Source organism: Streptomyces sp. NBC_01092, from assembly GCF_045039535.1.
GTDB lineage: Bacteria > Actinomycetota > Actinomycetes > Streptomycetales > Streptomycetaceae > Streptomyces.
Window position 1 is genome coordinate 8,605,104 of sequence record NZ_CP108659.1, and the last position, 110,012, is coordinate 8,715,115.

The 110,012-nt window shown below is 69.2% G+C and carries 130 protein-coding genes, 1 tRNA gene and 2 pseudogenes (2 of these 133 cut by a window edge); 40 read left to right on the forward strand and 93 right to left on the reverse strand.

Going from position 1 to position 110,012, the window contains the following annotated elements; genetic code table 11:
- The 3 genes in view from OG254_RS38730 to OG254_RS38740 are tightly spaced (at most 24 nt apart) and all read right to left on the reverse strand, a layout consistent with a single transcriptional unit that may run on beyond the window.
- Positions 1-1,383, reverse strand: the start of a protein-coding gene (locus tag OG254_RS38730; RefSeq protein ID WP_405591531.1) for a hypothetical protein. Its footprint begins 3,075 nt before the window's first position; 1,383 of the gene's 4,458 nt are visible here — the first part of the coding sequence; it begins with the start codon at positions 1,381-1,383; its stop codon lies off the left edge, out of view.
- 24 nt (positions 1,384-1,407) lie between these two features.
- Positions 1,408-2,223 carry a hypothetical protein gene (locus OG254_RS38735; RefSeq protein ID WP_405591533.1) on the reverse strand — a complete coding sequence of 272 codons (816 nt, stop codon included), beginning with the start codon at positions 2,221-2,223 and terminating at the stop codon, positions 1,408-1,410.
- Positions 2,220-3,806 (reverse strand): hypothetical protein, encoded by a 1,587-nt coding sequence (locus OG254_RS38740; protein WP_405591536.1) that lies wholly within the window; start codon positions 3,804-3,806, stop codon positions 2,220-2,222. The genes OG254_RS38735 and OG254_RS38740 overlap by 4 nt, the downstream gene beginning before the upstream one ends.
- Positions 3,807-4,638: 832 nt before the next feature.
- Here OG254_RS38740 and OG254_RS38745 point away from each other — a divergent pair.
- Positions 4,639-5,130: an NUDIX domain-containing protein gene (locus OG254_RS38745; protein ID WP_405591539.1), complete on the forward strand. Its 492-nt coding sequence runs from the start codon at positions 4,639-4,641 to the stop codon at positions 5,128-5,130.
- 33 nt (positions 5,131-5,163) lie between these two features.
- On the opposite strand, the gene OG254_RS38750 is transcribed toward OG254_RS38745, so the two are convergent.
- From OG254_RS38750 to OG254_RS38760, 3 genes are all read right to left on the reverse strand, one after another.
- Entirely contained in the window at positions 5,164-6,018 is an 855-nt protein-coding gene (locus tag OG254_RS38750) for a hypothetical protein (RefSeq protein ID WP_405591542.1), read from the reverse strand.
- 169 nt (positions 6,019-6,187) lie between these two features.
- Positions 6,188-6,499: a hypothetical protein gene (locus tag OG254_RS38755; RefSeq protein ID WP_405591545.1), complete on the reverse strand. Its 312-nt coding sequence runs from the start codon at positions 6,497-6,499 to the stop codon at positions 6,188-6,190.
- Between the two features lie 79 nt (positions 6,500-6,578).
- Entirely contained in the window at positions 6,579-6,821 is a 243-nt protein-coding gene (locus OG254_RS38760) for a hypothetical protein (protein ID WP_405591547.1), read from the reverse strand.
- Positions 6,822-7,362: 541 nt separating this feature from the next.
- Here OG254_RS38760 and OG254_RS38765 point away from each other — a divergent pair.
- Positions 7,363-7,596, forward strand: a complete 234-nt coding sequence (locus tag OG254_RS38765; protein WP_405591550.1) for a DUF397 domain-containing protein — start codon at positions 7,363-7,365, stop codon at positions 7,594-7,596.
- Positions 7,597-7,843: 247 nt separating this feature from the next.
- Positions 7,844-8,674: an SAM-dependent methyltransferase gene (locus OG254_RS38770; protein ID WP_405595447.1), complete on the forward strand. Its 831-nt coding sequence runs from the start codon at positions 7,844-7,846 to the stop codon at positions 8,672-8,674.
- 18 nt (positions 8,675-8,692) lie between these two features.
- On the opposite strand, the gene OG254_RS38775 is transcribed toward OG254_RS38770, so the two are convergent.
- The 27 genes and pseudogenes from OG254_RS38775 to OG254_RS38905 form a co-directional block, all read right to left on the reverse strand.
- Entirely contained in the window at positions 8,693-9,628 is a 936-nt protein-coding gene (locus tag OG254_RS38775) for a helix-turn-helix domain-containing protein (protein ID WP_405591553.1), read from the reverse strand.
- A 559-nt stretch (positions 9,629-10,187) separates the two neighbouring features.
- Entirely contained in the window at positions 10,188-10,943 is a 756-nt protein-coding gene (locus OG254_RS38780; protein ID WP_405591555.1) for a hypothetical protein, read from the reverse strand.
- 104 nt (positions 10,944-11,047) lie between these two features.
- The gene (locus tag OG254_RS38785; RefSeq protein WP_405591557.1) at positions 11,048-12,163 is read right to left on the reverse strand and encodes a DnaB-like helicase N-terminal domain-containing protein; all 1,116 of its coding nucleotides are present in this window, start codon (positions 12,161-12,163) and stop codon (positions 11,048-11,050) included.
- Complete coding sequence (locus OG254_RS38790; protein WP_405595449.1) at positions 12,163-13,428, reverse strand: DNA cytosine methyltransferase; 1,266 nt, start codon at positions 13,426-13,428, stop codon at positions 12,163-12,165. The genes OG254_RS38785 and OG254_RS38790 overlap by 1 nt, the downstream gene beginning before the upstream one ends.
- A pseudogene (locus OG254_RS38795) lies at positions 13,428-13,859 on the reverse strand (hypothetical protein); the annotation flags it as partial. The gene OG254_RS38790 and the pseudogene OG254_RS38795, both read right to left, overlap by 1 nt.
- 351 nt (positions 13,860-14,210) lie before the next feature.
- Positions 14,211-15,227 (reverse strand): terpene synthase family protein, encoded by a 1,017-nt coding sequence (locus OG254_RS38800; RefSeq protein ID WP_405591560.1) that lies wholly within the window; start codon positions 15,225-15,227, stop codon positions 14,211-14,213.
- A 186-nt stretch (positions 15,228-15,413) separates the two neighbouring features.
- Positions 15,414-16,532 (reverse strand): hypothetical protein, encoded by a 1,119-nt coding sequence (locus OG254_RS38805; protein ID WP_405591563.1) that lies wholly within the window; start codon positions 16,530-16,532, stop codon positions 15,414-15,416.
- A gap of 479 nt (positions 16,533-17,011) precedes the next feature.
- Positions 17,012-17,338 carry a helix-turn-helix domain-containing protein gene (locus OG254_RS38810; protein WP_405591566.1) on the reverse strand — a complete coding sequence of 109 codons (327 nt, stop codon included), beginning with the start codon at positions 17,336-17,338 and terminating at the stop codon, positions 17,012-17,014.
- A complete protein-coding gene (locus OG254_RS38815) occupies positions 17,335-18,411 on the reverse strand; it encodes a tyrosine-type recombinase/integrase (protein ID WP_405591569.1) in 1,077 nt (358 codons plus the stop codon). Before OG254_RS38815 ends, OG254_RS38810 begins: the two co-directional genes overlap by 4 nt.
- Before the next feature lie 178 nt (positions 18,412-18,589).
- Positions 18,590-19,045, reverse strand: a pseudogene (locus OG254_RS38820) (hypothetical protein); the annotation flags it as partial.
- A 104-nt stretch (positions 19,046-19,149) separates the two neighbouring features.
- A complete protein-coding gene (locus tag OG254_RS38825; RefSeq protein WP_405591571.1) occupies positions 19,150-19,467 on the reverse strand; it encodes a hypothetical protein in 318 nt (105 codons plus the stop codon).
- A 407-nt stretch (positions 19,468-19,874) separates the two neighbouring features.
- On the reverse strand, positions 19,875-20,327 hold the full coding sequence (locus tag OG254_RS38830; protein WP_405591574.1) for a hypothetical protein: 453 nt from the start codon (positions 20,325-20,327) through the stop codon (positions 19,875-19,877).
- A gap of 222 nt (positions 20,328-20,549) precedes the next feature.
- Positions 20,550-21,212: a DUF317 domain-containing protein gene (locus OG254_RS38835; protein ID WP_405591577.1), complete on the reverse strand. Its 663-nt coding sequence runs from the start codon at positions 21,210-21,212 to the stop codon at positions 20,550-20,552.
- Between the two features lie 44 nt (positions 21,213-21,256).
- Positions 21,257-21,538, reverse strand: coding sequence for a hypothetical protein (locus OG254_RS38840; protein WP_405591580.1), 282 nt, complete (start codon positions 21,536-21,538; stop codon positions 21,257-21,259).
- Between the two features lie 32 nt (positions 21,539-21,570).
- Positions 21,571-22,089 carry a hypothetical protein gene (locus OG254_RS38845; protein ID WP_405591582.1) on the reverse strand — a complete coding sequence of 173 codons (519 nt, stop codon included), beginning with the start codon at positions 22,087-22,089 and terminating at the stop codon, positions 21,571-21,573.
- A 67-nt stretch (positions 22,090-22,156) separates the two neighbouring features.
- Positions 22,157-22,921 (reverse strand): hypothetical protein, encoded by a 765-nt coding sequence (locus OG254_RS38850; protein ID WP_405591585.1) that lies wholly within the window; start codon positions 22,919-22,921, stop codon positions 22,157-22,159.
- Positions 22,918-23,193: a hypothetical protein gene (locus OG254_RS38855; RefSeq protein ID WP_405591588.1), complete on the reverse strand. Its 276-nt coding sequence runs from the start codon at positions 23,191-23,193 to the stop codon at positions 22,918-22,920. The genes OG254_RS38850 and OG254_RS38855 overlap by 4 nt, the downstream gene beginning before the upstream one ends.
- A 59-nt stretch (positions 23,194-23,252) precedes the next feature.
- The gene (locus tag OG254_RS38860; protein ID WP_405591590.1) at positions 23,253-25,043 is read right to left on the reverse strand and encodes a type IV secretory system conjugative DNA transfer family protein; all 1,791 of its coding nucleotides are present in this window, start codon (positions 25,041-25,043) and stop codon (positions 23,253-23,255) included.
- 48 nt (positions 25,044-25,091) lie between these two features.
- A complete protein-coding gene (locus OG254_RS38865) occupies positions 25,092-25,865 on the reverse strand; it encodes a DUF317 domain-containing protein (RefSeq protein WP_405591593.1) in 774 nt (257 codons plus the stop codon).
- On the reverse strand, positions 25,862-26,461 hold the full coding sequence (locus OG254_RS38870) for a hypothetical protein (RefSeq protein WP_405591596.1): 600 nt from the start codon (positions 26,459-26,461) through the stop codon (positions 25,862-25,864). The genes OG254_RS38865 and OG254_RS38870 overlap by 4 nt, the downstream gene beginning before the upstream one ends.
- Positions 26,462-26,530: 69 nt before the next feature.
- A complete protein-coding gene (locus tag OG254_RS38875; protein ID WP_405591599.1) occupies positions 26,531-27,349 on the reverse strand; it encodes a DUF317 domain-containing protein in 819 nt (272 codons plus the stop codon).
- Entirely contained in the window at positions 27,346-27,693 is a 348-nt protein-coding gene (locus OG254_RS38880) for a hypothetical protein (protein ID WP_405591601.1), read from the reverse strand. Before OG254_RS38880 ends, OG254_RS38875 begins: the two co-directional genes overlap by 4 nt.
- 33 nt (positions 27,694-27,726) lie before the next feature.
- On the reverse strand, positions 27,727-28,095 hold the full coding sequence (locus OG254_RS38885) for a hypothetical protein (RefSeq protein WP_405591604.1): 369 nt from the start codon (positions 28,093-28,095) through the stop codon (positions 27,727-27,729).
- A 101-nt stretch (positions 28,096-28,196) separates the two neighbouring features.
- Positions 28,197-29,018 (reverse strand): DUF317 domain-containing protein, encoded by an 822-nt coding sequence (locus tag OG254_RS38890; RefSeq protein WP_405591607.1) that lies wholly within the window; start codon positions 29,016-29,018, stop codon positions 28,197-28,199.
- Entirely contained in the window at positions 29,015-29,821 is an 807-nt protein-coding gene (locus OG254_RS38895) for a DUF317 domain-containing protein (protein ID WP_405591610.1), read from the reverse strand. The genes OG254_RS38890 and OG254_RS38895 overlap by 4 nt, the downstream gene beginning before the upstream one ends.
- Positions 29,818-30,207 carry a hypothetical protein gene (locus tag OG254_RS38900; RefSeq protein WP_405591613.1) on the reverse strand — a complete coding sequence of 130 codons (390 nt, stop codon included), beginning with the start codon at positions 30,205-30,207 and terminating at the stop codon, positions 29,818-29,820. Before OG254_RS38900 ends, OG254_RS38895 begins: the two co-directional genes overlap by 4 nt.
- 29 nt (positions 30,208-30,236) lie before the next feature.
- Positions 30,237-30,365, reverse strand: coding sequence for a hypothetical protein (locus tag OG254_RS38905; protein WP_399957049.1), 129 nt, complete (start codon positions 30,363-30,365; stop codon positions 30,237-30,239).
- A 200-nt stretch (positions 30,366-30,565) separates the two neighbouring features.
- Between OG254_RS38905 and OG254_RS38910 the strand changes: the two genes are divergently transcribed.
- Entirely contained in the window at positions 30,566-30,856 is a 291-nt protein-coding gene (locus OG254_RS38910; RefSeq protein WP_405591616.1) for a hypothetical protein, read from the forward strand.
- A 13-nt stretch (positions 30,857-30,869) separates the two neighbouring features.
- Here the strand turns inward: OG254_RS38910 and OG254_RS38915 are convergent, their stop codons facing one another.
- From OG254_RS38915 to OG254_RS39015, 21 genes are all read right to left on the reverse strand, one after another.
- A complete protein-coding gene (locus tag OG254_RS38915) occupies positions 30,870-31,274 on the reverse strand; it encodes a hypothetical protein (RefSeq protein WP_405591619.1) in 405 nt (134 codons plus the stop codon).
- A 27-nt stretch (positions 31,275-31,301) separates the two neighbouring features.
- Positions 31,302-32,057 (reverse strand): hypothetical protein, encoded by a 756-nt coding sequence (locus tag OG254_RS38920; RefSeq protein ID WP_405591621.1) that lies wholly within the window; start codon positions 32,055-32,057, stop codon positions 31,302-31,304.
- 26 nt (positions 32,058-32,083) lie between these two features.
- Positions 32,084-32,794: a hypothetical protein gene (locus OG254_RS38925; RefSeq protein WP_405591624.1), complete on the reverse strand. Its 711-nt coding sequence runs from the start codon at positions 32,792-32,794 to the stop codon at positions 32,084-32,086.
- A gap of 20 nt (positions 32,795-32,814) precedes the next feature.
- The gene (locus OG254_RS38930) at positions 32,815-33,726 is read right to left on the reverse strand and encodes a hypothetical protein (RefSeq protein WP_405591627.1); all 912 of its coding nucleotides are present in this window, start codon (positions 33,724-33,726) and stop codon (positions 32,815-32,817) included.
- On the reverse strand, positions 33,723-34,496 hold the full coding sequence (locus OG254_RS38935) for a hypothetical protein (protein ID WP_405591629.1): 774 nt from the start codon (positions 34,494-34,496) through the stop codon (positions 33,723-33,725). The genes OG254_RS38930 and OG254_RS38935 overlap by 4 nt, the downstream gene beginning before the upstream one ends.
- Positions 34,493-34,909 carry a hypothetical protein gene (locus OG254_RS38940; RefSeq protein WP_405591632.1) on the reverse strand — a complete coding sequence of 139 codons (417 nt, stop codon included), beginning with the start codon at positions 34,907-34,909 and terminating at the stop codon, positions 34,493-34,495. The genes OG254_RS38935 and OG254_RS38940 overlap by 4 nt, the downstream gene beginning before the upstream one ends.
- A 107-nt stretch (positions 34,910-35,016) precedes the next feature.
- Positions 35,017-35,466, reverse strand: coding sequence for a hypothetical protein (locus tag OG254_RS38945; protein ID WP_405591635.1), 450 nt, complete (start codon positions 35,464-35,466; stop codon positions 35,017-35,019).
- A gap of 82 nt (positions 35,467-35,548) precedes the next feature.
- On the reverse strand, positions 35,549-37,348 hold the full coding sequence (locus OG254_RS38950) for a hypothetical protein (RefSeq protein ID WP_405591638.1): 1,800 nt from the start codon (positions 37,346-37,348) through the stop codon (positions 35,549-35,551).
- A complete protein-coding gene (locus tag OG254_RS38955; protein WP_405595451.1) occupies positions 37,345-38,487 on the reverse strand; it encodes an AAA family ATPase in 1,143 nt (380 codons plus the stop codon). Before OG254_RS38955 ends, OG254_RS38950 begins: the two co-directional genes overlap by 4 nt.
- Positions 38,488-38,681: 194 nt before the next feature.
- Positions 38,682-38,903, reverse strand: coding sequence for a hypothetical protein (locus OG254_RS38960; RefSeq protein WP_405595453.1), 222 nt, complete (start codon positions 38,901-38,903; stop codon positions 38,682-38,684).
- Positions 38,904-39,197: 294 nt separating this feature from the next.
- Positions 39,198-39,638 (reverse strand): hypothetical protein, encoded by a 441-nt coding sequence (locus OG254_RS38965; RefSeq protein ID WP_405591641.1) that lies wholly within the window; start codon positions 39,636-39,638, stop codon positions 39,198-39,200.
- Positions 39,639-39,666: 28 nt separating this feature from the next.
- A complete protein-coding gene (locus OG254_RS38970) occupies positions 39,667-40,959 on the reverse strand; it encodes an MFS transporter (protein WP_405591643.1) in 1,293 nt (430 codons plus the stop codon).
- A gap of 442 nt (positions 40,960-41,401) precedes the next feature.
- Positions 41,402-41,752, reverse strand: a complete 351-nt coding sequence (locus tag OG254_RS38975; protein ID WP_405591646.1) for a hypothetical protein — start codon at positions 41,750-41,752, stop codon at positions 41,402-41,404.
- Positions 41,749-42,150, reverse strand: coding sequence for a hypothetical protein (locus OG254_RS38980; RefSeq protein WP_405591649.1), 402 nt, complete (start codon positions 42,148-42,150; stop codon positions 41,749-41,751). The genes OG254_RS38975 and OG254_RS38980 overlap by 4 nt, the downstream gene beginning before the upstream one ends.
- A gap of 70 nt (positions 42,151-42,220) precedes the next feature.
- Positions 42,221-43,405 (reverse strand): hypothetical protein, encoded by a 1,185-nt coding sequence (locus tag OG254_RS38985; RefSeq protein ID WP_405591652.1) that lies wholly within the window; start codon positions 43,403-43,405, stop codon positions 42,221-42,223.
- An 89-nt stretch (positions 43,406-43,494) separates the two neighbouring features.
- On the reverse strand, positions 43,495-44,595 hold the full coding sequence (locus tag OG254_RS38990) for a hypothetical protein (RefSeq protein ID WP_405591654.1): 1,101 nt from the start codon (positions 44,593-44,595) through the stop codon (positions 43,495-43,497).
- A gap of 378 nt (positions 44,596-44,973) precedes the next feature.
- On the reverse strand, positions 44,974-45,507 hold the full coding sequence (locus tag OG254_RS38995; RefSeq protein WP_405591657.1) for a hypothetical protein: 534 nt from the start codon (positions 45,505-45,507) through the stop codon (positions 44,974-44,976).
- The gene (locus OG254_RS39000) at positions 45,504-46,241 is read right to left on the reverse strand and encodes a glycosyltransferase family 2 protein (protein ID WP_405595455.1); all 738 of its coding nucleotides are present in this window, start codon (positions 46,239-46,241) and stop codon (positions 45,504-45,506) included. The genes OG254_RS38995 and OG254_RS39000 overlap by 4 nt, the downstream gene beginning before the upstream one ends.
- A gap of 60 nt (positions 46,242-46,301) precedes the next feature.
- The gene (locus tag OG254_RS39005; protein WP_405591660.1) at positions 46,302-46,811 is read right to left on the reverse strand and encodes a hypothetical protein; all 510 of its coding nucleotides are present in this window, start codon (positions 46,809-46,811) and stop codon (positions 46,302-46,304) included.
- A gap of 454 nt (positions 46,812-47,265) precedes the next feature.
- Positions 47,266-47,433 carry a zinc-binding dehydrogenase gene (locus OG254_RS39010; protein ID WP_097223063.1) on the reverse strand — a complete coding sequence of 56 codons (168 nt, stop codon included), beginning with the start codon at positions 47,431-47,433 and terminating at the stop codon, positions 47,266-47,268.
- Between the two features lie 427 nt (positions 47,434-47,860).
- The gene (locus OG254_RS39015; RefSeq protein ID WP_060902861.1) at positions 47,861-48,469 is read right to left on the reverse strand and encodes a TetR/AcrR family transcriptional regulator; all 609 of its coding nucleotides are present in this window, start codon (positions 48,467-48,469) and stop codon (positions 47,861-47,863) included.
- Positions 48,470-48,602: 133 nt separating this feature from the next.
- Between OG254_RS39015 and OG254_RS39020 the strand changes: the two genes are divergently transcribed.
- Positions 48,603-49,442 carry an alpha/beta fold hydrolase gene (locus OG254_RS39020; protein WP_046706109.1) on the forward strand — a complete coding sequence of 280 codons (840 nt, stop codon included), beginning with the start codon at positions 48,603-48,605 and terminating at the stop codon, positions 49,440-49,442.
- A 192-nt stretch (positions 49,443-49,634) separates the two neighbouring features.
- Here OG254_RS39020 and OG254_RS39025 read toward each other — a convergent pair whose 3' ends face one another.
- The 15 genes from OG254_RS39025 to OG254_RS39095 form a co-directional block, all read right to left on the reverse strand.
- Complete coding sequence (locus OG254_RS39025; RefSeq protein WP_405595678.1) at positions 49,635-49,889, reverse strand: hypothetical protein; 255 nt, start codon at positions 49,887-49,889, stop codon at positions 49,635-49,637.
- A 48-nt stretch (positions 49,890-49,937) separates the two neighbouring features.
- Positions 49,938-50,447: a hypothetical protein gene (locus OG254_RS39030; protein ID WP_405591663.1), complete on the reverse strand. Its 510-nt coding sequence runs from the start codon at positions 50,445-50,447 to the stop codon at positions 49,938-49,940.
- A gap of 25 nt (positions 50,448-50,472) precedes the next feature.
- Positions 50,473-50,886 carry a hypothetical protein gene (locus OG254_RS39035; RefSeq protein ID WP_405591666.1) on the reverse strand — a complete coding sequence of 138 codons (414 nt, stop codon included), beginning with the start codon at positions 50,884-50,886 and terminating at the stop codon, positions 50,473-50,475.
- A 39-nt stretch (positions 50,887-50,925) separates the two neighbouring features.
- Positions 50,926-51,144, reverse strand: coding sequence for a hypothetical protein (locus OG254_RS39040; RefSeq protein ID WP_405591669.1), 219 nt, complete (start codon positions 51,142-51,144; stop codon positions 50,926-50,928).
- The gene (locus tag OG254_RS39045) at positions 51,128-51,835 is read right to left on the reverse strand and encodes a hypothetical protein (protein WP_405591672.1); all 708 of its coding nucleotides are present in this window, start codon (positions 51,833-51,835) and stop codon (positions 51,128-51,130) included. The genes OG254_RS39040 and OG254_RS39045 overlap by 17 nt, the downstream gene beginning before the upstream one ends.
- A 144-nt stretch (positions 51,836-51,979) precedes the next feature.
- Positions 51,980-52,363, reverse strand: a complete 384-nt coding sequence (locus OG254_RS39050) for a hypothetical protein (protein ID WP_405591675.1) — start codon at positions 52,361-52,363, stop codon at positions 51,980-51,982.
- Positions 52,364-52,423: 60 nt separating this feature from the next.
- Positions 52,424-53,938: an ATP-binding protein gene (locus OG254_RS39055; protein WP_405591678.1), complete on the reverse strand. Its 1,515-nt coding sequence runs from the start codon at positions 53,936-53,938 to the stop codon at positions 52,424-52,426.
- 47 nt (positions 53,939-53,985) lie between these two features.
- A complete protein-coding gene (locus OG254_RS39060) occupies positions 53,986-54,525 on the reverse strand; it encodes a hypothetical protein (RefSeq protein WP_405591681.1) in 540 nt (179 codons plus the stop codon).
- 23 nt (positions 54,526-54,548) lie between these two features.
- Positions 54,549-55,001, reverse strand: a complete 453-nt coding sequence (locus OG254_RS39065) for a DUF6238 family protein (protein ID WP_405591684.1) — start codon at positions 54,999-55,001, stop codon at positions 54,549-54,551.
- 29 nt (positions 55,002-55,030) lie between these two features.
- Positions 55,031-55,621, reverse strand: coding sequence for a hypothetical protein (locus tag OG254_RS39070; protein WP_405591687.1), 591 nt, complete (start codon positions 55,619-55,621; stop codon positions 55,031-55,033).
- Between the two features lie 23 nt (positions 55,622-55,644).
- The gene (locus OG254_RS39075; RefSeq protein ID WP_405591690.1) at positions 55,645-57,117 is read right to left on the reverse strand and encodes an SCO6880 family protein; all 1,473 of its coding nucleotides are present in this window, start codon (positions 57,115-57,117) and stop codon (positions 55,645-55,647) included.
- A gap of 88 nt (positions 57,118-57,205) precedes the next feature.
- The gene (locus tag OG254_RS39080; protein ID WP_405591693.1) at positions 57,206-58,558 is read right to left on the reverse strand and encodes an ATP-binding protein; all 1,353 of its coding nucleotides are present in this window, start codon (positions 58,556-58,558) and stop codon (positions 57,206-57,208) included.
- A gap of 34 nt (positions 58,559-58,592) precedes the next feature.
- Entirely contained in the window at positions 58,593-59,273 is a 681-nt protein-coding gene (locus tag OG254_RS39085) for a hypothetical protein (RefSeq protein ID WP_405591696.1), read from the reverse strand.
- Positions 59,273-59,590, reverse strand: a complete 318-nt coding sequence (locus OG254_RS39090) for a DUF6112 family protein (RefSeq protein ID WP_405591699.1) — start codon at positions 59,588-59,590, stop codon at positions 59,273-59,275. Before OG254_RS39090 ends, OG254_RS39085 begins: the two co-directional genes overlap by 1 nt.
- A 142-nt stretch (positions 59,591-59,732) precedes the next feature.
- Entirely contained in the window at positions 59,733-60,863 is a 1,131-nt protein-coding gene (locus tag OG254_RS39095) for a C40 family peptidase (protein WP_405591702.1), read from the reverse strand.
- Between the two features lie 524 nt (positions 60,864-61,387).
- On the opposite strand from OG254_RS39095, the gene OG254_RS39100 reads away from it, so the two are divergent.
- From OG254_RS39100 to OG254_RS39195, 20 genes are all read left to right on the forward strand, one after another.
- Positions 61,388-62,143, forward strand: coding sequence for a DNA-methyltransferase (locus OG254_RS39100; protein WP_389573995.1), 756 nt, complete (start codon positions 61,388-61,390; stop codon positions 62,141-62,143).
- A 265-nt stretch (positions 62,144-62,408) separates the two neighbouring features.
- Positions 62,409-63,023 carry a DUF4913 domain-containing protein gene (locus OG254_RS39105; RefSeq protein ID WP_405595457.1) on the forward strand — a complete coding sequence of 205 codons (615 nt, stop codon included), beginning with the start codon at positions 62,409-62,411 and terminating at the stop codon, positions 63,021-63,023.
- The gene (locus OG254_RS39110; protein WP_405591705.1) at positions 63,020-63,508 is read left to right on the forward strand and encodes a hypothetical protein; all 489 of its coding nucleotides are present in this window, start codon (positions 63,020-63,022) and stop codon (positions 63,506-63,508) included. The genes OG254_RS39105 and OG254_RS39110 overlap by 4 nt, the downstream gene beginning before the upstream one ends.
- The gene (locus OG254_RS39115) at positions 63,505-64,224 is read left to right on the forward strand and encodes a DUF3631 domain-containing protein (protein ID WP_405591707.1); all 720 of its coding nucleotides are present in this window, start codon (positions 63,505-63,507) and stop codon (positions 64,222-64,224) included. The genes OG254_RS39110 and OG254_RS39115 overlap by 4 nt, the downstream gene beginning before the upstream one ends.
- Positions 64,225-64,253: 29 nt before the next feature.
- Complete coding sequence (locus OG254_RS39120; RefSeq protein WP_405591710.1) at positions 64,254-64,715, forward strand: GNAT family N-acetyltransferase; 462 nt, start codon at positions 64,254-64,256, stop codon at positions 64,713-64,715.
- Positions 64,712-65,392 carry a hypothetical protein gene (locus OG254_RS39125; protein ID WP_405591713.1) on the forward strand — a complete coding sequence of 227 codons (681 nt, stop codon included), beginning with the start codon at positions 64,712-64,714 and terminating at the stop codon, positions 65,390-65,392. The genes OG254_RS39120 and OG254_RS39125 overlap by 4 nt, the downstream gene beginning before the upstream one ends.
- 55 nt (positions 65,393-65,447) lie before the next feature.
- Entirely contained in the window at positions 65,448-66,164 is a 717-nt protein-coding gene (locus OG254_RS39130; RefSeq protein ID WP_405591716.1) for a hypothetical protein, read from the forward strand.
- Positions 66,165-66,364: 200 nt separating this feature from the next.
- The gene (locus OG254_RS39135; protein WP_405591719.1) at positions 66,365-66,709 is read left to right on the forward strand and encodes an SH3 domain-containing protein; all 345 of its coding nucleotides are present in this window, start codon (positions 66,365-66,367) and stop codon (positions 66,707-66,709) included.
- 62 nt (positions 66,710-66,771) lie between these two features.
- The gene (locus OG254_RS39140; RefSeq protein ID WP_405591722.1) at positions 66,772-67,230 is read left to right on the forward strand and encodes a hypothetical protein; all 459 of its coding nucleotides are present in this window, start codon (positions 66,772-66,774) and stop codon (positions 67,228-67,230) included.
- Positions 67,227-67,667, forward strand: coding sequence for a hypothetical protein (locus OG254_RS39145; RefSeq protein ID WP_405591724.1), 441 nt, complete (start codon positions 67,227-67,229; stop codon positions 67,665-67,667). The genes OG254_RS39140 and OG254_RS39145 overlap by 4 nt, the downstream gene beginning before the upstream one ends.
- 11 nt (positions 67,668-67,678) lie before the next feature.
- A complete protein-coding gene (locus OG254_RS39150; RefSeq protein WP_405591727.1) occupies positions 67,679-68,101 on the forward strand; it encodes a hypothetical protein in 423 nt (140 codons plus the stop codon).
- Positions 68,102-68,131: 30 nt separating this feature from the next.
- Positions 68,132-69,025 (forward strand): winged helix-turn-helix transcriptional regulator, encoded by an 894-nt coding sequence (locus OG254_RS39155; protein ID WP_405591730.1) that lies wholly within the window; start codon positions 68,132-68,134, stop codon positions 69,023-69,025.
- Complete coding sequence (locus OG254_RS39160) at positions 69,022-69,537, forward strand: hypothetical protein (RefSeq protein ID WP_405591732.1); 516 nt, start codon at positions 69,022-69,024, stop codon at positions 69,535-69,537. The genes OG254_RS39155 and OG254_RS39160 overlap by 4 nt, the downstream gene beginning before the upstream one ends.
- Entirely contained in the window at positions 69,534-70,775 is a 1,242-nt protein-coding gene (locus OG254_RS39165) for an MFS transporter (protein ID WP_405591735.1), read from the forward strand. Before OG254_RS39160 ends, OG254_RS39165 begins: the two co-directional genes overlap by 4 nt.
- 41 nt (positions 70,776-70,816) lie before the next feature.
- Positions 70,817-71,155, forward strand: a complete 339-nt coding sequence (locus tag OG254_RS39170) for a hypothetical protein (protein WP_405591737.1) — start codon at positions 70,817-70,819, stop codon at positions 71,153-71,155.
- A 91-nt stretch (positions 71,156-71,246) separates the two neighbouring features.
- Entirely contained in the window at positions 71,247-72,440 is a 1,194-nt protein-coding gene (locus tag OG254_RS39175; RefSeq protein ID WP_405595459.1) for an acetyl-CoA carboxylase biotin carboxylase subunit family protein, read from the forward strand.
- Between the two features lie 45 nt (positions 72,441-72,485).
- The gene (locus OG254_RS39180) at positions 72,486-73,352 is read left to right on the forward strand and encodes a DUF317 domain-containing protein (RefSeq protein ID WP_405591740.1); all 867 of its coding nucleotides are present in this window, start codon (positions 72,486-72,488) and stop codon (positions 73,350-73,352) included.
- A gap of 33 nt (positions 73,353-73,385) precedes the next feature.
- Positions 73,386-73,862 (forward strand): hypothetical protein, encoded by a 477-nt coding sequence (locus OG254_RS39185; protein WP_405591743.1) that lies wholly within the window; start codon positions 73,386-73,388, stop codon positions 73,860-73,862.
- Positions 73,863-73,888: 26 nt separating this feature from the next.
- Positions 73,889-74,383 (forward strand): hypothetical protein, encoded by a 495-nt coding sequence (locus OG254_RS39190; protein WP_405591746.1) that lies wholly within the window; start codon positions 73,889-73,891, stop codon positions 74,381-74,383.
- A 58-nt stretch (positions 74,384-74,441) separates the two neighbouring features.
- Positions 74,442-74,840 (forward strand): collagen binding domain-containing protein, encoded by a 399-nt coding sequence (locus OG254_RS39195; protein WP_405591749.1) that lies wholly within the window; start codon positions 74,442-74,444, stop codon positions 74,838-74,840.
- Positions 74,841-74,909: 69 nt separating this feature from the next.
- Here OG254_RS39195 and OG254_RS39200 read toward each other — a convergent pair whose 3' ends face one another.
- Positions 74,910-75,227, reverse strand: a complete 318-nt coding sequence (locus OG254_RS39200) for a hypothetical protein (RefSeq protein ID WP_405591751.1) — start codon at positions 75,225-75,227, stop codon at positions 74,910-74,912.
- 116 nt (positions 75,228-75,343) lie between these two features.
- Between OG254_RS39200 and OG254_RS39205 the strand changes: the two genes are divergently transcribed.
- Positions 75,344-75,514 (forward strand): hypothetical protein, encoded by a 171-nt coding sequence (locus OG254_RS39205; RefSeq protein ID WP_405591754.1) that lies wholly within the window; start codon positions 75,344-75,346, stop codon positions 75,512-75,514.
- Positions 75,515-75,702: 188 nt separating this feature from the next.
- Positions 75,703-76,842 carry a hypothetical protein gene (locus OG254_RS39210; RefSeq protein WP_405591756.1) on the forward strand — a complete coding sequence of 380 codons (1,140 nt, stop codon included), beginning with the start codon at positions 75,703-75,705 and terminating at the stop codon, positions 76,840-76,842.
- Positions 76,843-76,995: 153 nt separating this feature from the next.
- Here the strand turns inward: OG254_RS39210 and OG254_RS39215 are convergent, their stop codons facing one another.
- The 7 genes from OG254_RS39215 to OG254_RS39245 all read right to left on the reverse strand — a co-directional run bounded on the left by OG254_RS39215 (position 76,996) and on the right by OG254_RS39245 (position 84,259).
- A complete protein-coding gene (locus OG254_RS39215) occupies positions 76,996-77,229 on the reverse strand; it encodes a hypothetical protein (protein ID WP_405591758.1) in 234 nt (77 codons plus the stop codon).
- 322 nt (positions 77,230-77,551) lie between these two features.
- Entirely contained in the window at positions 77,552-78,589 is a 1,038-nt protein-coding gene (locus OG254_RS39220; protein WP_405595461.1) for a Rieske 2Fe-2S domain-containing protein, read from the reverse strand.
- Complete coding sequence (locus tag OG254_RS39225) at positions 78,589-79,677, reverse strand: terpene synthase family protein (RefSeq protein ID WP_405591761.1); 1,089 nt, start codon at positions 79,675-79,677, stop codon at positions 78,589-78,591. Before OG254_RS39225 ends, OG254_RS39220 begins: the two co-directional genes overlap by 1 nt.
- Positions 79,678-79,694: 17 nt before the next feature.
- Complete coding sequence (locus OG254_RS39230) at positions 79,695-80,990, reverse strand: polyprenyl synthetase family protein (RefSeq protein ID WP_405591764.1); 1,296 nt, start codon at positions 80,988-80,990, stop codon at positions 79,695-79,697.
- Positions 80,991-81,100: 110 nt separating this feature from the next.
- Positions 81,101-82,495, reverse strand: coding sequence for a hypothetical protein (locus OG254_RS39235; RefSeq protein ID WP_405591767.1), 1,395 nt, complete (start codon positions 82,493-82,495; stop codon positions 81,101-81,103).
- A gap of 356 nt (positions 82,496-82,851) precedes the next feature.
- Entirely contained in the window at positions 82,852-83,169 is a 318-nt protein-coding gene (locus OG254_RS39240) for a helix-turn-helix domain-containing protein (protein WP_405591770.1), read from the reverse strand.
- A gap of 10 nt (positions 83,170-83,179) precedes the next feature.
- Positions 83,180-84,259, reverse strand: coding sequence for a tyrosine-type recombinase/integrase (locus OG254_RS39245; protein WP_405591773.1), 1,080 nt, complete (start codon positions 84,257-84,259; stop codon positions 83,180-83,182).
- A 93-nt stretch (positions 84,260-84,352) separates the two neighbouring features.
- On the opposite strand from OG254_RS39245, the gene OG254_RS39250 reads away from it, so the two are divergent.
- Complete coding sequence (locus OG254_RS39250) at positions 84,353-85,120, forward strand: LAETG motif-containing sortase-dependent surface protein (protein ID WP_405591776.1); 768 nt, start codon at positions 84,353-84,355, stop codon at positions 85,118-85,120.
- Positions 85,121-85,250: 130 nt separating this feature from the next.
- Here OG254_RS39250 and OG254_RS39255 read toward each other — a convergent pair whose 3' ends face one another.
- Positions 85,251-85,397 (reverse strand): hypothetical protein, encoded by a 147-nt coding sequence (locus OG254_RS39255; RefSeq protein WP_405591779.1) that lies wholly within the window; start codon positions 85,395-85,397, stop codon positions 85,251-85,253.
- A 449-nt stretch (positions 85,398-85,846) separates the two neighbouring features.
- Here OG254_RS39255 and OG254_RS39260 point away from each other — a divergent pair, with 449 nt between their 5' ends.
- Complete coding sequence (locus OG254_RS39260; RefSeq protein ID WP_405591782.1) at positions 85,847-86,095, forward strand: hypothetical protein; 249 nt, start codon at positions 85,847-85,849, stop codon at positions 86,093-86,095.
- On the opposite strand, the gene OG254_RS39265 is transcribed toward OG254_RS39260, so the two are convergent.
- A tRNA-Trp gene (locus OG254_RS39265) sits at positions 86,086-86,161 on the reverse strand. The two genes, OG254_RS39260 and OG254_RS39265, sit on opposite strands and share 10 nt — an antisense overlap.
- Positions 86,162-86,218: 57 nt before the next feature.
- Entirely contained in the window at positions 86,219-86,761 is a 543-nt protein-coding gene (locus tag OG254_RS39270) for an AAA family ATPase (RefSeq protein WP_405595463.1), read from the reverse strand.
- 227 nt (positions 86,762-86,988) lie between these two features.
- On the opposite strand from OG254_RS39270, the gene OG254_RS39275 reads away from it, so the two are divergent.
- Positions 86,989-87,153 carry a hypothetical protein gene (locus OG254_RS39275; protein WP_405591785.1) on the forward strand — a complete coding sequence of 55 codons (165 nt, stop codon included), beginning with the start codon at positions 86,989-86,991 and terminating at the stop codon, positions 87,151-87,153.
- 95 nt (positions 87,154-87,248) lie between these two features.
- Positions 87,249-87,737, forward strand: a complete 489-nt coding sequence (locus OG254_RS39280) for a hypothetical protein (RefSeq protein WP_405591790.1) — start codon at positions 87,249-87,251, stop codon at positions 87,735-87,737.
- A gap of 168 nt (positions 87,738-87,905) precedes the next feature.
- On the opposite strand, the gene OG254_RS39285 is transcribed toward OG254_RS39280, so the two are convergent.
- The 3 genes from OG254_RS39285 to OG254_RS39295 are packed head-to-tail and all read right to left on the reverse strand — an operon-like array spanning position 87,906 to position 93,235.
- Entirely contained in the window at positions 87,906-91,055 is a 3,150-nt protein-coding gene (locus OG254_RS39285) for an error-prone DNA polymerase (RefSeq protein WP_405591793.1), read from the reverse strand.
- Positions 91,048-92,568 carry a DNA polymerase Y family protein gene (locus tag OG254_RS39290; protein WP_405591795.1) on the reverse strand — a complete coding sequence of 507 codons (1,521 nt, stop codon included), beginning with the start codon at positions 92,566-92,568 and terminating at the stop codon, positions 91,048-91,050. The genes OG254_RS39285 and OG254_RS39290 overlap by 8 nt, the downstream gene beginning before the upstream one ends.
- A gap of 7 nt (positions 92,569-92,575) precedes the next feature.
- Complete coding sequence (locus OG254_RS39295) at positions 92,576-93,235, reverse strand: hypothetical protein (protein WP_405591798.1); 660 nt, start codon at positions 93,233-93,235, stop codon at positions 92,576-92,578.
- A 245-nt stretch (positions 93,236-93,480) separates the two neighbouring features.
- Between OG254_RS39295 and OG254_RS39300 the strand changes: the two genes are divergently transcribed.
- The 4 genes from OG254_RS39300 to OG254_RS39315 all read left to right on the forward strand — a co-directional run bounded on the left by OG254_RS39300 (position 93,481) and on the right by OG254_RS39315 (position 96,718).
- The gene (locus OG254_RS39300) at positions 93,481-94,212 is read left to right on the forward strand and encodes a hypothetical protein (RefSeq protein ID WP_405591800.1); all 732 of its coding nucleotides are present in this window, start codon (positions 93,481-93,483) and stop codon (positions 94,210-94,212) included.
- A 111-nt stretch (positions 94,213-94,323) separates the two neighbouring features.
- Complete coding sequence (locus tag OG254_RS39305) at positions 94,324-95,304, forward strand: ATP-dependent DNA ligase (protein ID WP_405591803.1); 981 nt, start codon at positions 94,324-94,326, stop codon at positions 95,302-95,304.
- Between the two features lie 164 nt (positions 95,305-95,468).
- A complete protein-coding gene (locus OG254_RS39310) occupies positions 95,469-96,137 on the forward strand; it encodes a GNAT family N-acetyltransferase (protein ID WP_405591806.1) in 669 nt (222 codons plus the stop codon).
- 350 nt (positions 96,138-96,487) lie between these two features.
- Complete coding sequence (locus OG254_RS39315) at positions 96,488-96,718, forward strand: hypothetical protein (protein WP_405591809.1); 231 nt, start codon at positions 96,488-96,490, stop codon at positions 96,716-96,718.
- A gap of 131 nt (positions 96,719-96,849) precedes the next feature.
- On the opposite strand, the gene OG254_RS39320 is transcribed toward OG254_RS39315, so the two are convergent.
- The 7 genes from OG254_RS39320 to OG254_RS39350 all read right to left on the reverse strand — a co-directional run bounded on the left by OG254_RS39320 (position 96,850) and on the right by OG254_RS39350 (position 103,724).
- Entirely contained in the window at positions 96,850-97,410 is a 561-nt protein-coding gene (locus OG254_RS39320; protein ID WP_405591812.1) for a hypothetical protein, read from the reverse strand.
- A 331-nt stretch (positions 97,411-97,741) separates the two neighbouring features.
- Entirely contained in the window at positions 97,742-97,978 is a 237-nt protein-coding gene (locus tag OG254_RS39325) for a hypothetical protein (protein ID WP_405591815.1), read from the reverse strand.
- A gap of 450 nt (positions 97,979-98,428) precedes the next feature.
- Positions 98,429-99,706, reverse strand: coding sequence for an IS701 family transposase (locus OG254_RS39330; protein ID WP_405591818.1), 1,278 nt, complete (start codon positions 99,704-99,706; stop codon positions 98,429-98,431).
- Positions 99,707-100,217: 511 nt separating this feature from the next.
- Entirely contained in the window at positions 100,218-101,321 is a 1,104-nt protein-coding gene (locus OG254_RS39335) for a terpene synthase family protein (RefSeq protein ID WP_405591820.1), read from the reverse strand.
- 113 nt (positions 101,322-101,434) lie between these two features.
- Complete coding sequence (locus OG254_RS39340; RefSeq protein WP_405591823.1) at positions 101,435-102,304, reverse strand: ABC transporter permease; 870 nt, start codon at positions 102,302-102,304, stop codon at positions 101,435-101,437.
- A complete protein-coding gene (locus OG254_RS39345) occupies positions 102,301-102,906 on the reverse strand; it encodes an ATP-binding cassette domain-containing protein (protein WP_405591826.1) in 606 nt (201 codons plus the stop codon). Before OG254_RS39345 ends, OG254_RS39340 begins: the two co-directional genes overlap by 4 nt.
- Positions 102,907-103,136: 230 nt before the next feature.
- The gene (locus tag OG254_RS39350) at positions 103,137-103,724 is read right to left on the reverse strand and encodes a hypothetical protein (RefSeq protein ID WP_405591828.1); all 588 of its coding nucleotides are present in this window, start codon (positions 103,722-103,724) and stop codon (positions 103,137-103,139) included.
- Positions 103,725-104,421: 697 nt separating this feature from the next.
- On the opposite strand from OG254_RS39350, the gene OG254_RS39355 reads away from it, so the two are divergent.
- The 5 genes from OG254_RS39355 (at position 104,422) to OG254_RS39375 (ending at position 107,912) form a co-directional block, all read left to right on the forward strand.
- A complete protein-coding gene (locus tag OG254_RS39355) occupies positions 104,422-104,946 on the forward strand; it encodes a hypothetical protein (RefSeq protein WP_405591831.1) in 525 nt (174 codons plus the stop codon).
- A 232-nt stretch (positions 104,947-105,178) separates the two neighbouring features.
- On the forward strand, positions 105,179-105,502 hold the full coding sequence (locus tag OG254_RS39360; RefSeq protein WP_405591834.1) for a DUF317 domain-containing protein: 324 nt from the start codon (positions 105,179-105,181) through the stop codon (positions 105,500-105,502).
- 107 nt (positions 105,503-105,609) lie between these two features.
- The gene (locus OG254_RS39365) at positions 105,610-105,891 is read left to right on the forward strand and encodes a hypothetical protein (protein WP_405595465.1); all 282 of its coding nucleotides are present in this window, start codon (positions 105,610-105,612) and stop codon (positions 105,889-105,891) included.
- Between the two features lie 78 nt (positions 105,892-105,969).
- Positions 105,970-106,656 (forward strand): DUF317 domain-containing protein, encoded by a 687-nt coding sequence (locus OG254_RS39370; RefSeq protein WP_405591837.1) that lies wholly within the window; start codon positions 105,970-105,972, stop codon positions 106,654-106,656.
- 182 nt (positions 106,657-106,838) lie between these two features.
- Positions 106,839-107,912, forward strand: coding sequence for a hypothetical protein (locus OG254_RS39375; RefSeq protein WP_405591840.1), 1,074 nt, complete (start codon positions 106,839-106,841; stop codon positions 107,910-107,912).
- 76 nt (positions 107,913-107,988) lie between these two features.
- Here the strand turns inward: OG254_RS39375 and OG254_RS39380 are convergent, their stop codons facing one another.
- The 3 genes from OG254_RS39380 to OG254_RS39390 all read right to left on the reverse strand — a co-directional run.
- Complete coding sequence (locus tag OG254_RS39380; RefSeq protein WP_405591842.1) at positions 107,989-108,675, reverse strand: hypothetical protein; 687 nt, start codon at positions 108,673-108,675, stop codon at positions 107,989-107,991.
- A 97-nt stretch (positions 108,676-108,772) separates the two neighbouring features.
- Positions 108,773-109,213 (reverse strand): hypothetical protein, encoded by a 441-nt coding sequence (locus OG254_RS39385; RefSeq protein WP_405591845.1) that lies wholly within the window; start codon positions 109,211-109,213, stop codon positions 108,773-108,775.
- Positions 109,214-109,295: 82 nt separating this feature from the next.
- On the reverse strand, positions 109,296-110,012 hold the 3' portion of the coding sequence (locus OG254_RS39390) for a relaxase/mobilization nuclease domain-containing protein (protein ID WP_405591848.1). Its footprint extends 1,008 nt past the window's final position; the window shows 717 of its 1,725 coding nt (coding positions 1,009-1,725); its start codon lies beyond the right edge, outside the window — the gene reads right to left on this strand; it ends in the stop codon at positions 109,296-109,298.

A 110,012-nucleotide genomic window follows, 5' to 3' on the forward strand; every position in this document is an offset into this window, starting at 1 on the left:
CTCGGTGAGGAGCTCGTCGCTGCGGGTACGCCACTGTTCGATCCGGCGCTGCGTCTTGGCGGTGGCGTCCTCGTGGGCGCGGATCGCGTCCCGGACGTCTTTCTCGGCGCGGGTGTATCCCGCGCGCAGCGCTGCTGCCGCGACGTCGAGGGCTTGTACGTACGGTGCGGCGTTGCGCTCTGCCTCGGCGAGGGCCTGCTGGGCCCGGTTGTGGTTGTCCAGCGCCTGAGCGTGACGCAGTGCGATCGGCACGGTCTGCCACGCCGCGCTCTGGTCCTCGGCCTCCTGCTTGTCCTTGAGGGCTTCGTCCTGCTGCCGGGTGATCTCGTCCAGTTCGAGGGCATGCGAATGAGCCTGCACGTGCTGCAGGCGAGACTGGGTGAGTTCGCGGGCCCGCTTAACACCTTCGAATGTGCGGTGCGTGCTCTTGACGGTGGAGTTGTCTTCGACTGCCGCGGCAGTCAGCGAGGTATGGCGATTGCGAAGGGCCGCGGCGAGGCGGATCAGGTCCTTTTCAGCGGCGTCGGCCGCACCGGCATGCTCTTCCAGGGCGTGATGAAGGTCGGCGACGTCCTCGCACGCCTGCCGCATCTCGACCGCGAACTGCCGTTCCTTTTCCCATAGGGCGCGCGCGTCGTGCGCGGCGGCATAGCCCTGGAAGGCCGTGCCGAGTTCGGCGTACTGGTCATCGTCGGTGGCTTTGCGGAGCAGCCACTCGACGAAGGCATCGGCGCTGTTCGTGGTGAAGGCCGCGGCGGCGTCGCTCTCCTTGGCGTTCATCCTGCGCTGTACGTCGAAGAGATCGGGCTGCAACCCGAGACCGCGCTGATGCTTCTCCCACTTCTCCTGGCCCTCGACGATGCGCAGCTCCAGGGCTTCAACTCGCTTTTCCCAGTCGCGCAGTTCGGTGCAGTAGTCCTCGAACGGCACCCAGTGCCCGTCGCGGTGGAAGGGGAGCCGGTCGGCGTCCAGAGCTGCGGACGGGTGGAAGCTGTAGAAGCAGCGGTGCAGCTTGCCGTCGTGATCGAGGGCAAGGATCTGTGCGGTGACCAGCAGGCGTCCGGTGCGGGCGTCGGCCCATTCGAGGACAACGTGGGACGGCTGGGCCATGGAGACGACGAAATTGCGCAGTGTCTCCAGGTCGCTATGGCGGTACGGAATGGTGGTGCAGGTGATACCGGTCAGCAGCACGCCCTTGCCGCCGCCGTTTTGCAGCATGACCAGGCTGGCAGGTGCGGGGCGCTGGTTGACGTGGCCGGCGTCGGGGATCAGCGAGGCCGTTTCCACCTCGGCGCCGGCGCCGGAGAAGTCCAAGGGAACGTCCTCGTAGCGGGCATCTCGGGGCCCGAAGTTTCGCAGCAGAATGCGGTTGAGCTCATACATGAATGACGTCCTTGGAGAAAGCGGTCAGCTGAACAGGTCGGTCACCGGCACGGCATCGGCCGGCGGCAGGTCGTCGCCTGCGGATGGCCGGGCGGGGGCGGTCGCGCCGCCGGTGGGCAGGACGGCGACGCCCAGTGCCGCTAGTTCCTGCAGCATGTCGCCTGCGGCCTGGTCGCGGATCTGCAGCCGGTATTTGACGTTGGTGACGTAGGTGCCGGCGTCCTCGTCGCTGACCTTGCGTACGAAGCCGTGCTCGGTCAGATGCGTGAATGCCCTGCGCACCAGGGCCCGCGTCGTAGCCCGTGGCGTCTTATCCGCCTGTGTCTTGCCCGTGGCGTTGCGGCGCAGGTAGGCCCGCCACAGTCCTTCCAGCCCCGGCTGATCGGAGGGCGGATCCACGTCACCATCGGTCTGCGCAAGGCGTCGTTCGATGGCGGCGGCCACGGCCCGGACCTCTTCATCGACCTGCTTGACCGAGACCCGGCCGATGTACTCGTCATCGTCGAGGTCCTCGGGACGGGGGAAGGCCAGAGCTGCGATGGTGAGCTGGGCCAGCAGGTACAGCGGGCGATCGGTGGTCTGCGGGACGAGTTCGGGGACGGACACCGCGAAGTCGGTCTCGGGCGTAGTGCCCAGGACCAGCCCCGGCATGTGATGGACTTCCAACACGGTCAAGTCGAAGCCCTGAGCGACCTTCCGTACGAGCTGGGCAAACTCCGGTTCGGTATCGAAACGCTGCACGAGCCGGGCGTATTCGCCCGAGCGGGCGGGCGCCTTGCCGCGTGCCATGGCAAAGGCGACCATCCTGGCGGCCTCGGCAGCATCCTCGTGACGGTTCATGCGCTCTCCTGATCAAGTGGGCGGGCGCCAGGGCCTTCCAGGCGGCGAGGGGCGGGAACAGCGGGCGGGGGCGGGCTCGTCTGCGGCGCTGCCGCCATAGCGGTCCCGCTGGTGCGGATCAGGAGAAAGTCGCGGCCACCAAAGCGTTCGTCATCCAAGGCGGCGCCGTCGTCCACGGCCACCACGGTGGCGTCCCCATCGGCGAGTTGGCGCACAGGAATCAGCCGGAACAGTTGCTGCACGCGGCTGGCGAGCAGCTCATCGGTACCGGATTTCGGGCCGGTCCCCGTACCGGGATGACGTGTCGCCGCCAGCAGGGTCGAGAGCCGGACGCCCTGATCCGTGACGGCCTCCAGCAACGTGTCCACGGCTCGGTGCTGTTCGTCGCTGAACGCGGATGAGTCCTCTATCTCCGACCAGTCGTGCTCGCTCTGAACCGGAACCAACTCGCCGCCTACCTGTTCGGTGACCTGGGCCAGCGCCTCGAAGAAGTCGGGCAGATACATCACGCGAGGCCGCACCGGACCCAAGACGGCGCGGGTGAACGCCTCCAAGGGGCCCAGACAGGCGTCGAGTGAAAGTTCCAGGGCCGGTTGAAGAAGCTGCTCATGCAGATGTACCCGGGTGTGAATCGCTGGTGCCACGAACACCTGACGGTCTTGCTGTCGCCGAAATTCCGGGCCGACCTTCATCAGCATGTCGATCAGCACGGAATGACGCTGCCAGCACTCATGGATGAGCGCCCCGAGGTCCTCCAGCTGCCTGCGCTTACGCTCGTCGTCGGTGGCTTCGAGGAGCTGGTTGACACGCTCCTTGAGCTGCGTCTCGGCCGCGGACCTGCTGCGAACATGCTCCAACGCCTCATCGACCGTGTCCTTGACCTCCACGTCCCAGTCCACACTCCGCACATTGCGCTTCATCGCCTCGATGCGCCCATGGATGTCCTTGGCGTACCGGATGCTCTGGATGCGTGCGCCGTGCGCAATCTGCCACGCCTCGCTGATGCGGGCCCGTTTCAGGAGCGCCTCCAACTTGGCCTCGGCGGCGATCTGTTCCGAGGCAATATCGACATCGATCGCGTGCACCAGCACCGTGATCGCCGCATCGGTGGCGATGAGAGCGGCCTGCCCCACCTGATCGGGGACTTCCTTGAGGATCTGGAAGGACGCCTCGCGTGTCTCGAAGCCGTCGTCCGTCACGTACCCGATCTCGTGACGAAACGCGCGATCGCGATCCTCGGTATTGATCAGCCGCTCGGTAACCCAGCGCGCGACCGCCCGATACTCTTCGCCCGTCCGCCCCGGCAGTTGCAATGCCGCGAACTCGGCTACGTGCTCCACGACCGCTTCCTGCCGCACGGCCGTCCGCATGTCCGTGCGCAGCGTCACGACATCAATCGCGGCCAAGGCCAACTCGGCCATGCGGTACCGATCCCACCCGCGCTCCTTCTTGACCTTGCTGGTGTCCAAGGCCAGCAGCGGATAGACCACCGCCAGGGCCCGCATCCGCGACGTGATGCTTTCGTAGACCGCGGACGGCTCTTCAAAGATCACCAGGTCTGCCCCCAATTCCTTGTCTGGCAATGTGAGTTCAAGCTAGGACACGGCACTGACATTCACTCTGAATTCGAACTGTTGCGCAATTCCTTGATGGGGTGTGAGCCGGTCTGGCGGTGACGGGCGTGCTTGCTCTCCTGGGTCCGTTCCCAGTTGGCATAGCCGCTATGACGTCGTGTGGGCATGAATGCCTGCGGCTGGCGTGAATCCAATGGCTCAAAGGTGCTGTCTTGATCGTCGGGCCGAGATGTGTGGGCTCTCGGGGTCCACCGGTGTTGAGACGGGGCGTATCTCACCCCGGAGCCGGTCGGTCCCGTAGGCTCGGTAGATAGCCGGATGGCGATGAATAGTGCCGCGTCCTGTTGGATGCTTCGTTGCTATGGGCCGGCCTGAGCTGGGTGATGCGGGCGGGGGCTGGGTAGCCGAGTGGGAGGAAGTTCACGTCAGAGCCCCTTCGGTTGGGTCGAGTCGGACAATGGAATTTCCAGGATGTGGATGAACCCCGGTTTCGGTAACCGGGGTTCGTGTGCTAGTTGGGGAGCGCCGTGGCCTGTTTTCCGTTCCCAAACTCAGTCCACCGGTGGAGCTGTCGATTTTTCTGATCACGCCGAGGTCCCTTCCTCCCTGGAGGGGCGCCTCTCGTTGCTTGTGAGTCTGGCCGCGGACCCAAGTGGAAATCTCGGCTGCGCGTCTGCTCAGCGCGACTCCCGGCAGCGGCGCCCTACGCGGAGAAGGACGACCAGGGGGCGTACGTGCCTCGGAACTTGGAGGCGGATCGTGCGGCTTCTGCGAAAGACTGACCGAGCCGAAGAGCTGGGGGTATCGCTCCCACCCTTTGAGAGCGTTTGGAGGAGCACGATTGACTGAGTCCGATCAGCAGGAGGCTCGGTGGAAGAGCGAACCGATGACGACGCGGCTCATCGCTGCTGTGCTCGTCACGGATCCTGACAACGGCAGACTCCTCATCTTGCGGCGGAGCAGCCACTTGGATTTCGCGCCCGGCGAGTGGGATGTTCCCAGCGGCAAGGGCGAACCCAGGGAACGGATCACCGTGACTGCGGTACGAGAACTGAAGGAGGAGACGGGCGTCGTGGTCGCCGAGTCGGACCTGCGCCTCGTCCATGGTGCCTGGGGATCGGAGGTCCCGGGGATGTTCATGGCCCTGGTCTTCCACACGGACCAGTGGAGCGGTACGCCCCACAACGCGGAACCGCACAAGCACGACACCGTCGCCTGGGTGCCTCCGGACGACCTTCCGCAGCCCTTCACGCACACGACCCTGGTCGCCGTGAAGCGGTACCTGGACGGGGGCCCGATCCTTTCGTTCGACGGTTGGCCTGAGGCCGGATGACGGTCAGTCCGGGCGGCTGCCGTAGGACCGTGGTCAATAGGCGTGAAGCCGGGCCGTGAGCCGCGCGGCTTCCTTCCTGGCTGGCTCCAGCCTGGGATCCTCGGGTTGCGCGTGCGGCCCTGCGACCTTCGCGCAGAAGAACAGCGCCATCAGCAGGCCGGATCTACTCTCCAGGTCCGGCCGACGCTCGCTCCACACACGTTCTGCCAAGGCCGGGACAGCGAGAGAATTGCCCCAAAGCGTTGCCGCGTCCAGCCCTCGGGGCGCCATGCCCCAGTCCTCCCAGTCGATCATGCAGAATTCCGGGCCAGTCACGTTCGCCCACGTCAGGTCGGCATGAGCCGGCAGCCACTCCTCCACAGCGGTGTCGGCCGCCCCGGGGAAAATCTCCCCGATGGTTGCTGTCACCAGCTCCTGCGTGATGGTTTCGGTGTCCGGCGTGGCGACACGAGGCGTGGCCTGAGCGGCGAGCGCGTCCAGCGAAGCATTTAGCGCGGACCACCACGCATCCGGGAGACGAGGGTCTTCCATCACAAGAGCGGCCTGACCGACGGGCGCGGCGTTGACCAGTTCCATCTCGTCCGCCCGCCACATCACCGATTCACCCGGCTCACGCCATGCGAACCCGGCGTACCACCAGGGCATGACGACCCCGCTCAGGACAGCAGCGGATTCCGGGCCGTTCCACCCCTGGGCACCGATCCGGTCGAACCCACGCCGCTCGATGCGCACCCAGGTACCGCGGTCCGTCCGCGCCCCGACCGTACGGCGCTTGCGCACTACCGTCTCCCGGTCGAGACGCACCTGCAGTGACCGCTCCACACGGTCCAACACTCCACTGAGCGATTCCCGGCGTAGATCAACAGCACGAGGCGCAGACATCGTCATGCGCGGGACCGTAGCAACTCACCGGAGCAGGATTCTGAGATCCAGCTATTTCGGCTTGCACGGAGGCGTGGTCCCGGTCTTCCTGGTGCACCGACGCTTCTTGTCGCAGAAGGCCACGGGTTCGCGGGGCTGGCGCAGCTGCTGCATCTGAACCGCGGCATGTGCGACGTCATTGACTCGGCGTAGCGTCCTCAGGGTGCTCGTCTGTCCGATGCATGCTGCTTGGGCTGCGGCGCTCGTGCTCGTCGTCCCAGACCTTCAGCAGGATGTGGTGATCAGCACCGCAGGCGCGGGCGAAGTGGATGGTCAGGTGCCGGCTGGGGAACCGGTGGCCGGACAGGACAGCAGCGACGTGCTCCGGATCCGCCCCTATGAGGCGGACGATGTCCTCGGTGGTCAGTCTGCTCTGGCGCTGGATCTGTTCCATGACCAGGCCGATGTGGGTCGCTCGGAGGAGCGAGGCGCGCGGTGTTTGATGCATGTGCAGGACCCCGCGTGTGTTGGAGAGTTAGTGATCGGGATGGTGAGGGGCGCTGTCTGGGCAGCACCCCTCACGGCGGTCAGTGGGGCTGGTCGCAGAGGCTGTGTCCGGGCCGGTGGCGGGTGAGGCGCAGGCCGAGCAGGACGAGGAATCCGGCGTTGGTCAGCCAGTGCCCATGCGGCTGGAGGAACAGCAGAGGGCCGGCATGCCCCAGGGCGAGTTCTAGGCAGCTGCTCAGACAGGACTCGCACACGCGGACGCGTGGCGAGCGGGGTCGGGCGTGGCGCGGTTTACCGCGTCGTCGCCAGGGGGAGGGGTCCATCGCGCTCTCCTGAATGGAGGGTTGTGGACACGGGCCCCGGCGAAGGATTCCTACATCGCTGCTGCCGGGGCCTGGTGCCACCCGGCTGTGTGGCCGAGTGCGAACGACGCTAGGAGAGACGGGGCAGGCCGTCTGACGGTCCGCCACACCGGCGCGCGCTCGTGCGGCCCTCTGCGGTGCACGGGAGCCGGGCTCGCCTGCTGCGGCTGTGTGTTGAGTGTTCGACTGCTGCCGTTCGTATCGGTTGGGTGTGCTTCTTCTTTGCGCTGGTGAGGAATCCGTCCGTCTGGACGCGCCGACGCGCGGACGGGTGTGTTCGATCGCGTTGCCGAGGGCGGGACCGCGTTCTGGTGTTGGTGTGACGGTGCGGTGAACAAACCCGGTGCGACGACGCATTTGCAGGTAGCGCGGCAGCTGATTCAAGACATTGTCGCTTCAAGCAGGCATATCCGTCGTCAAGGGCGGTGATCCTCCTAGCGTCGGACCGAAATGCAATTGCATTCGGGCAACGGGGTGTTCGTTCACCGCAGGAGGTCGTCCGGTGGAGAAGCCGACACGTGTACACAGCTGTCCCGCAAGCAGCAGCCAGCGAGGCCGGGTTGTCTGGCGGAAGAGTTCTTACAGCAATCCGCAAGGGGCATGTCTTGAGGTAGCGGAGCCGTCCGATGGGACGGTCTGGTTCCGTGACTCGAAGGTGCCCGACGGCCCCGTGATCGCCTTATCCCGGCGGGTAGCCTCCGCCTTCAGTTCCGCTGCGGGGCGACGGGAGCTGTAACCGGTCCTCGCCGGTGAAGCCGTCCGCTGTGTACGCACCTGCAAAGACGTGTCTCCGGGCGGCTGCCGGCCGGGCACGGTTCGCGGAACCTGTGGTTCCGCGAACAGGCCCGGGCGCAGACGTGCTCGCAAGCTCAAAAAGTCATTCAGTGCTCGACATTCCCGGTGACCAGCCAGTAAGCAGGAGCACAATGCAAGTGCATTCCGTCGCTGACGTGGGTGGACGGTTGCGGGACGTCGGGAGGGCCATGGTGGGGGAGCAGTCCGAACCTGGGCACGGCAGGGGCACGGACTTAGGGCAAGACAAGGCGCACAGCGCCCGGATGTACGACTACTTCCTCGGTGGGAAGACCAACTATGCCGTGGACCGGGAGGTCGCCGAGACCGTCATACGCCACTTTCCCGCGGCAGAGACAGCGGCCCGTGCCAACCGGGCCTTCATGCATCGCGCCGTACGCTGCCTGACCCGGCTCGGAGTGCGCCAGTTCATCGATGTGGGCGCGGGGATTCCGATGTCACCCAACCTGCACGAGGTCGCCCAGAGTGTCGCGCCCGACAGCAGGGTTACCTATGTAGACAACGACCCGATCGTGCTCGTCTACTCCGACGCACTCCTCGACAGCACGGGCGAGGGCGGGACTTGCTACGTCCAGGCTGATGCGACCGAGTCGGCTGCCGTCATCGACGCGGTCAAGAGCGAGGGGGTCATCGACTTCGGGCAGCCGGTCGCGCTGACCCTGCATGCCCTGCTGCCCTTCGTGACCGGCGATCACGTGCCCTACCGCATGGTGCGGCGCCTCATGCAGGAGCTGCCTTCGGGCTCATATCTGAGTCTGTCGCATGACACCGGGGACTTCGCGCCGGAAGCCTGGCAGGCCATCGTCGACACCTACACGCAAGCCGGGACCCCCGCCCAGGTTCGCACCCGGGCGGAGGTGATGAGGTTCTTCGACGGTCTGGAGCTGATCGAGCCGGGCCTGGTCGTCGGGCATCGCTGGCGGCCCGAGCCTGGCAGTGGTCCGAGCCTGGTGAGCGACGCACAGGTGTCCCTCTATGCCGGCGTGGCCCGTAAACCGTGACTGGAGGAGCCGGCCTGCTCAGCGGCGGTAGTGGCGCGTGAGCAGGTCGCTGATCCGGCGGCGCGTCTGACGGGGGGCCAGTGAGGCAAACAGCAGTGCGTCAAATGCCTTCACTCGCTGGTCGACCGCCTCGTCGTCCTCGATGATCAGACCGCCGTCGAATCCCTCGGCATAGACAAGGGTGGGCAGCATGCCGGCGAAGTCGAAGATCGTCGTCGGTCCCAGGTCGACAGGCAGGTCGCAGCGGCCCAGCTCGGCGAGCCTGAACTGGTAGCGCGGGTCGGCGGACAGCTCAAGTAGATGCTCCAGCTGCCCGCGCATGACCTCCGTGGATCCGACCGGCCGGCGCAGGGTGACCTCGTCGATGATGAACATGCCGGTCTTGTCTGCGGGCGCACCGGTGAAACGCGCCTTGCGCTCCCCGCGTAGCTGCGCCCGGGCCTCTCGTTCCTGGAAGGTGCCGCTGCCCCGGTTGATCACGGCTTGGGCGTAGGCCGGGGTCTGCAGCAAGCCATGAACATGGAGCGGCTCGTACGACCTGATTCGCTGGGCCATGTCTTCGAAACTGACCACGGCCTGCAGGAACTTCGGCGTCGCCCACGACCACGACTGCCACCATGCTGCCTCGTTGGCGCCGGCGGCCAGTCCCAGCAGCAGCTCTTGCTCCGTTGGATTGTTGATGCCGTATAGCTGGAAGAGGGCGTATAGGTCGCGCTCCTTGAACTGATGACGCCCGTTCTCGATCCGGCTCACCTTCGACGGTGATCCGCCTATGAATCGGGCCACCTCGCCCTGCTTCAGGTGGAGGCTCTTGCGGCGCTTGCGTAGAGCGTGGCCCAGCACCATGCGCGGGGCGGACGGTGCGGGCTCGTCCCGCAGGTACCGCACACCGCGGCCGGCTTTGGGGCTCTCGGTCTCGCCTGGGTCCCCGGCCCCTGCCAACTGCTGGACCACAATCGCTCCTTGGTGCTGCGAACTGAGGGTGAAGCTATCGGCACTCATCGTGCACGAACGGCCCGGCTCCGGCGGCGGATTCGGAAAAAAGTCCAACATCGTTTGTATGTGTGACCGGCGCCACATGTCCTACGAGGGTGAAGCGAGGGTCTCAAGCGACGTCAACAAGACGTACTCAAACGCGAGTTGACGCCTCGTCGGAGCACTGCTTCGCAAGCGTCTCGCGGGGACGCATTACGGCAGGGTGGCTGGAATGGGCTTGTGGGCAGCCCCTGTGTTCTTGAGGGTGATCCCCTGTCGGGTCGGTCATGAGTCAGCTCGGATCGGAGCGCCCGCGACCTGCATACGGCGATGCCCAGCACCATCCGCTGCGGGGATGGCGCGGCTCGTCCGGGCCACGCCCTGCTCGCGCGGTGTGCGCGGCTCGATTTCGGTGGCGGGTGAGGCTAGGGCGGAGGGTGTCGCCGTTGCCCTGGCCGAAGGCGTACCTCATCCAGTGGTCATTGCTGTGGGCCAGGCCGCAACTCAGGCGTGGGCGGAGCGACCGGTGGTGATGCTGCTACCTGGGCGGGGGCTTGGGCGGTGTAGAGGTCTGGACCGTCAGGGGGCGTCGGACGAATGCGGCGGGTGCCTTGTCCTTCGGCCATTTCGAAGGTGATGTCCTGCAGCAGGGCTGCCCGGGCGTGTGCGGAGGTGCAGTGCCCAGTCGGGCTGGTGGATGGCGTGGCCGCTCCAGATTGTCCATGTAGGCAGCGGGCTGCTGGGCGGCGAAGGTGTCGAACTGTGCGCCGGCTGCCTGGGGGCCGTGTGCCTCCCAGGTGATGTAGCGGCCGTCGATGGTGTGCTCCCAGTCGGCGTCCGCGAGTGGCTGGGCCGCCTGGGCGATGGCGGACTCCGCGATGCTGTTGGATGGGCCGCGGTCCCACGGGTTTCCGGTGGCCACGGAGTTCAGCAGGGTGCTCACGATCGCGTTGGGAGTCGATGCGGTGGCCGTTCCGTGCCACCACAGGTCGCTGACCGGAGTTTCGTAGACCGCAAAGATCCACTTGATATCGCGGCCTTCGGCGTCGTGGTCGAACAGAGCGCGCATGGGCAGCGACTCGTGATTCGCGACGGTCGTCGAGTCTTCCCAGGTGCGGTACTTCTCCCAATCGCCGTTCTCTGTGAGGAAGTCGTCGAGCAGGGCTTCGTGGTCGCAGGGGTCGGCGGCGTAGGCGGGCACGGTCACCTTGGGCCGCGAGGCCGCGCCCGCAGCGGTGTCTGGTGGGCCCTGGGCCGTGCGGGCTTGAGCGGTCTTGCGTTCGGTGTCGGTCATGGGGCGGGCCCGGGCGTGGGGGGGGAGGGGGCTGTAGAGCGTGGAGGTGGGCTCGTTTCGAGTCCGGGTCCGCCGTGGAGGCCGACCCGGCCCGGTGGTTGCGGTCATCGGTGGGCGCGCGCGGCGGTGACGGCCGGCCGGTGTAGCGGTCCGGCCCGGGGACGTGGCGCCGACCGCGCGGGTGCGCCGGCGGAGGTGGGTGCAGTGGCGCGGTTCCAGCGGGTACGCAGGGTGTTGAGGTCGGCCAGCGCCCGTCGGCTGCCGGTGATGAGCTGGTGGGGGGTGTTGGCGGGGTCGTCGGTATAGGCGGTAATCCGTGCGGCGACGGCCTGGGCGCGGGCGAGGAGAGCGCGCTGAAGGACTTTCTCGCCCCAGTACTCGGGGGAGCCAGCGGGCGTGGAGACCAAGGCCATCAGGTCCTTGGGGGTGAGCGAGCCGGTGAGCAGACCGCGGTGCTGGGCCTCGCCGAGGACGGTGACCGGGTCGACCATGTCGCCGCGGTGGACCAGTGCCGTGATGGACTGCCAGAGCGCGGCGTGCAGCGGCAGCAGGAAGTCCGCCTCGGTCAGCCACCGCATCTGCTGAACCTCTGCCGGATAGGCGGTGGCGGTTGCCAGAAGGAGGCGTTCTTCGTCGAGATCCTCCTCGCCGGCCTCATGCGGGACCTCCGCGGGGAGTGTCGTACGGGGCAAGGAGCCGGGGTGCGGGGCGAACTGTTCGGCGAGGGCGTCCAGGACGCGGCCGATGTCGTCGGCCATGCCAAGCGTCGCGGCGGCCGGGTTGGGCAGGCCCGGGTCGGTGGCGGTCGACGCGAGCCGCTCGGCGTGCCCGCGCAGGATCCGGCGGGCGTTGTCGGCACGGATCATCCTGGCGTACGCCGCAGCGTGCTTCGGCTGCGGGCAGAACTGGATGAGGGTGTGGAGGTAGGAGGCGTTCAGGCCGGGAGCGTGCGGACGTGCATGGTCCAGTACGGCATTGAGCCAGGCGGTGTCCTTGGCGTGGTCTGCGGGGGCGGGTGGCGGGAGCGTGCGGATCGAGGTGAACAGCGCGGCGTGTGTGTGGCTGTCGAAGTGGTGGGCGATCAGAGGCTCGGTGTCGGCCAGACGGGTGGGTTCGAGGAGGAGGGCGCCGAGCAGGGCCTGCTCGGCGTAGTGGACCGGCTTCGGTGCCGGCGGGAGGTCGAGGCGGTCGTCCTCGTCGGGTTCGGGGGTATGGGGCATCAGGCGGCGAGGGTGAAGTCGTCGGGGTTGAAGGGCTTGTTGAGGTGCGGGGCGAGCAGGTGTGCTGCCAGGCGCGGGGGGACGGCGTTGCCGATCTGGGAGAACATCTGGCCCTTGTTGCCCTGCCAGGGGTAGTCGGCGGGGAAGCTCTGCAGGACACCCGCTTCTCGGGCGGTGATCTTGATCGGGGCTGGCGCCGATCGCTGCTGGCCGTCCGCAAGACCGGAGGTGGTGTCGGCGACCCAGGTGCATTCGTTGGCCCGGTGGCCGAAGAACAGGGTGCCGGCGGGTTGGTCGGCACGGCGCACGGTGGCGTTGGTCTGGTTGTTGCTGCGCAGTGACCATGACCATCGGCGTGCCTCAGCGGTGAAGGTGGGGGCCGACGCATCTGCGGAGCGGTTCTCACCGGGCCGGGCGGCCCAGCCGGAGCCCTCTTTGCAGGAGGCCACGACGGTCTCGGAGTCGGGGTGGGGTGTCCAGGTGCCGCGGTCGCGGGCGTCGGTGAGGGTCTTGCGGGAGCCGGAGGGGAAGGGTTCGGGGCCGCCTCCTGGTCCGCCGCCGGCGCACACGGTGGGCACCGGGCCGTCAGTGCGCCCCCAGCCGAGGGCCTCGGCCATGGAAACCCAGCGGGCGCGGCCGGGGCCGAACAGCGACTCCGGCTCGGCGGTCTGTGCGTGGGTGGGTGGCGAGGGCTCGGCGGTGCGGATGCGGGAGGCGAGCAAGATCGCTCGCTTCCGGGTCTGGGGGACGCCGTAGTCGGCGGCGTTGAGGATGCCGGTCCAGACGGAGAAGCCCCAGGTGCGCAGGATGGCCGCGTACTGCCGCCACAGCGGCAGTACGTCGGGGACTTCCTCCAGTACCACCCACTCGGGCTCGCCCAGGGTGTTGAGGGCGTGCAGGTAGCGCATGGGTTCGGCCGCGAGGAGAGATCGTTCGTCCGCGCACGCGCCGAGCAACTGCTCACGGGTGTCGCGTCCGGCGGCGAGGTCGGCGACGGCCTGGTGGACGAGCGGCTGGTCGACCAGACCGAGACGTTTGCCTGCCATGCTCCATGCCTGACAGGGAGGGCTGGCGATGAGCCCGGTGGTCTTGCCGAGGAACGGCCAGACCGGGTACATCGCCACGTCGGTCCGGATCGTCAACTGTCCTTGCGCGGCTCGGGTCTTGCAGGCCCACTCGTCCCATTCCAGGCCGATGTCCCGAACGCCGAGTACGGACAGTGCGTGGCTCCAGCCGCCGGGCCCCGCGAACAGGTCGAGCACCATCACGTGGCCAGCCCGAAGTCGTCCTGCGTGGCTGCGATTTCACCTCGGCAGGTCCAAGGGGAGCACCCGTCGGTTACGCCCTCTTCCAGTTGCTGCGTGGCTTCTTCGGTGTCGAGTTCCTGCTGGAGCGCGGCCCATTCGGCGGCGGTGACGTGGTCGATCGGGGCTTCGCTCAGCGGAATGCGGGAGCGGTGCAGGAATGCCTGTCCCAGAAGCCGGTTGCCGGTGGCGTTGGCGCGGGCGTTTCCCTTGCGGATAGCGGCGTCGAACTCCACCACGTCTGCCCATTCGGCAGGCGAGTTGTCGCGGATATGTCGCCACTGGGCGTTACCGTGAAATGGGCATCCAAGGCAGCTCGATTTCGGAGTGTCGGCCAATCCGAGCGAGGACAGGTAGCGGATGCAGTCGCTGCGTGACCAGCCTATATCGATGGACTGCTCGGAGTTCAGCGGAACTGAAGTTTCTTCGCAGGGAACTTCGGGCGGTCGCGGGACTCTGGAGCTGTTCGGTGTGGGAGTTTCCGGGCGCCCTGTGCGGGGATTTGGTTTCGCTGTTCGGCAAGTGGTGCCAGATATTCGGATCTTGGGTGGGAGGTTGTGCAACGTGCCTTTTTCGTAGTGATGTTGGTGGTCAGCGTGGTCGCTGCCCTTGATGAGGCTCTTTGAAGACGGTTCTGGCCGCGGTTCCGTGACGGCTACGTCAGATGGCCATCGACCCGCTCGACATGAGGCAGGCGCGTCACGGAAGCGCCTGCCCCCGAGATTGACGTTTCGGCCAGCTGGTCAGTCCGTTTGGCGGAGGAGATCGTCGGGGTAGCTGCCTGCCCACTGACCTTGTAGGTCACTGGTCGTGTAGCGGTCGACGGCGGTGTGCCAGGCGAGTTGTCCGCGTAGGTTCAAGGCGATGTTCTCGCAGTGTTGAAGGGCGACTGTGCGGACGTTGGCAGGGATTTGCTGCTCGTGCAGTTCTGCGGGGATGTCGTTCGCGAGGAGGCGTTTCACGGTCTCAGCCTGTTCGGCGACGAGTTCCGCGATGTGGTCCACTGCCGTCTGCATGGGGCACTCGCGCTCCTGCATGATGAGCAGGACGGCGTTGTAGGGATAGCCGACAGTGCTTTCCCGCTCGACGGAGAACACGTCGTTGACCAGGGCGATGTGTAGGGATCCTGCGCGCCGGAGCATGCCCATGGGCCCGCAGGTGCGCACGCTGTCGGGCAGGAAGAGCGGGAGGCCCAGCTCGTCGAGAACCCACAGCCACGGCATACCGATCGAGTAGATGCGCCACGCGAGGTACTCCTCAAGTGTCGGATTCTGACCGGCTTCCTTCAGCTCGGCCTCCAAGGCGTAGGCGCGTAAGAATGCTTCAAAATCGGCGACGAAGGCGTGCTGCCAACTCGTCGGCGCATCCGCGCGGGTTTCCGCCCACAATTCGTGCAGGGCGTCGGCCACGGGAGACGGCGGTGCAGGATGGCCGTGGAGGATTCCGCACAGTTCCTCGATGCATTGCGACAGGGCTGCCGGCCGTCCGCCTACGGTGTCCTCGTCGAGCTGGTCGTCAAGGCGGAAGGTCAGAGCCAGCCACTTCAGCCCCAGGGCCAGCACGCTGAGGCCGGCTCGGGGCCAGACGTATCCGCCGGAGAGATCAGCCCCCGTCTTGCGCATGCGGGCGCGGGCCTTGGGCGTTGGCGCCAGGCCGTGGGAGTCGATCCACTCCCACATGATCCGTGAGGCATCTGGGACGTGGGGGTTGCACGCAAGAGGGAACGGTGCGGAGAAATCCGGGATGCGGATGCGCGACATGATCTGACCTTGTTCTGGCCGTATTTCGGTGTCCTGGGGTCCTGTTGCGAGTATCTGGGGCAGAGCGCTGCGAAAGGAGTTGTGTATGCCGTGAATAACCGTTGAGCGGTTGTGCGCTCGCGCGCCACTAGGGCGCATCAAGCTGATAGACAGCGACGGACACCCGGCGTAGTCATCAGAGAGTCATCACCCTGGACCTGCTTCGAGGATTGAGCGGGCGGCGTTTGCGTAGCGGATGGCTGTGGCGGCGCTGATTCCGAAGACAGCGGCCAGGTGCAGCGGATCGGGTCCGCGGTCGAGGGCTTCGTCGAGCCAGCGGTCTGCTCGCAGGCGGTCGAGGGTGGCGTTGTGCCCGCGGAACAGGTTGGAGAGGTAGTAGGCGGTCACCGGCCGGGTGTCGTAGGCGGTCCGTGCTGAGATCAGCAGGTGAGGGTTGCCGGTGTTGGGCCAGCGCGTCCTGCGCTGGTTCAGGTAGAGGCGGATGACCTGGAGGGTGAGGTCGTCGAGTCGCCGGTCGTGACCCGCAATCGTGAGGATGCGGTTGCCGAGATGCACGTCGTCGAGCTGGAGTGCACGGATGTCGCCGGGACGGGCCGCGTGGACGGAGGCCAGGGCGAGGGTCAGACGGTGTTCGGGTGTTGTCGCTGCGGCGATGACCTGCTGGTAGTCGGTCGGGGATAGGGGCAGGATCGGAGGGAGCCGGACGGTGCCGGGGGCGATGCGGACGGTGGGGTTCTTGAAGATCAGCCGTTGGGCGCGCAGGTAGCGGAAGAGGGACCGCAGCGAGATCAGTGCCTGGGTGCGGGCTGAGCTGGAGGACAGTGAGGCGAGGGCTTCCCGGACGTGGTCTGGGGTGATCTCGCGTAAGTGGTCATGAGTGTGCGACCACACGATCAGCACGGGGGCCGCGGAGCGCAGGTACTCCATGACGGTTTCCCAGGTGCGGGGCCGGCAGCGCCTGGTGCCGTCCAGGAGCTGGCGGATCCAGTCCTCGACGGGGGCACGGATGGCCGGGGAGACCTTGGACAGGCGACGCTCGAACGCCGTCTCCAGCGGGGAGAGCCGGTCGTCGTGGAGCATGTCCAGGTCGGCCAGGAGCTGGGCGGTGCGCTCGACGGGCAGTCTGCGGAGCGCGGCCAGTGGCTGCAGTTCGGAGTAGATGACGGGCTCGTCGGCGGGGCGGCAGCCCAAAGCCGTGATCAGGGTCCGTCGGACCTCGCCGAGCAGCCGTTCCGTCCAGCCGTGCGCGTCGGCTGTGAGCTGGGCGGCATGCCAGGCCCGTGCGACGTGGGGGAGCGCGAGCACGTCCCTGAGCCATCCCTCGTGCGTGGAGGGCCGGCGGAACCTGGTCAAATCGCGCGGGATCGTGAAGAGAGTGCCCTGCCCGGGGCCTGGCGGCGGGGTAAAGGGATGCGGTGCCGCCACGGTCCGACGCTTGGACTGTTTCGCCTTCGACGAGGGGGTCCACAGGCTCACATCGGTGTTGGCGAACACGAGCTGGTGGCAGTCGATCTGCTCAAGGAACGCGGCCAGGGGACCGCAGTGACGGATGCCCGTGCCCGTGGTGATCCGGTCGATGTTCGCGCGACGATGTGCTTCTCGCCAGCACAGGCGGCAGTAGCGTTGCTTGACGGCGATGTACCGTCGGCAGCTGGCGCACCTGCCCTCGTTGTGGAGCCGGCGGAAGGCGTAGCAGGCCGTGCATCGTCCGTACCACCACAACGGTCCCCATGCGAAGCACTCCACGCATGACCCGACCGGTCGCGTGTCGTAGCGGGCGCTGGTCATAGCGGCGGCTTGCTGCGGCCTCGCGGACTGCGGGGCTGGATCACGGGCGAGGACGCACCCACCGCCTCAGACGCCTCCGCCTCGCAAGCCACGGGAGAGGCCACGGACTCCGGCTCACGGATGAGGAGTTCCTCGGGACCGCAGTCCAACACGGCGCAGAAGACTTCGAGTTCGTCGAGCTTGATGCTGTTCGGTCGGCCCGACCACAACCCGGAGAGCTTGCCCGCGCTCATCGTCAGCCCGCGTTCAGCGAGCATCCGCTGCAGCTCGCTGGCCTTCCAGATGCCGCGGTTCGCCGCCGCGAGACGCAGGTTCCACCTCATGGGATCAGTCCTTCCAGACGCTGGGCGGCTCGTTGCTGTCCTCGCAGCCAGGCGTCCTCGATGTGGGTGCGCTGGACGTGCACGTACCGCATGGTGGTGGCGATCCAGCTGTGGCCGAGCAGTTCCTGGATGGCCAGCAGGTCCATCCCGGCCAGGTACATCTGGCTGGCGCAGAAATGCCGCAGGACATGGGGGGTCAGTCGGCCGGTCCAGGAGTGCAGGTGCCGCTCGACCGCTTCGTTCAGACCGTCGCGCAGGGACTGCGAGCTGACCTGTTTCGACGTGCCGTCCGTGTTCTTGCGTTCCGACGGCAGCAGCGGTGCACCTGGGCGGCTCCATTCGTCGTCGAAGTAGCCGCGGACGTCTTCGACGTACCACTGGGCGGTGGCCCGGGCACCGTTGATCAGCGGGACGAGCCGTTGCTTCGGCCCGGCGCCCCGGGAGCCCTTGCCGTAGCGCACGTGGACTTTGCCGAACCGCCCGACTTCCCACTTGATGTCGTCCAGGCTCAGACACCGGCACTCGGTGATGCGCAGCCCCACCTGCGACATCAGCTGTGCAGCGGCGAAGTTGCGGGCCCCGGTGGCGAATTTCCGGCAGGTCTGCAGATCACAGGCCCAGCCCTGGAACAGCATGCTGATCTCACGCTCGGACGGCGGGATCCGGATCAGCAATTGGGTGGAGCCGCGCTGCCGGTTCAGTTCGTCCAGCGGGCACTCCACCACGATCCCGGTGAGGCTGTGGATCTCAACGGCGTGACGCAGTTCCAGATACTGGAAGTACACGGACAGGGCGTCGGCCTTGCCGCGCCGGGTGGTCGGCGCGAGATGACGCACCTCTCGCCCGAAATAGGCGTCCGCGTCGGGAGGTTCCATCTCCCACAGCGGCCTGCCGAACCAGTCGCGCATCTGCTGGAGATCACCGATGTCGTTGCTGATGGTGGTGTCGGCCGTACCGGCTGCTGCCCGGGCCAGGATGAACCCCGCCAAGGCGTCCGTCTCGAACCTCTCCAACTCCTCGGCCGTCGTGGGCTGTCGGGCGTCACGGAGGTCTCGCACAACTGTCAGGCCCACGGGCTTCCTCCTGCGACTTCACGGGAAGCGGGCGTTTCATCACCGTAGACCTGGGATCTTCATGCTGGGTGAAGGTTCCTCGGACTTGGCATTGCTTCACCCGTGTGGGTGACGTGCTCGACGAAGCTGCTGGCCAGCTAGTGGCGCACGTAGGTTCGTCGTGGCGGTGTTGAGAGGAACTCCGGGCAACTGACACAAGCGGGTGCCGGTTGCGCATGTACTTCACGTCCGCGTCCTTGGCGCGGTGGAATTCGTCCGTCGAGATGCCCACCCACTGCTCCACGAACATGTCGCGTGGAATGCGGGCGGGGTAGGGGTAGCCGAGGAGTTCGCGAACCTTCTTCTTGATCGGTTTTATCTTATATTCGCCGGTGCATTGCCTCCGGGTCATCCCTGCCTTGCCGTCCTGATTGAGGATGTAGAGCGGCATGGAGGCGAATCTGTGATCCGGGTCTAGCGCATCACTGCGAATGTTCCCGGACGTCACGCGCAGAATGGGGATGCCTGCCGGTTTGGCTACCTGCCGCTCCAGGCGGTCGAGATGGGAATACACGGCATTCGGTTCCCAGCCTGTGTCGGCGAAAATGGCATAATCGACTCTGGGGAGAATTCCTTCGGCTGACAGGGCGAGCATGGCGCTGGATTGAATTCCGGCGCCGAGCGAGATCGATCGGAATACGGGGTTGTCGGAAATGGGGACGTCCTTGCGGTGAATGGGGCGCTGGCGATGGCGGGTGGTCAGCGGCGGGGAGTGGAGGCGCGATGCCCGGCGGGTGCTGGCGGAGTCGGTGCCGTGGAGGGGGCGCGCGCTGCGGCGAAGGCGGGGCGTACTTCGTCGAGACCGGCAGCGAGGTCGCGGGCGGTATCCGTGGCCGTGCGCAGCCATTCCCAGGTGGGGGTCGGGAGTTGGCGCCAGTGGGCGTTGTTGCGCGCCCATTCGAGGATCTCGGCGGCGTTGCGCAGCTGCTCGGCGAGCTGGGCCAGTACGGCGTGCTGCTGGTTGGGTTCGCGGGCGGTGGTCAGGGACTGCAGGAGTTCGTCGAGGGCGGTGGGCACCGGGCCCGGGTCGTCGGGTAGTCCGTAGAGGCGGGCGTGCAGGGACTGGGCGATGCCGTTCGCGGGGCCGCCGGAGGAGCGGTGGTCGTAGCGCGGTGCGGCCAGGCGGCGCAGGGAGAAGTGGACGACGACGTCGCGGGGCGTGGCGTCGGGATGGACCTGGGCGGCCAGGGCGAGCGCGATGTCGTGCGCGGTGGGGGTGTCGGAGGTCGTGAGGGCTCCCGGGATGTGGGGTGTGGTTCAGCGCCCGCGGCTGACGGCAGCCGCGGGCTGGGGCGCTGCGGGGCGCCTGGTGCTCAGGGCGGCGGGCCGGGGGTGCGCGAAGGAGGCTGCGAGATCACGGCGCCCGGCCGGGCTCAGGTGCACGCGCTCGTCCACGAGCCACAGGTGGCAGTCCTCGCGCGTGATCAGCCCACGGCTTTCCAGGGCGCGGATGGTGCTGATGCTGAAGCGGACGCCCTCGCGGCGGTGGTAGGCCGGCCGTCGCTGATGGTCACGTCCCCGCGGGCGATGGCGTGCAGCGTGCTGCTCTGGGTGCGGGACAGTGCGGGCGGCTGGTGCTCGGGCAGGTAACCGTAGTGGCGGCGTTCGGCAAGGTACTGTTCGGCACTCGCCACGGCGTCAAAGGCGCCGAGAGCGGTGAGTTCGGAAACCAGGGTGAAGCGCCGGCCGATTTCCTGTCGCGCGTCCTGCTCGCTCGGGACCGCCAGGAAGCCGTCGCCCAGCTCCATGGGCAGTCCTGACTGGGCATGTATGAGGATGTCCTCGGCGTCGATGAGGTGGTCGGCTGCGTCAGTGGCCAGGTGAGCGAGCTGACGGATCCGGGCGTACACAGCGCGGATGACGGGGCTGTGGTACATCGACTCCTGGTTGAGCGTGGTGACGATGTCCAGGGCCGCGTTGGCCAGCGTTTGGGCGCCGGCCGTTTGGGTGTTCAGGATCGTGGCGGGCCGGTTCCCGTTGACCGCATGTCGCAGATGCAGGTCGTGGAAACTGGTGAAGTCGGAGGCCAGAGCGAGGAGTTGCTCGGCCGGTTCGAGGGAGACAGTCTTCTCGGGCAGGGGTGGCTCCGGGAGGGGTGGTCAGCGGCGGCGGGGGCGGGCGAGCTGCGCGAGGGCGTGATCGACGTGAGGGTTGATCGCGGCTCCGCGGACCGGGGTGATCAGGTTGCTGTGCTCGTACCGGGTGCTGAGGGGCACGTCGGCGAAGGCCCGCTCCACCGCTGTGGGTGCGGCCAGGTGGGCGAAGAAGTTCCGCACGAGCGCCTCGGGGGCGTCGCGGGTGAAGGTGGCCAGCGGCTGCTTTTCGAAGAAGGCGTGCCAGGCCCGCCAGGCGATGTCCTCGTCGGGCGTGTGGATGACCTGGCAGTACCCGTCGGGCGAGGTGAGGGCCCGGTCCTCGACGGTCCACAGGTGGAGCGTCGCGAGCTGGTCCGGGGGCATGTCAGTGATCGGGATGCGGTCGGCGTGCCGGGTGTCGCCGAGCAGTTGAGGCAGAGCCTGGGTGACGGCGGCGACGGCCTCCAGGGGACTCTGCCGGCTGAACTGCACCTCCCAGTACGGCTCGTGGTGCGCGATCGTCCACCACTGCCCAAGGGGGTGGATGGGGTCGAAGTCGACGAACATGCCCCCGTCGGGGCTGTCGATCTTGACGTGTCCGGTGGCGGCGTCATGCTGCGGGGTCCAGCCGAAGAGGTGGATCAGCGGGCCGATCGCGTCGGCGAGCCGGTCACCGGCGCCGGCCATATATCGCGGGGAGACCAGGACCCGGTCGTCGGGTGCGTACGCGGTCACCGGTGGGCTCCCTGCGCGACCACGGTCTTGGGTCCGGCGGCCACTTGGGTCGCAAGCCGAGCGGCCGGGCGCGGCTGGGCCAGGGCCTGCTTCCCCTGCTCGGTGACGGAGATCTTCCCTCCCGCCCACAGGGAGGTGCTGGTGTCGTGGATGACGAGTCCGCGCTTTTCCAGGGCCCGGTAGGTGGCGATGGAGACGCGGGTGCCGTCGTTGGTGGCGACGCGGGTTACGCACAGTCCGCGAGTGGCGCTCTCGTACAGGTAGCCCCCGCCGTTCACTTCCGTTCTAGTGGTCGTCGCAACACCCCAGCTCAAGGGGTGCGATGGACTTCGAGATCCGGAAGAACCGTGGACCGGGGGGCGGTGGCCGCCGGCTTGTTCTTGTGCGCTGTGGTCAGGTCCTCGGTGATGCCGTGGGCGAGGTAGTGGCAGCCGATGGCGCACAGGTCGAGCTGGTGGACGGCATCGTCGAGGTGGCCGTTCATCTTCGGGATGGCCTCGGCGTGCCGGACCGTGCGCACGGCCTCGTCGTCGGCCGGGTAACCGGCGAACTGGGCGCCCTCGTACGGGTTGGCGAGCACCACATGGGCCAGGTCGGTGCCGGCGAGCGATGACGAGGACACGATGGAGGCCATCAGCTCCAGGCCGGCCCGGCTGCCGGCGACGCTGGTGTACGTGCTGTTGTCGAGTGCGGTGAGGCGCACCAGGGCGGTGGCCGTGAGGTCCTGCGCCTGCAGGAGCAGGGGGCTGATGTGGCGCAGCGCGTCCGTGCCGGGTGTGTAGGAGATGTCGCGCACGCGCGCCTTGAGGGCTTCGAAGTCGTGTGCCAACTGCCTGAGTTGACCGACTTGTTCATTCAGGTCGAGTGGGGGCGTGGGGATCGATGGCTTCTGTGGTTCAGCGGCTTCGCGTGGTGACCTGCCCGGCGGCGGGCAGGGGGCGGGGTGTGGTTCCGGGCGCAGTGCGCGGCCCGGCGGGAGGCGCGTCGATGACCGAGGCAAGGGCGGTGACGCCGGCCGAGGTGAGCCGTACGCGGTCCAAGGGCGGGCCGCCGACGTAGGCGGCGCGTGCCGAGCCCGTCGTCCTCTCAGCCAGCCCTTTCGACTCCAGGGCGCGCAGGGTGCTCATCAGCACCTTGGGCTCGCGGGAGCGGGTGAACTCGCGGCCCAGGGAGCTGCTGGCCGTTACGTGTCCGCAGGCGATCTCGGCCAGGGCGGTGCGGTGCGCGGCACCGAGCTGACCATCGGGTGCTGGTGCAGTGGCCGAGCGCCGCCGCCTGGTCTCGGAGGCCAGCGTCACGGCGCTGGCGACGGCGGCTTCCGGAGCCAGCGCGGTCAGTTCGCGGGCGGAGCGGGTGTTCAGGTCGATCGAAGCGTCGGCGAGGATGACGAGCTGCCTCAGACGCATGACGACCTCGCTCAACTCCTCGCTCTCATAGAGCCGCTCGCCTTGGATGGCCTTGATGGCGGCACCGGTGGCGGAGGCCAGGCGGTGCGCGGAGGCGGCGTAGGCATCCGGCAGTGGTGCGCCTGCAGCATGCACGAGGAGGTCGAGCGCGTCGTTGTGCTGGGTGTACTGGTCGGCCAGCTGGAGCAGCCGTTCGACGGGCGTCGGCGGTGGCGCCACCTCGAACAGCAGGGCGTCGACGGGCGATTCGGTCATGCGCGAGACCGGTGAGAAGTCGCGGGCGCGGAGGACGGTGCCGGAGCGGCACCGGGCCTCGATACCTGCTCGGCCGGGATCTGCGAGGTTGGTGCGAAGGATTCAAGGACGGCGGCAACGTCGGCGATGTGCCGGGTGCAGGCGAGTGCCTGCTGGTTGGTCGCGCGGTGGCTGATAGCCCGCAGCGTGACGTCGGGGTCACTGTTGCCGCATTCGAGGCAGCAGCGGTGGTCGGGGTTCCAGTCGTCGGGGACGTCATGGATCAGTGGCATAAGGGGTCCAGGTGGGCAGGCGGGCGGTGTGCAGAGGGAGGGTGAGGAGGCCGGCGGTTCTACGCGGCGGGGCCGAAGTCCGACTGCTTCGGGGCGGCCTTGGCGATGGCGCGGGCGGTGATGCCCTTGGAGGCGCGGGCGGAGGCGGCGGAGAGTGCGTCGGCCCCGGGCTCGAGATACCAGGGGCGAAGATCGAGCATGGCCGCGCGCATGCCGGTGGCGAAGGCGAGCGCGGTGCCCTTGGGCAGCGCGCGGATGGCGTCGGCGGCCAGGATGCGTTCCTGGCGCATGGACACGGAGGTGGACTTGCCGGACTCCGAGGTCGAGGTGGAGGTCGTCTCGACGTCGTGGTCGCCGATCAGGCGGGACAGCTTGTCGGCGAAGTCGGGGTCGTCGATACCTGAGCCGATGACCTTGATGGTGGAGGCGGACCACATGGCGTCCATGCCCGCGTCGCCCCACACCTTCTGGCCCTGCCGGTAGCTCTGCAGGATGGTGATCGGGATGATGCCGCGCGAGCCCAGGTGGGAGTACAGGTCGGGCAGGTCGCTGATCTTGCAGACGTTGGCGGCCTCGTCGAGGATCGCGAGCATCGGCGGGTCCAGGCGCCCGCCGGCCCGTTCGGCCTGTGCGGTCGCGGCGCGCATCACGCTGTCCGCGCACGCGGCGATGAGGGCCGAGGCTCCGCCTCCGCCGTCCTTCGACAGCAGGTAGAGCGTGTCCGTTGAGGTGACGAACGCGGAGGGCCGGAACTCGGGCACGTCCTTCTGGGGTGTCACCCAGGCGGCGATCTCCGAGTTCAGCAGGGCGGCGGCGTACTGGCGGGCCGTCTCGTAGATGCCGTCTCGGGTTTCCGGTGGGCCTTCCACGGTGCCCTTGAGCTGGGCGGCGACCGCGGCGAACTTGTGGTCGCGCAGGATGTCGAGCGGGGTGCGGTCGGCGGGGAAGGCGAGCCAGGCCATTACGTCGGTGATCGGCCGCTCGTCGAGCGCCGCGGCCAGAAACAGCTGGCTCAGGATGTTGCTGCCGGCCTTCGACCAGAAGTCGCCCTGCTGAGACGCGTCCACGCTCGCGGCGAGGAAGTGCCCGGCCAACCTGCCTGCGCCGTCGAGGGTCTTGGCATCGGCCAAGGGGTTCCACCACATGGCCCGCTCCGCGTGGGCGATCTGCTGCGGATCCATCGACCAGGTCCGGCCGACAGCGGCCCGCGCATCAAGGGTCGCGGTGTAGGCGTCACCAGCGGCCTTGTTGGAGGTGAGCAGGACCGGGCCGGGCGCGTTGAGAATCGAGGGGATCGCCAGACTGGTCGTCTTGCCGGATCGGGGTGCCATGATCGCGACGGCGACGTCCTCGTACCCCATGCGCACCTCATGCTTGGTGCCCTGGAGATTGCCGAGGAGGATGCCGGTGTCGGCCGCGTCGATGTGCTTGGCGTCCTTCAGACTCGGGCGCAGCGAGCGCGCCTTGTCGCTGATGGCCTTCGCCATCAGCGGCTCGATGTCCTTCTGCTTGGCCATGCCGACGACGCGCTTCTTACGCCCGCTGCCGCCGCCTCGGTACCGCTGGTAGAGCACCGCGGCGGTGATGCCGAGCGCGACGAGTACGGCGCCGGGAAGGATGCGTGTGCCGATCAGGAGGGACGTTTCGCTCAGGTTGGGCCACAGCTGGTCGGGGTGCAGCAGGGCCTGAACCGGCTGGTAGGAGGCGGTGTTGGAGGTGGTGGCCCAGGCGGTGAGATTGCCGCCGAGCCAGGCGAGGTTGGACAGGGGCACGGCGACGGCGATGGCGCCGAGGAGGACCTTGAACGCTATGTCGTAGCCGTCGGTGGACGTGGAGTTGGGCTGGGGCAAGGGCTGTTCCAGGTACGAGGGAGGAAGGGGGCTGCCGCGACGGACCGGTCAGCGCGTACGGCCTCGCGCCGGTCCGGGCGGCACGGGGGCAACGCCGGTCACGCGGCGGTGCCGCTCGGCGAGGGCGCTGATGCGGCGCTCCAGAGCGAAGGCGACGTCCGTCGCGGGGATGTGGCGGGTGTCCACGGTCATGCGGTCGCGGGCCCAGCCCGGGATGCGGCGAGGGTCGCGCCTGATGGGCGCGGGGTCGGCGAGCGCCTGCGTCACGGCGGCGATCAGGTGAGTTGGCGTGGTGCCGGTGAACACGGCTCGCCAGATCGTTGGCTCCACGACGAACGGAGTGGTCTCGATCATCCACAGGTCGCTGCCGGGAGTTCCGACCTGCTCGACGCGCGTGATGCCATCGGGGGCTGCGAGCCCGCCGAAGTGCTGGGGTGTTTCCCACCCCGCGTCCTGCAACGCCGTGAAGGGGTCGGGCGGAGCCGCGGGCGGCCCGGACGGGTCGGTCAGCGCGTCGGTGAAGGCGGCGATGATCTCGACGGGGGTGCGGCCTTGGAAGGTGGCCGCCCAGGCGGGCTGATCCGCGGTACGTGCATGGCGGATGGTCCACCAGTCCGGATCATCCGGATCGCCGGGGGCCAGACGCAGTTGCGTAAGTTGGTCCGGGCTGGTGAGCAGGACACGGGGTATCAGAGGGTCATGCCCGTAGCTCCAACCGGAGACCCGGTGCAGCGGCTGGGTGATCCAGCCGGGATCGCCGATGCCCGCGAGGGAGCGCGGGGCGATGAACGCCTGCTTGACGGTCTCGCTCGCGCCCGTCACCGCCGGCCCATGGACGGTGTGGCGGTGGCCGTGTGTACGGGCGCCGCCGTCGACAGGGTCCGCGCGGATGCCGGCGAGTGCCTCTGCGCCAGCGCGTTGACGGCGAAGAGCGTCTGGCCGTGGATGGCCCACTGGTCGAGGTAGGACCAGGCTTCCGCGTAGCTTTCGGCGAGCGGTTCCGCGTACGCCTTCGTACCGGGCCGCGCGCTCGCGGGCAGCGCGGCGCGTACCGTGAGCCAGTCGTCGTGGACCGCGTAGAGGCGTTGCGTGGCATCCCGAAGTTCTCGGACCTGCCATGCGTAGCGGCGGGTCCGGTCGGAAGGCGACAGGAGGGCGAGCTGCCGCTGAGCGACGTCCACGAGTTCGTCGGCGTGGTAGTACACCCGGCCGAACGCGGACAGGGTGTCGGCGTCGCGTTTCTGCTGCCGGCGGCCGTAGGCGTCCTCGTCGTGGGGCTGGAACGTCTCGGGGTCGGAGTGCCGGTCGGAGTAGTGGTCCCAGGCTGCGAGGATCTGCCTGCTGTGCCGCAGATAGATTGCGAGCTGGCTCAGATAGAGCCGGTGGGCCGGGCTCCCGGGTTCGAGTGAGATGGTCAAAGTGGGCCTTTGGGCGGGCAGTTGTGATGGAGGGGCGGAGCGCGGAGCGGCCGGAGCCGCTCCGCACGGTCAGCGGCTGCGGGCCGTGGGCGTGGCCGCCTCGGCAGCGGAGCCTGTCGACGACCGGGTGCTGGGGGCGGCGCTGCGGCGGGCCTTGCGGGCGGAGGCCCGGCTGGCCTTCAGCCGAGCTTCGTGGGCGGCGGCGAGCTGCTCGCCCTGGGCGCCGCCTTCCACCTGCGCGACGAGGTGGTCATGCGGGACGTCGTATCGACCGCGGGAGACGGGCTCGGCGTCGACGAGGGCCGTGGCGAATCCGGCGATCAGGTGGCGTGGGGTGCGGTCGTCGAAGTACGCGTGCCATAGCCGGTGGTGGCCGCCGAGGCCGGTGGGCAGCGCGACTTCGGCCTTCCAGCTGAAGTAGTCGCTGGTCAGCGTCGCCGACCGCTCCATGGCGGTGATGCCGTCCGGATGGCGGGCGTACTCGTTGCCCCGTTCGTCGCACTCGTACGTCCAGCCCGCTGCCTGCAGCGTCGGCCAGATGTCCGGCTCGGCCGCGGGCGGGGAGCGTAGGAGCGCGTCGGTGAATCCGGCGATGATTTCCACGGGTGTGTTGCCGCCGAAGGACGCGGACCAGAGCTGCGACGAGACCCGCCACCAGGAGCCGTACGCGTCCGGGGTCGGCTCCAGGACGAGCGTGTGCTGGTAATCGGGGCTGCTCAGAACAACGTGGGGGAAGTCGGGGTCGCCGAAGTTCTTCCACCCGCCGGCCCGCAGAGCCTGGGTGACGTGGCGCGGGTCACCGGCTCCGGCGAGGTGGCGGGGCGTGGTGTCGCACCAGATCCGCGACCAGGGATCGTCGGCTGCGGTGGCGATATAGGGACGTGTCACGGCGCCGAGGGAGCGGCGGGCTCAGGCGCGTAGCCGTTCAGGCGCTGTACGTCCCAGTGCAGGACGTGCAGGTCGGTGGCCTCCTGGGCGGCTTCCCGAAGCCCGGTGACGATCAGGTGGATCTCGTTGCTGTCGGCCTTCGTCTCCTGGGCGATGAGGCGTGCGGTGTTGCGAAGGATGTCGCCGAGCAGGATGGGGACGCCGGTGTCCTCGTCGAGGAGGACGGCGAGCAGCGGCAGCACGTCGGATACGGACGGATTGGTGTGCAGGTAGTTCTGGACCTGGGCCAGGGTGGCGGTCGCCTGCGCGACGTCGTCGGCGCTGGGGGCGGAGGGGGTGGGCAATGTTCTCCTTGGATGGAAGTGACGGGGCCGCGCTCACCATGGCCGGACTGGGCGCTGTCCTCTGGGTATGCGTGTGACGTCCGGGGAGAAGGTGCGGAACTGTTCGTCGAGTCCGTTGAAGCGATCTCTGAGGTCGGTCAGGTCGCTGTACGCGTCGCAGCAGAGGTCCTGCAGATCGTTGGCGTAGGGGTCTTGGACAGCGAAGTCGGCACAGGTGGTTGCGATCACGTCGAAGATCTGGGCGATGAGGTGGAGTGCACCGTGACTCCGGTCGACGATCGGAGTGAGGACGTTGGCGAGATCCTCGGGGCGTTCGGCTCTATCAAGCTGCCGGCCGAGGCGCAGGAGTTCGGCGGTGAGGGCCTCAACGCCACCGGGCGGGAGGTCTTGTGACTGAGTCAAGGTGATGCACTTTCGATGGGGCGGCGGGCTGAGGTGAGACGGTCGGCGGCGCACGCGTGCTCCGGCTTGGGCGTACGGACGGGGCGTACAAGCCCCCGGGGTCAGCGGTGTCTCTTGTGGCGATCTGGTCCGGGTGGTGGCGGCGCGGGCGAGGCGGTGCCGGTGCGTTGAGCGGCTTCGAGGCGCCGCAGATGCTGCAGGCGGTGCTGTTCCGGTGTGACGGGGCTGCGCCGGGAGTCGAGGAAGCCGAAGGCGTGCCGCGGTTCCTGCCCCTCCCAGCGGAGCAGCGGGGCGGGATCGGTGAGCGCGTTGATGAACCCGGTGAGGGCTGCCGGCGGGGCGGCTTCGTCGATGGAGGCATTCCAGATCCACCGGTGTCGCTTCTCGGTGAGCGGTACTGAGACCTGAACTGCCCAGCGATGGATGGGTGTTTCGGCGAGCGAGGACTCGCGGGACAGGTAGGCAGTCTCGTCCGGGGACCGGGCGGCACGCTCCCTGCCGGCCAGCCGCATGGCCCACCCGCGGCTGGCCGCAAGGCGCCACAGCTCGGCCTCTTCGGGCCGTGGCCCAGTGGAGTGCAGAACGTCGGTGAAGCCCGCGATGATCTCCACCGGGGTGTGGATGCCAAACTGGGCCGACCACGCGTGTCCCTGCGCCGGGCGGACGCGCCAGGAAGACATGAACTCGTCCTCTTCGGGTTCCAGCGCGAGGTGCAACCGTCGGTCGGGGCTTTCCAGCAGGACATGCGGATAGCCCGGGACCGAGTGGTCGCTCCAGCCCGACGCGAGCAGATACTCGGTCACATGTCGGGGGTCGCCCCCGCCGGCCAGATGGCGCGGGGTTACCTCGTCCAGCCAGCGGACGGCGTTGACGCGGTGCAGGGTGGGGCCGTTGACCTTGGAGTAGAAGCGCTCGTGGCTCACCGCATCCGCCCGGCCTTGGCATACGGGCGGGCCCCGGGACCTTGAGGACGTGCCCGGTTGCCGGCGAAGGTGTTGCTGGCCCAGGTGGCGGCGCGGGCCGCGGTGATCCGGGCCTGCTGCCATGCGCTGAGTTGCGAGGGCAGCACGGACACCGAGGTCGTGCGGATTCTCTGCGAGGGCGGGACGTGGCCGAGGGGCCGCATCACCGGCTGCGGGTCGGCGAGCGCGGTGCTGAACGCCTGAACCAAATGCATCGGCGTGGTCGGCGTGAACGTCGCCTCCCATACCGTCCCGTGCTCGTTGCGGGCGCCGGCCCACCAGTGCGCCTGTCCGGGGGCGGACTGGTGGAAGCGGACGACGGCGTCGCCGTCCGGACTGCGGGCGGTGAAGTGCTGTCCGCGCTCGGTTTCCCATCCCTGTGCCTCAAGCGGCGCCCACACGTTGGGGGCGTGTGCGGAGCGCGGCCGGGTCAGCGCGTCGGTCATTCCGGCCACGATCTCGACGGGGACCTGCCGGCCGAGAGTGGCGTGCCACGCCCCCTCCGTCCTGGTCTGCTTCCCGCTGATCGTCCAGCCGCCGGGCTGGGTGAATGGGTCGTACCCGATGCGCACGGACTTGTCGGGGCTGTCGAACACGACGGGACCGCCGGTCTTGGACTTGTCCTTCCAGCCCGAGGCGCGCAGGTACTCGGTGACGAAGCGCAGGTCTCCGCCGCCGGCGAGGTGCCGGGGTTCGACGAGGTAGTGCTGCTGGGCCTGCTGACCGGTGGGGCCCCAGCCGGACCACTGCTTGTTCTTCTTCACCGGTGCCGCCTGACGACCATCGCCGATGCGACCGGCGCGGCGGTGGGCCCGCTGGAGCTGAGGGCGGGCGCGGCGACCTTCTTGATGGCGCCGGTGTGCTCAGTGAGGTCGACGCCCACGCTGTTGAGTTCGTTGGCGGCGCGGCCCAGCGCTAGCCAGACCTCGGGCGGCAGGATGCCGCGCTCGGAGTTGACCTTCGCGAAACGCGAGCCGGTCGAGACGAGTTCGGTGACCTCACCGAGGAGACCGGTGTCGTAGTCCAGGACGTTGGCGAGGATCTGGGCTGCCTCGCCTGGCGGCGCCAGGGCGAGGCGACGGCGGAGCTGGCCGATCTGGGCGGTGATGGCGTTGGCCAGCTGTATGGAGGGGAGATTCGAGTCGGGCATGGGCCTCCTGAACAGGCCGTTCGGGGCTGCTAGTTGTGGTGACGGATGCGGTAGCTCTCCACGAGGAGGGCGGCGTCGCGGCGGCGGGCTTCGTCGAGGGCTGCCTCGGGGCGTCCGCCGGCCAGCGGGTTGGTGCGCTCCCGGCTGCAGACGGTCACGGCGCGCAGGTAGCGGCGGAACAGGGCGGTGACCAGGCGAGGTTTGCGGTCGGCGGTGATGGGCGGGGGTGTGCGGTCGGGGTCGTGAGTGACGGCGGGCTCCTGGGGAGGGTGGGGCCGGCCCCGATGGGCCGGGGCCGGCGAGGGTCGGGTGGCCAGCGCGTACGGCGTGCTTGCCCGGCGGGTGGCGGTGGCGCCGGGTGTGCTGCCTGTTCGGCGAGTGCGGCGCGATAGGCGGTGCCGCCGAAGAGACCCGTGTCAATGTCGATCCGGTATCCGGCACGGGCCAGCAGCAGCGCGGCCCGGTCGGCCAGGGTCTTCATGGTGATCTCGTCCATCTCGTCCGGGATCTGATGCCAGACGTCGCCCTCGACCTGGTGCCGGTCGAGGCCGAGGGCGTCGAGCAGGACCAGGAGATGTTCGGGGGCGTCGGCGCGGGTGTCGACGTAGATCGTTCCGTCGCGGTGGTGAAGGTGACGTCGACGTCGTAGTCGTCGGCGAGGCTCACCGTCGGTGTGCCCTCGCCGGCCGCCCCGTCGCGGGCGCGGCGGCCACGGCGCGTGGCGGGGCCGGGGCGCTGTGGTTGCGCATGGCCGCTGCGGCGTCGGTGTAGGCAGCGGCGTCCCAGACGTCATCGTCGATGCGGACCACATATCCGGCCTGGTGCAGCCAGGGCACCGCATGGGTGGCGAGCTGCTTCTTCGCGTCCTCGTCGAGGTGGGCGGGTGCTTCGTGCCAGACGTAGACGGGCCCGGGGATGGGCAGGGTCCGGCGCTCGAAGCCGAGGTCGTCGAGGAGAGCGAGCAGCTGCTCGGGCGCGCCGGTCGGGGTATCGGCGTGCACGGTGTCGGTGAGGGGCTTGCGGTAGATCGTGACGTCGGTGCCTTCGTCATCGGCACGGTTTCCCACGTGCGGTTACTCCTGTGCAGTTCGGGGCTATCGCCGTCGCGCGTACGGCACGGACGAGGTCGCGGGCGGCGCGACGGGGGTGGTGTCCAGGACGGGCCGGGTCGGCGGATGGCGCAGCACGGTGTCGATGCCCAGCGCGGACAGCCGTTCTCCGGCGGCTCGTACGGAGGCAGCCTGGCGGGCGGTGTCGTCGCCCGACAGGACAAGGACGGCTCGCACTGTGTCGAGAACGAAGCCGTGGTCGGTGAGTACCTGGGTGATGTCGGCGCGGTCGGGCTGGTCGACCACGAGTGCACCGTCCGACCAAGTCATGACCAGGCGTTCTGGAGCGGACGATGCCCGCGTGAAGTGCTCGGCGTTCTTGAAGACCTGGTGGGCCGCGACGTAGTAGCGGGGAAGGAGGTCGAAGGTGATGTTCTCGGCCGCGCTGAACGGGTCGGCGTCGACCGCGATTCCGTCGGGCTCGCGTACGCCACGGAATGCCTCGGCCGGTACGTCGTCGGGGGCCAGTGCGGCGATGAGGTATCCCTCGGCGTGGCCGGGCTGTTCTGTGACGAACAGGCGCGTTCCGTCGTGCCGTTGCAGCACGGCGCAGTGGTCCACGGGGTGCTTGGCCAGGGCTTCCGCGACCTCGTTCATGTCCCAGACCGCGTCGGTGAGGACGTGGTGGACGTTGAGGCCGCCATGGCCAGGGTGGTACGCGCTGGTCCAGGTGCCCGGCAGCTCGCCGGCGAGGACGGCGGCGAACGAGCCGAGGCTGGTGTCGGGGGTGGGGTCGTGCATGGGCTCCTCGGAAGGGAAGGGCGCGATCAGCGTCGCGGGTGTGCCGGTGCGGGTGCGGCGGGCGCGGCGACGGGGCTGGTGGTCAGGCGCGGCGGAGGCGTCGGGCAGGCGCAGACGGCGGAGGCTTCGCGTTCCTCCGGTCCGACCTCGGCGGTGCACGCGCGGCGCTGGGGATGGTCCTGGTGCCGGTCGACGAGGTCGTTGCGCATGTGCGCGAGGTCCGACCACAGGACGCCGAGCCGGTGCTCGGCCAGGTACTGCAGCCGCTTCGCGGTGTGCGGATCTGCCGGTTGGCCGAGGTCTTGATAGAAGGCGGCGGTGGCCGCCAGCACCTCGCCCAGGGCGACGAGCACGCCGTCGTGGGAGGCCGTCAGTTCGGTCAAGACGTCAGCGACCTCGTCGCTGCTGGTGGCGTCGCGGATCCGCTCGGCCAGGTGCGCGACCGAGGAGCCGAGCGGAAGGTAGTGCGGCTCGCGCCTGTCGGTGTCGAAGGCGTCGTCGGTGTCGACGCCGTACTTCACGGCACGCAGACGAGCGACGGCGCGGGTGGCGAGACGTTTCTCCTCAGCTTCGTCGAGGCCGACGGGCAGGCGGTGATAGGTCTCGTGGAGGCGGACGACGGGGACGAAGCCGCTGCGCTCAAGGATGCTGTGGGCTTCGGGATCCCCGCCGCGGGCGAGGACTTCCCCGGAGTGCACATCGCGCCTCAAGGTCAGGAAGCGATCGGCAAGGGCCAAGAAGGGTTCTTTCAGTCGGGTCAGCGGGAGAGCCGGGCGCCGGACAGGCCAGGTGCGACGATCCGCGTGGATGCACGGGGTGTTGGCCCGGCAAGGCGCGCTTGAGCGGGGGCTGGCAGGGCCGCAGCCAGAGACTCGAGACTCTCTTGGATGCCATACAGGCGGCGGGCCACCATCTCCAGCTGGTGCGCGATGTCGGGGCCGTACGCATCCGGCAGGTCATCGAGGCGGTGGGCCGCGTGCTCGATGAGACCACGAACCGTGGACAGCGGCCCGGTGCGTTCGGCGGCGAGCTGCCGCAGCAGCACACCGAATTGAGAAGCGGCATCGGCGGTGCCGGCTTCCAGTCGGCGCCCCGTGAACCGGGCTTGCTGGACGGGCTGCTGCGGATCCGGTTCACTACGGGGCGAGAGCAGGCCCAGCTCTGCCTCGATGCGTCGGCTCTCCGCCGCCAGGAGCGCGAACAACCGGTGCGGCTGTGCGGTCCACGTGCCGTCGGCCCGGATGAGGTTGGCGATCAGATCGAGGCGGCCGGGCTGCGCCTGCACGGCGATCCAGCGGCACCCGTGGTCGTCGCCGGGGTGTTGGATGCCGGCGGCACGGGCGATCCGGTGGGCGATCTCAGTCCACTCGGGGCGGGTCAGCCCCCGGTCGTCCGGGTGCAGCCGCACGTCCGCGTGCCAGATGGCGCGGCGGTCGCCGTGCGGACTGACCGGGACGGGGTGACGCCAGTTGGGGTCGTCCAGGTGCTCGGCGAACTCGGCGGTCGTCCAGCTCTGCCCTTCGTCGAGGGGGGTGTATATGTCGAGGTTGTTCCAGTGGGCGACCACCGTGTGGTCGGTCAGGGCCTCGCGGTGGCTGACCGGGCGGCCGAGGGCTTCGGCGAGCGCCTCGCCGGCGCTGAGGTCGCGCGGTCCAATACGGATGATCATGGGGTGGGGTCCGGGCGGTTGGGGATGAGGAGGGCTAGGTCGTGCGCCGTGGTGATCAGGGCGCGTTCGCGTACCAGGTCGGCGTGGACTGCCAGTTCGCCGGGCGGCAGCACCTCCAGGGCGTGGTCGATGGCGGTGAGGGCCTCGGGGTACTGGCCCAGACTCCGCCGGGCCGAGGCCATGCGGAGCAGCGCGATCGGATCGTTCAGTCCGCCCTCGGGGAGCAGCCCCACCAGGGCCAGCAGCATGGGTGCTCGGCCGGGAAGGAAGGTGCCCAGCCACACGCCGTGCAGGAGGACGTGCAGGGTCTTGGGGTGGTCGGGTGCGGCCACGAGGACCCGGTGCAGGACGGCGAGGCCGTCGGAGCGGGACTGCCCCAGCCGTGCGAAGCCGTACAGGGCTTCGCTGTACGGGTCCTCGTTCAGCACGCTCACCGGCACCTTGTTCATGAGTGACTCGATGTCGCGGCAGCGGAAGTCGTAGCGCAGCGTGCTGAGGTAGAGGTGCCGGTACGTCCGCCAGATCACCGGGTCCTGGCTGGCGTCGGTGACGTGCTCGGGGGTGAGCACGACCAGCGCGCTGTTGCCGGCGGCGCGGGCCTGCCAGGCGACGTCGGCGCACACTTCGGCCGACTCCTGCCACGTCGCGTCCATCTCGCGCAGGGCCTCGGCGAGCAGCGTCGGCCACTCGCTCCCGGTGATCGCCTCGATGGCCGCTGTAGCCGTACCCGTCAGGTCTGCGGCGCGCTGCGAGCCGAGTGCCTGTGTCACTGGCCGCCCCGGGCGTCGGCGACGTGGACCACCTGGTTGAGGCGGGTGACGGAGTACCAGCCGCAGTCGACGTCCTCGTGGGCGTCGGCCAGGCGCGGGATGAGGTAAGTGCGCAGCGCCTGCTGGTAGATGAGGCAGTCCGGGCAGCGGCTGGAGAGGTGGACCAGGTAGCGCGGGTGCGCGGTGATGTACGTGCGCTCGCCGCCGGCCGGGTCGTACAGGCGCCAGCCGTCCTCGTCGGTAGGGGTGTGCCACGACGGGGTGACGACCTTGTAGGCGTCGCCCCACAGTTCGCTGCCGGAGGTGCCCTTGAGGATGACGACCTGGTCACCGGGCCGGAAGTGGGCGTGGGTGATGTCCCGGTCGGGGGTGACGATGTCACCGGGGGCATGCGGATGGCTGGATGCGGGCACGGCTGGGTTCCTTCCACGAGGGACGCGGGGAGGCGGTGGGAGGAACAAGGATCCGGAGGATCCCCGGTTTCGGTAACCGGGGATCGTCGGGTATACAGCCCCGCGTCCTACCGGAACGGGTTCTCCGTCCCGATGTCGTCCGAGGCGGCGGCGTCCAGGAGTTCGGGCAGGTCAGAGCCCTCAGCGTCCCTCTGGTCGATCCACCATCCGGCGCGGTCGACGGTGCGGATCTTGTCTTCGAGGACGGCCCAGTCGGCCTCGTCCCAGGTGCCCTCGCTCACCAGCGCGCTGTACGCGGCGGTGACGAGCTGGTGGCGGGAGCGCTCGCCCCAGGCGAGGGCCTTCTCGGGCCCATCGAGCGGCGGCATGTCGAACTGCTCGGCCCACTCGGCGGCGGCCTGCTGCTCCTCGGCGCGCTTGGCGGCGAGCCAGGCTTCCTTGGATTCCGTGTCGGAGTCGCGGGCGGCCTTCCAGCAGTCGGTGCAGTCGCGGCCTTCGAGCCAGCGGGCGAATGAGGCGCGCCGGTCGGCGGGACGGTTGGACAGGTTGTGCGTCACTTCGTGTCCACAGCTGTGGACAATTTTCCAGGCGGTGCGGATTGCCACGTGGTTGTTCCTGCTTTCTGTCTTCTGCGTCGTCTCAGCGTGTCCTGCGGATGGCGTCTGTGGCCGCCGTGGCGATGGCGACGGGAGCGCTGGAGGGCTGGGGCAGGTGCAGCAAGGTGGTCCCCGGCAAGTGGTGGGACTTCGCGGTGAGGGTGAGTTGGAGTACGGCGCAGCCGGCGGTCGTGAGCTGCTTGACGCGGGTGACGGCTTGAGCGGTTTCGTCGCTGCCGTACCGGGCGTCGGTGACGATCACGAGGAGGCGGCCGGCGCCGGGGCGGCTGAGTTCGAGGCCGTGGTCGAGTGCGTCGATGGCGTCGCCGAGGTTGTGGTGGCCGCCGTTGGCATCGAACGTCGTCACGCGCTCTGGTGCTCGGTGGGTGGGTCGGGTCAATGCGGTCAGGTGCCTGTCATAGGCGATGGTGGCGGTAAGGGAGTCGGGGTCGGTCAAGGCTGCTGCGCGTGCCACGATCCAGGCAGCGGACGCGACGGGCGCGCAGGCGGCACGCATGGAGCCGGAGACGTCGACGGCGATACCCACACGCAGCGGTGGGGTGGGGGAGTTCCGGCGGCGGGTGTGGGTGAACGGTTCCGCGGTGGGGACCGACCCGGCCGCGCGCTGAGCGTCGCGGGCGAGGGCCGCGCGCATGTTGAGGCGGCCGGGCGGGGTGGGGCTGGTGGTCCGCTCCTCGGTCCGCTCGCGGTAGGCGGCGGCACGCAGGGCGCGGCTCAGGCGCGCGGCGGCACTCTGCTCGGCGGCGGTGGGCCTGCGGGTGCCGGTGACCGGGTTGCCGTAGGGCGCCGGTGTGCCGTCGGGGGTGACGGTGGTGCCACGGGCGTTGAACACCGACTTGGCGGTGGCGGCGGCTTTGCGTCGCTGGCCGGCCCGCTGGGCGCGGTCCTGAGCCTGCGCCTTGGACTGCGCGGCCATGGCGTTGGTCGCTGCGGCCTGTGCCGCGAGGTCGGCGGCGTCGGTGGCTGCCGTGCTGTCCATGACGACCCCCACGGCGCCGGACAGCAGATCGGTGAGGTTCTCCGGCACGGGCAGGGCGGGGGCCGCGGTGTCCAGAGCGTCGCACCATTCTTTCGCGTGCGCGAGCATGGTCGTGGCGTCGTGGTCGGCGCACTGGTGGGCTGCGGTCCAGATGCGGGTGAGTGTGGCCAGCAGGTTTGCGCCCAGCACCTTTTCGCACAGATCGGCGACGGCCCGGGTCTCGCCGGCGTCCAGGATGCCGACGTCACGGCGGCCGAGGACCAGGGCCGCCACGGCGGCGGCGTGCTCGATGCCCTGGAGGGTGGGGTGGGCGATGTCGGGCATGACCAGGGTTCGGGCACTGGTGCGCAGGTACGTGCGGTCCGTGGGCCGCGTGATCAGGTGTGCGCCTTCGACGCGGCTCTCCTCCAGCAGGAGCGCGGCCTCGACGACACGGGGGTTCGCTCCGGCAGGCTGTGTCCAGACGGAGTGGGCCGCGTGCGCGGCCTCGTGGACGAACACTCCCCAGGCGGCGGGATACCGCTCCTCGTCGCCCACGATCCGCGGATGGATCTCGTGGGGCTGGAGCGGGGCGAACAGGCCGGCGTCGAACTCGACCTCGCCCAGAGTGGGGAAGAACGCGGCCGGTGCGCCGCTGCGCGTGCCGGGGCGGCAGGTGACGAGGAGGTCCTGGCGGCCGGAGAGGGCGACCAGCCGATCGCCGAGTTCGGCTCCCACGCGCAGCCACGCGTCCGGGGAGGAACGGGGTTGCGCGGGCGGGGCGCCGTCGTCGTCCCATCGCGCGAGGTCGGCGTCGTCGTCCGGCGTGGTGGCGGGGGACTGGACGTGGTGGTGGGCGCTCATCGCGAGCGGCCCCGGTGTGCGGAGCCGGTGCAGCCCGGGGGCTGCCGGGCGGCTGAGGCGGGGAGCTGCTTGCCGAGGGTGAGGGGCGCGATCTTCTTGACGCCGGCAGCCTTGATGACGGCGGCGGCGACGGCGTCGCGATCCTCCACAGGAGCGATGCCGACGAGGTTCGCGAGCGCGGCTTTGGTGCCGAGGACGGCCTCGGTCTTCTGGTAGCTGAGCAGTTCCCGCAGTTGGGGGGCCCAGCCCAGCTCGCCGAGTTCGACCTGGTGGGCGAGGTGTCGGGCGACCCGGACCACCCGGGCATCGATCCTCAGCGCCAGGGCGAGGTCATAGTCCGTGCCGATCTGGATCTGCACGCTGAACCGGCTCGCGAGCGCCTCCGTCAGAACCGCCCCGTGGACGCCGGGATTGTGGCCCGCCACCACGTAGAAGCCCGGCTCGGCCTTGATGGTCTCGCCCTTGTGGGCCTTGACCTGGATCTGCCTGCGCCCGTCCATCGCGGGATACAGCGCCGCCAGGACCTTCGGTGAGATCAAGGTGGCATCGTCGATCAGCAGGGCGCGGCCCTCGGTCATCGCGGTGACCAGCGGACCGTACTGGAAGACGTAGGCTCCCGCGTCGTCCTGTGTGTACTCGCCGATCAAGTCGCCGACCGTGGTGTCGCCGTCACCGGCGACGGTGAGCAGGTCCGGGAACGCCGCCTCGACCAGACTCGTCTTGCCGGTGCCCGGAGGGCCGTAGAGCAGCACCGGCACGTCGGCGTCGCGCAAGCGATTCAACGCCTCGACGTCGGGCAGATCGGCCAGCTCCCGGGGGTGGTAGACCTGGCCCCCCGCGCGACGGATCGGGCCGGTCTGCCTGGGCGTGGCTGCTGCGGGAATGGTCGTGCGGGCCGTGGCCGCCTGGGCGCGGGGAGAGTGGGTGCCCGGTGGGCTGATCACAGCGGTCTGCGCGGCTGCGGCGGTTTTCGCGTTCGCGCGGAACTCCGGTTGTCCGGTTCCGCCTTGGTCGGCCTCGCCGCGTCGCACCAGGGTGAGGGCGGCGTTGCGGACGGCGCCGTGGGAGTGGCCCAGCTGCCTGGCCATGTCCCCGATGGTGAGCGTGTCCGCCGGCCGGTTGGCCAGCAGTCGGGCCACCTTGGCCCGTAGTTCGCCGCCCTTGGTGCGCGCTGGACTGGTAGGCGTTCCGGGTGTGGTCAAAAGGAGGATCCTTCAACAGGTACGGGTGCGGGTTGGGTTGGCGATGCGCTGGAGAGGCTGGCCGCTCTCGGAGCGGATCACGGACTGTGCCGACATCGGCGACAGGGCCAACCGGGGCGTACCGTCGGCGCTCACCGGCCGACCGAGGGCTCGGTCCAGGTGCACGGGATGGTCGGCGACGAGCAGCTCGCTGGCTGCCGAGCAGGCCCGTGCGTCCGCTCCGCACCGGGTTCCGTCGCCCGGCAGGCGCAGCCTGGCGTCTCTTCGAAGCCGGCCTGGAGCAGGATCCGCCGGGCGGCGGCGTTGTAGCCGGTGGTGGTGATCTCGCCGGTGATGGTGTGCCGGATCGTCATGAACGGCTCTGCTGGTGCTTCGGGCAAGGCGGGTCTCCTATCGGTGGTGGTGGGAAAGCGGTGGGGTGTTGGGCGAAGGTGAGGCGGGTCCGGAGCTTCCAGCACATCAACGGTGCGTGGCTGGACCACGAACGATGGGCAATGACTGCCGACATGCTCCAGGGCGGGCCTCACCGCCCCGCAGCTACCTGACTCGCCTTTCCGCACGTTCCGATAGCCGGGTGTACCAACAACGGCCATGCGCTTGGGTGATCTCCTCGTGTCGGGGTGTTGTGTGCGGTGAGCCGCAGCGGCTCATGTCGTGCGGGCGCGTTGCGGGAGGTGTTCGGTGAGCTGCTCAGCAGCGCGGTCGAGCAGATCCACGTGATGTCGCCACGACCGGCGGGCGGCCTTGGCCAGCACCTTCTTGATGCGGGGATCGAGGGCGCTGACAGCATCCAGCCCGGCGGCGCGGGCCACGGCCAGGCGCAACTCCGCGTCGACCCATGGCCACTGCTCTACCGGGGGAACCGGGACTGTGTCGTCACCCTCGGGGCCAGCAAGGCGGTTCAGGTAGTCGCCGCCGCCGCTCAGGATCTGAGGGAGGGGGATGTCGTCGGTGGCCATCCAGCGTCCCTGCTCCAGCAGGAAGAGGAGGGCGCAGCGCAACAGGGTCATGTCGTCGCGGCTCGACGAGGTGCAGGCCGCGCATTCGTCCTGGTGACAGTTCCAGGTGGGAGAGGTCGTTCGGGGCATGGAGGAAGGGCCTTTCAGGGAGGGATGGCTAAGCGCCACTGACACGGCGATGCCGGCCTCGGGAGGAGGGGGTCTCGGTGTCGTTGCGGCGGCGGTGTTGGCCGCGATGCGACGGGCTGAAGGGAGTGGACATCTGCCGTCGGGAACCCGCGAGAACGACCAAGGCGAGAAGCGCGCCGGCTGCGGGAAGTGCGGCGCTGATCGTGGGGCTAGTGGCGGCGGTGCCGGCCAACGCGGTTCCCGCGGCCTGCCCGATGCCCACGGAGGCGATCAGCCAGGCGCACGCCTCGGTGCGGGTGCCGGTGGGGGCGAGCGCGTCCACGGTCAGGAACGCGCTGGTGATCAGTACGGTGAGGAAGAGACCCGGCAGCGCCGTGAGCGCGGTGGCAACGAGCGGGCCGGGACTCGCGGCGAGTGGCCCCCACGCGAGGGCGAACAGCAGGGCCGCGGTGAGGAGTTGGCCGCTCAAGCCGCCCGGCCAGCGGCATCGGCCGTACAGGACGCCGCCGACGAGGCTGCCGACGGACAGCGCGGCGGGGATCACCCCGGACAACAGGGCCATACCGTGCCGGTCAGCCATGGACACGGCCCACACGTTCACCGCGCCCAAGGCGAAGCCAACACCGGAGAAGGCGAGGAACAACAACCGCAGCCCGTCGTGCTGCAAGGGCCCGAGGAATCCGCCCGTGCGTGCGCCGGCGGGACGCCACTTCCTGCACGGCGCGGTACTGAGCATCACGCTCGCCCCGACTAGCCCGAGCACCGCGGTGACCGTCATGGCCGCGCCGGGCCCGTGGAGGGCGGACAGCGTGGCGACCAGCGGCGGTCCGGCGATGTAGATCAGTCCCTGGGCGCCCGTGTCGAGCGCGAGCGCGGCGCGCCGCCGCTCCGGATCCGGCAGCACGACAGCCCACAATGCGCGCAGGTTGGCCTCCAGCGGCGGCGTGCTCAGCCCCGCGAGGACGACTAGCCCGGCTGCGAGTGCTGGCTGCGCTACGGCGTCGGCGTATGACAGCAGCAGGAGGCAGACCGTGGTGACCAGGACGGCGGCCGTCGTGACCCGGGTCTGACCACGCCGGTCGACCATCCGCCCCAGCGCCGGTTGCCCGATGGCGCTGGCCAGCCCGTACAGCGCACACAGCAGCCCGCCGGTCGCGAGGGATCCGCCCTGCTCTGCGATCAACAGGAGGATCGCGACGGGGGCCATGCCGTTGGGCAGGCGCCCGATCAGGGTGCCCAGCAGCAGCCGGGCGACATGCCGCTCGGCGAGCAGCGGCCGGGAGGCGGTGCGGTCCGGCGGACAGCTGGTGCGGGAGTTCAACGCGGGGTGCTTTCCGTGATCGTCTGGCTGGGGCGAAGGGGGTGGGAGATCAGCGCGTGCGTCCGGGGGTGACGGCTGCCGGTGGCTCCGGCGGCGCGGCGGCGGTGACGACCGAGCGGGCGGGTCTCTCGGCCGGACAGACGGTGGCGGTGCGGACCAGATCGATCAGGTCTTCGCCGTGATGACCTTGGCCTGGCAGTCCCGGGCCGTCTGGAGCAGCCGGGTGAGCGCCTCGCGTGCTCGCGTGCGGTCGTCGAGGGACAGCCGGTGGGCGTCGTCCTCGTGCTCCCGGGTGAATCCGGCCAGCTCCAGGGCGGTCGTGGCCCATTGGTGCCGCTCCCCGCTGGGGAGCGCGACGATCGTGGTGCCGGAGCTGAAGTGGAGGGTTATGGCAGCGGAGGAAGTCAGAGCGGAGGCGTCTCGAACGTCTCGAACCGGCGGGTCAGCGCCGTTGCCGCCGCGGGGTGCCGGCGGGCTCGGACTGCGCGGTCATGGCGGTCTTCGTACGGCGCGGCGCCGGTGGCGCGGACGCGGCGGGCGGGGTCGCCCGCAGGTCAGGGTCGAGGTCGACGCCGTAACGGGCGGCGGTGAGCATCTCGGCAGCCCAGGTGGCGTGTTCGTTCTCCCAAGTGCGGCCCAGGTCGAACGGCAGCCGGATCCAGACGCCGCGCAACTGGGGGTAGGCGTCGAACCCGGCACGCTTGAGGACACTGGCGGCGAAGCCGTCGACCGGGCCCTCGACGTCGACTTCGCCGCCCTGGCCGCGGGTGATGCGGATCGGCTCGGCGCTCATCGGTTCCGCCCCTTCCTGGCTGCCTGGGTATGGCCGCCCACCGGTACGGCGCCGGGCTGGGGCAGAAACTGGGGGAGCGTGGTGGTCGGGGCGCCGCGTTGCTGCGGGGAGCGGGTGGCGGCTGCCTGCGCGATGCGGTTGCGGCGTTCCATCAGCCCGTTGCGCACGGCCGGCCGGGGCGGGGAGCCGCTGCGGCCGGGGTCGAGGCTGTAGTCGGCGTGGACTTCATAGCCGTGGCGTCGAAGATCGTGAACGGCCTGGCGGGTACGGCGGATCCCGTCCTGCCCGGGGTTGGTGAGCCGGTACAGGCCCGGAGTGTCGGGCACGGGCTCGAACTGCTCGCGCACGAGGAACCAGTTGGCCAGGTATGCGGGGATGTTGGCGGTGGCGGCGGCCACGAATCCGTGGTCGGGGTGGGCGCCGAAGCGGAAGTGGTCGGACAGAAGAGAGGCATCCTTTCTGGAGCGGTCAGCGGTGCGCTGCCGCGGCGCGGGGCGCAGGCGGCGGAGCGGGGCGGGTGGTGAGCAGCCGTGGGCTGGGCGCGGACAGAGCCGCCGGCCCGCCCGGTACGGCCGCGCGGACCTGGCGCTCGAACGCTTCGCTGTCGTCGAGCCAGGTCTCGGTGGCCGGCAGGGCGGCAAGGCCGAGCCGCCCGCGGACCTGGCTCCATTCGTGGGCCGGCAGCGTCCGGGGGATCGAGTACAGCTCGTGACGCAGGTCGTTCCACTCGTCCCACGTGTCCTGGCTGTGGGCGAGTGCCTCGCGCAGCCGGGTCAGTGCTGCGGCATCGCCGGGCCAGGCGGTGGCGGCGGGACGGCAACGCGTGAGCAGGAGCGGCGCATGTTCGAGCACGTGACGGAATTCCAGCCAGGCGTGGTCGGCGAAGTCCCGTTCCATTCCGGCGATCAGGCGGGAGTCGCCGAGCGGCACTGCGTCGCTGTACCGGCCGGAGCCCCTGATCGCCTGGAGAGTCTGGTGTTCTTCCCGGATGCGTTCCAGGGCTCTCAAGACGGTGTTGAGGTCCTGGTTGTGCAGGGCGCGGCGGTAGGCGGGCAGGAACCTGTGTGCAATCGCGTGTGCGGCGAGGCCGGGATCGGCGGGCAGCACGATGCTGCGCGGCGTGGTGGGGTCGTCGTGGGGGTCTTCTTGTTCCCGGTCGGTGAGAGGGCCGAGGAGATAACCGCTGCGGTGGCCGGGGCGTTCGATCAGCAGCAGCTCGGTGCCGGCGTGGTTCGTCAGCACGGACGCGAACGGGATGCGGTGTTCTTCGAGGGCGCGGTAGATGTCGCCGGCTTCCCACATCCTGGGCCAGAGGTCTTCCTGGCAGAGCGGGTGGCCGTAGATCTCCAGCTCGGCGCTCCACGTGCCGGGCAGCCGGGCGGCGATCTCGGTGCCGATGTCGCCGAGGTAGGGCCGGGCGCTGGTGATGACGGTGGCGCCGTGTTCGTGGGCGCGGTGCACGAGGGCGCTCGCGGTGTGCCGGGCGGCCGATGCGTCGGACAGCGGGGCGGTGAACGCGCCGTTGGGCAGGCGGCTGAACCCGGCTTCTTCCAGCGCCTGCATGGCCTGGAGGTGATCCTCGCCGGATGCGATGGCGACAAGACCGAGGGCGCGGCTGGTGGTGAGGGTGATCTCGGCGGAGGGGGTGGGCATCAAGGTCCTGGGGGTCGAGCCCGCGGGCGACTTCGTCCAGATGGAGGGGGATCAGCGGGTCTTTCGGGTGTGCTTGGTGCGCTCGCACTTCAGCGGGCGGGGCTACTGACGGCGCGCCGGGGCGGCGGTGCGGCGGGTGTGGTGTCCAGGGCCGGGCGCGGTCGGACCCGTGGCGGTGTGGGAGCGCGGTGGGGTGGGAGGACAGCAACGGTCGCGTCGAGGTCCTCGGCCGCCTCGTTTACTTCGCGGATGAGGAAATCGAGGTGTCGGCCGAGGGTGGCGAGCCGGGCGGCGATCTGCTGGCCTCGTACGGTTTCCAGGGCATGCGCGAACTGGCTTGCTGTGCCCAGGAGTTCTTGGAGGCGGACCAGAGGGCCGGCGTCGTGGCCGTGCCTGGTCGCAGTGAGCAGGACCTCGGCGACGTCACCCGCGCCCTGGGACTCGGCGACATCCCGGATCAGTTCCTGGAGCGAGACCTCGGGCACGGGCTCCGGGCGGACGAGCCGGTTGACGTCCGCCCGCAGCACACCTGGCGTCACCGGAGAGGGCAACTGCTCTCTCGCCGCGTGCTGGTCACGGTAGTGCCCGATGACCTGCCAGCCCGGCCCATCCGGATCGCCGGAGATGGCGATCACCGTTTCGGTGTCGTCCTCGCACAGGAACGCGAGGGTCATGAGCGTGCCGTCGACGGCGTACCACGACTCGATCAGCTCCAGGTCACCCCGCCGCTTGGCTGCCTGGGCCCGCTGGGTCCACTCCCGCTGGTCCTCGCCGCGCAGGGCGGGAGGGCGACCGTGGTGTTCGCCTGCGAGTTCGGTCGCGAGGTAGCTGTGCGCCGCCCAGAAGGCGAGGTGCGGCCACAGGGCGGCGTGCTGCTCGCGCTCGGCCGTCGAGCCCGGTGCGGCAGGCCCATCGAGCGCACGGCGGATCTCGGTGTGGGCGGTGGCCAGGCCGTCGAGGAGGGTTCGCCAGGCGAGGGTGTGCCGGGCGGGCGGCAGCCGGTCGAGGGCGCGGCGGGCGGTGTCCAGCAGTTCGTCGGCGTGCGGGGCGAGGTAGGCGGCGTACGCACGAAGGGCTGCCTGATCGCGGCGGGCCCGGGCGGCTGCTTCGGCCTGGCGGTCGACGGTCCGCCCGTAGCGGTCCCGCGCTGTGTCGAGCGCAGTTCCGGTTACGCGGTCGATGTCCATCATGCGCAGCCTGAAGTCGGCTGCCTTCCAGGTGAGTTCGCTTGCCCTGGAAGGTGTTGTCGTGTCGGGAATCGGTTCTCTCCGTGAGGTCGAGGTCAGCGGCGTGCGGACGGGCCGGGCGGTGGCAGCGACGGCCGCTGAAGGGGAGCGGGCTGCACGGCGGCCGTTTGCGACGGACCACCGGGCAGGGCGGAAGCGGCGATGCGTACGAACACGTCGGCTTCGGCTAGCCAGGTTTCGATGGCTGGCAGCACCTGCAGTCCGAGCCGGGTACGCACCTGCTCTGGGGGCTCAAGGGCCTCGTGTGGCAGGAGGATGAGGTCCCGCTTGCGGTCCTGCCATGCTGTGAGCGCGTCTTGGCACGAGGCGAGTGCGTTTCCTTCAGTGGGCTTCAGTGGCGGGTCCGCTGCCGGGGCTGCGAGGGAGCCGCCACCTGGGGGCGCGGGGCGGCGGTTCGTGGCGTGGCCGGCCCGGCCGGTGTCGCGCGCAGGCGGGCGGCGGTGCTGCGCAGCTGGGCGCGGGCGCGGCGTATTTCTCGGCCGTGATCACCCGCATGGCCTTCGGGTCGTTGCGCAGCGGGGAGTGGGCGAGGTTCGCGGTAGCCTCGTGCTGGAAGCCGGTTGCCGCGTAGGTCAGGGCGTCGGAGAGGATGTGCAGGGCGTTCGCAATCCCGGAGGTCGCCTCCGACAGCCGGACCAGGGCGAGGCGTTCGGGCATGTGGACCGTCACCGGCGTGGTGAAGCGCTCCTGAGCGCGTTCGGTGGCCTGCTGCAGATGGTGGGCCAGCAGGTTGATGTCGTCGGTGAGCGTGACCAGGTCGACGGCTTCGGGGCCAGTGGGGAAGTGGTCGGCCAGCTCGTCCAGACGCCGGGCAAGGGAGTCCAAGGCGGCCTCGGTGACGTCGGACGACATCATGCTCGTGTGGCCGCATCGCTCGGCGCCCGGTGTGCGAGAGCCGCGCGCAGGCTGCGCCCGAAGTTCCACGCGTGCCGGCGGGCACTCGCCTCCAAGGCGTCGTAGTCGTCCTGCCGGGTCATCTGGCCTGCGTGTTTGCGGTAGCGGTAGACCGGGACGGGCAGCAGGATGCCGGGCGCGAGGCTCGTGACGCCCAGGGCGGCCACATAGTCCTCGCCCTGGACGAGCCCGCCCATCGGGGCGGCGCGCACGAGGTCGGTGCGGGCGAGGATCGTGGTGGGGCCGATCGGGATCGTGTCCGCCGGATCCTTCCAGTACGTCCACACATCCCCGGCCTCGTGCCGGCCGGGTGGAGTCGGGCAGCGCCAGAGGGTAGTTGTGCCGTCCGCGTGTACATCCTGGCTGTATCCGGCGCACCAGCCCACCCCGGTCTCCTCCAGGGTGCGCAGGCGCAGTGCCATGGCCCAGTCGGTGAACTCATCGTCGTCGTCTGCCCAGTTGACATACTCGGTGCGCACTTCGTTCAGGGCGAGGTTGCGAGCGCAGGCGGCGCCGACTGGCCGGGGCAGCGCGAGGACGCGCACGCGTGAGTCGTCGGCGAGCGGCGCGGGCAGGCGGGCGGGGTCCGCGCCGTCGAGGGCGATCACCGCCTCCCAGGGCACGCTCTGGCGGGTGAGGCTTTCGTGCATGGCCGTCAGGTAGGGGAGCCGGTCGGGCCGGAGCTGGGTGGTGATGACGACCGTGACCTTGGCGGGGGAGTGCAGGGGAATGAGGATGCTCCGGCGAATGAGGGGCTAGCGGGTACGGGATGCGGCTGCTGTGGCCCTCGGCGGTGGGAGGGCGGTGGCCTTCGGCGCTGGGCGGGAATCGGCGGCGGCACGCAGTTGCTTCGCGGCGCGGGCGAGGCAGGTACGGCTCTCGCCGAGCCGGTCCACGAGCCCCTGGTGCGCGGCGGAATACGCCTGCGTCCGGGCGGGCCCGGGGGCTTGGTGGGTGAGGTCGGCGAGCTGGCCGAGGTGGTGGACGGCGCCACCGAGGGCGGCGAGCGCGGCAGCGGCGGGTTCGGCTGCCCGGGCGAGTGCGAGGCTGGTGCGGCGCTGGGCGGCCGTGACCTGGGCCGGAGAGCGGGCGGCAGCCCGGTGGCGGAACGCGTGTTCTCCAACCAGGTATCCCAGCAAGCGGGCGAGGTGGCGCACTTCGTCGTCCAGGATCTCGCTCAAGGCCGGGTCCGGGCGGATCTGGTCGGTCAGCGGGAGCTGGTCGGCGACGGTGTTGAGCCGGTCGGCCATGTCGTGCAGCAGCATCCGCTGGTCAGGATCGGACAGCGGTAACTCCGGGATGCGTGGGGCGTCTATCGCCGTGCTGAAGACGGCGTGCCCGTCGTCGGCTGCGTGCTGAGCGCCGCTGTGGGCGGGCGGCTCGGCGGGCCAGGTGAGGTGGGGTTGGCGTGGCGGAAGTTGACGCCGATGCCCTGGGCAGTGAGGAGCCGGACGGCGTCTGGATCAGCAGGGCGCGGTCGCTGGTGCTGTAGGAGGCGGGCAGGACGAACGCCGCCTCGTGCGGGCTGTACTGGAAGTAGCAGCCGTACAGCGCAGCGCGGGCCTCGGCGGGCACGCTCGCGTACGGCGCTCCCACCACGCCGTCCGGGTACCACACCAGCGTGAGGGTTTTGGAGACCTCTGCAGATAGGTACTCATGAGGGTGCTTCTCCCTTTTGCCGGTGTGCCTGAGAGATGTGGTCCGGAAAGGACTGCTCCCTCACGCAATCTTGACGACGACCTCGCCGGCCTTCGCGTGCCCCTTCTCGGCCTGCTCCAGCGCATCTCGGGTCGACTCGAACGGGAAGGCGGTGTCGACGACGGGGTGGATCGTGCCGGCGTCGATGAGCGGGGTGAGCTCGCGCAACTGGTCCCCGCTGGCCTTCATGAACAGGAACGAGTACGTCACCTGACGGCGTCGGGAAGGCCCGTGGCGCGCTGCGTGCGGTGCCCGATCGCGCGCAGGCCATCGAGAAGGCGCGCCGTCATCGTCTCGTCATCGGCGTGGGTGAGCTGCGCGTTGATGCGTCGGTGTTCGGAAGTGTGCAGGTTAATGCGGTGGTGTCGACGCAGTCGGCGGCGTCGTCACCGTTTGAATGTGACCCCGCTCAGGTCGCTGAAGATCGGGAGGGGTCCATGTCGAAGGCGCGTGCCTCGCCGCAGAAGTCATTGCGGTCGTTGACGTGCAGGCTCTCGATGTACTCGATGCCCGCTCATCACGGCGGGCCTTGGAAAGCGCCTCATCCATGAGCTCACGGCCATGGTCCGCCATCTGGCGACGCCACCTGTCGTGGGCGTGCGTCGGTCGGCTGCGATCAGGCTCCCGGGCCCCGTGCCTCCGGCTGGTCGCTGTTGCCGTGTGCCAGTGACGCGAGAATTTCCTTGCGGCAGACATCGAGGATCTCGTCCGCCAACGGAGAACCGTCCGGGCATGCCCGCGACAACACGATCGCGCCGATCGAATGGGCGAGCATGTCGATCACCGTGGTGCGGGCCGCGCGCTGGTCCGCATCCCCCGGCGTAGCGCTTTGGGACTGAAGGGCCGTCAGCAGGTTCTCGATCCCGGCTGCGAACTCTGTTCTGAGGTTCGCCGGCTGACGTGCGGCGTCGCCGCTGAGGGCCGCGATGGTGCAGCCGTCATCGCGCCTGTCGCGATGCTCCCGGGAGACGTAGTTCTTGACGAACTCGGCGGGGTTCAGACCTTCTGTCCGTGCCGCGGTCTGTGAGAGCCCGGTTGCGGACGCTTCGGTCATGAGGTCGGCCTTGGAGCGGAAGTGCTTGTAGAACCCGCCATGGGTGAACCCGGCGGCTGCCATCAGTTCTGCCACGCCGACACCGTCGTAGCCGCGCTCGCGGAACAGCCTGGCGGCTGTCGCGACGATGTGCGCACGGTTGCGCTCTGCCTGTGCCTTGGTGACCCGCATGTCCAGCCACCCCCCTTCTCCGGTCGACGCGCGGCAGTCCATCATACATAGATGTCGATCGACATCAAAGTGGTTGACTTTTTAGATTATGACCGTAATCGTATTGCTCACCCGCCACAGAAAGGGCCAGGCCATGAGTGACACACACCTGACTGCACCGACTCAGTACATCGAGGTCGACGGCGACCGATTCGCCTACCGACGCTGGGGCAAGCCCTCCGGCGTCCCGATCTTCCTGGTCCAGCACTTCCGCGGAGGGATGGACCACTGGGACCCCCTGCTCACCGACGGCCTGGCCGAAGGCCGCGAGGTCATCCTGTTCAACGGGCGCGGCATCGCCTCGTCATCCGGCACGCCGCGTAACCGGATCGAGGACATGGCCGACGACATCGCCGCGGTCATCCGGGCGCTGGGGCTGGAGCAGGTCGATCTGCTCGGCTTCTCGATCGGCGGTTTCCAGGTACAGGAGGTCACGCTGCGCCACCCTCAGCTGGTGCGCAAGCTCCTCCTGCTCGGCACCGGCCTCCGAGGCGGGGACCCGACGAGTGACCCCCAGGTGCCTGACCACGCGCTGAATCCGGTCCACGTCCTGGAGAACTTCCTCTTCCTGTTCTTCGGCCGCTCGGAAGCCGCGATCGAAGCCGGCCGGGCCTTCTGGGAGCGGCGTCACCAGCGGGCCGACCAGGACACGCCGGCCTCGCCCGCAGTCGCGCAGGCGCAGGTCGAAGCGGTGATCGCCTATGCGGAACCGCTGCCGGGCGAGAATCCCTACACCCACCTGAATGCGATCACCCAGCCGACGCTGGTCCTCAACGGCGAGAACGACGTGATGATCGCCTCGATCAACTCCTGGCACCTCGCCCAGAACATCCCCAACGCTCAACTGCTGATCTACCCCGATGCCGGGCATGGAGCGCAGTTCCAGTACCCCGAGCGGTTCCTGAAGCACGCCCTTCAGTTCCTCGACGAGTAACACCTGCAGGGTTTCGGTGCGGCGGAAGACACTCCTGCCGACGGATCGTCGCCGATTTCGCCTGCTTGATCAGCCGCGCGAGAATCCGCCGGTCGGACCCGGGCCTGCCGGAGCGGCCGACCGAGATGGACGCATCCTGTGTGTCCAGGCGGGGTGCGCTGTCGCCCGGCGGTCGTGCCCGCACTCACGGCCTCACTCGGCCACACCGAAACCAAGCGGCGTCGGCCATCTCGCCGTCCAGATCGCCAAGTCCCGCGGTGCGTACGTCATCGGCACCGCCATCGCCGCCAAGCGCACCCCGAACGCCTCCGTGAACGGCTCATCGACGAAGACCTCCGCGAGGCGATCCCGCACTCGTATCGCCAGGCTCCCCTTCGGAAACGCCGCCCGGGCCACCACCACCGTCTGTTCCGGGATCTCCGGCAACCCCACCGGCCGCATCGACATCCGTACCGCCTCCAGGACCGCACGACAGGAAGGCGACCCCGCCAACGATCATCGCCGACCCGGCCTTACCTCCGCAGCGAATTGCGCAGCAGAGTCCTCTGGTGCGGCGGGCCGGTGCGGCGGCTCGGGCTGGGCGCGGGCGCATTGGTGGATTGCGTCCAGGGCCCGGTGGTGGCGGGGCAGCACGCGGCGTGCGACCGCGGCGGCGGCACGGACGGGGTCGTTGGGTACGGCGATGCCGCCGGGCTCGTCCACGTCGCGGAAGTGGTGCGGCTTGAACCCCTCGGGCTTGAGCGGGGCGACCAGGTACTGGCGGGAGTAACGGGGGCGCTCGATGACGCAGAGCGTTTCGTCGTCTGGCCCGTGGAGGAGTGCGACGGGGCCATCGGGAACGTCGAGGAGGGCCGAACGGGTGGGACCGCAGTCCCAGACCCGGTCGGCCACTGGCCGGTGGCCCTTGGGAGGGGGGAAGCCTTCCCATTTGCGGTACCACTGGCCAGGCAGGTGCTGGGCGAGTGTGGTGGCGAAGGCGGCGAGGTCGGCTCGGGCGGCAGCCATGGGCTCCTTGGGGGTGAGGGCAGGGTCACCGTCCGCGCGCCGCGCGGACGGGCTGGGCGTCGGCTGCGGACGGGCGGATCGGGGTAGTGCCTGGGCGGTGTGTCGGGTGTGAGGTGGCGTCGCCGGGCGCCGCCACCTGCCGGTAGGCGTGGATGACTTCCTTGAGGCGGTCGACTGCGTCGGCGCGGCGTGCGGCCAGGATGTCGATTTGAGTGGCGCTGTTCTGCAGGACGCCGAGGGAGTTGATCTGTGTCTTCCCGGCGGCGACGCGCGTCAGGGTGGAGGCCGCGGTCTGTGCGGCGTCGGCGAGTTGTGCGTGCACGTGGTCGAGGTGGTGGGCGGCCATGACCACGAGCTGGGCGAGGATTTCCGCGGGGCTGTCGGCGGGGTGGAGCTGGTAGAGGCGCCGTGGTGAGGTGCTGAGGGCCTCGCTCACCATCTGGGAGCCGATAGCGGAAGGGAGCGCTGGGTCTTCGATCTATGCCTCCGTGGTGTCGTGCGCGGGATTGATGTCGGAGTCGTCCACGGCGCCGCAGGTGATGTGGGTCAGCGGGTTCGGCGCTGGGCGGCGGCGATGCAGGGGGTCGGGGACGTGGCCGGTGCTGTCGAGCAGTTCGAGGTGCTCGCAGGCGTGGCGCAGTTCGAGGGACAACTGCTGCAACCGGTGCGGCATGGACTGTTCAGCGGGTTCGGGCACGTGGACCTCGTGACGCCGGGATTGCGGGAGCGTTTGTCACTGCGCTTGGGGGTGACGTTCTCGACGGTGCGTCGGGGGCGCCGAAGGGTTGCGTGCCGCCGAGCAGGGAGGGGCTGCCGTCGAGTTCGTCGAGCCATCCCAGGAGCCTGGGCAGGTTCTTGTCGGGCCCGTACGCGAGGTAGGTGCCGTCGGCGCTGTCGCATCCGAACCACTCGGCGATGCCCAGCCGTATCCGCGAGTTGACGCGGCCCATATGTACGCCCTTCCCGCGGGCCTTCGCCTCGCGCGCCAGCCGCTCGGCGACGGGGCCGAGCTTCCATTCGGTCGATCCGGCCAGGAACAGGACGTCGAAGGCGTCCCAGGGCAGCAGCCCGGGTGCATCGCAGCCGTCCTGGGCCGCGTAGGCCGCGGGGATGCCCAGTTCGCGGATGCGGGCCAGCCACGGCAGGGACTCGGTGAGGGTGTCGGCGGCGTCGAACGGCTGGTCCGGGGCGAGCGCCCACAGACAGTGATCCGGCCCGTACCGTTCAACGGTCCGGCGCAGCCAGGCGAACCACGCTTCGGCGCCGGGCCAGTAGCGGCCCTTGCCGTCGCTGCCGAACCTGGAGTTGTCGCAGGCATACAGGGCACCGTCGGGGATGCGGCTGCCTTGTGCGGGAGTGGTCATGCAGCCGATGCGTCCGGCGCTCATCGCGGCCCGTATCTCAGACCCCGATGGAGTGCCGAGATACAGCACCGGCCACCTCCCCGGCAGGCGGAAAGCGGGTGCGTCGGGATAGGAGAACGGCTTGGTGTTCGACGGAGGACGGGTCTCTTCGACCTGCGTGGGCCCGGGTCACCGGCTGCGTGGACGGGCCGGGCGTATGACGGCCGGATCGAGGACTTGCTTGGCTTCGGGTGGCTTGACGTGCGCCGCGGCGGGCAGGTCTTCGAGCCCGAGGCCGGGCAAGGCGCGGCCATCGTGGGTGAAGTGCATCTCCACGTACTGCGCGTGCAGGTCGTTCTCGGGATTGCTGCGCCGGAAGACGCAGAGGGTCTCCCGCCAGGCGCCATCGGGGCCGTGGCAGGTGCTGTGGATGCGCAGAGACCAGGGGTCTTCGGGCCCGGGGCAGTCCTTGCCACGAGGGTGGTCCGGCGGCTTGCGGTGAGCGAGCAGGGCCTCGAAGAAGGCCAGGTCGTCAGGGGTGAGCGTGTGGTGCTCAGCGTAGGAGAAGGGCATGAGCCGTTGGATCGATTCGTCGGTGTCGAGGGCGTCAGTTTTCGTGAACTCGGCGCTTTTTCAGTGCATGCGGGCGTCGGTGTCGAAGAGCGACAGCTCATGCGGATGAAGGAGGTGCTGGACGATGAAAGATCGTCCGGCGACCTTCCACAGGCCACGTCCGCGGTTCAGGTGCGAGATGGCGTCGCTCTCCACCGAGGTCAGGCCCAACAGTGCTGCTGCGGCGCTGAGTTGGTCCGTCTCCTGCCGGTAGATGATGCGGGTGGAGCAGTCGGCGAGCAGGCCCTCGGCGAGGGCGCGTCCGCGGGATCCGGCGTCGCCTGCGGTGAGTAGGTCGGACAGACGGTGGATGACCATGAGGTTGGCGATGCCCAGGCCACGGCTCAGCTTCCACTGGGACTGCATGCGCTGCAGGAGGCCGGGGTGGCGCATCAGGCGCCACGCCTCGTCGTAGACGATCCAGCGGCGGCCACCGTTCGGGTCGGACAACGCGGACTCCATCCACGCGGACGCGCAGGTCATAGCCAGGACCAAGGCGGTGTCGTCGCCCGATCCGCCCAGGCGGGACAGGTCGATGGTCAGCATCGGCGAGTTGGGATCGAACGTGACGGTGCTCGGGGCGTCGAACATCCCGGCCAGGTCGCCGTGCACCAGGCGGCGCATGGCGTGGGCCAGGTCACGGGAGGCGTCGCCGAGGCGGCCGGACATCAGGCCGCCGGCCACATCGAGTTCGTCGGGGTTGTTGAGGGTGGCGGCGATGTCGCCGAGCAGCGGGGTACGTCCGGTGGCGGCGGCGCGGGTGACGACGGAGTCGAGCGCGACGTCGAGGCCGGTGTGCTCCATCGGCAGCAGGTCCCGCCCGAGCACGGTGCGGGCCAGCGAGCCGAGCAGCAGCAGACGGCGCTTGCGGATCTCGCCCGCCCAGTCTGCCTCGGAGACGCTGTTGGGCCGCGGCGCCGCATCCAACGGGTTGAGTTTGCCGGGCAGGCCCGGTCCGAGGGCGATGGAGGTGCCGCCCAGTGCCTGTGCCACGGGCGTCCATTCGCCCTTGGGGTCGCAAGGGACGTAGACCCGGTATCCGAAGGCGATCGACCGCAGCGCGAAGGACTTGGCCAACGCGCTCTTGCCCTGACCGATTACCCCGGCCAACAAGACGTTCGGGTTGGTGAAGCCCTCGACCTTGCCGTACAGCGCGAACGGATCGAAACAGAAGGACGCCTCCGCGTGCACGTCGCGGCCGATGTAGATGCCCTCGGCGCCGAGACCGCCTTCGGCGAGAAACGGGTACGCCCCGCTCGCGGTGGCGGTGGTCATACGGTGCGCGGGCAGCCTGAGCTTGTTGTTGCGGGAGGACGCGGGGCCCGGTCGTCCGGCAGGCGGGAAGAGGGGCGGCGGCATCTCCCGCTCCTCCGTGCCAGCGCTGCTGGCATGGGCGGCGGCTTCGGCGCGTGCCTTCGCGGTGGCTTCGGCGAGCTGCCGGCGGGCGGCCTTGCGGGAGGCGCGGTCGGTTCCGTGCGGGGTGAACAGTGGGCTGGCGCTGGCGCGGCGGGCTCGGCGCGCGGGCCGGTGGCTCATAGAGGGGCGGCCTTCACGGAGACGGGCGGTCTGGACGCGGCGCGGGGTCAGACGACGGGCGAGGCGGTGAACAGAATCGGCTTGAGGTAGCCCTTGCCGTCGCCGGACCAGTCCAGCTGGATGTAGCCGTCGGCCAGGTAGCGGCCGGTGCCCGCCTTGTGCTTGAGCGTTCCGGTCGAATAGGAGCCGTTGCCGTGCATGCTGCTGTGTTCGAGCGCGTACTCAAGTCCGTTGTAGGCGGCGGACTGCACGACCGGGTCCGTGCCGCTGACGCTGCGCTTGGTCTGCAGCTGGAACTTGGCGTTGTTGAAGGTGTGGACGTTTCGGTTCTTGGCCGTGTAGGGGCCGTCCCAGTACACGGTGGCGTTGGTGTAGATGTAGCCGCCAGACCTCATAGCGCAGAGGCTCACCTCAAGGTCCCAGTTGTCGGAGTCGGGGCCGGTGTAGGACGGGTCGTCGACGCTGTAGCTGCTGGTTGTGCAGTGGTAGCTGGCGGCGGATGCCGGGGTGGCGGTGGACAGGGCGGTGGTGCCGGCGAGTGCGGTGAGTATGACGGCAGCGGAGGTGGAGCGCTTCAGCGTGGGCATGTGGGGGCCTTTCGGTGGTGGGGTTACTGGCTGCAGGTGGTGGTGTGGCCGTGCAGTGGGGTGTTGAGGTCGCTGGGTGTGGTTTTGCGCCGGACGGCGTGACCTGCGGCAAGGTGTCGCTGGCAGATGGTCAGGACAGGCGGGCCTTCGGGCAGCCGGTCGGGGTGGCAGCCCGTGTCTGTCGGGGGCTGGTCTGCGATGGGCAGGAGGTGGAAGGCGTCGTGTACGGCGGCGGCGGCCTGGAACAGCCGGGTGTGTGCGGTGGCGAGATGTCGTCCGGCGGCGGGGTGCGGGGGCCGGGTGGTCTCGGCGAGCTGGTCGAGCAGCTGGTGGGCGGCGGTGAGGTGGGCGTGCAGCGTGTCCACGTGCAGACGGTCTGCCGCAGCGCGAGAGGCGGTGTGGGCGCGGGTGTGGTGGCGCAGCCCGGCGGTGGAGGCGCGCAGGTAGGGGTGTGCGTCGGGGCTGGGTGCGTTCAAGGGGATCCTTGCGCCGCGAAACGGCGAGGTCAGAGGGTGCGGGAGCGGGGCCCGGGGAACGAGGCGAGAGGGGTCGGCCGGAACCCGGTGCCAGTCGGTCGGCTGGTGGCAGCCGGGGCGTCGGGCTGCTGTTCGGGGCGCAGGTCGGCGTACTCCCCGGGGGCGCGCAGGCCGGGGTGGCTCTGCTCGGTCAGGAAGACCACATCCGGGCCCGTGGTCACCGGGCTGTCGGAGGCGTTGGCCTCGCGCCACTGCTGGAAGCCTGGGAGGTCTTCAATGACCCGGCGGGCCTCGTCCAGGCCGGTGGCGTAGACCGCGAAGCTCGTGGGCCGTTCACCGTCGTGGCGTTCACGGCCGGCGAAGGTGAGGGTGAAGGTCTGGGGCGGCGGTGGGCCGATCAGCCGGATGAGCTGTGCGACGACCGCATCGAGGTGGTCGCTGGCCTCGATCGCGGTGGTGATACGGGCTTCGTCATAGTCGGCGTGGGCGTCGTCTCGTACGTAGCCTTCTGCGTCGCGGTAACGGTCCAGCACTTCTTGGTGGCGGGCGGCGAGGTCCTGGCAGGAGGCCAGCAGGCCGTGTAGTTCCCGGATGAGACGGGTGTGGTCGGTGAGGGGCATCGGCAATCGTGGTGGGAGGGGAGTTACAGGGCCGTGCGGGCAAGAGGGAGGGCGCCGAGCGTGAAGGCTTCGGGCTGCTGGAAGTTGAGGCGGCGCAGGTCGACCTGTGCGGTGACAGCGGCGGTCTCGATCTGTGCGCACGCGGCGTCGAGCAGCGCGTCGGTCTCGGCGGACACAGTCAGCAGGCCGGTCAGTGCGACGTCGGCATGCCCGGCGATCAGCTGGCGTTCGCGGACCTTGACGTCGGCGTATTCCACGGAGTCGACCTCGGTGTCGACCTGCCCGCGGCGGGCGCGCTCGTTGGCGTCGGCGATGATCGCCGCCTTCTTGCGCTGCACATCGCGCATCGCGGACTCGAGCCCCTGCGGCACGTAGATCAGGGACAGGGTGCGCCGGACCCCGGCGGTGAACATGAGCCCGTGCAAGAACCCCGCCGAGGTTTCGGTGCGGGGCCAGTCCTCGACCCAGTAGGTGGCGTGCCGGGCGGAGTCGGTGGCGAGCCGGTCGTACTCCTCGACCTGGACCACCGGCCCGGCGGCAGCCGGGTCGGCCTCGGCCCGACCGGACTCTGACCACTGCTGCAGGGCGGACAGCGCCCCCGGGTCGTAGGCGGTGCGGATGACGGCCGCGATCTCGCGCGCCGAGAGCCAGCCGGTCACCATCAGTCCGGCGCTGCGCGCGGCCTGCGCGATCGAGCTGGTGGTCTGCTCCATCACCGTAAACGCGCCGGGAAGGCCGCCGCCGGCCTGGCTGATGAGGCGCTTGGCGGCCTTCAGGTCGAGGGAGATCGCCAGGTACGCCTCGTGCGGGGCGGCGGCCGGACCGGCGGAGGCGACCAGCTCGCTGTAAACCTGCCCGGCCACCGGCGTCTCGGGGTGACCCTGCTGGCTCCAGTGCCGGGCGAGGGTGTCGCCGCTGTCGGGGACGGTGCGCTCCAAAACCTGCACGGTGGCGACGTGTCCGGTACGGGCGATGCCGGCCAGGGCTCGTCCCCACCCGGCGACGTTGTGGTTCTGGGTCGCAGGGTCAAGCAGGGCGAAGGCCCGGCTGGAGACCCGGGCGATGGCGGTCAGGGTCTGGTGGTGCGGGTCATGGACCGCGGCGGCGCCGTTGGCAGAGTCGCCGGGGGTGACCACCCGCAGCGACGCGGCGGCGCCGGGCAGGTGCAGGACGCCGTCCTGACGCGGCCGGGTGACGGGCCGGGCGAGCCACAAAGTCTGCCCGGTACGTCGCCGCTGTGCGAAGCGCAGGACGATCGGCGTCCAGTCGATCAGCGACCGGCCGTGCCGGCGGATGGCGACCAGGGCGGCGACCGCGGCCCACAGCGGTGTCAGGGCGATGGCACCGAGCAGCCCGGTAGATACCACGGTGACCAGCAAGAGCGTCAACGCGCAGGACACGAGGACGAGTTGGGGCAGCGAGAGGCCGAGCAGGACGCCGCGTCTGGACCGGTACGGGAATTTGACGGTGAGCGGTGTGACGGTGAGATCAGACAAGGGCCGTTCCGGAGGTGCGCGGGGCGGTGGCCGGGGCGGCACGCGGCGAGGAGTGCGCAGCGCGTGCCGCCCCGGAGTCGGGCAGGAGCTACAGGCCGGTGGGCGGGGGCGGCGGTGTACCGGTCCCGCTGAAGGTGCCGGCCGAGTTCGGTGCCGGCGGGGCACCCTGCGGCGGGGGCGTGGAGGCGCCGACGCCGGGCTGCGACATGAAGCCGCTGCCGCCGCTGGGCGCCGATCCGGAACCATCGCTTCCGGGTGCACCGCCTACCTGGCCGCTGGCGTCGTCGCGGGGGCTGGTCGGCGGCGGCTGGACGGCCTTCTCCAGGCCGTTCTTGATCCCGTCGCCTCCGGACCCCGGGGACCCCTGGCCTTCCTGGCCGCCGCCTCCGGTGGGATTGGCGGCGATGTCGCCGGGGAATCCGCCGCCCGCCGCTTCGAGCCCCTGCGCGGCGCCCGCTCCGGCTGCCGCGCCGCCCGTTCCGGCGGTGGCGAGAGCGGCGGCGGCCTTGCGGGTGGCCTTCTCAGCGTGCTGCCGGGCGAGCTGGGCGCCTGCACCACCGGCTCGGTGAATCGATTCGCCGTCCGTGCCCTCGGCCGCCCAGTGGACGAACTTGAAGGTCGCGTAAGGGCAGAGCAGCACCAGGATCATGATCACGATGCCTGCCATGACGTCGGCGAGCGCGCCGAGACCGTCCTTGGCCTCCGTCTTGCCCATGGCGGCGATGCCGAGCACGAAGATCACGGTCATCAGGAGCTTGGACACGACGAGGGTGGCGGTGGCTTCGATCCAGCCGCGCCTCCAGCGGCGGGCGGCCTCCCAGCCTCCGCCGGCCCCAGCGAAGATCGCCAAGGTCACCATGACGAGGATGCCGACCTTGCGAACTAGCATCACGCACCAGTAAAGGAACGCGCCGACAGCGGCTCCAAGGGCAGCGACGACGGCGACGAGCCAGCCGAGTCCGGCAAGTCCGGGAATCTGGTTGACCTTGACCATGCGACGGACGGCCGAGGCCATATCCGTATGCGCGGCCTTGAAAATGCCGGCGGACAGGGCGTCGACCACTTCGATCGCGACGGTGGTCAGGGCGATCGCGGCGAATGCGAAGATCACGCCCGAGGCTGTGCCGGTGAACGCCTGAGTGAGGGCTTGCCCGTCGCGTTTGACGGCGGCCCGGATGAGCTGTGCACAGAATGTCCCGACCAGGATGACCAGGCCGATCGGCAGCAGCATCTCGTAGTTGTCGCGGAACCAAGTGGCGTTCAAGTCGACCTTGGTGGTGGCGTCGACCGCCCTGGCGGCCAGGTCGGCCGCGGCAGCGGCGAGTTCACCGGCGCTCTTGGCCATCCAGTCGCCGATGGCCTTGCCGGGATCGGAGGCGAAGTCGACGGCCTCGCCGACAGCACAGAGTTTGTCCGCTACGGGGAAGTCGCAGAAACCCAAGGGAAGGTGGCCTCCTTATCTATCGGTGAGTGGGTCACTGCGTGACGCTGGGGGCGATTGCGGCGAGGGTGCAGTCGTGGTTGGGCCGGCACTGCACGGCGAGGGTCACGGCGCGGTCCTCGGCTCCGCCGCCGCCCTTCTTCCACTCGATCTGCTGCTTGCCGTTGACGGTGACGACGTAGATGTACGCCTCGGTGATCGCGGACGGGTCCTCGGCGATGGCCTGCTTGAACGCGCCGGGGTAGTGGCCTTCGGTGACCGTGGCACTGGCGTGCTGGTCCTGGTCGGCCATGCGCGACCACAGCAGCGGATCAGGGACCTGACCGGACACGGAGGCCCAGTCGTTGTACTTGGCCTCCTTGGTCATCCACGCCCGGATGCCCGCGAGTTGGCTGTCGCGGCTGGTGTCGCGGGTGTCGTACGACCAGAGCATCGCCGCCGCGGCCTTGGCGAAGGCGACCGGTTCGGCGATCTGGGGAGGCTTGGGCACCGACCCCGACCCGGCCGAGGGCTTCGGCGCGGCCTCGCTGGGTGAGGAACTGCTCGTCTGCGAGGGTGTGTTGCTGTTGCTGCGGGTTTCGCCGCGGCCGGTGAACCAGGCGGCGGTCGCCGCGATGGCGAGCAGCGCGGTGATGACCAGTGCGACGATCGCGACGCGTTTGTTGGCCGACCAGGTCACGCCGTACCCGGACAGGGAGGGGAGTCGATTCGGCATCAGCGGACCTGCGCCCCCAGGGCGGAGAAGAACGCCACGATTCCGTTCGCGGCGCCGAGGCCGAGGGCGGCGCCGGCCGCGACGACCGCGCCCTTCTTTCCGTTGGCCTCGGCCTGGTGACCGCCGGTGTGGTGGCCCCAGGCCCACACGCCGAGTGAGACGGCGAGGGCGCCGACGACGGCGATGATCCCGAACATGTTGATGCTGCTGACGACGTTCTTCAGCACGGACAGGCCGGGGAGGCCGCCGCCCTTGGGTGAGATGCCTGGGTCGTAGGCGAGGAGGACGGCGGCGCGGTCTGCGAGAGGTATGGGCATAGGTGTGGCGGGGCTCCTTGCGTGCGCGGGCCGTGCAGGGGCCGGCGGAAGGGAAGAAAGAGAGAGGGGAGGTGTGCGCTCGCGGCGCTAGGAGGGGGCCCGGCGGGGCGCGGCCCGGGAGGTGTCCGGGCGGCGCGCGGCGTCAGAGGACGCGGCGGACGGCCAAAATGTCCCAGTCCTTGATCGGGGTGATCCGGACCGGTTTCGAGGTGCGCGGCGCCTCGATGACGAGGCCCTCGCCCATGTACATGCCGACGTGTTCGGGCCGGGCGGCAGTACCGCGGCTGAAGATCAGGTCACCGGGCTTCAGGTTCTTCGCCGAGACGGCCTTGCCCTCGCCCACCTGCGTGTATGTGGTGCGGGTGAGGTGGACGTCGGCGTGCGCGTACGCCTGCTGCATCAGCGAACTGCAGTCGCAGCGGCCCATCGGGTCGGGGCCGTGGGAGTCGGTGCAGGACCCGCCCCACTGGTAGAGCGTGCCGAGCTGGTGCATGGCCCACTCGATGGCCTTGCGGGCCTTGGGATCGGCGTCCTTAGGGATCTTGTATCCCTTCGGGACGCTGCCCTCGGGGATCCGCCCGAAGGAGGTGCCGTCCTTGTCCGGCGTACATCCGCCGGAGGTGGACTCGGCATCCTTGTCCTTGGCCGAGTCCTTGGCGGGCTCGTCCTTGTCGGCGTTCGGGAACGTCGCGGCGATGGCCTTCTGCAACGCGGTGGCGAGGTCCTCCCACTGCGCGTACGCGTCCGGGTAGCCGGAGTTCTGGACGGCCTGGGCGGCTTGGGTGACCTTCATCTGCTGCCAGCCGTCGACCTTGAGCAGCGCCTTGTAGAAGCGCTCGCTCGCGTAGACCGGGTCACGGATCTGCTGTGCGGTGCCCCAGTCCTGGGACGGCCGCTGTTGGAACAAGCCCAGACTGTCGCGGTCGCCGTAGTTAAGGTTGCGCAGCCGCGACTCCTGCATCGCGGTGGCGAGCGCGATGATCTGCCCCTTCTTGGGCACGTCGAGGCTGATGCCGGTGGCCACGATGGTCTGCGCGTTGGGGATCTGCTCGGCCGGAAGGTCCAGGCCCTGGATGTGGACGTCCTTGCCGGGCGCGCCGTCGAGGAGCTTGGTGACCTCCTTGGTCACCTCACCGGTGTCGATGCCGGTCAGGCATCCGCTGAAGGAGGTGGTGGTCGCGGCTTCGCTGGCGGACGCCATCATCATGGCGGTGCCGGCGAGCAGGAGCGGAGAGAGGACGACGACGCCGATGCCGGCGGCTATGCCCTTCAATCCGGTCCGCCTCCCGGAAGGCGGTCACGGGCCGGCGGACGGATCGCGGGCAGGGGAGGGTGGAGCGATGTCACAGCGTGGTCCTTGGTGAAGTCCCGGCGGCGCGTGCGTCGTTGAGGAAAGGGCGCGACGTCCGGGTGGTGGGTAATTCGGGTGGCCCGGGTGCCGTTTGCGAGTTGCCGCTCGCACCGGCACGGGGCGTCGGGTCAGGTGTGCCAGGACATGGGGATACCTCCACGAAGGCAGGGGCGGGGATGTGCCATCGGCGGTGTCCGCCGGGCAGTTCCAAAACAGTAAGGGCGGATCCCCGGTTGCCGAAATCGGTCGTGATCATGGCTCTATTTCGGGGTTTTCGGCGGCGATAGCGCTCAACCGGGGATCGTGCCCTACAGTTTTGGCTCCTCCCCTCGCCGCCTCACGTCGCAGACCGCGGAGCCGTCCGCCCGCATTCGGTCCTGTGGGGTCATCCAGGCGAGCTGGAGCGTCTCTTCCTCATCTCACACGACCCGAATTGGGGTATCTCTTTGCCTTTTTCCCTGCATCAGGGCGACGCGCTCGGCGTCCTCGCTGAGCTGCCGGACAACTGTGTCGACTCCGTCATCACCGACCCGCCGTACAACTCTGGCGGGCGGACGGCGAAGGAGCGCACCTCCCGGTCTGCCAAGCAGAAGTACACCTCGGCTGACGCCGGCCACGAGCTGCCGGACTTCACCGGCGAGAACATGGACCAGAGGTCGTACGGGTTCTGGCTGACGCAGATCATGACCGAGGCGCACCGGCTCACCAAGGTCGGCGGCACCGCGCTCCTTTTCACCGACTGGCGGCAGCTGCCGATCACCACGGACGCGATCCAGGCCGCCGGCTGGCTGTGGCGGGGCGTCCTCGCCTGGCACAAGCCGCAGGCCAGGCCGCAAAAGGGAAGGTTCACCCAGAACTGCGAGTTCATCGTCTGGGCCAGCAATGGGCCGATCGACGCGGCCCGCAACCCGGTCTACCTGCCCGGCCTCTACAGCGCTTCACAGCCCAGCGGCAAGGCCCGCCAGCACATCACGCAGAAGCCCGTCTCCGTCATGCGCGAGCTCGTGCAGATCGCCCCGGAGGGCGGCACCGTGCTCGACTTCACCTGCGGATCCGGCTCGACCGGGGTCGCGGCGCTGCTGGAGGGGCGCGATTTCATCGGTGTCGAGAAGACCAAGCACTACGCCGAGATCGCCGCCGACCGTCTCACCGAGACGCTGCAACAGACCCTTTCCCAGGATGACTTGGCGCTGACTGTCTGAGGCTGATCCTGGCACGCGGCGCGGCGCGGCGCGGCTAGCGGCGAGCTTCGTGCGTGTCCGCGTCGTGCCGCGCGCAGCGTTATAGCAGCGAAGTCCCGGTTACCGAAACCGGGGATTGTCTGGATGGTTGGAGCCGCAATTGACGCCCTATGGCTGCGGCCCAAGGAGGCCCCTTTTCGTGCCTGAATCCATAAATCCCCCGGAGGACGCGGAGAAGGATCCGGTCCGGATATCCGACCCTCCTCTCCCCTCGGAGGAGGGAGAGATGGAGCCGGTTCGGCTGCCGGATGTCGATCTGGCGAGAGTCGAGGCGAACGTTGCCATGCTGCTGGATCGATCCGCAGAGCACGGCCGCCAGATCGACAGCCTCGCCGCCGCACCACCGCCACCGGACTCGCCGTTCGCCGCCTACGGACTGCCGGGGTTCGCGGGCCTGCCGCACGCTCCCGCGCCGCCCGAGCCGCGTCCGATCCTCGAGCTGGAGGACGAGGAGTACGAGGACGAACTCGACGCACTGTCCGACTGGGTCGACGACTTCCTCCTTCGGGTCTACGGGGCAGAGGTCACCACCGCCGCACCGTGGTGCGAGCAGTGGCAGGAGCACCCCGACGTCGTCGCCTGGCTTCATGCCTTGTGGCTGGCCTACCAGCAGCACAAGGACGCCGAAGCCGGACTGTCCGGCCTGTTCGTGTGGCACCGGGACTTCCTCACCCACGCGATGGCCACCGTCCGTGCCGCAGGTGGACCGCTGTCCGCGTGCATGACCGATCCGGACCGGCCCGCGCACCGCCTGCTGCCCGGCCCCCGTCCCTCGAACCGGAGCACCTCCGCCACCGAGGAGCACGAGGAGACCGGCGAGCTGGGCCAGGCCGGCGGATGACCGGCCATGAGGACCGGCCGGCGTTCGGCCTGTCCTTCGACCCCCGCGCCCTGACCGATCTCCTTCAAGCACCCGGCGACATCCGCGACCTGGCACTCGCCCAGCTCCAGGACATCGTCAACGCCCGCCTGTCCGGCGCCAAACTCACCCGCGACCTCGCCGGATGCCGCAAGGTCTACGTCGATCACCGCAATGCCTGGCGCATCGTCTACGCCCAGCGGCCGGCGCCCGCGAACTCCACGCACACCACCGAGATCCACGTTGTCGCCGTACGACCGCGCGAGGCGCACGACGTGTACGACACCGCCCGCGCCCGCCTCGGCGTCCGCCGGCGCCCCCTGGGCGAGCGCACCCACGCCGCCCGCACTCGCTCGCCGCAGCTGGGCACCCGCCCGCCTGTCCCCAAGCCGGGACCACCGCCTTACGCGATGCCCGGCCTTCCCCGACCCGCACTGCCCCCGACTCTGAAGGGCCCCGTTCGTTGACGCAGTTCCCCACCCTGATCGACCAGGTCGCCGCCGCCGTACTCGCGCCGGCCCAGGTCACCGAGAACCCGCACCATCGCGCCATCCTCGATGTGTTCGTCGAGATCCAGGACCTCGACCGGCAGCTCGCCGAGCTGGCCGACGCCGAGCTTCCTAGCGTCAGCCCCACTGAGCAGCTGAACACCTTGACCGATCTGCTGGTCGAACGGATGGCCGCCGGTGCCGGGCTGAGCGCGCTCCTGGCCACCTCCTGCTGCTGCGCCGCCGCGTACGAGGGCGAGCCCTCGGCCGAGTACGAGCCGCTGGACGACGAGGAGCCCGACTTCGACCCGGACTTCGACGCCTTCGAGGGGTTCGACGACTTCGAAGAGCCTGACGACTTCGACGACTTCGACGACCTCCACGAGGACGTGTGGGAGGAGTTCCTGTCCTGCCCCAGTCGCCCGCAGACGATCGTGCACGCCTGCCTCGCCGTCTTCGACGACGAGGGCGCCCCGGAGTACGTGAGCACCGCGGAGCTGGTTGAGCGCCTGCGCGATCTGCCCGGCCAGGCCGAGGGACGCTGGAGCTACGCCGACCTCACTCCGCTGCGGCTGGGTCTGCTCCTGCGCGGCTACGGAGTCCAGCCCTGCAAGCCACGTGCGGCCGACGGCAGCCGCTACCGGGCCTATCGGCGCGCTGACCTGCTGGCGGCCCGCCCGAACTGCTCCTGCTGAGGCATCCCGCCCTCGCGCTCACCCGGCGGGTGACGGAGGCAGACTGGGACCTGGTCGCCGGCTTCCATGCGCAGTGCTCCGAGCAGAACCTGCTGCGCCGCTGGGGCCGTACCCGCCTTGCGCCCCGCGACCTGTCCCAGCTCCTTGCCCACGCGCAGTGCTGGATCGGGCTCGGCGCCGACGAGCGGCCTGTGGCTCTGGTCTGCGTCGGGTCTGTCAGCCGGGAGCCCGGTGTCTTCGACCTCGGACTGCAGGTCGTCGACCACCGTCAGCGCCAGGGCATCGGCATGGCCCTGGCACGCCAAGCCGCCCTCCTCGCCCGCGCACGAGGAGCCCACACCCTGTCCGCGTTCACGCAGGCGTCGAATGCGCCCATGCTCCGGCTCCTCGACCGACTCGGCCCGACGTCGCACACCCGCGACGGCCCGTACGTCGAGGTCCGCGTCGCCCTGGACGCGCTCGCCCCGGACCCAGAAACCCCACCGCCATGACCTCGCCCCCGCCCGGGGGGCACATGCCCACCGCCCTCGATCTGCGGATCGAGGCCGCCGTGGGATACGGCGTCAAGGAGCTGCGCCGACACCGCGACGGCGGACTCCTCGACGCACTGCATGCCGCCCTGGCCGACGCGCACCGCGAGCTGGCCGCGGCCGAGCGGGACGTCACCTTCTACCGTGTCCGTCTTGCCCGCCTGGCCGCCAGCGGACTCACCGTGGACCAGGCGCTGTTCGCCCGGATCGAGCGCACCCTCGATCAGATGGCGACGGCCGCCGCCGTACGCGATACGAAGCAAACCGCGGCAGCCGCAGCGCTGGCGCCGATCGAGGCCGCCGCTCCTCGACAGCCGCCCCGGCAGATCGCGACGAAGGACGTCGCGGCCCTGCTCGCCATCGCTCAGGGCGCCAAGCTGCACGAGCACCTCGTCACCCACCGCCTCGCCGTGGCGACGCCCACCCGCACCCGCATCCCCTACGCCCAGCTGCAGCGCCTGGAGGCGATGGGCCTGGTGGAGCGCGACACCGCGCACCCGGTACAGGCCGGGCAGCCCGTCACCCTCACCGACGCCGGCCGAGCCGTACTGACCGCGCCCCGGCGCGCGGGCCCGCCCGGGACCACGCCCGCGCCCCCGTCGCCGGCCTTCTCCGCCGTCTCCCGTACACGCCGCTGAACCACGCGCCTGGGCCGCGCGCACGGCGCCGCAGGCGTCACGACCGAAAGCACCGATGCCCAGCTACGAACCCGATTTCCGCCTCGACGGATACGAAGCCGTCAACGACCACGTCGCCGACCAGTTCTGGGGACACATCGGCATCGAGCAGGACTCGATGACCGTCCTCGCCGAGCACCACAGCGGCGATGCAGAGCACAGCTTCTACATGATGCACAACCGCGCCGTCACCTGGGGCATCCCCGGTGAACCGCAGCTGGTTGCCCTACACCTCAAACGCGACCCGGCTGCGCGCACCTACCAGTTCGACCACGCGGAGCTGCCGCTGCCGTCCATGGCCCAGTCCTGGCTGATCGCCCGCGGCTGCCCTGAGGAGAAGATCCTCCTGCCCGACGGCATGGGCACCACGGCCGCGAACGAGGCCACCCGCGTGCTGGAGCAGCGCCTGCGCAGCGACGGCGACCACTTCGCCCTGCTCATCAGCCACACCCACGACAGCGACCCGATCCAAACGACCGTGATGCTGCGCGCCCTCGACGAGAAGGCGGCCATGCCCTTCCGCGTGCTGCTCGAAGAGGTCGACAGCACCGCGTGGACACACACCCTGCGCGAGGGCGGCTTCCAGACCTTCGAGGCCGCCGCACAGTGGTGGGAAGCGCACTGGAACGGCGACGAGCCCCCGTTGCCGACGGTCTCGCCGGCGACCCGGCCCGTCACCGCCGCCCCCGGCCTGCCGGCACGCCCCGCCCCGCCTGGCGGGCCGAGTCGCTGAACTCCCGCTAGCCCGCTGGTATTTCGCTTTCCTGTCCCGACGAAATGCCATCAGCCGTGTGCGAGGCGGCGCGGAACATAGCACGCAATCCCCGGTTACCGAAACCGGGGATTCTCCGGACTCTTGTTCTCAGCCCGCACGGCACCCGCCTGGGCTGCTTTTTCCGTATGTCCTTTCTTCGAAATGGAGCTCAATTCCCCATGCGCTCAACCCGCATAGCCGTCTCCGCTGCCCTGCTCGGTGCGCTCGCGCTGCCGCTGGCCTCCACTGCCACCGCGAGTGCCGCACCCGCGCAGGTGCCCGCCTCCATGACCGACCCGACCTGCAGCAAGCCCGGACCGTGGACGCTCAGCACCAAGGCCGTCACCATCCGCGCCAAGGCGTCCGTCAACTCCAAGGCACTCGGGGTTCTGTACCGGGGTCACAAGTTCACCGTGCACAAGACCAGCGGAAAGTGGCGCTACATCACCGACAGGACGACCGGCGTCACGGGCTGGGTCTCCGCCAAGTATGTCTACCGCCCGGCCGGCATGTGCCTGGACTAGCCCGGCTGGCACCCCACTTCCCATTCCTGCACCGGAATTTCCGAAACGAAGGGAGGTTCTTCGTGCTCGACGCCAGCGATGACGTGATGGGCGTCATTACCGAGCGAATCGAGGACCGATTCCAGATGCCGCTCGCCGACCTGTGCCGGGCGGTTGAGGCGGCACCGCAGGCCGATCCTGAGGCCACCACCGTCGTGCACTGGTACGGCCTGCTCGCCGAGACGCAGCAGGCCCTCACCACCGCGGAGGACGTGCTGGTCGAGGCGCTGGGCACTCAGCCGTCTGACGTACTCGACGACCCAGTCATGGAGTTGGCCCACCAGGTCAACGCCGCTGTCGCCGCCCGCGACCGTCGCGCCATGGTCGTGCAGTACCTCCTTGACCCCAACGCTCCCGGCAAGCGCGGACCCGGGGTGTGGCGCGGCGCGTCTCCCGCCGCCCGTCGCGCTCCGGCCCTGTCTACCTCTCCGCCCACGCTGCCCGGTGCGCGGAACGCCACGGTGCGAGGGGCCACGCGGTGAGCGTCATCAAAAGGTCCAGCAGCCGTGATGCGGCACTTCAGGAAGCGTTCGGCGCAGAAGTAGCCGAACTGTACGCGCAGGCAGCCCGCGGCCAGGCCAACGCTGCACTCCAGCGGGCGCTGGAACTGCGCAGCTTCCTCGCGGTCGCCGAGGAGCAGGTGGCCCGTGTCCGTGACCGCGTCCATGCCGCGACGGCCGCCGACGGCGACATGGACGATCTGTCCGCCGGCGGCATGCGGATGGACGCCCAGTGCCTGGAGGCGGCTCTGGCCGGCCGGAACGGCTACACCGCCGCGCTCGACGAGCTGCTGCGCACCATGCCCACGCCGAACCAAGCAGCAGTGCCACGCGCCGGGTTGAGACCCAAGATCGCCGCCACAGCTCCGTCCGCCCCGGCAGAATCCCGCGCCGGGGCGGTGCGGACCCGACGTCCCTGAAAGTCCACCGATTGCCCCAGTCCGATACCCCGGCCCATGCCGTTTCCCAGCTCGTCGCCCAACGCATCGAGGCGCTGTACGGACAGCCGCTCGCTGAACTCGAAGCCCTCGCCGACGCCACCCCCGAGACCACCCTGCTCGCTGCCTTGACCGGCACCCACGGCGACCTGGTCCTCGCCGAACGCAACATCGCCTTGCAGCTTCAGCGGCTGCGTGAACTCGCCGCCCCCGAACGGGAGATCGGCCGGTTCGCTGCCGGTCACATCCTCGACTGCGCCCGACGCATCGCCGAGTCCGTCGCCACCCGCGACGCCTACGCCAAGAGCACCAGCGCGGTCCTGGGCGGCCTGCGCCGCGTGTCCGCCCCGGACACCCACCCGCCGGCTGCGCCGGTACCCGCCGCCCCGACGGCGACCACCTCCCGCACCCGCTGATCCACCCGCACCGCTTGAGGAGCACCCTTCTTGGCCACCACCGCGCCCCCGCCCGCCACACCGAACGATCTCTTGGGCGTCACCAAGACCCTGGACCTGCTCGCTCCGCGCTGGAGCGTGTGGGTGCTGATGACCGTCTCCTCACAGCCACTGCGCTACGCCGAGTTCAAGCCGAGGCTTCCGTGGCTGGCGGACGGCCAGCTCCACCCCCGGCTGCGTCACCTCACGAACGCCGGCGTCATCGAGCGCACCGAGTACGCCCCGCGCCACGTCACCTACGGCCTCACCAGCCTCGGTGCCGCGCTGCTGCCCGTCCTCACGGTGATCGCGTCCTGGGGCGACACGTATCTGGAGAAGGAGCTGGTCGCCAACAAGCACACCGGCGAGGTGGAGCCCGAGCGGATCGCACCGGCCCAGAACATCGACGACGCCGTCGCGCTGCTCGCGCCGCGGCACGCCACCCCGATCCTGTTCTCCCTGCAGGCCCGAGGCACCGCGACCGCCAAGACGCTGGCGACCGAGGCCATGCCCGGATACGGGCTGACCGCCGTGTACAAGCCCCTGGAACGCCTGGTCGACGACGGACTCGTCACGCCCAGCGGAACCGGTGGGTACCAGCTGACCGCGAGCGGCCGGGCACTCGCCCCCGTCTTCCAGGCGATCTCCGCCTGGGCCACCACCCCGGCCCCCGAGTCCGATGCCCGACAGACCCGGGGGCAGGGCGCCGCCCCGTCGCAGAACCGTTCCGGCCCCTGGGCGACCACCCCGACCCGCAATCCCGCACCGGCAGTGTCGGCCGCGCCAGCAGTTCGTCCCGCACTGACCACCACGCCCCCGGGCGGCCCGGCGTGGAAGTCCGGCGACCTCTTCTCCCACCAGATACCCGCCCGCCCGATCTCCCCGGCAGGAGGCCCGCGCCGATGACCCGCTCCCTGCCCAAGAACCTCCTGCAAGAACGCCGCGCGATCAGGACCCTGACCCTTCCGGGCCTGATACGCCTGGTCACCGAGATCGACGACAACGGCCCCATCAGCCACCGGCGCGGCAGCCTTCAGGGCGCCTTCGGCGACCTCACCCCCGGGCAACTGCGCCATGCCATCGACGTCGCCCGCGACCTCGGCCTGGTCCACACCGACGAACAGGCCCCCGACCGCTACCGGCTCACCGCGAGCGGCGAGGCCCTCGCCGAGGTGTACGACACCGCGGCCCGCTGGGCCCGCGCCCGTCAGTTCCCCGACACCAGCACCGACTTCGTCACCCGCGTCCAGCACACCCTCCAGCTGTCGAGCCGCAGCCCGCACGCGACCGGCTCGAGCCTGGAGTCGCCGGCGCCGCACCAGGTCCTGACCGAGTTTCTGCAGGCGCACCCCCGCGCCCTCAATCACACCGACGCCCGCTCCGCGCAGGAGAGGGCGGAAGCGGGGCGCGCTGCGTGAGATCCCGTGTCGGACCGCGGCATGCCCGCCGCCCGGTCCCCACTGTGCTGCGCGGCATCTACCTGCCGCGCAGCACGGACGCCGCCGCGTTCGCCATGGCCACCTACGGCATCCCGCTGCTGGTCTTGGCCACCACCAACTCAGCAGCCCTGACCGGCCTCGCCTTCGCGCTGGAATGGGTTCCAAGGCTGGGTGCGTTCGCGTTCGCCGGGGCCCTGGTCGACCGCCATGGCACCACCGCAGTGCTCCGCTACGCCTCCGTGGCCCGCGCCCTGGTGGTCCTGGCCGCCGCGTTCCTCCTGCCGCAGCTGGAGGCGGGACTCGGGGCGACGGTCACGGTCATGGTGCTCGCCGCGTCCACCGGGATCCTCACCGAGTGCTCGTACATCGCGGCCGAGACCGCGGGCGGGGTGGCCAGCCGCGAGGCCGGCGCCCGCGCGCACCGGGTGCAGTCGGTGCTCCTCGGCATCGACCAGGTCGCCACCCTGTCCGGCCCCGCGCTGGCCGGCCTCCTGCTCCAGTGGACCGGCGCCACCGGCATGCTGGTGGTGATCGCCGTCTTTTCGCTGCTCACGAGCGTCCTCGTTCCGCGCCAATACCGTCGACCGCAGCCCGCCGCGGCGCAGTCGGTTGGCAAGGGGCTGCGCACCGGATGGTCGACCCTGCGGGCGCTGCCGGCGCTCGGCTGGCTCGTGGCCGGACTGACCGTGTCCAACCTGGCCGTCGGCCTGCTGCAGGCCGCCACCCCTGTGATCATCGTCAAGCAGCTCGGTCGCTCCACGGCCGACGTCGGATTCATCTGGTCGGTGGCCGCGGTCGCCACGCTCGGCGCGGTCGCCCTGTGCCGTCGGGCGATTGACCGCCTCGGCCTGTGGCCGGTCGGCGTCGTCTCCGCCACGATCGCCGCCACCGCCTGCCTGGCCGTCTCCTTCGCCGACACCTACCACGCCTATCTCGCCCTGATCGCCGTCCTCATGGTCGGCGAGGGCGGCATGACCGTCGTGCTGCGCACCCTGCGCTCCCGCCTCATCCCGCAGCAGGTGTTCGGCGCCACCCTCTCCCTGACGATCTTGCTGCTGTTGCTGCCCTTCCCACTGGCCGGCGTCCTCGTCGCCGTCGTACCGCCCGCCCAGCTCGGACACGTCATCACGATCTGCGCCGTACTGCAGGCCGCGGGCCTGTTCACCGCCTTCGCCCGGCTGTGCACCACACCCGCCCTGCGCACCTCCTTCGCCTGACCGCCTCGGTCACCTCCCTGCCCACCTCACGGAGACCCGCCATGCGCACGTCCCACGCCCCGGCCGACCAGATGCTCCTGCCGATATCCCGACCGTCCCTCCGCGCAGGATCGCGGCCCACGCTGATGGACCGATTCCTGGCCTTCGACGCCGAGCACCCGTACGTCTACCGCGCGTTGGAACGGCTGACCGCCGACCGGCTCGCCACCGGAGCCACCCGAGTCGGGCTGAAGGCACTGTTCGAGGACCTGCGCTGGCAGCTGCCCGCGGGCGTGCGCGGGCTGAACAACAGCTTCACCGCCCTGTATGCGCGAAAGCTGATCGAGGACCACCCCCACTGGGCGTCCGCCTTCGAGCTGCGACGCCGCCGCACCCCCTGACCCTGCGTTCTGCTCAACCACCCTCGTCGTGTCACTGTTTGGAGCCTTGTTGTCCTCTCGCCCCGTCGTCCTGGTTGTTGCAGCCGCTGACATGGAGGCGCACGCGTATCGGGCGTATTGCCTTGAAAACGTCCGCGCCCACTACGACATCGTCCTGATCTCCGGCGCCGAGCCAACCTGGGAGAAGGAGTTCCTCCTCGACTACGCCGTCGCCGACCCCACCGACCAGACGGCACTGAACGCGGCCGGGCGCGCGCTCGCCGAGCGGTACGAGCTGGCCGGCGTGCTGACGTGGACCGAGTGGTACCTCGTCCCCGTCGCCCGTCTCGCCCGCCAGCTCGGCCTGCCCACGACGACTCCAGAAGCCCTCCAGGGCTGCCGCAACAAGCACACCTCCCGCACGCTGTTCGCCCGCCACGGGGTGCCCTCCGCCATCTCCGTGAGCGTGCGCACCGAGCGGGAGGCGGCCGACGCCGCCGCCCTGATCGGCTATCCCGTCGTCCTCAAGCCCGCCGCGCACGCCGCGAGCATGGGCGTCATCCGCGTCGACACCGCCAGCGAACTCCCCGCCGCATACGCCTTCGCCGCGCAGACCGCTGGCCACGGAGTGGAGAGCACCCAGGTCCTGGTCGAGGAGCACCTCGACGGCCCCGAGGTGAGCGTCGAGTGCGTCACCTACCAGGGGCAGACCACCGTGGTCGCCGTCACCCGCAAGACCGTCGGGATGCCCCCCTTCTTCGAGGAGCTGGCGCACGTGGTCGACGCGAACGACCCGCTGCTCGCCGACGTGGCGCCGGTCGCCGTCGCAGCCCTCGACGCCGTCGGCGTCACCGACGGCGTCAGCCACGTCGAGATCCGCATCGTCGACGGCCGCCCGCGGCTGATCGAGGTCAACGCCCGCATCGCCGGTGACATGATCGGCCACCTCGTCCACCTCGCGACCGGTGTCGACCTGGCCCGCGCCGCCGCCGACATCGCCTGCGGAGCGCTGCCCGACCTCACCCCAACGCGCAGTCAGGCAGCGGCGATCCGACTGATCTACCCCGCCTACTCCGGCACCCTCACCGAGCGCCGCCTGGACGCCGAGTTCACCGACAGCACCGCTTGGCTCGAACGCGTCACCTTTCACCGCGACGCCGGCGAGCACCTCGTGCTGCCACCGGACGGCGACATGTTCAGCGCCCGCATTGGCTACCTCATCACCACCGGACCCAGCGCCAAGGTTGCGCAGGTCCGCTCCACCGAGGCGTATCGGCGCCTGTCCGTCCAGGTCACCCCCGCCTAGACCGCCTGCCGCCCTCGCGCGCCCGACCCCTATCCGGATGTCCCTTTGACAGATCCCGACGCCGACGTCTACGTCTTCCCCCGCTATCTCGCCGGCAGCACCTACACCGGCGACCCTGCCCTGGAGCCCCTGCTGGCGCTCGGTTGGGAACTGACCTACGACGACCTCGCCAACGTCTACGTCACCGCACCCGACCGCAAGGTTCGCCTCGGCTACCTGCCCGAGGGCGACGACGACGGACTGTGGCGCATCAACGCCTACGAAGACCGCTTCGGCCCGCCCACCTGGGGCGTCAGCTTCAACGACCAGTGCCCCACCGAGTTCGTCACCGCCTTCACCACGGCCCTGGCGACGGCGTACCAGGCCGGCCCCGAGCACTACCTCGCCCGCCCCAACCCCGGCGACCCCGAACTCGATGCCTTCAACGCGATCGTCCCGCTGATCAACCGCGGCTGGAAGATCCAGCCGAGGCGGTGGGGCGTCATGGAACTGCAGACCCCGGACGGCATGGCCGGACTCGAGTTCGCCACCGGACGCCTCGATTCGGAGAAGGAACTCACCACCCTTCAGGCCCGCTGGTACATGCAGGGAGGCCCGGACAGCGGACACGCCCGGTGGTACGCCACCGCGTCCACGAACACCCCGATCCCACTGGTCACGGCCATCACCGAAAGCGTGTCCGACCCCACGCCCCTGCCCCGCTGGAAAGACCAGATGCTGCGCGGCCTGCGCGAGAACGCCCAGCTCGTACCCGTCGCCCCTCCGCCGCCCCCGGTTCCCACACCGCTCGACGTCCGCCGTACCGCTCCCCGTCGGGCGCCCGCGCTGACCACGCGCAGCGTTCCGCGCTGGAGCACCACGACCACCCCGTCGGCAGTCCTGCCCGCCCGGCGCTCCGGCCCCCGCCGCTGACTGACCAGATGCCTTTCGTCCGAGAGAAGCTCTTTGGCCCTGCACGCCCAGCAGTTCTTCGATGATGTCCTCGAACTGTCCCGCTACCAGTACGCCGTCGTCGGCGACGCCCTGTACGCAGCCCCGCAGCCGACCTCGCCGCTGCGGCTGAGGATCGACTTCGCCCCGACCATCCGCCACGGCGAGTACGACGGACTGCGCCTGCGCGTTGTCCACCCCGAGCAGGGCGTCCTCGACACCGCGATCCTCCGCTTCGCCGACCACGGCACCTTCGAACGCCGCGACACCGCCCGCGACCTCGTGCCCGGCCGCGACGGCTACGCCGTCATCCGCGACTGGCACCCCCACAGCAGCCAGCCGCCGTGGCACGGCGCGGACTGCGCAGGGCTGCGCACCGCGATCGAGCAGTACGCCCACTTCTGGATCCCGGCGCCCGCCGTGTCCCGACCGGCAGCCCGACCTGTTGCCCGGTCCACAGCCACCACCGGGGCCTCGCTCCGCAGCCGCTGACCGCCCACCTCGTCACGGAGTTCCGCATGTCCCCGCCTCGCTGGTTCCCCTCCCCCCATCGGCCGCAGCCGCCGACGACCGCTGTCCCCGGACCGCTTCCGCCGCCGGGCCCGAACGGTTTCTGGATCACCGACCCGGACTTCCGTGACCGGCTGCACAGAGCGACGCTGACCCTCCTCGATATCGTCGAGGACTGCCTCAACGATGACGTCCCGCTCGCCGACATCCTCGACGGCGCCCGCGACCACGCCGAGCACATGCTCGGAGTCCCCAGCACCTACGGAGTCCTCGTCGAAGCCGAAGCCGCCGCGCAGATCGTCCAGGCCGCCGACCTGGATGCCGGATCGCCCTTCGGCCTGGCCACCGCCCAGGGCCTGGCCGGCATCGCGCAGCTGCCCTTCGAGCAGCAACAGCAACTCGTCCGCGCCGCCGCCCGCCGCTACGCGATCACCGCACCCTCCTGGTCAGCAACTGGGCTGCCCGCCTCACCCCCACGTCCGGCGTCTGGCCGCTCCCGCTGAACAACGACCGCTTGCCCGCCTTGCCTGTTCCCGCCTGTACCCCTTGGAGAGTCCCTTCTTGCGCATCCGTTCCGCTCGCACCCTCCCGGTCGCTGTTGCCGTCGCCGCCACGGTGACCGGCTCCCTGTCCTGGGCCCCGACCGCCTCGGCCCAGAGCACCGATCCCACCCCGTCCACATCCACGTCCTCGACTCCGCGCAACGCGGCCGAGCCAGAGACCGGCGGCGTGGCCATCCTGAAGAAGGATCCCGGCGGCGACGTGCTCGCCGGCGCGGCCTTCGCCCTCTTCGACTCCGCGGGCAAGGAAGCCGCCGACGGCAAGACCGACGCCCAGGGCAAGCTCGCCTTCAAGGACCTCGCACCGGGCGTCTACCGCCTCAAGGAGCTCGCCAAAGGCCGTGGGTTCGCGTTTTCCGAAGGGGGCTCGAAGCTGAACCGACGGGCGATGCAGCCATAGTCGCATCGAGGCGAGCCTGGGTTCGTTGTCGGGCGCAGAGTTGATGTCAGTGGGATGCGCAGGGTTGTGTCAGCGGCGCAGAGTCTGTGTCAGTAGCTGGTGACGGCTCGGGGAGCATCCGCAGGCTGTACAGGACGTTGTCGTGGAGGACGTCGACGATGTCGCCGCGGCGGCGAGGTCTTCGAGGGCCTGGCGCTGGGCGGCGTCGTTCGTGTCGATGCTGCCGTCGACCCAGACGCGGAGGAGGGCTTCCGCCTCTGCGGGTTGGATGGGGCCGCGCACGGCCGGGCGGGGGTTCGTGCGTCCGGTGATGGCGTCGGCCTGGTCGGGGCGGAGGACGTCGAGGCGTGGGGTGGTGGTGTACCCGTCAGGCGGGACGCGGCGCATGACGAGCACGCCGCCGACGTCGGGGTGGGCGCGGGCGTAGTCGAGGGCTGCGTCGAGCCGGTAAGTGGTCCAGGACAGGGCGTGTGTGGGGCCGTCGGCGGTGAGGGGCCGTCCGTGTGCGCGAGGGCGGTGATCACTGTGAGGGCGTCGTGGTCGGCGCCGGCCGGGCGGCGGTCGACTACTTCGCGGTGGCGGGGGCGTTCGAAGAGTTCGTCGGCGCCGGTGATGAGGTCGGCGGGGTGTGCGTCGAGGCGTCGGGAGAGTTCGAGCCAGACGTGGACGGGTAGGTCGGGGAGTTCTTTGAGGTCGATCTGGTGCTCGTGGACGCCGAGGAGGTCTGCGAGCTGCCAGCCGGTCATGCCGGCGGCGAGTAGGCGCCGTTTGATGACGTGGGACTCTGGGCAGCGGTGTATTTGCGTCTCCGGGGGCCCTGGCGTCCGCGCCGAGGTCCGAAGGCTTCGTCAAAGGATGCGTCATGACGGTCAAGGCTTCGCAGACCGAGTCCATCAGGCTGACGGTTCCGCCACTGTACATTCCCTTCTCCCCGTCCACGGCAGCGCTGGCTGCGGAATCGGAGAAGCGCAGCATGGAGTTCCTGCAGCGCAACGGCTTACTCGATGCCCCAGACCTCAGGGCCCGAGCCGTCGGCATCCATAACGGCGAGTTCGTCGCCCGTGTCTGCCACGAGACCACGTGGAGTGAGCCGTTCCAGCTCATGTCCGACTTCACGCACCTGGCGTTCCTCCTCGACGACTATCTCGACGGCTCCGTCACCACCCAGGACCCGCCGCAGAACCCCCTCTCGTTCCTCCGTATCGCCCATGCCCTGTTCCAGGTCATCAAGGAACCCGACTCCCGCAGCGCGCACGAACTCGGCGTCTTCGCCAACGCCATCCGCGAGGTGGGGCAGCGGTTCGACGACCTGGGCAACCACGCCTACACCCTGCGCTTCGTGCGCGATCTGCGCGAGTGGGTCACCGCCTCCCTCTGGCAGAACGCCGACCTCGCCACCGGGAGCTTCCCCAGCGACTTCGACATCGTCTTGGAGCGGCTCGTCGGCATCGCAGGGCACGGCGTCTTCACCCCCTTCTTCGCCTTCTTCACCCCTGTCCCGGTCGCAGTCGAAGTCCTGGACTCACGACCCGTGCGCGACCTCGTCGAACTCATGGCCACCATCTGCGAACTGCACAACCACATGCTCTCCCTGGGCAAGGACCTCTGGATGAGCAGGCACTACCGCAGCGAGGAGAACGCCACCGGCCTGAACGTCGTGGCGCACCTGGCCCACATCGACGACCTCCGCCCTGATGAGGCGCTCCAGCGCGCGGCGGACTACGCCAACGCCCTCACGGGACAGTTCATGCGCCTGTACACGAGGATGTACGCAGAGGCGGACGAGGCCACCGCCCACTATCTCGGGGACGTGGCCCAGACCATTCGCGGGAACTATGACTGGCACCTGCTCACCCCCCGCTACCGCAACCCGGACGGACACCACCCCGACGCCGTGATCATCACCTCCACCACCCTCGACCAACCCCCCGCCGACGACGGCCCGCCCTCTCCCGCCGCCACCCGCTGGTGGCACACTGCCCCCCTTGCACCAGCCCGCTGACGTGCCTAACAGCCCTTGACCAACACCCCGGTCGGCGTCCGTGGTTGTCGCCGCGGCCTCGGACGCCTCAGCGCCTCTCCAACGTGCACGCCGGGACAACGACGCCGAGCTCGGTCGGTGACACCCGAATCCGCGCCCGACCCGACCCGTGGCCTACCAGCTGGAGAGCCGCCGCCCGAGTTCCTTCAGGTAGGCGTCCCCGTACGTTTCCGCCAGGTCGTCCAGGTCGATCACCGCCGGGATATCGGTGCCCGGTCGACTCTCGATCAGGAACGCCACCGTCTCCCGCGCGATCCGCTCCTCCTCCACGCCCGACAGCCCGGCCCGCTCCACCACCCCGTCCGTGACCCGCACCTGGCTGGAAGTCCACAGTCCCGTCCTCCACACGGACCAGGTACTCCTGGCCTCCCAGGGGCTCCACCCGAATCGCACCCCCACCGCAACGCCGCGCGGCCAGCAGACCCACGATGACCTGGGAGAAGCTCCTGTTAGTCGCCCCTACGGCATCACCCGGACGGAGCAGCCAACATGGCTATTGCCTGTTCCCGGCGTATTCCGTCGATCCCCCGTCCTGGCTCGCCGAACCGGCGCTACCCGGTAAGTGGGTTGGGCAGAATGCCAGGCATGGATCAAGTGTTGGCGGCCCTGCCCGGCGCCGTTGCCGCATCTGACGGAACCGCCGCCGCAGCGGCGGTGGGCACAGCAAGTCTCAGCGAAGCCCCTCAGGGATCTCGTAGAATCGTTCCGCCCATTTGCGGTATTTGCCGATGTACTGATCGGCCGCCACTAGGCGTGGCTGTGCTTGGTACTCCTGGTAGTGGAGTGTGGCCAGATCCGCGTTGAAGTCGTTGACGTTCACCAACAGGGCGAGCTGCTGGATTAGCTGTGCCGTCCAGTGCTCAAGTGGCCGGAGCATTCGCGGAAGAGCCGGCTGGGTCACCGTTGTCACCACCCGCACATGGATGCGCCATGGCGCGATCGGTGTGGGGAGCACCATGACCCGGAACTTCAGACGCGGCCGGGGCAGGTCGAAGTGCAGCAGCAACATACTCATGCCGTACACAGTCGCGCTCGCGGGCAGTGACAGCACCTTTCCGGCTATGAGCGGCCAGTCCGTCACGAACTCCAAGGTCACCCTCGTGTCGTCGAACGTGATGTTCGGCGGGTGCTGGGTGACGCCGTGGAGCTGCGCGATGTGGTGGCTATCAAAGACGTTCTCCATGATCTGCTGCGGGTGCGACGCCATGTCGAACCGGTGCCACGCCGGTTCCCGCCAGCCCTTCGCCGGAAGATCCGGCAGTTCCCACTCCGGCTCTGCTGCTTTCCTGCTGCGCCATACGAACACCGCGCCGCCGGTCTCCATGACCGGGTAGCCGGTCAGCGACGCCTTCGGCGGCGGGCATCCATCAGTCGTGCGCAGGCACGCCCCGCCGTTCAGGTCGAACGACAGGTTGTGGAAGTTGCAGCGGATCTCCTCCCTTTCAACCACGCCTGAGATACCCAGATGGGCCCCCAGGTGGGGACAGTAGGCCCGCAGCGCTGAAAGCCTGCCTGATGCCGTACGGACCAGTACCAGGTCCTCACCCATCAGTTGGCGGGTCAGCTTGGCCCCCGGCTTGATCTCCGCGGACATCGCCAGGCAGAACCAGCCATCGGGATACGGCAGCTTCGGTTCCAACGCCTCATCCGCCGCTCGTGCGCCTCGGCCATCGCGGTACAGCTTCGCGAAGGGCCGGTTCCACTGCATCAGTCCCACCACCAGTCGATCGCGGCGATACCGGGCCTGCCCGACGCCGACGGAGCATCCGAGACGGAGCCGTTCGTGACGACCGCGTTGGGGTGGGAACCGTCCGGATTGGTGTACCGGTCGGCCTCAAGACCGTATTCGAAGTTTCCCCGGAGCAAGAATCCCAGGTCGTCCAGGTAGCGAGTCAGCGACCTCGAGGCCCCCTGGAAGACCTGGGCGCGGAGTTCGTAGAAGCGGGCCACGATCCGGTCCCGGAGTACCACGCACTCTGCCAGGGCCTCGTCCTCCGTCATGGACTGTTCCGACATGAATACACGGATCATGCTGCTGTACCGGGGAGTGCGGCCCCACACGTTCCGTTCGAACCACACGTCTTTCCCGTATGAATATAAGTCGTCGTCCAGGGCCGCGACCGTCCCCGCCATCTCGGTCAGTGCCCTCACCCGGGGCGAGGTGATCTCCGACTCGGGGATCAGCTCGCCTTCCGCGAGCTGGAGCCAGCAGAGTGTCGGCGCGACCGCCCCGTGCATCATCCGCGTGACCACGTAGTCGTTCACTGGCTGGTGCACATCTCGCTGGGTCGCCGGGATCTCCCATCCCATCCCCATGAGCCATGTCGTGTGCGCGTCCGCGAGCCGCTTTATCTGCTCGGGGCAGGCCGAGCGGTGCAGTCTCCGGGCAAGGTCTGTCACTGCCCCCGTGAACGGATGTTCTGAGTCCAGGACACCGGCGGACGGAACCTCAAGCGTCCGGATGATCCGCACCGCCAGATCCAGGAAGGCGAAGTTGTCCCCTCCGAAGTTCCCCTCGTGGACATCGTCGAACACAAACATCAGGTAGGCCCAGTCCACGGCCAGTTGCAGCAGATCGGCATCGGCTCGCGGGCACGGGTATGCGAAAAAGTGCGCGGCACGGCTGTCCGCCACCCTCGTGCGCATCGCCTGGTCAGCGAGGAATCCGTGGCGCTCCATCCAGGACAGTCCACGGTCCTGCAGAAGGGCGACCTGCGGATGGCAGTACAGGGGCTCGGGAAGGTACACCGGTGGGATGGTGATGCTGACTTGGGGTGTTGTCACCTCGGCTGGCAACGTCGGCTCCTTTGGCATCATCGGCTCCTCGTGGTGGCCAGATTGACGAGGTTGCGCAGGGCGTCGGTGACGGCTGGGGCCAACACCGAGGCGTCGAGAGCTTCGAGGGCCTGACGGCGGCGGTCCGTGATCATGCGCTCCGTCTCTTCGCGGGCGCCGGTGGCGATCAGAACCTCGCGGATGCGGTCCGCGCCGTCCTCGTCGAGGGACGGGTCGCCGATGAGAGTCTGAAGGGTGCGTCTTTGAGCAGGGTCGGCACGTTGCACGGCCAGGGACACCAAGGCGGTGGGCCTGCCGGAACGCAGGTCGTCCAGACGCGATTTACCCGTCGCCCGGGGATCACCGAAGGTACCCAGGAGGTCGTCACGGAGTTGGAATGCCTCACCGACGGGCAGGGCGTACCTACTCAAGACGGACAGGGTCACGGCGTTTGCGCCCGAGATCGCTGCACCGATGTGTAGGGGCCGTTCGACGGTGTACTTGGCGGTTTTGAGACGGGCGGCCGTCAGGGCGGTGTCGATGCCCGCCGCGCCGTGGCCGGAGCCGAGCAGGTCGAGGTACTGGCCGTACATCAGCTCGGTGCGCATGTCGTCCAGGATCGGTAGGACGGCGGCGAGTTGGGCAGGGGTGAGTCTGGCAGTGTGCAGGATTTCGTCGGACCAGGCCAGAGCGAGGTCACCCAGCAAGATCGCGGCATGCACTCCCAGCCGCTCGGCGTCAGCACGTGCCGGGTGATGGGCGGCTAGGGCGTGGTGGGCAGTGGGGCGACCGCGACGGACAGCGGAGTCGTCCATGATGTCGTCGTGGATGAGGGCGAAGGTGTGGAACATCTCCAGCGAGGCCGCCGCACGTACCACAGGCCCGGCCGGACCTGCGCCGCCGGCGGCATGCCAGCCGATGACACACAGCACAGGTCGGATTCGCTTGCCGCCCGCGAAGAGGAAGCTGCTCAGTACCTCGACCACCTCACCGGGCAGCCGGTATGTGGCTGCATCGCCGGCCTTCCCGTCAAGGAAGGCAGCCAAGTGTGCGTCGACCTCGCTTCGAATGCTTGCCACGTCGCACGGGTCGGCTCCCCGAACCGAGTCGCTCGGGGCCACCCTCCCACCCTTCCGGCCGTGAACGGTCAATGAGCGAGTGTGCCGGTGATAGAACGCCACATGCCCCCTGCCATCACTCAACATGCTGAAGCCCGCCTCGCAGCTCTCGAAAGTCTTCAAGAGCGAAGATGAATGTGAAAGGTGGCGAACTCGCCGCAACGGCTTGATGCGCTCGACCAGGTAGGGCTCGGGTTCACCATCGGTCCGGACCACGAGTGCGGCGTCGCGCCGATCGCTAGCCCGCTGCTCGACCGCCCAGCAGGATCGGTGCTCACCGGACCTGGGCGGGCCCGGGTTTGTCCGGGCCCGCTGAACCGACGGTGTCAGCCGATGTCGTCGCCGCGTAGGGACGGGCGTGGCCCAGAGTTGCGTAGGCGGTACTCGACGATGCCGGGTTGGTCGACGGTGGAGGTGTAGCGGAGCGCCGCCCCGACGGAGAGGCCGAACAGGTCGCAGATGCGGCGGGGGTCGCCGCCTGTGGATGCGGCTTCGTGAAGGAGACGGTCCTCGCGAATTCGACGGGCGGGCATGCCGAGGGTGTCGTTGATCCAGACGTGGCTGACTCGGCCGGTGCCGCAGGCGGTGGTCTGGGAGATGAACAGGTGCGGATTGGCGGTGCGTGGCCACCGGTTGGTTCGGTATTCCCGGTACTTCTCCAGGCGGGTGCGTACTTCGCTGGCGAGCAGGACGGTGCGGTCTTGCAGGAACAGGCGGCCATCGTGCAGGTCAGTGGTCAGCATCGTCTGCAGCTCTTTGGAGGTGAGCGCGTGGAAGATGATCAGCGAAGCCAGGACCGCTCTCGGTGCGGCCTCGTCCTTCAGGGTCTCGCGGAGGTCAGCCACCTGCACCGGTAGTGGCACGGTTGGGAAGGTGCTGCCACCGGAGATGCGCGTGGTGGGATCGGTGAAGATGACTCCTCGGCGCTTCAGGACACGCAGGATGTGCCGCAAGCCCTGGAGCATTGCCACGCGTGGTGTCCCCCCACCGGGGAGCACGGCGAGGACATCAACACGCGTGACGGATCGTAGTGATTCCGTGCCGTCGGCGGCCCACGTCCGCAGAGCGGGCAGTGCCTCGTACACCTTCTTGTGGATCCACTGGTGCGGGCGGGCCTTGACCCGTGGCGCTGATGTCGCTCCGCTGAGGACAAGTTCGAACCACGTGGTCAGCTCGCTGACCATCGGTTCCGGAAGCGAAGCGGTCTGCTCGTGGAACCAGGTCACGATTCGCGGGGGGCGATCGTCGTCGAGCATGCTGACCTCGGTAAGCAGCTTCAGGATCGGCTTGACCGGCAGGTGCAACGTCGACAGAGGCACGACGTCGGTTGCCCGGAACGGCGCGCCGGGGGTGTCCTGCAAGGCGAGCAGGATGCGCAGTCCACGACCGAGGCCGAAGGCGGCTCCCCTCTTCAGCCCGTGGCGTCGCGCGTAGTCATCAGCTGCCGCCTCCAAGGCCGCTGCGACCCCCGGCGCGTCGACCTCGGGGAATCCGCGTTGCTGGCCGCGTCGCAGATCGCGCTCGTGAGGTGGGAACAGCACGAGCTGCCGGTACTGGACTGGGGCCAACGGTGGTGGCGGATCGGTCGAGGGAGCAGGCTGCCGGTCTTCCTGGGGGGCCTGCCTTAGTTGCAGGCGTCGCTCCATGTCGGCGAGGAACAACTGCTGCCCGTTCCGGTTCGCCTCCTCCAGTTCCAGGGCGCGCTTGGGGTGCCGCAGCATCCGGGCCTGCCGCCAGCACAAGCGACACGCACGGTCGCGTAGACATAGCTTCCGTCCGCAGACCCGGCACGGCCGCGGTCCGGGGTAGTTCCTACGCCAGCCTCGGCAGGCCAGACACAGCCCGCCATTACTTCGCAGCATCCCCCACGCGAAGCAGTCCGGGCAGGATGTTGGGAGCTCAGGAGAACCTCGGTAGCAGTTACGGCATTTGTAGGCTGTCCAGTAGTCCTCTGTCGAGCCGCACTGTCGGCACGGTGGCGGGTCGCACGGTTGCGGTCGACAGCGGTGGCAGTACTTCGAGTGGTGATTGGCCACCGGTCGCTCGTGGCACTTCGGGCAGTTCCTCGGCGCCGTCATCAGATCGGGGGGAGGGTGCGGCCGCGCCCGAGCCGCGGTGCAACTGTTGGAGATCCGGTCGCGGCCTGCGGTTCGGACTTCGGGCGGCGGGCTGCCGCCACCTCTGGTTCATGGATCAGCAGGTCTGCGGTCGTGCAGTTCAGCACCGCGCAGATGATATCCAGGTCATCGAGTCGGACCGTGGTGGGCGTTCCTGTCCACAGCGCGGACATTTTCCCCGTACTGATCTCCAGGCCGGCCTCCGCGAGGCGTCGGCGCATCTCGGTGGACTTCCAGATCCCCTGCTCGGCGGCTGTCATCCGCAGGTTCCAGCGCATATCCTCCTCCTCAGCCCAGGCCCAGCCGGGACGCGACCCGCTGGTTCGCCGCGACCCACGTCTGCTCGATGTGGTTGTCGTGCACGTGGATGTACCGGGTTGTCGTGGACAGCCATTCGTGGCCCAACAGCTCCTGCACCGCTTTCAGATCGACACCCTGCAGGTAAAGCGAGGACGCGCAGAAGTGCCGGAGCACATGCGGAGTCAGCCTCGCGGACCAGGAGGGCAGGAATGCGTCGACCGCGCCCTTCAGCCCTGACCGCAGCGCGTCGTCTCCGGCCCGGAGGCAAAACCCTGCGTGGGGATCACGGCGCTCGCTGGGGAACATCGGGGCGTCGGGGTTGGCATAGTCGTCACCGAACTGATGTCGCACATCACCGAGCCACCAGTCCATCAGGACGTCCGTCGAGTTGATGGCCGGCACCAGGCGAGGTTTCGGTCCCCGTCCTCGGCTTCCCTTGCCGTGCCGGACGTGCAACTTGCCGAAGTCGCCAAGGTCCGGGCGCCAGTCGCGGATGTCCAGCTTGAGCGTCTCGCCGATCCGCGTACCGACCCGGCGCCACAGCGAGGCGGCCATGTAGTCCCTGGCGGCCGGCAGGAACTTCCGCGCCTGCCCCAGCGACTCCCGCCATTCGGCGAACAGCTGGTCCACATCCGCCTCCAACGGCGGGATCCGCGGCGTCCCATACTCGCTCTTTGCCGGGCGGTTGAACTCGTCGATCGGTTGCACCAGCACATGGCCGGTCAGCGCATGCACGTCGCCCTGGTAGCGAGCGATCAGGAAGTCGAAAAACTGGGCGAGCGTCCACGCCTTGCGCTGGACTGTGCTGTGAGCCAGTCGCTTCACCTTGCGCTGATGCGCAAGGAATTGGTCCGCGTCCTCCGGCGCTGTCGCCCACACCGGCCGACCGACGAACCGCACGAACTCGAAGATCACCCGGCGGTCGTCGGCGATGGAGTCGTCGCTTAGCCCAGCGCCAACTCCGGCCAGCAGGAACTGGTCGACCAGTTCCTGCTCAAAGTCCTCGTATTCCTGCGCCGTCTCCAGCCGCCGCGGTGTCCCGATCGACCGGACGACCGCGAGCGTCATGCACGCCTCAGTTCACTGCCTACGTCCATGCGTCATGGATAGCGGCAGACCTTCAGGAATCTCGACGGAACGTCGAACTCTCCACGCGATCGAGTGAACCCCGGCTCACCAGCGCCGCAGGTCAGGAGAAGGTGCATCGAACGGAAGGAACTCACGGGAGTCCCGACAAGCGGCAGCAACCTGCACGATACGGTCGATGACCAGGACGTCATCGTCACCCCCGGCACGGACACGCCGCTCACGATCGTCGACCCGTTCAAGGACGCCTCGGTCCTTCTGAAGGCCAAGGACGACAAGACCGGCAAGCTGTTGGCCGGATCCACGGTCAACATCGGCAGCGGCGACAAGACCCTCCTCACGCTGACCACCGGCTCCGACGGCACGGCTACCGGCAAGCTGCCCATCAACTCCCGTGCCGGAACGGACTTCTGGGTCAAGCAGGTGAAGGCACCCGCCGGCTACGACATCTACAAGCCCTCGGAGGAGTTCAAGGCCAAGCCGGGCGATCCGGTGACGGTCACAACGACCAACACCAAGACGGCGACCACCCCGCCGCCGACGGAGAAGCCGACCGACAAGCCCACCGAGAAGCCGAGCGACAAGCCCTCCCCGGGCAAGCCCGGCAAGGACGAGGACACCCCGGCCCCGCCCGACTCGGCCACCCCCACCTCTGACGAGACCGCGTCGAGCACTGCGGCGCCCGCCCCCGAGGGCTCGCTCGCACACACCGGCGCCGACGCCACACCGTGGCTGCTCGGCGGTGCCGGCCTCCTGATCGTCGCCGGCGCAGGCGCCCTCGTAGTAGCCCGTCGACGCCGTACGGACAACTCCCATAGCGACGAAGGCTCCGCCGAAAGCTGACCCGTCTGGAACGCTAAAGCCCCCCGGAATCCGCGCGATTCCGGGGGGCTTTAGCGTGGGCGAACCTTGCATCTCGCACGGCCCGGTCGCACGATGGCATCCCCCGACTCGGGCCGACGCACACACCGGCCTATCGGGCGCGGAAGATCACCGCCAAGAGCCGCTCTGCCCGAGCCCTGACCGTCGGGTCGGGATGCGACAGGGCCGCTGCAAACAACACCGTCAGCAGGGCGAAAAGCGGGCCAGAGACGGCCGCGAACTGCTCATTGAGTCCCATGCGTTGGGACCGTACCCTATGAGGCAAATGCACTAATTTACCCTTACGGGGGGGGTGTTGCGCAACCTATACGAGTCAACGTCAAGAGAACTGCTGGTCAAGCGCCTTGAAGGGCTCCGGCCGTCCCGCTGGCGTCGAATTTCAGCTGTGATCGACGTCACTAACCGTCGGGGCTCCTTGCTCGGATCCTCTCCATTTGTGGGGGCCGTGCGGTGCGCCACGGTGGCTGCGACGTGAGCCCGGGAGAACGGCCAGAGGGACGGCGGGGCCGGACCCGGACCGGACTCGAGTCGTGCGGAGTTGGGGCGACAACTGCCAGCGCCACACCCTGTCTTGGTGCCACCCCTGTGGTGCCCGACAGGGGCGTCGATGCCGAGTTATCCACAGGCACGCACGTTCCCCCACTCCTCGCTCTACCGTGACGCCCCTGTGGATCACAAGGGGGCGTTATGCACAGGCACGGCACGGTGTTCGAGGAGCTTGCCGTCGAGGTGATGGCCGAGCTGCCGACCGACGAGGCGCGGTACGAAGTCCTCGCGCTCGTCGACATCGCACGAAGGGACCCGTACGCCTTCCCGGACGTGCGGGACACGGGCTCAGTCGAGGAGATCCGGGAGGCTTTCGGCTCGACGTGCTGGATCCAATACATGCCGCACGCGGGCGCGATCGAGGTCCGCGAGATCGGCTGGGCTGGGTGACCGGATTCGAACCGGCGTCCTCGCGATTTTGGAGACCACGCGCGTCGACCACTGCGCTACACCCGCCCGCCGGGATCGTAGCCGTGCAGCTGCCTACTCGGACTCGTCGGTGTTCGAGCATCCTCAGCGGTCTAGGGGCTGCACTGCGTCCAGGCCCGTGTCGCGCAGGATGTGCTTCACCGTGTCGTCCAAGGTGCTGCCGGCGTCGATGACCGTCTCGATGCCGTTGGGCAGCAGGTCCCGTTCGCGATACCACTCGCGCAGGTGCTCGTCGGTGACCTGGCTCAGGTACTCCAGGTCGGGCTTCGTCGAATGCCGACGGAGCGTCTCTTGCAGCGGCACGTCCAAGTAGTAGCAGCGCGAGGTGCCCCGGTGGTCGCGCACGAGATCCTCCAGCATCACGGCATACCGGTCGGCGTACAGGATGCCCTCGATGACGGTGTGGAATCCGGCGTCCAGCGCGTAACGCGCTGTCGCGCCGATCAGTCCGATGTTGGCTGCGCCGGGCCGATCACGCTCGCGCAGCACGACACGGCGCAAGTTGTCCTGCCCGACGAGGGCTAGGTTCCTGCCGAACTGCTCGCGCAGGCCAGATGCAACCGAGGACTTCCCCGAGGCGCTGTTTCCGCGCAAGACAATCAGCCGCGTCTCTTCAGTTCCCACCATCACGATGGGCACCATAGCGAAGCCCGCTGACAGCGCTGCCGTTTCGTCCGACCGGGGAGGCTGGAGCAGCCACCCGTGCTGCCGGCGAGGCGGCCCCTGCGGCACGCCCTGGCCTCACCGGATCACGGCGCCCCGGAGCCTGGCCGAATCAGTCGTTCACCCCTGGCGTTCGTGGTGTTCACCGCCAGGAGTGAACATCCATTCCCGTTCGGGCCGACCTCAAGGAGGTGGATCGCCTGCTCCGCTCGGCGCCGGGTTTCGGCCTCGGCAGCCCGGGACTCCTTGCGATCGACTGGGACGGGATCAACAAGCTCCGGCACCGGCGGGGAGCCCAGCAGATGGACTTTCGCGCCATCGACCGAGCACGCGCCGCCCGCGACGGAAACCCCTGACGCACACGGGTCCAGATGGACCAACAGGCGCGCGACATGCCCCTTCGCTGAGCCTCGACGCCGTCGTTCGGCACCGGCAGCGCTATCGAAGAGGCATGACACCCAAAATTGGCACCAGCATGCCCTTCGATCACCTGACTGCAGCGAGCTCAGAGACGCAGCCAGAGCCACTTTCTGTTCGTCGTCGCCGGCGGAGCCGCCTCCAGGACTCGATCCGGATCTCCGCCCTCGCTTACGAGCACCTCGGCGACAACGGTGCGGCGCTGGAAGCCAGCTACCAGATGATCCGGACAATCCAGAGTCTGCTCGACGAGGACGACTTCAAGAAGTCGCTGGACTTCTTCAACACGGCTTTCGGTCCCCTGACCCCCGAACAGAAGGAGCGGGATTCCTTCTATGAGCGCACACCGCACCGACAGATGCGAGCTGCCACCAATCACTTCGGGGACGAACTCAGTGAGGAACTGAGTGTCACTTATCAAATGATGTATTGCATGGGGCAAATGCTCGGGGACGAGGGCCTCCCGAAATTCCTCAACTTCATCGAAGCCGCATACCTCTGCCCGGACGCCGAAGTCGCCTGACCTGCGCACGGCAATCAGCGCACGGAACTACGAGGGCCCTGCCTTTCGCAGGGTCCTCGTAGTTCCGCAGAGGAAGCAGGTCGGCTGCCGGGGCTGCGTCCGTGATGCCTCTCGGAAGAGTTACTGCGGGCGCGGAGCGTGCACCCGCACCTTCGCTTCCTCTGATCGTCACCTGAATCGCCCCGGCTGGTGGGCCCGAGCGGGGCCCGCCAAGGCGTGTGCGCGGTGCACGATCAGGTTGACCGAGCCGCGGTCTCGTTCGATGTGCCCCTCCAGCAGTACCGCAGGGGCGCCGAGGACTGTCTCGCGCGTGCGTTCCCAGACCGGGGGAGAGAAGACCAGGTTGATCATGCCGGTCTCATCCTCCAGGGCGCCGAACGCCACCCCCTTCGCCGTGGGGGGCCGTTGGATGTACTTGGCCAGTCCGCCGACCCGCACCCGGGTCTGGTCGGCCAGGTCACGGGCCTCGCGCGCAGGCTGCGCCCCGTGCGAGGCCAGCAGAGCACGTAGGTGCTGTGCCGGGTGGGCGGTGGCGCTGGCGCTAGAGGCGTCGAGGTCGGCGGCGGTGGCCTCGGCCGCGGTCATGACCGGCAATTGGGGCGCGGGTGCCAGGTCGTCCAGCCCCGGAAGGACTTCCTGGATCTCGCCCGTGTAGGCGCCGGCCGACCACAGGGCGGTGCGCCGGTCCATGCCGAGGCCGTCGAACGCCCCGGCGGTGGCCAGTTGCTCCATCAGCTTTGCCGACAGCCGTGTGCGGCGGGCGACGTCGGCCACCGAGCGGAACGTCACGGTGCCGCGTGTGGTCAGGATCCGCTTGGCGATCTCCTCGCTGATGCCGGTCACGGAGGTCAGTCCGCGGCGGATCGCCGGCCGCCGCTCCGGCTGATCGGCGTAAGGCTCAAGTGTGGCGTGGACACCGGAGCACTGAATGTCGACGCCCCGGACTTCGATGCCGTGCTGCTTGGCATCCTGGATGAGGGTCTGGGAGTCGTAGAAACCCATCGGGAGATGCGCCATGATCCCCGCAAGCATGGCGTGCGGAAAGTGGTACTTCACCCAGGCGCTGGCATAAATGATGCCTGCCATCGACTGGGCGTGAGACTGCGGGAATCCGTAATCCGAAAACGCTTCTATCATGCCCACGATGCGTTCGGAGGCGGCTTGGGCGATGCCTTTGGCGGCCATCCCGGCTAGCAGTCGTCCGCGCAGCTGTGCCACCTTTTCGGGAGAGTGCTTGGCGGCCATCGCCTTGCGGAGGCGGTCCGCCTCGCCCGGGGTGAAACCTGCACAGTCGATGGCCAGGGCCATGGCCTGCTCTTGCCACAAGGCGACCCCGAGCGTTTTGGAGAGCGCTGGTTCGGCGAGCGGATGCGGATAGGTGACGGGCTCCAGGCCGGCCCGTCGCCGCAAATACGGATGTTTTGATCCGGCCTGAATGGGGCCCGGCCTGATGATTGAGGCGGCCACCGCGAGGTCCTCGAAACACCGTGGCTGCAGCTGCGGCAGGGTCGAGACCTGCGCCCTCGACTCAGCTTGAAAAACCCCTATGGTCCGGCCTGCGGCAATCATGGCGTACACGTCCGGGTCGTCCTGCGGGATCGTGGCCATGTCCAGGTTGATTCCGTGGTGTTCGGCAATGAGGTCGCATGCGGTGTGCAAGGCGGCCAACATGCCCAATCCCAGGATGTCAATTTTCAGAAGATGGGCGGCGGCCACATCGTCTTTATCGCCTTGCAGTACCGAGCGGCCTTCGCGGGTGGCCCATTCGACCGGCATGATTTCCCCGATGGGCTGGCGGGTCAGCACCATCCCTCCGACATGGATGCCCAAATGTCGTGGCAGGGTGTGCAGTTGTCCTGCGAGGGAGCGTACATCGGCGGGGATGTCGGCCTCTGGCCCGGGTGGCTCGTGGTGGATATGGCGGGTCATCTCATTGATCCGCGCCATGGGATAGCCGAGGGCACGTGCTGAATCCCGCACACTCAGGCGGGGTTGGTAGGTGATGAGGTTCGCCACCTGCGCGCAGTGCGACCGGCCGTATTTGGCATACAGGTACTGGATCACCTCCTCCCGGCGGTCGTTCTCGAAATCGATGTCGATGTCCGGGTCGGTCTTCTCGGCGTGCAGAAATCTCTCAAAGAGCAGGCCGTGCTTGAGTGCGTCGACGGAAGTGATGCCCAGCGCGTAGCAGACCACTGAGGAGGCGGCGCTGCCGCGCCCCTGGCACCAGACACCCTGCTCGGCCGCGTACCGCGTGATGTCCCAGCAGATCAAGAAGTAGCCCTGCATGCCCATGCCGGTGATCACGGACAGTTCGTAGTCGAGCTGCTTCCACGCAGCCCCGGCCGCCGGGTCGGTGCGCGGCCCGTACCGGCGGGCGCAGCCTTCTTCCGCGAGGTGGTGCAGATAGCTGCCGGGGGTGTGCCCGGCGGGCACCTCGAAGTGCGGCAGCTGCGGGCGCAGTTTGCTCAGGTCGATGACGCTGCTGCGGGCGAGATCGACGGCGGATGCGATGGCCTGCGGGTAGCGGGCCATGAGGATGCGCATCTCCTCGGCGGTGCGCAGATGCGCCGTCGGGGCCGGCGGCAACTCCCCGATCGCGGTGTCGAGGTTCTCTCGGCGGTGCAGCGCGGTCAGCGCCGCCGCCAGCTGCGCAGAACGCGGGGCCGCGTACCGGACCGCGTTCGTGGCCACCACCGGCAGTCGCCATCGCTGCGCCGCCGCGTGCACGGCGGCGTTGCGCGGGCCGTCTTCGGGGAGCCGGTGATCGACGAGTTCGGCGTGCAGGTGGGTGCGGCCGAAGAGGTCCACCAGCCGGTCCGTCCGGGCATGGACGGCGTCGGTGTCGTACGCGGCCTCGCCGACGACGGGGCAGCCGGTGAGGATCGCCCAATGACCCTCGTGCGCGGCAGCAGACAGCGCGTCGAGGTCGTAGACCGGGGCGCCCTTGGCACCGGCCAGCTGCCCGGCGCTGATCGCCGCGGACAGCCGCGTGAAGCCCAGCAGGCTGCGGGCGATCACCACGATCGACCCCAGTCCCTGGTCCAAGGTGAGTTCCGCGCCGTAGACGGTGCCGATGCCGTACTCGCCCGCGGCCTCCGCCAGACGTCTCGCCCCGTACAGCCCGTTGGTGTCGGTGATCGCCAGGGCCTCGATACCGAGGCGGACGGCCTCGGCGACCAACTCCTCCACGTGGTTGGCGCCGAAGAGGAACGAGCCGGCGGAGTGCACGTGCAACTCCGCCCAGCCGCCGCCCACGGGCGTCGGCGCGGCGCGCGTGGCGGGGAAGTGCAGCACCTTCCCGCGGGGGTCAGCCATAGAGCGCCTCCGCTGCCCACCGGCCGTCCTGGATGTGCAGCAGCCAGGCGCGGCCGTCCGCGCAGGCGACCTGCAGGCGCGCAAGGCGGCGGGCCTGGGCGGGGATCCACCAGTCCTCCAGCACCGGCCACGGTCCGGTCCACCCGGTCACCGCCACCGGCGCGGCGCCGTCGATGGACAGCGCGGTGGGGGCTTGGGTGAGCAGGGTGCGTCCGCTCACCCCGACCGGGCCGCCATCTGCCCCGATCACCTGGGCGGGGCGCGGGGTGGAGTAGACGACGGCCGGGTGCGGGGCCGGCAGCCGCCCCGGCCACGTCCCCTCCACCATCGGGCGCGAGCGCGCATCGCCGTAGGGGATGTCCACGATCCGCTCGCCCGGACCGCGGCCTCCGGCGAGTTCCTGACGTACCACCGCGCGGTGTCCGAGCATCGCCTGCAGCTGTCCCGCGGCGTGCTCCAGTTCCTCCGGCGCGATCCGCGGCCCGAACAACAACGGCTGCCGCCCGGTCGCCGCCGACAGTCCCTCTGGGACCAGCCGCAGTGTGGTGATCCCCGCCGCGGCGCTGTTGAGCTGCCCGGTCTCGGCCCAGGCGGCGATCTGCCAGCGCACCCGTTCGGCCACCGCCAGCGCCGAGAGCCGACCCTCGTGCCGCCACAGTCGCGACAGGCGCAGCCCGCTCGTGAGGCCCACTTCGACCTGCAGCCTGGCGCACACCGCCCCGGCCCGCGCGAGGCGGCCGTGAAGCTGTTCGGCGAGGGCTTTGGCGAGGAAGATGACCGGTTCGAGATTGTCCTCGGGCGGCTCGAACGCCTCGGCCACGCTGTAGTCACTATCCGCCCCGGAGGTGTTGAGCGGCCGGGCCTCCTGGCCGCGGGCGGTGCGTTGTGCCGCGGCGCCGTCGTGTCCGAACCGGGCCAGCACCCGGTCCCCCGGCAGCGCTGCGAACGCTCCCAAGGTGGTGATGCCCAGGCGGGGCAGCAGCTGAGACAGCCGCGGGCGGCCCAGCACCCCCACCGGATACGGGGCCAGAAAGTCCGCGGTCTGCCCGGCCGGCACCAGGACCCCGGCCTGCCCGGCCCGCACCGCCAGGGCGGCAGCGAACACGGTGTCCGCCGCGCCGGTACGTGATTCGATCCCGGCATCCGTGAGCACGGTGGTGATGTGCTCCACGAGGGCCGGCTCGCCGCCGAAATAGCGGGCGGGGCCGCGAGCGGGCAGGGCGATCAGGCCGGGGCGCAGGACTTCCATGTGCGGAGCGACGCGCTTCTCCAGCAGGCGCAGCACCGGCTCGAACGCCCGAGTCTCCGCCTCGGGGTCCCGGTCGAGCAGCCTGAGTTGGGGGCAGCGTCCGGATGCCTGGCGTACCCGCATCCCGCGTCGTACGCCGTGCCGGCGGGCCTCCCTCGAACAGGCCATCACCCGCTCCCGCGCGATGATCGCCACGGGCTCGTCGTGATCCTCGCCCGTGGCCACCACGGGCCAGTCCATCATCCAGATCGCTAGTGCACGCACTGCTGGCTCACCCCGCGGTGACGGGCCGCAGCGGCACCACATCCGCGTCCGCGGTGGCCGAGGGCTCGGCGATCAGCTGGACCGAGCCGTCCGGCCCGGGCAGCCACACCTGGGCATGCCGCGGCTGCGTCGCGGCACCCCGACCGGCCACCACGAGACGGGCACGTCGGCCGGCGAGCAGACCAAAGCCGTCCCCGAGCCCGTCCCAGCGGGCCTCGGCCACCCGCAGCCGCAGCTGCGCCTCCGGCCAGTCCTGCCAGGTCAGCAGCGTCGTGCCGGAGCGCCGCAGGCGGGCCGCGATGCGACGGCTGGTGCGCAGGGCCACCTGCCCTACGGGGCCGAGCAAGACCACCGGCGCCGCCTCGCACACCGTCGCCAGTACCTCGGGCCACCGCCGTCCCGGCTCGGGTACGGCCAGCCCGCAAGCCAGGTCCAAACCGGCATCCGCCGCAGCCAGCCCGCCGAGCTGCGGCAGACCGACCGCCGCCCAGGCGCCGCCGTCGGCGGCGGCCTCCGCGGCCAATGCGATCAGCAGGGGCAGGTCGCCCCCAGCGCTCACCACCGCACCGCGGGGCAGCTTCCCACCCGGGAGCAGGCTGGAGAGCGTGCCGGACTTGGCTCCGGTCGCCTCCGGAGTCCCTCGCTCACCAGGCGAAACGACGTACATGAACACATGTTCGATTCCCTGTGCGAGAAATGCAAGCGGGCGAACGCCACACCACTCGCACGAGCCTCGCGACCGACTGCGGTCGACAGCTCCGGTGAGAGGAGCGTCGGTTGTGAACGACCATGCCGCGTACGCCCGTTCGCCTCGCCCCGCCCGAATCCGCCCGGCGCAGGCCCACCGGCGGCGGAATCCTGCGGTCTCGCCGAGGGACAGGCGTGCCGCACGGGCCTCGCTACGCTGCCGCAGTGATCGAGTCCTCCTCGCTGCCCGGCGATCCCACCGAGCTCCACCTACGGATCTCCTTCGATGACGAACTGTGGGACACCCCGCAGGCCGACACGCTGGAGCGGTGGAACGTCGCCATCCTGCACCGCCGACGCACACATGACGCAGCTCAAGACACGGCAACGGGCAGCGCCTGCGACACCGCGGACCGCCCGTCGGGCACGACGGAGGACGTCGCCATCGGAGAGATGACCTTCTACCGGGTACATCTCGACCGCGGCCGGAACGCCTACTGGGCCATGGAAGAGGAATCCGAGGAGCTGTACGAGACCGCCCAGGTCCTCCTCGATGCCCAGACGGGCTCGTTCACGAGCGAGGTCAGCGAGCGGCTGGAATACGTCGGCTCCGCCCTGCTCGTCATGGACCGGGTGACCCTTGAGCCACAGTGGCGCGGCCACGGGCTGGCTCCCGTACTCGCTATTGAGGCGATCCACCGGCTCATGGCCGGCTGCCGGGCCATTGCCTGCTCGCCCGGCGTCACCGACCTCAGCAGTCAACGTCTGATGGACAGGTCGGAGTGGGACCGCGTGAACGCCAAGATCACTCAGGGGTGGGAGCGCATCGGGTTCCGCCTGTACCGCGACAACGTCTATCTCCTGTCGCCGGCCTCGCAGGACCTGGAGGAGCAGCGCGGCGTACTTCGTGGGCAGCTCGCGGAACTCGGCGCGTCCTGGCGGACCACGATCTCCTGATGGACTCCGCTGTCGACGTACAGACCGCGCACCCGGACAAGGCCCTGCCGCCAATCCGCTGACCGGGCGACACTTCCCCCGTCGCCTGCTCACGGTGGAACACCTTCGACCATGTCCTCGACCTGGTCCCTGCCGGAGCCGATGCTCGCCACCCCCACATCCGACCCCGTGCTCCACCCGGAACACGCGGCCGAACCGAAATGGGACGGCTACCGGGCGCTGCTGGGACGGTGGCCCGGCGACCGGGTCCTGATCCGTTCCCGCCGAGGCGGGAACCTGACGGCGGGCTTTCCCGAGATCGTCGCCGCGGCCTCGCAGTTGCCCGACGACACGGCGCTCGACGGGGAACTGGTGGTGTGGGAGAGCGACCGGCTGTCCTTCGAGCGTCTTCAGCAGCGTGCGCACCGCAGGGCGGCGACCGCTGTCCGTGCGGCCGAGCAGTGGCCAGCCCACTTTGTCGCCTTCGACCTGCTGCGGGCGGGCGCCGACCTGACCGCGCAGCCCTACCAGGCTCGCCGCGCGGCACTGGAACAGCTCTTCGCCGACCACCGCCTACAGGCTCCCTGGACCCTGTGTCCCTCCACCACCGACCCGAAGCAGGCCACCGACTGGCTGGAGTGGTCGACGGCCGGACTGGAGGGCCTCGTCTTCAAGCGCCTGGACCAGCGGTACCTGCCCGCGTTCAGGGCGTGGCGCAAATACCGCACCCGGCACACGACCGAGGCCGTGATCGGCGCGGTCACCGGTGCCCCGACCGCACCCACCACGGCCCTGCTCGGCCGTTTCGACGCCGACGGCCGACTCCAGTACACCGGACGCACCACCGTCCTGAACCTGGCCGTCCGCCAAATTCTTGCCGCCGAACTCCTACAGGGCGGACCCGCGCACCCGTGGACGGGCTGGACATTCAGCGCGAGCTGGGGGTCGCGGGAGCAGCTCGCCGTACGGCTGGTCGAGCCGGTTGTCGTCGCGGAGGTCGCGGTCGACGTGTCCCTGGACGCGGCCGGCCGCTGGCGCCACCCCGTGCGGCTGGAGCGTGTCAGGAGCGATCTGACTCCCGGTGATGTGCCGCTGTTCGGGCAAGAACTCTGACCTCGGACAGCTCCCCGCCGGACGCTCCCACTCCTCAGCACGCGACGGGTACGTCCTGCGCGGGCCGGGGCGGGGACCGGCGTCGGTCGAGGACGGGGGTACGGCGCTCTCCCTTGCCGGTACATTCGGCCGGACGCACCAGGACGAATGCAACGGGGGGTTCCATGATTCGGTCGCTCCTACGACGTCGCCGGGCGGCCTCGGGCCTCCCGGTCCCGGACGCGTGCACGCCCGGCCGGCACGCCCTGGCCACCCGGCACCTGCTGCTCTACACCCCGGTGACCCAGCTCGACGCGTTGGCGGCCATCGCCGCGGGCGCGGACCCCGAGGCCCAGCGCTGGCAGGGGAACCACGCCGGTCAGGTCGTACCGGACGCCGACACCAGACGGGCCCTGCTGCGCCTGGGGCCCACCGGCGCCACCCCCCGTTGGTTCATCAGGTCCAACCCCGAGCTGGCCGAGCCCTTCGAACCCAGCCCCGAGATGCCCGAGTTCATGGTCTGTGTACGCCGCGACACAGGGCGCTACGCCGGGTACCTCGAACTCGACCACGACAGGGGTGAGATCGGCGGCATTCTCGCCCCCGACCATCGAGGCCAGGGCCTCGGCGCTGAACTGTTCCTGGCGGGTGCGGAGTTCGCCCATGGCCACGCCGGTCTGCCGACGGTACGGGCGGGCACGGCGACGGCGAACCTCGCGTGCCGCCGCGCCCTGGAACGCGCCGGCTTCGTCCCGGCCCCCGGACCGGCCCGCCACACCCTGCCGGACAGCCGTGAGCTGGACAGCGTCTGGTACCAACACGAGGGCGCCGCGTCGACGTGTGCGATGCCTTGAGGCAGGAGTGGAGGGGCGGAGGAGCGAGTCCACCACCGCCTCGGACCTCGGCCGTGTCCAGCTCGAACCCGAGAGGAGCGGGCAGGGACACGGTCAGCCCGAGCCTGTGCCGGGCACTCTTGGCGTAGGCGTCGTCGTACGCGATTCGGGGAACCTTGTCCGCCTGCGGGGCGTGGGTGCTGGTCCGCGGGGATTCCGGCGCCGCGTGGCCGCCTCGCCTGGGACCCTACGCGCGCACTGGGCTGACAGAGTGCCTTACGGATGCCCGGAGTTATCCACAGGCCGTCACGCGTTGTGCCGTCTCGCCATACGGTGCTGCCCCTAGTTGATCACGAGCACGGGGGTGCGCGATGTCGTACAGGGCGGATCTGGCGTTCCGGGTCGATGAGGCGCTGGCCGACCTCCCGGACGACGGCCGCCAGGAGGTCATGGAGACGATCGCCAACGTGCTGGTCCGCCGCGACGCTTGGCCGTCGTTCGGCGGCTGGGAAGGGGCGCTCTGGTTCGGGTCTCGGTGCTGGGTGGCGTTCACCGCGTACCCGGACGGGATCGATGTGTACGACGTCGGTTGGGCAGGCTGAGTGAGACCGAGCCGCCTGCCTGGTATGCCCGCGTTCACCGCGCCCACGGCGTGACCGCCACCCAGCCCATGGCAGACCTCGGGCTGGCCGGCTGCGAGCTGTGAGTGATCTCCCGGGGCTCTCACCCCAGTTCAGGTTGTCCTGGCTGGCCCTTCATATAGGGAGCGCAGCTTCGCGGCAACGGCGTCGTCGTTCACCGCCTGGGCGATCTGTGTGTTGCCGCTGTCCATTGCCGAGCTGGGACATGATTCCTCAGCCCCAGCGGTGCCCTGCATGCTGAATTCGGCAACCTCGCGGCCGGTGCGCGCCTCCCTGACCACGAATGTGTGGTCTGCCTGGACGACATCCATGGTCCCGGACATTCCCGGATAATCGAACGTGCAGGTGCCCATGACGCCTCCGGTGGCGACGGCATCGTCGCAGACCACCAGCTGGACCTTGTTGTGATCCTCCTCCTCGTCCGTCCAGTCGAAGTCGATCTCTGGGTTCCAGCCGTCGGGCAGGGTGACGTACTGCAGCTCCAGCGTGGCGGGGCCGTGGTCATGGTGGATGATCGTCATCGGATGCGGACCCTTGCCCGCGTACGGTGTGCTGTCGGGGTTGTAGGGCCGTTCACCGAGACACACTGCGGTGGAGACCGGATCGGGAGTTTCCTCGTCCGACGGAGAAGCTGAAGGTTCGTGCGGTGTCATCGTGATGGTCCGCGTCGGAGGTGCTTCTGCTTCCGACTGATCCTGGGACGAGTTGCTGGTGCATGCGGACACTGCGATGAACGCGAAGCAACTGCACAGCGTGAGAAAGAGCCGCCCCCGGCAGGTAGTCGCTGCGGATACCACTGCATTCCCCCTTCAATGAGCCGCCGACTGGTCATTTTGATCAACGGGGCGGTTCGTCAGCTAGAGCGGACGCGCAGAGTCCCTCGCTCTATGCGGGACCCCCTCCCGAGAGGTTTGCGCTGTAGGTCAGCTCGCGCTGTAGGTCCCGCTGGAGTTCCCCGGCGGCGCTGCCGAAACGGCACCCGCCCTACTCCGCTGGGAAGAGCCGCAGCCTCGCGGTGTCCCCCGCGATGGCGAGAACGGCGATCGACAGCTCGTTGACGGTGGAGGGCCCGCCCTGGTCGGGGCGTTGCCCGAGCAGGTTGGAGGTGAATCCGCTCGCGTCGACCGAGGTCAGGTCCACGCCCTCGGCACCGACGGCGCTCACGGTGAACGGTCCGGCCCGAAGGCCGGCGGCGCGCGGGATCTCGGTGCCCTTCGTCACGACGACAGTGCAGCTTCCGTCTGCACACGCCCGCAGCTCGGCCCGGGTTGACGGCTTCATTGGCTTCACCGCGGTTGGCGACGGCGATGAGGAGGGCTTCGTGGGCGTGGGCGAGGCGGGCGACGGTTCGGCCGAACGCGAGGGCGCGGCCGGCGCGGACGCCCCCACGTCGCCGCCCGAGTCGGAGCCGCAGCCGGTCAGCGCGGCGGCGAGGGCCAGGGCGCAGACGGTCCCCGCCGGGCCGCGCGCCGCAGACAGCCTGGCCCTACGGCGGCGGGCCGGTGTTTCCGATGTGGTCATGGGGCCGTTCTATACGCGGGTGCCCGGGACGGGTCCCGCACGCCCGTCACGTCGTAGGACTAGTAGGACTCCGTTAGGTCTGTCTTGATCTTGGTGTCGTCCTGCTGGGCAGTGGTTGGTGGCAGGTGGTGCAGATGCCGGTCCAGCAGTTCAGCAGGTCCTGGAGGGCGTCGAGGATCTGGTAGAGGGTGAGTCCGGTGTGTCGGCTTTTGGGGCCAGCCGCTGCTCGGTGAGGAAGGCATGGGCAGCGGTGACCAGGGTGGCGTGATGGTGCCAGCCGTTCCAGGAGCGGCCTTCGAAGTGGTCCAGGCCCAGGCCGTGCTTGAGTTCTCGATAGTCGTGCTCGATGCGCCAGCGGATCTTTGCCAGGCGGACCAGGTCGGCGACCGGGGTGTCGTCGGGCAGGTCCGACAGCCAGAAGCGGGTCGGCTTGTCCTCGCCGTCGGCCCATTCGGCCAGCAGCCGCACCTGGGGCAGGACGCCGTCCCACCGGCCGTGCTCGGCCACTGCGGCCGCCTGGGCCAGCCGACGCGGGCGCACCCCAGCCGGCCGGACCCATATCGCGAGGAAGCGCGAGGTCATCGGGCCGCGAGAGCCTTCCCGCCAGGTCACTTCCTGGAAGGCTTCCCGTCCAGCGGCCGCAGCGAGGCCCGCTACCGGCACCGGCGGCTGCCGGTAGCGGGGAACCGGCGGGCGTCCGGTGCCGGAGAAGGCCGGGGCGGCGGGTTGCGCGTCATGAGGCTGGACGGTCAGATCGCCACGGATGCCGACCACATACGGAATCTCCCGCTCGGCCAGGGCGGCGCGGAAATCCGCGTTCTGGCCGTAGCCGGCATCCGCCACCACGACCGGCGGCACCAGTTGCCAGCCGGCCAGTTCGTCCAGGGCATCCAGCGCCAGCCGCCACTTCTCCCGGTGCCCGACGTCCTGCGGCATACCGGTCCGCCGGCGCCGGGTGGTGTCCTCGGCCCACTCCTTGGGCAGGAACAGCCGCCAGTTCAGCGGACACGAGGCCCTGTCGGAGACCGCGTGCACGCTGACCGCGACCTGGCAGTTCGCCTGCTTGCCCAGCGCACCGCAGTACTGGTGAGCGACACCGACCGACATCCGTCCGTCCTTGGGGAACGACACGTCATCGACCGCCCAGGCGTCCGGGCCGATCTGCGGCACCAGCCGCTCGGCGATCCGCCTGCGCACGGGTACCGGATCCCAGGTGGACTGGTTCACGAACTGCTGCAGGTTCTGTTCATTGCCGTCTGGCAGCCGCGAGGCCATGGCCTGGATGGACTTGCGGCGGCCGTCCATCATCAGTCCCCGCAGGTAGCAGTCGCTCTTGGCCCGCTGGTCCTTGCGCGGTATCGAGGCGAACACATCCGCCACGAATAACGCCAACTTCGCCCGAGCACGATTGACTTCATGTGCGTCCACACACTCCTCATGCCCCTGAAAACGGCCAGCAGGCAGACCTAACGGAGTCCTACTAGAGGTCTTCTGTCAAATCTCGAAACAGGCGGGTTCTATGTCAATCGACTCGATCGGATGTGTAGGGTCTCCGCTTTGGTGGCATCCGCCGACGCCGTGATCTGCGGCTTCTCACGGTGTTCTCACACCGTGTCAGGCCCGTCAGTCTCAGGCTCCTGTCCGAATCCTCGGGATCATTGCCAGGCGGCTGGGTTTGTTGTCCCCGGATGCCGTCGGGGTGCGGCGCGGTGCGTGCCTGTTCGGCATCGGAGAGAAGACCGCATGCACTACGTCGTTGCAGCTCACCCGGAGAGGATCGCCCGTCTCTCCTGGTGCTACGGCCGGAGGAGGGGGGCACTAGCCCGCTCGGAAGTGCCGGACGGGCTTGTTCCTGTGCGCCTGCTCAGCCCCAGGCACCGCTCTTTCGGAGTTCGTGGCTTGTTGCTCGAAGGTCATGGCGGGCTGGGGCAGGGGATGTTCAGCAGTGGTCCCACCACCAGGAGATGCTCGGGTAGGGCAGGGGGCTGGTGGTGGTGATCGACAGAGACGGTGCCCAGCAGGCGGGTGTCTTGACGACGTCTTCCAGAGCGAAGCGTTGTGCGGCTGACGGGGTGTAGCGCGGCGCGCACATGTTGATTTCGGTGTTGGCGATGATGAACTGGCCGAGTCGCTCGATGAGGTGCTGCAGGGGCGGCTCGGCCGTGGACATCAGGCGCTCGCGCAGACGCAGGAAGAGGAGCATCAAGCGGTCGCGCGTCTCGATCGCCGCGGTGACGGCCTGATCGAAAGAGAGCTGGCGGGTCGCCTGCAGGACGCCCACGAAGTTCGGGGACGTCTGGCCTTCTGCTTTCTCCTTGTGGTAGGAGACGACATCGTTTTCCACTCCGCAGAGCAGGGCCGCGCATTCGATGATGGCCTGGACTGCCGGTGCGTTCCAGTCCTCGTCCGGGATGGGAGCGGGGCCGCACATTTCGATCATCGCTGCGAACGCGCATCCGCCGATGTCGTGAATGCGCAGGGCAAGGTATTCGTCTTCGTCGGGGTCGTCCAGGTGAATCTTGTGCACGGCACTGGCGAGAAAGGACCTGATTCCGGCGCTCAGGCGGGCCACCTGTGTGGGTGTGCACTCCGCGCGCAGTTGCTCCATCACGTCATGCACTGCCGCGACGAGGGGGCTTGCATTCTTCGGTACTCGGTATCCCGGAGATTCCACCACATGCGCGATCTGGCCCACGAGACGGATGACTTCGCTGGCCCGGCTGCGGGCTTCGGGGTGATCGAGCACATCGTCGTCGATGACGAATAGCCACTCGCCCAGGCAGCCGAGGCCGCGGAGCACTGCCTTGCTGGACTCTGGGGTGGAGAACCTTCCAAGGCACCAGGCCAGGACAGTCCCGGGAAAGCAGCGGGGTTCAGGGCTCAGTTCGGGAAACCCGTACGACTCTTTCCACGCTTGGGCCTGGGCCGCGGCGTCCATGGGGACGTGGGAGACCTCCGGCATCGGCAAGGGGTAGTGGAAGCGCGGCACACCTCCCCGCTGGGCTGGAATCGCCGTTTGTTCCACTTCTGATGTGCTGCTCATGCGGGCTCCTTCGTCGGTGCGGAGTCTTGAGGGTGAGGGCCAGAAGGCGTGCCCTGTGGTCGGCCGGAGATAGCACTGATGTCGCCCGACCGGATGAGTGCGGCGGACATCGGTTACGGGGAGCCCGGTGAGGAGTTCGGGCTGGCAGCTGGTGCCCGCTGGGCATCGAGGGGCGCAGAGTCGCGTGGTTCCGCGGTTACGGACCGGTCGTGACGGCCTGGTCGGGGCAGGGCGTTGCGGGTGCGGTGGTGGAAGGCCACAAGACCCAGGAGTGCGGCGGCGGCGAACCACAGCAGCTGCCAAGCGAGGTATGCGGGTACGGAGGTGGTGGAGAACCCGGCTGCGGTGGCGGCCTGGACGGAGCCGTAGGTGGGCAGCAGGCGTGTCAGCGGGTTGCCGGCGCCGGAGCTGACCATGGGGTTCTGCAGGGCGACGTCGATGACACTGGTCATCACCAGGGCGAACATGCCCTCGACCTCGCGGCGCAGCAGGGATCCGAAGATCACGCCCATGGCTCCGTAGGTCAGCGCGGCACAGAACAGGGCGGCGGCGAGCAGGTAGGGCTGTTTCGGTGTCCAGGCGATGCACATGGCCGCGGTGGCATAAGCGGCCAGGAGCGCGGAGGCCAGGACCAGCGAGGCGGCCTTGGCCACGACGAGATGGGTGCGGGGGTAGCCGGCCATGGCCAGGCGTCGGTCGAAGCGCCCGCCGGTGAAGGTGGCGGCGAACATCATGAACCCGGTGACCAGGGTGACGGCGTTGAGGGCACCGGTGATCTGAGTCAGCTCATTGCCGGCAGGCGCCAGCCTCTCTCCGGTGGAGGCCAGTTGGAACGGGGCCGCTTTGTCGGGGATGGTGAGGTAGACCAGGCCGACCCAGGTGGGAATGAAGAAGACGACCAGCAGCATGGCGAACCGGTTGCGGGCGTGCTCGATCAGGTCGTACCGGGTGGCTGTGGTGAACAGGTCCAGGTGTGTCCTCATGCCGGTGCCGCCGTCTCCAGGCGCAGCGCGCCCGCCTCCAGACGCCACAGCTCATCGAGGCGTTCGGTGTCGTAGGCCAGATGGGAGACCACCAGGACAGAACGGCCGGCTTCGCGCAGCTGGGCGGCCAGTTCCCAGAAGCGCTGGTAGGTGTCCCAGTCGAAACCCTGGTACGGCTCGTCCAGCAGCAGAACCTGCGGATCGTGCATGAGCGCGAGCGTGAGGTTCAGCTTCTGCCGGGTCCCGCCGCTGAGCACCCCGGCGCGCGCATCGGCGTACTGGGAGAACTGCAGAGCCTCCATGACCTTCTCGGCATGACGCAGGTCGGCAAGCGCGAAGGCCGTCTTGAAGAACTCCAGGTGCTGGCGGACGGTTAGGGCGTCGTTGAGGACCACATCCTGCGGGCAGTAGCCAAAACGCCCCCGGTGACGCACCGCGCCACGATCCGCAGGCAGTTCACCGGCGAGGATTTTCAACAGAGTGGTCTTGCCCGCGCCGTTCTCGCCGACGATCCCGGCCAGCACACCGGGCCCAAGTTCCAAGTCGATCCCCCGCAGGACCGCATGCCGACGGTAGGCATGATGCACCCCCCTTACCTCCACCGCGCCGCCCCTCCTATCCCGTAAGCACTAGTCGCCAGGTCATCCCCAAATGCGGTGGCACGGGCACGGTCAGATCCACAGACCTATCGCCAAACCGCCCGACACGGTGAAACAGGCACACAACGCAGTTCGAAAAGGACTCACCACGCGGGAATTTGTCCATGATTGACATCCGGGCCGACATCCCCGCGTGGTGTCGCCACCTGCATGTCAGGCCAGGGCCGCGGTGGCTACCAGGCGGTCTTGGCGGTGCTGTAGGAGGTGCGGCAGGTGGTGTCGGAGGCCGTAGCGGAAAGCTTGGTCATGGCCTCGGTCAACACCTTCTTGACCACCTTCTCCAGGTCCCGGGTCGCCGCCGGGGTGTTCGGAGAGAACTTCCTGACCGTTCCTACCGTGGCGACGGTGAACTTGTTGCACACCGGCGGGGCGGCGTTGCGGTAGCGGTTGTCGAGTTCACCCGTCACGGCGGAGCTGTTGGCGGTGGCCCAACTGTTCCACGCCGCACAGGCAGGTCCGGTCAGTTCGGCCCGCTCGGTCTCGGTCAGACTGCCCAGAGCGGCGACAGCGGCGTTCCAGAACTCGACCGGGACGGCGTAGCGGGTGGTGGCGAACTGATCCCCGGTCTTGAAGATCGCTTCCTGGCAGGGGAAAGGCAGCGAAGCCGCTTGCATAAGGGCGGCGGCCAGGAGCGGAGAGGACGTCACACTCTGAGCGGCCGGGGTCTCCTCCTGAGGGATGATAGTCACCGCCACCGCCAGGACACCGGCGGTGCCGGCCACGGCCAGAGCGGAGCGCTTGAGGATGCGGGAGGTTTTCATGAGCGCGGGCCTCCTGTACTTGAAGGGCTGAGCGGCCAGCCCGGTGCAGACCAGTGCCCGGCAAGGAACTCCAGCCATCCGATGGTCAGCACGATGCTGGCGCCGAAAGGCTGGCGGGAGTCCATCCGCAGCGTTACAACTCGAACGAGGTACAGACGCGACCTGCTGTCCTGTCGCAGTGCACTTGGCAGACAGTGGGCTACTGATCTGCTCGGCTGCCAGGTGGGTTGAGAACGCGGACCTTCGTTTCTCGCCCCACCTGGTGTTCGCGGAAGCCGGAGTCGTGTCGATAGGCCGAGAAGATCCCCACCGTCGCTCGGGTTCCCCACTCAGCGCGCGACGCGATGAGAATCGGTCAGCACGAACGAGAACCAGTGAGAATCCGACAGCTTCACTGCAACAGGACACCTGCGAGTCTCAACTCCGTGTCGGATCCGAAAATGATCCGACATCGATCGTGAGATTCCGACACGGAATCTGAGATCCCGCAGCTGTCAACGGACAGTTCTGTCCGTTGTCACCCAACTCAGTCGTCGTGTCACCGTACTTAGGCGACTGACGTTCCGTGCCAGCCAACCCAGTCGCGGTAGTCACGGACGTGGAGTTCCCTCCGTCCACACATCGAGCACACTGCGGCCCCGTCCTCGGCTCGCGATGTACGCTCGCGCGCACAACGCGCATTAGGGGGAAAAGCACCGTGGACGTCATCAGTACTTCGGACCTACTCGTCTGGCGTAACGAACACCGAGGGCACCAGCTCAAGCAGCTTCTCGCGGATCGGGAAGCCTACGAGCGGCGGCGCAGTCAGGCAGCGCAAGCTATCCGCGAGCGGTGCATGACTCACGAGACCGACGCCGACCGCCTCCTGTTCCAAGACAGCGGAGAGAGTCAGCGCGTTCGAGGACTGGCACGCGCGGACTTCGCTACCGCCCTCGACCCGATCCCCAGTGAACGTCAAGCCCTCGAAGCACGGGAGGCAAGCCTAAGGGCCCATTGGAGCGACCCCGTTGTCTGGACCCGGACCACCATCGGCGCTGCCCTCAAGATCTACCACTACAGCATGAGCTGCGGCCGCGTCTCCGGTGCCGGGCGGCATCCTGACTCGTTCCACACGCAGTTCGAGTCCGAAGCAGAGGCGCGTGGTCTGACCCCCTGCGGTGTGGACCACTGCCGCTGGGCCCGTGAAGAGCTGGATCGCCTGCTCCCGCGTGCGCGAACCTGACCACGGCGTTTGACATTCAATCCAGTCGTCGCAGATCAGAGAGTCGCTCCCGACTAACTTCGCTGTCCAAGGACAAGTTCGCCGGTGGCAGACAAGGAAGACCACCCAAAGGACTGGTGGACGTCGCAACAGCATGTCAACCTGAACGACCTTCCAGAAAACCCCAGGTCAGAGAGGTGATGCTGTGGCTTTGGATGCGGCGCAACCCGGATTCGCCACTACGGTCGCCGCCTTGCGGCTCCGCTCCTGGAAGCTCGGCGTCGGCCAGGCGATGGACGTGATCGACCAGTTCTCGCAGGCCGATTTCACGCACATCGTCGACGACCGTGCCGACGTGCACATCAGCTCGCGCGACGGCCGGTTCTACCTCGGCTACTTCCCGAACGGTCGGCCCGGCGGCGCCGACGAGGACTGGGTGACCGGCGAGGGCTGGGTCATCGCCGTCACCGGCACCGCGAACGTCCCCGGCTACCGAATCGCCTTCTCCACGGACACGCCGGCGGAGATTGTCGCCGATGCCGTGGCCCGGATCCTGTCCACCTCCCGGCCCCTGTGACGGGCACGTCCGCCCTCCCTCTCTATGCGCCCCGCGTACCCTGCCCCTGCTCGCGTGGATTCGTCCGCTACCGCTAGGAGAACGCCTTGGACCCGCACTCGCCCGAGATGACCGTCGGCGACATCATCGACGCACTGTCCGCCTTCGACCGTGACACACCCGCCCGTCTCGCCATCAACCCCTTCTTCCCCATGGCCCACCGTCTGGGCGGCGTGGAGAAGTCGGTGGACGAGCACGGTCGATCGGTGGTCTACATCGCCGAGTCGCCGGAGGCCGAGCAGTTCGGCCCCCTGCCGCCCGCCGTGGCCGTCGCCCTGGCCTGGCAGGGTCCGGTCGATGCACCCCCGCGCCGCCGACGCGGCGCGACGCGGCCGAACGATGGCCACTGACTCACCCTCGAACTGACGGAGGCGCCCCTGCACCCGCATCACCCCATCGATCCCTCCCACCCCATCTCGCCCGACCCGATGTATTGGGTCGCCCCGCGCCACCTGGCCGGCGATGACGGAGTCCTCGCCGAGCGGATCGGCGACACCCTGACCGATCTCGGCTGGCGCATGTGGCCGACGTCCCGTAACTCCCTGCTGTACGTGAGCCCCGACGGCCTGCGCGGCGCCGAATGGATCCTCGCCTCCTACCCGTTAGAGCTGGGCGGCCTCCCGGTCGCCTGGCAGATGTCTGCCCGGCCGCACTCTGGCTCGGTGCTGATCGAGTGGAACGCGTACTTCACCGCCGGCGTACCGCACGAGGCGCTCACCGATTTCCTGCTCGCGCTCGACGCGAGCGAGACCCCCGATGCCGGGCTCGAGAACGCCGAGGCGGTGCTCACCGCGCTCACCGCCCGCGGGTGGTTGCGCGACATGGATCGCCCGCGGACGACCGCCACGGACCCGGGCTTCGCCACGAACGTCTCGCTGGAGATGCTGCCGCCGCTCATCCACGACGCCGACCCCCGCGATGACCTTCTGGGGTGGCAGGCGTGGGCGGAGCCCGTGCTCGGGGCGCCGTACCTGTGGTGTGCGAGCTTCAGCGCGAGCGCACCGCACGAGCTGGTCGCGGCCTTTGCCTCCTCGCTCGCAGCACCTGGACCGGTACCGCGCCGGGTGCTGCCAGAGGGGGCAGAGGACCGTCTCACCGTCGTCCGCCGCGGATAGCGGGCTGCGCATAGCCGCCGACCGCGGCGGGGATCGACGGGCGTGATGCCCCCCTTCGCCCAGGCCCGGTGGTGCCGCTCTCTTCACGAGGGCGGCACCACCGGGCCTTTGCTGTACCTGGGCAACGGCGAAATTGATGCACCTCTGGAACCAAGATCAAGGTCGTGCGTAGGATCGCCGCCGTGGCAGCCAAAGTGATCGGCAAAGGACCCTTGCGCGGCTACCTCCTGGAAGAGGTGCTGGCCTGGCTGTTGCGCTCCAGCGGCTTCGAGGTCCTCACGGCCGACGACGACCAAGACAAAGAGCCGTGGAAAGTGCTGAAGGAGGACAAGAACGGGCTCTTGGTCCGCGGTCGCGGGGCGTGGCACCAGGTTGATGCGCTCGGGCAGTTCCGGTACGTGCCGCCGTTCTCCCTGCCCGTCCGCTTGTTCGTGGAGGCGAAGTACCTGACCACCACGCAAGTTCAGTTGCCCACCGTGCGCAACGGCCATGGCGTGATCCACGACGTGAACGAAGGCGAGACCACCACGCTCACCGCGCCAGGGACCGGCCGGCCGCGGACGCGATACCGCTACAGCTACGCAATCTTCTCCACATCCGGCTTCAGCCCAGCGGCACAGGACTACGCACTCGCCCACCAGATATCCCTGATCGACCTCTCCGCCCCGGACTTCGCCGTACTGCGGAATCTCGTCAAGGACACCGCCGACACGATTCACGCAGTGCTTGAAGCAACTCCAGCGGCCCAGCGGCCGAAGGTGCGTGACATACGGACGTACCTTCGCGAGCCTCTCCTGGAAATGGACCCGGGCAACGTAGACCTGCCCGAAGCGATACGCGATCCCCTGGATGACCTTGCGCAGACCCTGTACAGCCGGTCCCGGCTCGGTCTTGTTCTAGCCTTTCCCGCAGCGCCGTTCGTTCTGGGACTGGCCTCGGATGACCTGTACGCCTTCGTGGATTACGCGAGAGCGCACCCCACGCACGCGGTGCGCCTGCGCCGCATCAACCAGCCAGCCTCGCACCCCGTTTGGGAACTGCGTTCCGCAGAGCACCCCGACGAATACGCATTGAGGTTCGGACTGCCGGAGCGGGTAGAAAAGTGGATCGTCGCGCAGGACGAAGGCATGCCCTCGCGAACCCGGTACGTCAAGCGGAGCATGCTGTCGACCATGACCCTGTACTGGATGCATGGGGAGCACGCGCAGACCTTCCAACTCCGTTACGAGCCAGGCGAACTCCGTCTCGGCGGCTGATCACCCAGTACGACGAAGCCCCGGTGTCCCGTCTGTCACGAGGACAGGCCGGACACCGGGGCTGTGGAGACGTGAATCAGTGGGCGGTGCGCACCTTGACGAGCGCCTTGCCCAGGTGAGTGTCAACGAGCCCCGGCGAGCCGGACACGATGACCAGGAGGTTGCCGGTGCGGATCGCCGTCTGCTTGACGACGCCGCGCTGCCCGCCGGCGGAGAAGGTGAGCAGCTGGCTCCACTGCTCGTCACCGAGGTCCGGTGCGGCCGACTTCTCGGTGCCCATGTCGACAACCGTGCTCCCCGAAGCGACCTGGTACGAGGGGCAGGAGAGCATCGCGTCGAAGACCTTCGAGATGCCCGTGGAGAGCGTCGCCGGGCTGTCGCTGTACAGCTCCTCGCTAACCTCGGAGGTGTTGCTGCCGGTGTAGGTGAAGGACGCCTTCGCCTTGCGGGCGAAGTCGAGACCGGAGCCGGTGGCTGTGTCACCGCCGAGCTTCTCCAGCGCCGGGCAGCCGATCACGGTCACGTCGTCGTTGCGGCGAGGGCTCTCGGGCTTGCGGGTGTAGCCGGTGCCCAGGTCGCTCTCGTTGAGCAGCCGCTGGCTCAGCTGAGTCGACGACAGCGGCACCGACGCCGTAGGCGTGCTGCTGCCCCGTTGAGCGGAGGCGGAGGAGCCGGCCGAGTCGGCCTGGCCGGCGCAGCCGGTCAGGGCAAGGGCGGTGCAGAGGGCGCTGAGGCCGAGGGCGGTCGTGGTGGAGCGACGCATACGGAAACCCCTTTGGTGATGCGAGACAGATGGTCTGACCGGGTCGGCCCTCCGGGTGCCGACGAACGCAGGGGTAGGGGGAAGGGGTTTCGCGTTTTCAGTGGCCGAGGTGGCGCAGGCCGTCTTCGAGGGTGGGATGGAAGTGATCGACCGGACCGGAGTTGCGGTTGTACCAGGCGCTGTCCAGCCGGGTCTCCTGTGCCTCGTGGCCGGCCTCGCAGCGCAGCCACACCGAGTCGTCGCGCATGTTGAAGACGATCCAGTTCCGGTACGCACCGCAGTGGCACGCGTGGACTTCGCCGTCGATGACGAGCGGCAGGTCCCAGCGCATCATGAAGCCCGACACGTCCTGGCGGCACGGTGCCCGGAACTCCGGCGGCAGGAAGTCGGGCACCACCGTGGCGTCGGTCGGCGCGGCCGGGGCCGGCGCAGCAACCGGGACGGGAGCCTCGGGCCACTCGGTGTGCATCGCCAGCAGCGCCTGGCCGGCACGCTGGGCTTCACGGAACTCTCGGTCCGCACGGTTACCTCGGAACATGCCGTCTCCATCTCTGTCGTCTCGCCTGCACGAGGAGAGTGCCGCAAGTCCCTGACCTGCTGCAACTCTAAGATTGTTGAATTCAGCGGGAGTTGGCGGGGCGCTCCTTGCTCTTCGTCGGACGCTTCGCGGCAGGCCGGGTTGCGCTGGGCGCGGTGGTGGTGTGCTCGGGCAGCGTGGACGCGTCGGCGGGCAGGTCGGCCATGCGTCGCAGCCGCCACACGAGGACGTCGCTGATCGACTCGGCGGTGCCCAGCTCCCGACGCTCGGCGGCCTCGGCCAAGAGCGCGGCCGGGTCGTGCCCGGCGCGCTCGACGTCGGCAAGGGTGGAGGCCAGGGCGTACCAGCCTGGCTCGGCGAGGACCTGCTCGGCCAGCTCCGGCACCGCCTGGCGCAGGTAGGCCGTCTGCTTGCGCTGCAGGGGCAGGGACATGCGCCGGCCACGGTCGCGCATGACGCCCAGATACATCGGTGCTGCGGCCTGGTAGGCGGCGCGCAGGTGCTCGGCGGCCTGGCGGGCAGCAGCGGCCTGCTGGGCGTGCCCCTTCATCGCGTGCCAGTGGGCGGCGGCGGTGACCAGGAAGAACACCATGTCGATCAGCATGGCGGTGGTGGCACCGTCCTCCACGCGCCCGAGTGCAGGCCCGCCCTGCACGAGGTTCCGGGCGGCCTTCCGTAGACCGCGGGCGTGCTTGCGCTCGGCCCGGATGTGGGAGCGGGTGGCCCGCTCGAACGCGAAGGCGGCGTCTCGCAGTTCATGTCGGGTGTGCGCGGCCGAGGTCTTGGCGAGCGCGTCGAG

Coding starts and splice junctions, on each gene's coding strand:
- OG254_RS38735 (WP_405591533.1), bottom strand. CDS start 2,223: ATGAACCGTCACGAGGATGCTGCCGAGGCCGCCAGGATGGTCGCCTTT.
- OG254_RS38750 (WP_405591542.1), bottom strand. CDS start 6,018: ATGACGATGTCTGCGCCTCGTGCTGTTGATCTACGCCGGGAATCGCTC.
- OG254_RS38755 (WP_405591545.1), bottom strand. CDS start 6,499: ATGCATCAAACACCGCGCGCCTCGCTCCTCCGAGCGACCCACATCGGC.
- OG254_RS38760 (WP_405591547.1), bottom strand. CDS start 6,821: ATGGACCCCTCCCCCTGGCGACGACGCGGTAAACCGCGCCACGCCCGA.
- OG254_RS38770 (WP_405595447.1), top strand. CDS start 7,844: ATGGTGGGGGAGCAGTCCGAACCTGGGCACGGCAGGGGCACGGACTTA.
- OG254_RS38780 (WP_405591555.1), bottom strand. CDS start 10,943: ATGACCGACACCGAACGCAAGACCGCTCAAGCCCGCACGGCCCAGGGC.
- OG254_RS38785 (WP_405591557.1), bottom strand. CDS start 12,163: ATGCCCCATACCCCCGAACCCGACGAGGACGACCGCCTCGACCTCCCG.
- OG254_RS38790 (WP_405595449.1), bottom strand. CDS start 13,428: ATGGTGCTCGACCTGTTCGCGGGGCCCGGCGGCTGGAGCCACGCACTG.
- OG254_RS38800 (WP_405591560.1), bottom strand. CDS start 15,227: ATGTCGCGCATCCGCATCCCGGATTTCTCCGCACCGTTCCCTCTTGCG.
- OG254_RS38810 (WP_405591566.1), bottom strand. CDS start 17,338: ATGAGGTGGAACCTGCGTCTCGCGGCGGCGAACCGCGGCATCTGGAAG.
- OG254_RS38830 (WP_405591574.1), bottom strand. CDS start 20,327: ATGTACCACAGCCCCGTCATCCGCGCTGTGTACGCCCGGATCCGTCAG.
- OG254_RS38835 (WP_405591577.1), bottom strand. CDS start 21,212: ATGGCCGGCGCCGGTGACCGGCTCGCCGACGCGATCGGCCCGCTGATC.
- OG254_RS38850 (WP_405591585.1), bottom strand. CDS start 22,921: ATGACCGAATCGCCCGTCGACGCCCTGCTGTTCGAGGTGGCGCCACCG.
- OG254_RS38855 (WP_405591588.1), bottom strand. CDS start 23,193: ATGCCACTGATCCATGACGTCCCCGACGACTGGAACCCCGACCACCGC.
- OG254_RS38900 (WP_405591613.1), bottom strand. CDS start 30,207: ATGCCCGACTCGAATCTCCCCTCCATACAGCTGGCCAACGCCATCACC.
- OG254_RS38920 (WP_405591621.1), bottom strand. CDS start 32,057: ATGCACGACCCCACCCCCGACACCAGCCTCGGCTCGTTCGCCGCCGTC.
- OG254_RS38930 (WP_405591627.1), bottom strand. CDS start 33,726: ATGATCATCCGTATTGGACCGCGCGACCTCAGCGCCGGCGAGGCGCTC.
- OG254_RS38950 (WP_405591638.1), bottom strand. CDS start 37,348: ATGAGCGCCCACCACCACGTCCAGTCCCCCGCCACCACGCCGGACGAC.
- OG254_RS38960 (WP_405595453.1), bottom strand. CDS start 38,903: ATGACGATCCGGCACACCATCACCGGCGAGATCACCACCACCGGCTAC.
- OG254_RS38965 (WP_405591641.1), bottom strand. CDS start 39,638: ATGCCCCGAACGACCTCTCCCACCTGGAACTGTCACCAGGACGAATGC.
- OG254_RS38975 (WP_405591646.1), bottom strand. CDS start 41,752: ATGAGCGCCGAGCCGATCCGCATCACCCGCGGCCAGGGCGGCGAAGTC.
- OG254_RS38985 (WP_405591652.1), bottom strand. CDS start 43,405: ATGCCCACCCCCTCCGCCGAGATCACCCTCACCACCAGCCGCGCCCTC.
- OG254_RS38990 (WP_405591654.1), bottom strand. CDS start 44,595: ATGATGGACATCGACCGCGTAACCGGAACTGCGCTCGACACAGCGCGG.
- OG254_RS38995 (WP_405591657.1), bottom strand. CDS start 45,507: ATGATGTCGTCCGACGTCACCGAGGCCGCCTTGGACTCCCTTGCCCGG.
- OG254_RS39005 (WP_405591660.1), bottom strand. CDS start 46,811: ATGCTGCTGCACGACATGGCCGACCGGCTCAACACCGTCGCCGACCAG.
- OG254_RS39010 (WP_097223063.1), bottom strand. CDS start 47,433: ATGAAGGCCAGCGGGGACCAGTTGCGCGAGCTCACCCCGCTCATCGAC.
- OG254_RS39015 (WP_060902861.1), bottom strand. CDS start 48,469: ATGCGGGTCACCAAGGCACAGGCAGAGCGCAACCGTGCGCACATCGTC.
- OG254_RS39020 (WP_046706109.1), top strand. CDS start 48,603: ATGAGTGACACACACCTGACTGCACCGACTCAGTACATCGAGGTCGAC.
- OG254_RS39025 (WP_405595678.1), bottom strand. CDS start 49,889: ATGTCGATGCGGCCGGTGGGGTTGCCGGAGATCCCGGAACAGACGGTG.
- OG254_RS39030 (WP_405591663.1), bottom strand. CDS start 50,447: ATGGCTGCCGCCCGAGCCGACCTCGCCGCCTTCGCCACCACACTCGCC.
- OG254_RS39035 (WP_405591666.1), bottom strand. CDS start 50,886: ATGGTGAGCGAGGCCCTCAGCACCTCACCACGGCGCCTCTACCAGCTC.
- OG254_RS39045 (WP_405591672.1), bottom strand. CDS start 51,835: ATGAGCGCCGGACGCATCGGCTGCATGACCACTCCCGCACAAGGCAGC.
- OG254_RS39050 (WP_405591675.1), bottom strand. CDS start 52,363: ATGCCCTTCTCCTACGCTGAGCACCACACGCTCACCCCTGACGACCTG.
- OG254_RS39055 (WP_405591678.1), bottom strand. CDS start 53,938: ATGAGCCACCGGCCCGCGCGCCGAGCCCGCCGCGCCAGCGCCAGCCCA.
- OG254_RS39060 (WP_405591681.1), bottom strand. CDS start 54,525: ATGCCCACGCTGAAGCGCTCCACCTCCGCTGCCGTCATACTCACCGCA.
- OG254_RS39070 (WP_405591687.1), bottom strand. CDS start 55,621: ATGCCCCTCACCGACCACACCCGTCTCATCCGGGAACTACACGGCCTG.
- OG254_RS39085 (WP_405591696.1), bottom strand. CDS start 59,273: ATGCCGAATCGACTCCCCTCCCTGTCCGGGTACGGCGTGACCTGGTCG.
- OG254_RS39090 (WP_405591699.1), bottom strand. CDS start 59,590: ATGCCCATACCTCTCGCAGACCGCGCCGCCGTCCTCCTCGCCTACGAC.
- OG254_RS39105 (WP_405595457.1), top strand. CDS start 62,409: ATGGAGCCGGTTCGGCTGCCGGATGTCGATCTGGCGAGAGTCGAGGCG.
- OG254_RS39110 (WP_405591705.1), top strand. CDS start 63,020: ATGACCGGCCATGAGGACCGGCCGGCGTTCGGCCTGTCCTTCGACCCC.
- OG254_RS39125 (WP_405591713.1), top strand. CDS start 64,712: ATGACCTCGCCCCCGCCCGGGGGGCACATGCCCACCGCCCTCGATCTG.
- OG254_RS39130 (WP_405591716.1), top strand. CDS start 65,448: ATGCCCAGCTACGAACCCGATTTCCGCCTCGACGGATACGAAGCCGTC.
- OG254_RS39135 (WP_405591719.1), top strand. CDS start 66,365: ATGCGCTCAACCCGCATAGCCGTCTCCGCTGCCCTGCTCGGTGCGCTC.
- OG254_RS39160 (WP_405591732.1), top strand. CDS start 69,022: ATGACCCGCTCCCTGCCCAAGAACCTCCTGCAAGAACGCCGCGCGATC.
- OG254_RS39170 (WP_405591737.1), top strand. CDS start 70,817: ATGCGCACGTCCCACGCCCCGGCCGACCAGATGCTCCTGCCGATATCC.
- OG254_RS39175 (WP_405595459.1), top strand. CDS start 71,247: ATGGAGGCGCACGCGTATCGGGCGTATTGCCTTGAAAACGTCCGCGCC.
- OG254_RS39190 (WP_405591746.1), top strand. CDS start 73,889: ATGTCCCCGCCTCGCTGGTTCCCCTCCCCCCATCGGCCGCAGCCGCCG.
- OG254_RS39200 (WP_405591751.1), bottom strand. CDS start 75,227: ATGCGCCGCGTCCCGCCTGACGGGTACACCACCACCCCACGCCTCGAC.
- OG254_RS39210 (WP_405591756.1), top strand. CDS start 75,703: ATGACGGTCAAGGCTTCGCAGACCGAGTCCATCAGGCTGACGGTTCCG.
- OG254_RS39220 (WP_405595461.1), bottom strand. CDS start 78,589: ATGCAGTGGAACCGGCCCTTCGCGAAGCTGTACCGCGATGGCCGAGGC.
- OG254_RS39235 (WP_405591767.1), bottom strand. CDS start 82,495: ATGCTGCGGCACCCCAAGCGCGCCCTGGAACTGGAGGAGGCGAACCGG.
- OG254_RS39240 (WP_405591770.1), bottom strand. CDS start 83,169: ATGCGCTGGAACCTGCGGATGACAGCCGCCGAGCAGGGGATCTGGAAG.
- OG254_RS39245 (WP_405591773.1), bottom strand. CDS start 84,259: ATGACGCTCGCGGTCGTCCGGTCGATCGGGACACCGCGGCGGCTGGAG.
- OG254_RS39255 (WP_405591779.1), bottom strand. CDS start 85,397: ATGGGACTCAATGAGCAGTTCGCGGCCGTCTCTGGCCCGCTTTTCGCC.
- OG254_RS39260 (WP_405591782.1), top strand. CDS start 85,847: ATGCACAGGCACGGCACGGTGTTCGAGGAGCTTGCCGTCGAGGTGATG.
- OG254_RS39270 (WP_405595463.1), bottom strand. CDS start 86,761: ATGGTGGGAACTGAAGAGACGCGGCTGATTGTCTTGCGCGGAAACAGC.
- OG254_RS39280 (WP_405591790.1), top strand. CDS start 87,249: ATGACACCCAAAATTGGCACCAGCATGCCCTTCGATCACCTGACTGCA.
- OG254_RS39285 (WP_405591793.1), bottom strand. CDS start 91,055: ATGGCTGACCCCCGCGGGAAGGTGCTGCACTTCCCCGCCACGCGCGCC.
- OG254_RS39295 (WP_405591798.1), bottom strand. CDS start 93,235: ATGTACGTCGTTTCGCCTGGTGAGCGAGGGACTCCGGAGGCGACCGGA.
- OG254_RS39305 (WP_405591803.1), top strand. CDS start 94,324: ATGTCCTCGACCTGGTCCCTGCCGGAGCCGATGCTCGCCACCCCCACA.
- OG254_RS39310 (WP_405591806.1), top strand. CDS start 95,469: ATGATTCGGTCGCTCCTACGACGTCGCCGGGCGGCCTCGGGCCTCCCG.
- OG254_RS39315 (WP_405591809.1), top strand. CDS start 96,488: ATGTCGTACAGGGCGGATCTGGCGTTCCGGGTCGATGAGGCGCTGGCC.
- OG254_RS39320 (WP_405591812.1), bottom strand. CDS start 97,410: ATGACACCGCACGAACCTTCAGCTTCTCCGTCGGACGAGGAAACTCCC.
- OG254_RS39335 (WP_405591820.1), bottom strand. CDS start 101,321: ATGAGCAGCACATCAGAAGTGGAACAAACGGCGATTCCAGCCCAGCGG.
- OG254_RS39340 (WP_405591823.1), bottom strand. CDS start 102,304: ATGAGGACACACCTGGACCTGTTCACCACAGCCACCCGGTACGACCTG.
- OG254_RS39350 (WP_405591828.1), bottom strand. CDS start 103,724: ATGAAAACCTCCCGCATCCTCAAGCGCTCCGCTCTGGCCGTGGCCGGC.
- OG254_RS39365 (WP_405595465.1), top strand. CDS start 105,610: ATGACCGTCGGCGACATCATCGACGCACTGTCCGCCTTCGACCGTGAC.
- OG254_RS39370 (WP_405591837.1), top strand. CDS start 105,970: ATGTATTGGGTCGCCCCGCGCCACCTGGCCGGCGATGACGGAGTCCTC.
- OG254_RS39380 (WP_405591842.1), bottom strand. CDS start 108,675: ATGCGTCGCTCCACCACGACCGCCCTCGGCCTCAGCGCCCTCTGCACC.
- OG254_RS39385 (WP_405591845.1), bottom strand. CDS start 109,213: ATGTTCCGAGGTAACCGTGCGGACCGAGAGTTCCGTGAAGCCCAGCGT.